The organism is Sphingopyxis sp. BSN-002 (assembly GCF_022024275.1).
In the GTDB taxonomy this organism is placed as follows: Bacteria; Pseudomonadota; Alphaproteobacteria; order Sphingomonadales; family Sphingomonadaceae; genus Sphingopyxis.
Genome location: NZ_CP091804.1, coordinates 951,653 through 1,063,051, shown reverse-complemented (window position 1 = coordinate 1,063,051; position 111,399 = coordinate 951,653). Strand labels below are relative to the sequence as shown.

Here is a 111,399-nt window from a genome sequence, read left to right as displayed (position 1 = left end):
GCTGCGGTGCAGGGCGGCGGCGCAGCGTTTCGCGTCCATTGCGTTCAGTGCCACGGCGCGGGCGGGGCGGGGCTCAAGAAGCTCTATCCGAGCCTCACCGACGACGACTGGCTCTGGGGCGGAGATCTCGGCTCGATCCATTACACGATCACGAACGGCATCCGGAACCCCGATCACCCGGGCACGCGCACCAGCCAGATGCCCGCATTCGGGCGCGACGGCATTCTCGAACCCGCGCAAATTGCAGATGCCGTGAGTTTTGTGCGCGTGATCAGCCGGCAGGAAAAGCCGAGTCCCTCGTCCGCGCGTGGCGCAACTGTCTTCGAGACCAATTGCGCGGTATGCCACGGCGCGGGCGGCGAGGGCGGGCGGCAGGTGGGCGCACCGAAGCTCACCGATGCGATCTGGCTGTACGGCGGCGACCGTGACAGCCTCACTGCCACGATCAACCAGCCGCGCAACGGCGTGATGCCACGCTGGGGCGAGCGCCTCGACCCGGTCACCATCAAGATGCTCGCGACCTATGTCTATTCGCTGGGCGGCGGAGAGAAGACGCCTGTGGCGCCCACCGCGAAAGGACAGGGAGCCGATGGCCAGCCCTGAGGATCTGACCGGCGCCCCGGCCTCGCTCTATGCAGCGCGCAAGGGCGTCTATCCCAAAAAGGTCGACGGCTTCTTCCGCCGGCTGAAGTGGGCGATCATGGCGGTCACGCTTGCCATCTATTATGGCACGCCCTGGATCCGCTGGGATCGCGGTCCCTATGCCCCCGACCAGGCGGTGCTCGTCGATCTCGCGCATCGGCGCTTCTACATGTTCCAGATCGAAATCTGGCCGCATGAATTCTACTATGTTGCAGGCCTGCTCATCATGGCGGGGATCGGTCTTTTCCTCGTCACGAGCGCGGTGGGGCGCGCCTGGTGCGGCTATGCCTGCCCTCAGACGGTGTGGACCGACCTCTTCCAGCACGTCGACCGGCTGATCGATGGCGACCGCAACGCGCAGTTACGGCTTGCGAACGGACAATGGTCTATCGAAAAGCTGGCGAAGCGCGGTCTCAAATATCTGGTCTATCTCACCGTTGCTTTCTGGACCGGCGGCGCGTGGATCATGTATTTTGCCGACGCGCCGACGCTGACTCATGATTTCTGGACCGGGCAGGCGGCGCCGATCGCCTATGGAACGGTGGCGGTTCTCACCGCGACGACCTTCGTTCTCGGCGGCTTCATGCGCGAACAGGTGTGCATCTATATGTGCCCCTGGCCGCGCATCCAGACCGCGATGATGGACGAGAAGTCGCTGTTGGTGACTTACAAGGACTGGCGCGGCGAACCACGCGGCAGCGTCAAGAAGGGGCAAGCGCACCCCGGGACCTTCGGCGACTGCGTCGACTGCAACCAGTGCGTCGCGGTCTGTCCGACCGGCATCGACATTCGCGAGGGGCCGCAGATCGGCTGCATCACCTGCGCGCTGTGCATCGATGCCTGCGACGGGGTGATGAGCCAGATCGGGCGGCCGCGCGGGCTCATCGACTATTGCACGCTCGACGATGCCGCGTCCGAAAAGGCCGGCGGCGTCGCGCAGCCGGTGCGCAAAACGCTGATGCGGCCGAGAACCTTGCTCTATCTCGGCGTGTGGAGTGCGATCGGCGCCGCGATGCTCTTCTCGCTCGGCCAGCGCACCCGCCTCGATCTCGCCGTCCAGCACGAGCGCAGTCCGCTCTATGTCCAGCTCTCCGACGGTCATATTCGCAACACCTATACACTGAAACTCCGCAACATGGAGGCGCGGCCGCGCCGGGTCGCGGTGACCGTCAGCGGCCTCCCGGGCGCCGCGCTCTGGTCCGAGACAGGATCGCGCGGAGCTGCGGGAGACCGGATTGAAGTGCCGCTCGCACCCGACAGCGTCACCCGCGTCAAGCTCTTCGTCGTCGCACCCGGCGGCGGACCGGCGCGCCAGGATTTCACCATCGCGGCCCGCGCGCTCGATCGCGATCCCGGCGGCGACTCAGAGACCATCCAGTTCGACCAACCGGAGCCAGGACAATGACCGAGCGACCGACCTCTCAGGCCTTCACCGGCTGGCATATGACGGCGATCCTGGTCGCCTTCTTCGCTGTCGTGATGACCGTCAACTTCACGATGGCGCGCCTCGCATCCTCGACCTTCGGGGGGACGGTCGTCGATAACAGCTATGTCGCGAGCCAGCATTATAACGAATGGCTGAAGCGCGCCGAAGCGCAGGATCGCCTCGGCTGGACCGAGACCGTGAGCCTCGACCCCGCCCGGCATGTCCTGCTGACCATAGGCAAGAATAACCGCCCGCTCGCCGACCTCCGCGTGTCGGCGACCGTCAATCATCCGGTTGGGCGCACCGCGCCCGCCGCGCTCCATTTCGAGCCCACGGCAGGCGGCGTGCTGCGCTCGACCCGCCCGCTGGCGCCCGGGCGGTGGCGGCTCGACCTTGTCGTGCGGCACGGCAGCGACGAAGCGCGGTACCGGAAGGATGTGCAATGACCGCCGCTGCTGCTTCCGCGCTGGTCGAACGCGACTTCGCCGTTCCCGACATTCGCTGCGCGGGATGCATCGCGAAACTCGAGCAGGGGCTCGTGCGCGACAAGCGCATCGCTGCGGCGCGCGTGAACTTCACCGAGAAGCGCGTGCATGTTTCTTGCGCATCGGACGCAGAAATGCCCGATCTCCTCGGCGCCTTCGCCACGCTGGGGTTCGAGGCGCACCCGATCGGAACGGGCGCCGACGAGGCCAGCGCCGAGGCCGAAACGACGCGCGAGTTGCTGCGTGCCGTCGCTGTGTCGGGCTTCGCGATGATGAACATCATGCTCTTGTCGGTATCGGTCTGGTCGGGCGCGACGGGGGCTACCCGCGACCTGTTCCACTGGCTGTCGGCTATGATCGCATTGCCGACTGTCGCTTATGCCGGTCGCCCCTTCTTCCGTTCGGCCTGGCGCGCGCTGCGCCATCGGCGCACCAACATGGATGTCCCGATCAGCATCGGGGTGCTCCTCGTGAGCGTGATGAGCCTCTACGAGACGGCGACGCACGGCGCTCACGCCTATTTCGACGGCGCGGTGATGCTGCTCTTCTTCCTGCTCTGTGGCCGCTGGCTCGATAGCGTGATGCGCGATCGCGCGCGTGGAGGCGTCACAGCATTGCTTCGCAACATGGGCACCGGTGCGATGGTCTATCGCCACGAACGTTCGACGCACTGGGTCGATGCCACGGCGCTTGAACCGGGGATGGTCATGCTCGTTGCTGCCGGCGAACGGCTTGCGGCCGATGGTGTCGTCGCCGGCGGGTCGAGCAGCATCGATCTGTCGCTGCTAACCGGCGAAAGCGCCCCGCAGACGGTTCGCCTTGGAGATGCCGTCCACGCCGGGACGCTCAATCTCGATGCACCGATCCGCGTGCGTGTGACCGCCGCCGGCGCCGATACCGCGATCGCCGACATTGCGCGGCTGATGGGCGAGGCGGCGCAGGGCAAATCGCGCTACGTTCGCATCGCCGACCGCGCGGCGCGGCTTTACGCCCCGGCCGTTCATACGCTTGCGCTCCTCGCTTTTGCGGGCTGGATGATCGCGGGTGCGGGTTGGCACCAGAGCCTGCTCATCGCGGCCGCCGTGCTGATCATCACCTGCCCCTGCGCGCTTGGTCTCGCCGTGCCGGCGGCGCAGATCGTCGCCGCCGGTTCGCTGATGCGTGGCGGCGTGCTTATTAAGGACGGCTCGGCGCTTGAACGCTTGTCCGAAGTCGATCTCGCGCTTGTCGACAAAACCGGAACCCTGACGCTCGGACGACCCGAAGCGCACGGACTCGATCGCCTCGATATCGGCATCAAGTCGCTGATCCTCGCGCTGGCGCAGGCGAGCCGCCATCCGCTCAGCGAAGCATTGACCCGCGGTCTTCAGGTCTATGACGTCCGTCCGGCCGACATTCGATCGATCCGCGAGACGCCGGGCTTCGGTGTCGAGGGCCACTGGTCCGATCGCACGGTGACCCTCGGGCGTCCGATTGGCACCGAGCTCGGCGACGCGCTGGTCACCCAGCTCGCAGTCGACGGCCGCCCCGTCGCAACCATCCGCTTCGCCGACCAGTTGCGCCCCGACGCCGCCGAGGCGATCGAAGCGCTGCGCGGCGAGGGGATAGGCGCCATGATCCTGTCCGGCGATCGCGCCGAAGCCGTCGCGCCCGTCGCGCGCGAACTCGGTATCATGGCGCAGACCGCGATGAGCCCGCACGACAAGCTCGAGGCGATCGCGCGCCAGGCGGCGCTCGGGCATAAAGTCCTCATGATCGGTGATGGGCTGAACGACGGGCCCGCGCTCGCGGCAGGCCATGCGTCGATGGCGCCGGGCTCGGCGAGCGATGTCGGGAAAAATGCCGCCGACTGCATCTTCCTCGGCGACCGTTTGATGCCCGTCGTCGAGACAATCCGGATGGCGCGGCGGACGCAGGCGATTGTGCGGCAGAATTTCATGCTGGCGATCTTCTATAACGTCATCGCCGTACCGCTCGCCTTCCTTGGGCTGGTTACGCCGCTCGTTGCGGCGATTGCCATGTCGGGATCCTCGCTCCTTGTCGTCGGCAACGCCCTTCGCCTCAAGGCCGCAATACGGTGAACGGTCTTATCCTTCTCATTCCGGTCGCGCTCGGGCTTGGCTTGCTTGGGCTCGCCGCCTTCTTTTGGTCGCTCCGCCAAGGCCAGTTTGAGGATCTCGATGGCGCAGCGCTTCGCATCTTTGTCGAGGACGACCAGGATCAACCGTCATGACCGCGCGCCGGCTCACCGCCATGGCCGCCGCCGCTGGATTAGCGCTGGCGCCGCTTGCGAGCGATGCCCGTGTCCTGCGCGTTCCGACCTGCGGCGGCGGTGTGAGGCATCTCATCCTTCCTACCGATCCGGCCGCTCCACCGCGCGACGAGAATGGCTGCGCCAAAGCCTGTCACGTCGTCACCGAGCGGCGTGACAGGCCGACAGGAAAGAAGCCGGGATGTTGCTGACGCGACGAGTGTTGATCCCGATCAATGCTGTCGTGATCTTCGGCGGTTAAGCCAGCCTCATGTGGTCTTATCATCCCGATCTGCTCGCCCGGCCCGTGCCGCGCTACACCAGCTACCCCACGGCGATGGAGTTCACTGACGATGTCGGGGCAGAAGCCTATGGCGAGGCGCTCGACAGGGTCGAAGCCGCGACGCCGCTCTCGCTCTATGTCCATATCCCCTTTTGCGAGCAGATTTGCTGGTATTGCGGATGCAACACCGGCGCGGCCGGGCGGAAGCAACGCCTCGCGGACTATCTCGCTGCGCTACAGTCGGAGATCGCGCTCGTCGCAAAGCGGCTCGGAGGCCGCGGCCGCGTCCGCCGCATCGCCTTCGGTGGCGGCAGCCCGAATGCGATCGCGCCGGTCGAACTCGTCCGCCTGCTCGATCTTCTGCTGACGCTGTTCGACGCGCATCGGCCCGACATATCGGTCGAACTCGATCCACGCGGCTTCTCGTCCGATTGGGCGCTTGTGCTCGCGGCCGCCCGCGTGACCCGCGTGAGCCTCGGCGTGCAGACCTTTGCACCGCATGTCCAGCAGGCGATCGGACGGATACAACCGCTCTCGCACATCGAGCGTGTCGTCGCGGCGTTGCGGCTCCGCGACATCGATGCGATCAATTTCGACCTGATGTACGGGCTCCCCGGTCAGAGCCTCGCCGATCTCGATGAAACGCTGGACGAAGCGATCCGACTCGCGCCGAGCCGGATCGCGCTTTTCGGTTATGCGCACCTTCCGGACATGATCCCGCGTCAGCGGCGGATCGACGCGACGGACCTGCCGGACGCGCGGTTGCGCTTCGAACAGGCTGAACGAGGATATGAACGCCTGACACAAGCCGGCTACATCCCTGTTGGCTTCGATCATTTTGCCTTGCCGGGAGACTCGCTTGCGGCTGCGGCAGCAGAGGGAAGCGTCAACCGGAACTTTCAGGGCTTTACCGACGATGATGCGCCAGTGCTGATCGGCTTTGGCGCCAGTGCCATAAGCCGCTTTCCCGACCTCATCGTCCAGAATGAGAAGAGAGCAGGTCATTACCGCGATGTCGTCGCAGAGGATCGGCTCGCTGCGGTGCGGGGAGTATATAGTGGTAGCGAACAACAGCGACGCGCTGGCCATATCCGGGATCTCTTGTGTCGTGGCCGCACGCTTCTGGGCGCCGGCGACCAAATGACAGTCCGACAGGCTTTGGGAGAGTATGAGCGGCGCGGCCTTATCGAATGGGATGGGGCCGATCTGGCGATCTGCGACCGCGGGCTCCCCTACGTCCGGCATGTTGCCGCGGAGTTCGATCGCCTGCGAGGAAGCTTAGGCCGCACGAGACTTGCGAACGTCTGAATTCGAATTGTTCCGTCCAGAACCGGACGGTCTCCTACCGGCCAATGGCTGCGAGTTAGTCCAGCTGCTCAATTGCGATTTTTGCCGTAGCCAGCCCTGCAAAGGCATCGGCCGTACCGTCGGCTGTGAGGCAACGGGCAAAGCCGAGAATGCTCTCGTGGACCTGCTGATCGTCGGTCGGTCGCATCTGCTCCATGATCGCTGAAACCGCGGAAGCGGATCGGTTCGCGAACCCGTCGGCCTTCCGGATGGCAGCCTGGACAGAATCGTCCGCAACTTCATCGATGATTCCCGTCGCAAGGGCCTCGCCGGCGTCGAGGACCGTGCCATTTAGCGCGAAGAGGCGCGCGCGGTGCCATCCGATCAGCCTCGCCAATCGCTGCGGGCCGCCGACACCCGGCGGAATGCCGATGCGAATTTCCGGAAGTCCGATCGCGCTCGTCGATGCGGCCGCGATCCGCATCGTACAGGCAAGTGCAATCTCGAATCCGCCGCCCATGCAGTGACCGTTGATGGCCGCTATGACCGGCTTTGTCGCGCCGTCGAGCAGGGCACAAAGGGTCGCAAACGGCGACCCGAGAAAATCCTCTTCTGTAACGGCGCCACTCGCCAGCGATGCCGCCGCCTGGCCGATCTCCGCAAGATTGCCATGACGGATGAAGATGCCGTCGCGGGCGCCGGTAAGAATGATGGCGCGGATGTCGTCATCGCCGAGCTCGCGTTCGATGATCTGGCCGAGCGCCGCAGCCCCGACCGTGGAGATTGTTCCGTCGGCGAGCGGCTGGAAGGAAATCAGTGACACCGGGCCGCGGCGTGACAGATGCACCAATTCTTCGCTGTCGGTCATAGGGGACGATCCTTTCGGGCTGCCGGGATTGCGAAGCCCGTCTAGCGCCATTTTGCGCATTGCTTGACACTGTCAAATTGATTACTTGTCAGTGTCAAGCAATTGGGGGACCTTCGTACCATAGCCGCAAAAATGCGGGTGCCGTGGGAGATGGGGATGTCTGGAAACGGAAGAGCGATCGCTTGCGTGTCGGTTCTGGCGCTGCTGGCGGGAATGGGGAGCCCGGGCGCAATGGCGCAAGAGGCGGCGGGGGAGGCCGAACAGTCTGGCGTCGACATCGTGGTGACGGCGCAGAAACGCGACGAACGCGTGATCGACCTGCCGCTTGCGATCTCGGTGATCGGTTCCGATTTCGTCGAGAAGCGCAACATCGGCTCGCTCGAAGACGCGGCACGCTTCGTTCCCAATACCCGGCTCGACTTCGGGCAAGGCAGCCAGAGCGACAACAAGGTCACGATACGCGGCCTGACCAGCACCGCACGCAATACGCAGCCCGGGATCGATCCGAACGTCGCCTTCTATGTCGATGGCGTCTATCTGCAGCGCCCCGAACAGCTCAATCCCGAATTGATCGATCTCGAACGCGTCGAGGTTCTGCGCGGGCCGCAGGGCACGCTCTATGGCAAGAATTCGACCGTTGGTGCGATCAACATCATTACCCAAACGCCGTCGCTCGTAGACAGCAAGGCGGTGTTCGATGCCCAATATGGCAATTACGAAAGCATCCGGTTGCGCGGCAATGTCCAGGTGCCGGTCATCCGCGACGTCGCCGCGATCTCGGTCAGCGGATATTTCAGCGACGACGACGGGCTCCGGCGCAACAGCGTTGATGGCGCTGCGGTCGGCGATCTTCGTCGATACGGCTTTCGCGCGAAGTTTTTCGCCAAGCCCGCCGATGATCTGACCGTCACGCTTGGCGCCGATTTCCAGAGCGATCGCACCAACAGCTCGATCGGCGACCTGCTTCTGGTTGGCTTCGACCCGGCCTTCCTGTTCCTGCCGCCGCCCTTTTCTGCGGTCACACCGGGCAATGTTTATGATCGGACGGTATCCAAGACGCCGAACGCGGAAGAAAACAGCGTCAAGAGCTGGGGCGGCTTCGCAAATCTCACCTATGATTTCGACGGGGCGTCGCTGACCTCGCTCACCGGCTACCGCGGTTTCACCTCGAAGAATTTCATCGACCTCGACTTCAGCGCTGAACCCTATTTCCGGTCGGGCCGCGACAACAAGCAGTGGCAGCTGAGCGAGGAACTGCGCCTCGTCTCGACCAGCGACGGGCCATTCGACTGGCTTGTCGGCGTCTATCTGCACAAGGCCAGTCTGGAGAGCGATCTGCAGACAAATGTCGACGACGCGACGCTCGCGGGCCTGCCGCCGGTCTTCGGGGGCACGCAGCAGCTGGCGCAGACCGACCTCGATATCGACAGCAAGGCGATCTTCGGCCAGTTTGGCTTCAAGCCGACCGAGCGGCTCACGCTGCGCGTCGGCGTGCGCGGCGACCGTGAGCATCGCGATTTCGTAACCTCGCAGACAGTGGGCACGCTGTTCGGCGGGCTTGCGGGTTTCCTCTCCTTTCCTCCGACGCGGTTCGAACGGACCGAGCGCGATCTCGCGCTCATGGGCAGCATCTCCTACGAAGTCGCACGCGACCTCAACGTCTATGCGACTTATTCGGAGGGCTCGAAGTCGGGCGGGTTCAACGGCGGCGGGCTTTCGGGCAGCGCGGCGTCGCTTGATCCCGCCCGGCTCGAGTTCGGCAAGGAATCGGCGCGCAATTACGAAGTCGGACTGAAGGCGTTGCTGCTCGACCGCAAGGTCTCGGTAGCGCTCTCGGCCTTCCGCATCGATTTCAAGGATCTGCAGGTCAATGTTTTCGATCCGCCCGAAATCCGGACGACCAACGCCGCGCGCGCGCGGTCGAGCGGGGTGGAGTTCGAAGCGAGCGCGGAGTTGGGTCGTCTGTCGCTGATGGGATCGGCCGCCTATAACAAGGCGACTTATCGCAACTATCCGAACGGGCCGCTTCCGGGCGGCGGCTTCGGCGATCGGTCAGGCTCCGATCTTGCCAATGCGCCGCGCTGGCAGCTCGCGAGTTCGGCGCTTTATTCGGTGCCGATCGGGAAGACGGCGGAAGTCTACGGCGGCCTCGACGGTCTCTACACCAGCGCCCAGAATCTCGATCAGACAGGCGACCCGATTTGCCGGCAGAAGGGCTATGGCCTTCTGAATGCCCGTGTCGGCGTCCGCATGAATGGCGACCGGATCGACGTCCAGGCGTGGGCGCGCAACCTGACCGATACCGATTATCTTGTGAACTGCGGCCTGATCGGATCGGTGCTCGGCGGCGGGCCGGGCTTCAATCGTCTCGTCGGCTCTTACCTGGGCGTGCCGGGCCGCCCGCGCAGCTATGGCCTGCTTCTGCGCTATCGATTTTGACCGGGGAGCATGGACATGATCAGGCGCATCGGAATCGCATTGTTGCTGTGCGTCGCGGGTAGCGGCGCTATGGCGAAACCAGATCAGAGCGAGACGCATATGGAACGAACCGCGGAGGCCAAGGCTGCGCTGGAACGACAGCAGACTTTATGGCGTCCCGACCATAGCCCGGCCGCGCAGGCGTGGATTGACCACTATCGTGAAGAGACCAAGGGCAAACCGCTCGATCCCGCGCGCTTCGTCGGAACGCCCAGCGGGCTGTCGCATCGCGACATCCACTCGGTAATCAACGACCGCTCGCTCGGCGAACGTTTCTTCGAAGTTCACAGCGACATGCTCGACCCCGAAAAGTCGGTCTATATCGACCCCTTCTTCGGCGATCTGCACGGCCAGCGCGCGATCCGCGCCTGGCTCGTCCCGATCATGTCGGGGCAGGGTAGTGGCGCCAGCTTCGACCCCGTATTCCCCGCTGCTTTCCTCGACGATAGCGAAGGGGGGACGTCGATCGACGAATGGCAATTGACGCAGCCGGTGAACGGTGAGTGGGTGAAGATCGTCCGCGGCGTCAGCGTTCGACGCTATCGCGACGGCTGGGTGCGCGATGCTGTCGATTTCTTCGACACGACACCAATCCGCATGGGCATGGCCTTTCGGGAAAAGCAGGGCGAGCGCGTCGCGCCTTTGCCCGACTGGCCGCGGGTGCCCACCAAAGCCTGGGTTCGCACCGCGCCGCCCGCGAAGTTGTCGAAGGCGGCGGCGGCATGGCGCGCCAATCATGCGAAGGGTCCCGCCGATCGTCCGACCGGCCTGTCGAACCGCGACCTTCACGATCTGATCTTCGAACAGCCGCGCGGCGCCGATTTCTATTCGGAGTTCAGCGCGCTGCTGCATCCGACGGACTCGGTCTATATCGATCCGATCTTCGGCGAGGTTCACGGGCGCAAGGCTATCCACGACTGGCTTGCCGATGTGATGCCCAAGGCTGGCCATATCGAATTCGAACTGACCGAGAAGCCGGTGTTCGACGGCGATATGTCGTATAGCGAGTGGCGCCAGGTGGCGGTGCTGCCGGGCGGTGAACGCGTCGTGATGACGCGCGGCAGCAGCATCCGGCGCTACAAGGGCGGCTGGGTGATCTATGCCGCCGACTATTTCGACACCGCGCCGTTCATGGATCCCGAAATTCAGGCTGCGAGCGTCGCCGCCGGATCGACGCTGACGATCGACGACATCAGCAAATATCGTCCGGACATCGCGCCCGACGTTGCGGACAATGCCGAGTTTCAGGATATATTGGGGCTGGCGTCCTCTCTGCCCCGCGCCGGAGAGCCGCTGGCCGAACAGACCGGAAAGAATCCGGGCGTGCGTGAAAAGCTGATCGAAGTCGCGACCGCCGAAATCGAACGCACGGGCAAGGCGACGATCAGCATTCGCGAAGTGGCGCGGGTTGCGGGCTTGTCGCACAATGCGCCCTATTTCCACTTCCCCGACAAGCAGGCGCTGCTGATGGCCGTCGCATCGCGCGCCTTCTGGAAGCTGCACGACAAGATGGTCGAGGCGGCCGCCGAAGCGGAGACTCCGGCGGAGCGCCACCGCCTTCTTGGCGTCGGCTTTGTCAGGTTCGCGGTCAGCAACCCCGGGCTGTTTCGCCTGATCGGGAACAAGGAGGTTACGGGCGCGACGCCGACCCGCGAACTGACCAATGCGCGCATCGCGGCCGCGCAGCTCTTCGGCGCAGCGGTGCTTGATTTGACAAGTCGACGAACCGATACGGCGCTCGATTCCAAAGTGGCGGCGGTAGCCGGCTGGTCGATGATGCAGGGTCTTTCGACGCTGCTGATCGAAGGGCAGATGGTGCCCGGCCTACTTGGCGTTGAGAGCGAAGATGCCGTGGCAGAACAGGTTGCGGGCCTGTTCTCCAATCTGTTGGCGGGACCACCCCGAAGCATCAATTCATGAAGGTCCGCGTGCGCCCGCGCATGACCTGAAGGCTGACGGTCATCTACCGGCCAGTCGGCGGTGCTGCACATTGATCGGCGGAGCCTGTTGAATGGCGGCAAACAATGATTGGACACGTCGTCCCTACGCTCTGAATGCCTGCGAGCTGTCAGCTGTCTTGTCCGCCCTATGCGATACCTGGCGGAAAATCGGGCCCAAAATACCGTCAATTATGTTGCTATGAATTCGGCATTTGACGTGAACGGTGCAGGATTCAACGAGTTACGGCTCGTTGATGATGCAGAATTTACGGTATCCGGTGCGCGGCGTAATCGCCTGTAAATAAAAAATAATATATCGAAGATTCTCGATTATCTCATTCCCACTCGATCGTGCCCGGCGGCTTCGACGTATAGTCGTACACGACGCGGTTGATCCCCTGAACCTCGTTGATGATGCGTGTCGCGCAGCGGCTGAGGAAGCTCGCGTCGAAGGGGTAGATGTCGGCGGTCATGCCGTCGGTCGAGGTCACGGCGCGCAGCGCGCAGACATGGTCGTAGGTGCGACCGTCGCCCATCACGCCGACGGTCTTGACGGGCAGAAGCACCGCGAATGCCTGCCAGATCGCATCATAGAGGCCGGCATTGCGGATCTCTTCGAGATAGACTGCGTCGGCCTTGCGCAGGATATCGCAGCGGTCCTTGCTGACTTCGCCGGGGATGCGGATCGCGAGGCCGGGGCCGGGGAAGGGGTGGCGGCCGACGAAGATATCGGGAAGTCCCAGCTCCTTGCCGAGCAGCCTTACTTCGTCCTTGAAGAGTTCGCGCAAGGGTTCGACGAGGTTCATGTTCATCCGCTCGGGCAGACCGCCGACATTGTGGTGGCTCTTGATCGTGACGCTCGGTCCGCCGGTGAAGCTGACGCTCTCGATGACGTCGGGATAGAGCGTGCCCTGTGCGAGGAAGTCGGCGCCGCCGATCTTCTTCGCTTCTTCCTCAAAGACGTTGATGAATTCGCCGCCGATGAACTTGCGCTTTGCCTCGGGGTCGGTGACGCCTGCGAGGCCGCTCATAAAGCGCTCCTCGGCATCCACCACGACGAGCGGGATGTTGTAATGGTCGCGGAACAGGCGCTCGACCTGCTCGCGCTCGTTCATGCGCAACAGGCCGTGGTCGACGAAGACGCAGGTGAGCTGTTCGCCGATCGCCTCGTGGATCAGCACCGCTGCGACCGCGCTGTCGACGCCGCCCGACAGACCGCACAACACGCGCTGGTCGCCGACCTGTTCGCGGATCTCGGCGATCTTGGTGGCGCGGAATTCGGCCATCGTCCAGTCGCCGCTGCAGCCACAGACATGGCGGACGAAATTGGCGATCAGTTTCGCCCCGTCCGGGGTGTGAACCACCTCGGGGTGGAATTGCGTGCCGTAATAGCGGCGCTCGTCGTCCGCGATCAGCGCGAAGGGCGCGCCGTCGCTGATCGCGACGATGCGGAAACCCGGCGCAAACTCTGTGACGCGGTCGCCGTGGCTCATCCAGACCTGATGGCGCTCGCCGACCTCCCACAGTCCGTCGAACAGCACACAGGGTTCGGTGACGGTCAGGAAGGCGCGGCCGAATTCGCCATCGCGTTCGCCGTCGGCACCGCCGGGTTCGACTTGGCCGCCGAGCTGCTGGCTCATCACCTGCTGTCCGTAGCAGATGCCAAGGATGGGGAGGCCGCTGTCGAACACCGATTGCGGGGCGCGCGGGCTGCCGGTCGCGGGGACCGATGCAGGCGATCCCGAGAGAATCACGCCCTTGGGCTTCATCCGTTCGAGTGCGGCCTCGGCGGCGCTGAAGGGAACAATCTCGCTATAGACGCCGGCTTCGCGGACGCGTCGGGCGATCAGCTGGGTGACCTGGCTTCCGAAGTCGATGATCAGGATCGATTCAGGTGCGGCGGGAGAGTCGGGAGTCGGCATGGCTGGCCGATAAAGAGGCGCGCCCCTGCTGTCCAGCGGTCGATATGGGCCGTTCGTGGAAGAGGCGTCGCCTCGACACATTGTTGCGACAATTGCGACATAACTGAACCGCGAACAAAGGGCGGCGTCAGCGGGTGTTAAGCCCCGGCGTGACAAGAAAAAGCCAAGACAGAAAAGAAACAAGGCCTCTCCTCCAATGAAAAAATATCGTCTTTCCCTTTCGACCCGCGCGCTGCTTCTGGCGGCGGGCGCCTCGCTGGCGATGCCGGCTATGGCAGAGACCGAGACGGCGGCTGCAGTTGCTGTCGATGCGGTCGATCAACCCGCCGAGCCTGCCGCGGCGCCTGCGGATCAGGACGACGATCAATATGATCAGGACGAGATTGTCGTCACCGCGCCGCGGCTTGCAGGACAACTCGACACCGATATCGCGGCCGAAGCCGAACTCGATGAGGCGGCGATCGCCAGCTATGGCGTTTCGAACGTCTCGGAACTGCTCGATGCGCTCGCGCCGCAGACACGCTCGGGACGCGGACGCGGCAGCGGCCGGCCGATCATCCTCGTCAACGGTCGCCGCATCGGCGGCTTTGGCGAGGTGCGCAACCTGCCCCCCGAAGCGATCGCGAAGGTCGAGATTTTCCCCGAAGAGGTCGCGCTGCAATATGGGTATGCTGCGACCGACCGCGTCGTGAACCTGGTGCTCAAGCCGAATTTCCGTCAGATCGCCGTCGAAGCCGAAGGCGGCATCCCGACGCAGGGCGGACGTTTCCAGAGCGAGATCGACCCAAGCTTCCTGATGATCGGCAAGAACGGCCGCGTGAACATCAACGCGGGCTGGGAACATGCGACGATCCTGCGTGAGAGCGAGCGCGACCTGCGCTACGACCCCGCGACGAATGACGCCGCCGAAGCGGTCGCGCGCAGCCTGCTTCCGGCGACCGACACCTATTCGATCGACGGGACGATCCAGCGCAGCCTGAACAAGGTGACCGATGCGTCGCTCAATCTGCGCTTCGACCAGACGGACAGTCTTTCGCTGCTCGGCCCCGGCGCTGGCGGGGTCAGCGATCCGCTGCGCCGCGACAGCCGGACGCAGAACATCACCGCTACTGCCAGCGTCAACGGGATGCTCGGCGACTGGCGTTGGGCCGCGACAAGCAATTACAGCGATTCCGACCAGCGCATCTTCACCGACCGCATCGGCACGACCCGCGATCGCTTCGACAGCAGCAGCCAGAATTTCGGCGGCAACGTCAATTTCTCGGGCAGCCTCGGCGACGGCTGGGCCGGACCGGTTCGCGCCTCGGTAACCGGCAGCTACAGCGGGCTGCGCTACGACAGCCGGTCGGAGCGCGGTGCGACGATCACGACGAGCGACCTGTCGCGCGATCTGCCGAGCGTCTTTGGTTCGCTCAATATCCCGCTGCTCGATCCCGAATATCATGCCGGGCCAATCCGCCTGTCGGCGAACCTCAGCGCCGAGGTCGAAAAGCCGAGCGATTTCGAGACGCTGAAGAGCTGGGGCGCCAGCCTGAACTGGGTGTTGTCGAAGAATTTCTCGATCGTCACCAGCTTCAACAGCGATGAGGCGGCGCCCAGCGTGACACAACTCGGCGCCGCGCCGCTGACGACGCCCGACGTCACCTATTATGACTTTGCGACCGGTCAGACGGTGCGCATCACGACGACGAGCGGGGGCAATCCGTTTCTGCTCACCGAACGTCGCCGCGATCTCAAGATCGGGCTCAACTGGTCGCCGCCGATGATCGAGGGGCTCGATCTCTCGATCAACTACAACCGCAACAAGAGCTATGACACGGCGAACAGTTTCCCGCTGCTGACGCCCGAAATCGAGGCGGCGTTTCCCGGCCGTGCGATCCGCGACGCGAACGGCGTGTTGATCGCGCTCGACCAGCGCCCGGTCAATTACGACCGCGCAGAGAATTCACAGATCCGCTGGGGCTTCAACTTCGGCAAGAGCTTTGCACAGCCCAAGGGCGGCGGACAGGGCCTCGGCGGACCCGGCGGCGCGCCGCGCGGTGAGGGCGGTCCGCCGCCGGGCGCCGGCCGTGGCCCGGGCGGTGGTGGTGGTGGCGGTTTCCGCGGTCGCGGCGGTCCGGGCGGCGGGATGTTCGGGCAGCCGCAGGGTGGGCGCTGGCAGGTCTCGCTCTACCACACCATCAAGCTCACCGACAAAGTGCTGATCGGCCCCGGCATCCCCGAACTCGACCTGCTCAACGGCTCGGCGACGGGCAGCGGCGGCGGCAGCAACCGCCATCTCGTCGAACTCGACGGCGGTGTCTTCTACAAGGGGATGGGCGCGCGCGTCAGCGCGAAGTACGACAGCGGTAGCACCGTCGTCGGCGGCAGCGCGGGCGACCTGAAGTTCGGCGACCTCGCGACCTTCAACCTGCGCTTCTTCATGGACTTCAGCCAGAAGCCGGAGATCACGAAGAGTCTGCCGTTCCTGAAGGGTTCGCGCCTGCGCCTGTCGATCGACAATCTGTTCGACGCGCAGCGCAAGATCACCGACGCGAACGGCATCGTCCCGCTCAACTATCAGCCGGGCTACACCGACCCGCTTGGCCGCTATGTCGAGCTGGAGTGGCGCAAGGCCTTCTAGGCGAGACTGGGTGCGCCCACCGGGGTTTCGGTCGGCGTGCCGACCGGAACGAAGGTTAGCGCCTGAACGAACTGCGCGGTACAATTGGGCCAGCTGTACCGCGCGCCCAGCGCGGCGGCGTCGGTGCGGCGGCACGCCAGAGCTGCGGCGATCGCCTTGTCGAGATTTTCGTCGAGCGCTCCGGCGCCGTCGCGGACGATATCCCCGGGCCCCGGAACAGGATAGGCGGCAACCGGGGTTCCGCACGACAGTGCCTCGATGACGACAAGACCAAAGGTGTCCGTACGGCTGGGGAATACGAAGACGTCTGCACCGGCATAGGCCGCGGCGAGCGCCTCGCCGCCGAGCTTGCCGAGGAAGACGGCGTCCGGATAACGCGCCTGCAACTCTGCAAGCGCCGGTCCGTCGCCGACGATCACCTTGGTGCCGGGCTGGCGGGTGTCGAGAAAGGCTTCGATATTCTTCTCGACCGCGACGCGCCCGACATAAAGCTGGATCGGGCGGACGAGGCCGTCGAACGCGGCCGGGGCGGCACGGTCAGCATGGAACAGCGCGTGATCGACGCCGCGCTCCCACATCATCGTCTGGTCGAGGCCCTGTTCGGCCAGTTCGGCGGCGAGGCTGCGCGTCGCGACCATGATGTTGCGCGCGGGGCGGTGGAACCAGCGGATGAAACGCCACACGAAGGCGGGCGAAACGGGCAGCCGCGCCGCGACATATTCGGGAAAGCGCGTGTGATAGGCGGTGGAGAAGGGCACCTTCTTGTCCAGGCACCAGCGCCTTGCCGCCAGGCCGAGGGGCCCCTCGGTCGAGATATGGACCGCCTGCGGCGCGAAAGAGCGGATGCGCCGCCCCACCGCGCGCCGCCCGGCAAAGGCGAGACGGATCTCGCCATAGGTCGGGCAGGGGATCGAGCGGAACAGGTTGGGCGAGATCACCTCGATCTCATGCCCGCCGGCCCGCAGTTCGGCGATTGTCGCCTGAAGCGTGCGCACGACACCGTTCACCTGCGGCTCCCAAGCGTCAGTGACGATCAATATTCTCATGCCGCTTTGGCCGGGGCCGGGAGCTCGAGCTGCGCCGGCACGCTCCGTGCTGCAACTTCTTCCGCCCAGTGGAGGATTTCCATCGTGCCGTCATGATGTTCGACCAGCGCGGTGCAGCCTTCGACCCAGTCGCCGTCGTTATAGTAATTGACGCCCTCGATCTCGCGCATCTCGGCGCTGTGGATGTGGCCGCAGACGACCCCGTCGACCCCGCGCGCCCGCGCCGCATGCGCGACGACTTCTTCATAGCGGCCGATGAACTGGACGGCGTTCTTGACCTTGTGCTTGGCGACCAGCGACAGCGACCAATAGGGCAGGCCGAGCTTGTTGCGGACCCAGTTGACCACAACGTTGCACTTCATCAGCCCGGTGTAGGCCGCGTCGCCGACGAAGGCGAGCCAGCGGTGCGCGAGCATCACGGCGTCGAACTCATCGCCATGCACGATCAGCAGCTTTTTGCCGTCGGCGGTTTCGTGCACCGCTTCGCGGCGGATTTCGACGCCGCCGAAATCGAAGCCGTCGAAGGGACGCACCATCTCGTCATGGTTGCCCGGAACATAGACGACGCGGGTGCCGCGCTTCGCGCGTTTCAGGACGCGCCAGACGACGTCATTATGCTCGGGCGGCCAGAAGTGCCGCTTCTTGAGCCGCCATCCGTCGATGATGTCGCCCACTAGGTAGAGCGTCTCGCAATCGACATGGTCGAAGAAATCGATCAGCAGCGGCGCGTTGCAGCCGCGCGTACCGAGGTGAATGTCGCTGACCCACACCGTACGATAGCTTCGCCGTTCGCCGATCACGCGCTCGGGAATATGCGGGTCGGTCGTGAACGGATCGGGGAAACGGGCGGGGATCGGCAGGGTCGAGATCGAGGCCATGTCGTACTCCGTAGGCAGCCTTGGCTGCCCACGGCCTAGACAGGAGTTTTGTTACAGCGTGCGGCCCGAAGCCGCGACACTATGAAGAAAGTTCGACTTCACTTCTGTGACGTTGCCTTTTGGACACATGCTGCCCGAGGAGCGAGCCAATCAGGTTCGCCGGATGACCAGGTTCCTGATTTCGCTCATATCCTCAATCGCGAAACGTACGCCCTCGCGGCCGAGGCCACTGTCTTTGACGCCGCCATAAGGCATATTGTCGACGCGGTAGCTCGACACGTCGTTGACGACGATGCCGCCGACGTCGAGATGATCCCAAGCTTCGAGGACCTTGTGGATGTCGCGCGTGAAGATGCCAGCCTGCAGCCCGAACTTGCTGTCGTTGACCTCGGCGAGCGCGTCTTCCCACTTGCTGAACTTCGACAAGACGACGACGGGGCCGAAAGCTTCTTCGCGCACCACGTCGGTGTCGCCCGATACGTTTTCGAGCAATGTCGCCTCAAGCATATTGCCTTCGCATCCTCCGCCCGCGAGCAGGGTCGCGCCCGCATCGACTGCGGCGTCGATCCAGCCCTTCAGCCGCTGGGCTTCCTTCGCCGAGATCATCGGGCCGATGAAGGTTTCGCGCATTTTCGGATCGCCCGATTTCAGCATCTTGACCTTGGCTGCGAGCATGTCGCGGAAAGTGTCGTAGATATCCTCGTGGATGATGGTGCGCTGCACGTGGATGCAGCTTTGCCCCGACTGATAATATCCGCCGAAGATGATCCGGGCGAGCGCATGGTCGAGGTCGGCGTCCTTGTCGACGATCACCGCGGCATTGCCGCCGAGTTCGAGCACGACCTTTTTCTTGCCGGCCTTGGCTTTCAGGTCCCAGCCAACCCCCGGCGAGCCGGTGAAGCTCAGCAGCTTCAATCGCTCGTCGGTGGTGAACAGGTCGGCGCCCGCGCGGCTCGCGGGCAGGATGCTGAACGCGCCTTCGGGCAGGATATCGCACTCGGCGAGCACCTCGCCCATGATGATCGCTCCCAGCGGTGTGAGCGACGCGGGTTTCATCACGAAAGGGCAGCCGATCGCGATGGCGGGGGCGATCTTGTGCGCGGCAAGGTTCAGCGGGAAGTTGAACGGCGAGATGAAGCTGCACGGGCCGATCGGCACGCGCTTCCACATCCCCATATAGCCCTTGGCGCGCGCCGAAACGTCGAGCGGCTGGACTTCGCCATAGTTGCGTGTCGCTTCCTCGGCGGCGATCCGGAACGTGTCGATCAGGCGCGTAACCTCGCCCTCGCTGTCGGCGATCGGCTTTCCCGCCTCGACGCAGAGCGCATAGGCAAGCTCGTCGAAGCGTTCGCGGAAGCGCTTCACGCAATGATTGAGGACGTCCTGCTTCTCGAAGCTTGCGAGCCGGGCCATCGGTTCGGCGGCGCGGACCGCGCCCGCGATCGCCTCGTCGATCACATCGGGGGTCGCCAGCGCGGTGCGGAAAGCGACCTCGCCGGTGAACTTGTCGATTACCTCGAGGTCGGTGTTCGGCTGCACCGCCTTGTTATTGAGATAGAGCGGATAGACGTCCTTCAGTTTCATTACCTACTCCGTTCGGGCTGAGCCTGTCGAAGCCCTGTCCTTCCTTGAAGACAAAAACGGCCCGTCGACAAGCTCGGGGCGAACGGGGACCCTCAGAGTTCCTTCGACAGCTTCTTGATGTCGATGTTCAGGATCTGGTCGTTCTCCGTGTAATCGACCGGGCAGTCGATCAGGTGGACACCCGGCGTATCGCGCGTGTGCGCGAGCAGCTCTTTCAGATGCGCGGCGCTTTCGACGCGGTGCCCGTGGGCGCCATAGCTTTCGGCATATTTGACGAAATCGGGGTTGCCATAGGTCAGGCCCCAATCCTTGAAGCCCATATTCGCCTGCTTCCAGCGGATCATCCCGTAGCTGCTGTCGTTGAGGATCAGTACGGTGAGGTTGAGACCGAGGCGCACCGCGGTCTCCATCTCCTGGCTGTTCATCATGAAGCCGCCGTCGCCGCAGATCGCCATCACCTTGCGGTCGGGATAGACCATCGCCGACATCATCGCCGACGGCAGGCCCGCGCCCATCGTCGCCAGCGCATTGTCGAGCAGCACGGTGTTCGGCTTGCACGCGGTGTAACCGCGCGCGAACCAGATCTTGTACACGCCATTGTCGAGGCAGATGATCCCGTCGTCGGGCATCGCGTCGCGGATCGACTGAACCAGATGCGGCGGGAAGATCGGGAAGCGTTCGTCCGCGGCGAGCGGCGCGGTATGCTCGACCTCGGCCTTGCGGAACGCGAGCATATGGTCGAACTTCCACCCGCCGTTGGGGACGATGTCTTCCTTCATCTGCCAGACCGCATTGGCGATGTCGCCGATCACCTCGATGTCGGGGAAATAGACGGGATCGACCTCGGCGGTCTTGCTCGACACATGGATCACGGTCGGGCCGCCCTGCTTCATGAAGAAGGGCGGCTTTTCGATCACGTCGTGACCCAGATTGACGATGCAGTCCGACGCCTCGACCGCGCGGTGGACGAAGTCGCCCGCCGAGAGAGCCGCGCAGCCGAGGAATTTCGGGTGCCGCTCGTCGATCACGCCCTTGCCGAGCTGGGTCGTCAGGAACGGGATGCCCGTCTTTTCGATGAACTGCAGCAGCATGCGGCTGGTCATCGTGCGGTTTGCGCCCGCCCCGATCACGAGGACCGGCGATTTCGCCTTCTCGAGCGCCTTCACGGCTTCGCGGATCGACTTCACATCGGCGTTCGGGCGGCGCGAGTGGCTGCGTTTCAGCGGCGTCGAGTCGGTATGCTCGTCGGCAATATCTTCGGGCAGTTCGATATGAACCGCACCCGGCTTTTCTTCCTCGGCGAGACGGAAGGCTTCGCGCACGCGGCTCGGGATATTGTCCGACGAGGCCATCTGGTGCGTATATTTGGTGATCGGCGACATCATCGAACAGACGTCGAGGATCTGAAAGCGGCCTTGCTTCGATTTCTTGATCGGCTTTTGTCCGGTGATCATCATCATCGGCATCCCGCCGAGCTGCGCATAGGCTGCAGCGGTGACGAAATTGGTCGCGCCGGGCCCGAGCGTCGCGAGGCAGACGCCGGTCTTGCCGGTATGGCGGCCATAAGTCGCGGCCATGAAGCCGGCACCCTGTTCGTGGCGGGTCAGGATCAGCTTGATCTTGGTCGATCGCGACAGGCTGTCGAGAAAGTCGAGATTCTCTTCGCCCGGAACGCCGAAGATATACTCGACGCCTTCTTCTTCCAGACACTCGATGAACAGGTCGGATGCTTTTTTCACGGTCAGTCGCCCCCTCAGCCGGCACCCTCTATGGTGCGGTCCTCAGTCCGTGCCGGCGACCCATCAGCACAATGATGATGCAGCGGCACCCGTCGTGGTCCGCGAGTCCCTGCTGCTCCGGAACGGTTTGTAACGAGGGCATAAGGGCTTGTCACCCACCCGTGGCGACCCGTTTCGGGCCAGTCACCCGCTCAGTCGATGTCGAACAGACCCGCAAGCTGCTCGACCATCGTGCCGCCGAGCTGTTCGGCGTCCATGATTGTTACCGCGCGGCTGTAATAGCGCGTGACGTCGTGCCCGATGCCGATCGCGCAGAGCTCGACCGGCGAGCGGTTCTCGATCCAGTCGATCACCTGGCGCAGATGCTGGTCCAGATAGGCGCCGTGATTGACCGACAGCGTGCTGTCATCGACCGGCGCGCCGTCGCTGATCACCATCAGGATGCGGCGTTCCTCGGGGCGGTTGATGATCCGGTGGTGCGCCCACATCAGCGCTTCGCCGTCGATATTCTCTTTCAGCAGCCCTTCGCGCATCATCAGCCCGAGCGACTTGCGCGCGCGGCGATAGGGCTCGTCGGCGGGCTTGTAGATGATGTGGCGAAGGTCGTTGAGGCGGCCGGGATGGGCAGGGCGTCCCGCTGCGAGCCAATCCTCGCGGCTCTGCCCGCCTTTCCAGGTGCGCGTCGTGAAACCCAGAATCTCGGTCTTCACGCCGCAACGTTCGAGCGTGCGCGCGAGAATGTCGGCGCTAATCGCGGCGATGCTGATCGGCCGGCCGCGCATCGAACCGCTGTTGTCGATCAGCAGCGTGACGACGGTATCGCGAAAGTCGGTGTCGCGTTCGATCTTGTACGACAGCGAACTGCCGGGCGAGACGATGACGCGGGCAAGGCGAGCGGCGTCGAGCTGGCCCTCTTCCTGATCGAAATCCCATGCGCGGTTCTGCTGCGCCATCAGGCGGCGCTGAAGGCGGTTCGCGAGCTTGGTCACCGCGCCCTGCAGATGCGTCATCTGCTGGTCGAGATAGGCACGCAGGCGCGTCAGTTCGTCGGCATCGCAAAGCTCGGTCGCGGCGACGATTTCGTCGTGCTTTTCGGTGAAGCGGACATAGTTGAAATCGGGGACGTCGGTCGGCAGGCGGTTCGGGCGCACCGGCAGCATGCCCTCATCGCCTTCGCCGCCCATCTCTGGCTCGCCGTCGGCCTCCATCTCCTGTGCGTCGGGATCGCTGTCGCCGTCGTCGGCCTGATCGCCCGACATTTCGGCGCGCGCGTCGACCTGGCTTTCGCCGCTGCCGCCGTCTTCGCTTTCCTGTTCTTCCTGGCTCTCGTCGGCCTCGGATTCATCCTCTTCGCCGGTGTCCTCGCTGCCTTCGTCCATCGGCTCGTCGCCGTATATGAGGTCGAGGTGGCGGAGCGCCATTTTCGCGGTCTCGGCGAAGGCTGCCTGATCGTCGATCAGCATCGCGAGCGCATCGAGATCACCGCCGGCTTCCTTGGTGATCCACTCGCGCACGAGCGAAAGTCCGGTCTCGGTGCCCTGTGGCGCCTGCTCGCCGGTCAGCGCTTCGCGGATCAGCAGTTCGAGCGCGCTCGAAATGGGCACGTCTTCCCGGGCCTGCGCGCGGCTGATCGGGTCGCTGCGCATCCGCATGGTGAGTGACGCCGAGAGGTTCTGACGCATCCCCGCCATATTGCGTGCGCCGAGCGCCTCGACCCGAGCGCGCTCCATCGCGTCGAACGCCGCCGCGGCGAGCGGTTCGGACGGGCGGGCGGCGCTGTGGATCCTGTCGCTATGATGCTTCATCCGCAGCGCATAGCTGTCGGCAAAGCCGCGCGCTTCGGCGACCTGATCGCGCGGCAGCGTACGCGACGGGGTGGGCACCTTGATCGCCTTGCCGATCTGCACCGGCGCATCGGCGGTAAAGCCGACCTCGACCTCGGGGTCGCGGGTCACCGCGCGCGCGACGCTCGACAGCGCGGCCTTCAGGTCGTCGAGGGGAGACTGGGTGGACATTTCGAGTCGGCTCTAACCAGCTTTGGGCTTGCGGGGAAGATATCTATGCTTGCTTGACCCGCGGCGGGCAGGGGAGCATCGCCGCTTCATGTCCTCCCCCGCACTCTCCCCCATGAAAAAGTCCTGGATCGTCATCGTCTGCGCGGCGTTCATCGTCACGCTGGCGATGGGCGTCCGCCAGAGCTTCGGTTTGTTTTTGCCGCAGATGAGCGTCGATATCGGCATCAGCCGGTCGGACTTCGGCCTTGCGATGGCGTTGCAGAACCTGCTGTTCGGACTCGTCCAGCCGTTTGTCGGCGCGCTTGCCGACAAGCATGGAGCAGGGCGCGTGGTTCTGGCCGGAGCGTTGCTCTACGCCGCCGGTCTCGTCGGTGCGGCCTTCGCGACCGATGCGATCGGACTTCATCTCAGCTTCGGACTACTGATCGGTATGGCGCAGTCGGCGACGACCTTTGTCGTGGTGCTCGGTGCGGTCGGCCGCGTCGTCAGTCCGGAAAAGCGCAGCGGCGCGTTCGGGATCGTCACCGCGGGCGGCTCGCTCGGCCAGTTCCTCGTCGTGCCGCTGGCCTCGTGGCTGCTCGGCGATATCGGCTATCACCAGACATTGTGGATCATGGTCGGCCTCGTCGCGCTGTGCGGCCTGCTCGCGATCGGCGTGGCGGGACGGACCGACGCGCCGGGCACGCTCGAGGTCGAGGAGCAGACCGCGCGTGAGGCGCTCCGCGAGGCGATGGCGCATCGCGGCTATTGGCTGCCCAATGCGGGCTTCTTCGTCTGCGGCTTCCATATTGCTTTCATTGCGACGCACCTGCCGGCCTATCTCGACGACAAGGGGCTGGGGATCGGCGTCGGCGCGCAGGTGCTGATGCTCGTCGGGCTGTTCAATATTCTCGGTTCCTATGTGTTCGGGCGCGCGGGCGACGTGCTGCGGCAGAAATATGTGCTGTCGGCGCTCTACACCGCGCGTTCGGCGGTGATCGCGCTCTTCCTCTTTCTGCCGCTCAGCCATGCGAGTGCGCTGGTCTTTGCCGCCGCGATGGGGTTCCTCTGGCTCGGAACCGTGCCGCTGACGAGCGGGATCGTCGGGCGCATCTTCGGCATCCGCTATCTCTCGATGCTCTACGGCATCGTCTTCCTCAGCCATCAGGTCGGCAGCTTCTTCGGCGCATGGATGGCCGGGCTGATCTTCGACGCGACGGGCAGCTACAATATCGCATGGGGCTTCGCGATCGCGCTCGGCCTGTTCGCAGGGCTCGTCCACCTGCCGATCGCCGACGCGCCGGTCAAACGGCTGCAGCCTGCATGAGGCTCGCGCGGCAGGACTGGATCGCGCTCGCGCTGTTCGCTGTCGTCGCGGTTGCGGGCCTGTGGCTCTGGACCGGCGAGGGGCCGGTCGTCTGGCTCGCGAACTTCGCTATCATGTGCGGGTTTGGTTAGGACGGGTCGCGGTTGCAGATCGTCTCGTCGAGGTCCTTCGGCGATACCGGATCGGGCTTCAGCCAGAACACATAGGGCAGCCGTGTCGCGACACGTTCCGGCCGTGTCCGCTTGCCTTGCACGGCATCGACGAAATCGCGGCACGCCACCGCGCTGCGCAGGAAATTGCTGTGTCCCGTCGATCCGCGGGACACCTCGGTCGTGTCGACGACGGTGATGCCGGGGATTGCGGTGACATAGCAACGCTCGGGAAGCCCCTTCGCCTTCAGATCCGCCGCCTCGAACGGATCGAAGCAATAGGGCGAACCCAGCCGCGGATAGCCATGCACTGCGCGCGATACCGCGAGCGCCTTGTCCTTCGCCGATACATAGATGGTGATGTGCCGGCCCTGCGCGACGCGATCGGGCGCGAGCACCTCGTCGACGATATCGCGCTCGAAAGTCTCGCGGTCGATATCGGGTGAGGCGAGGATGATGTTGGATATATTGCCCGTCCGGTCCGCGCGCCGGGATACACGGTCGACCGTCCCGATCGCCGGTATGACGAGCCGCGCACCGAGCGAGTGCGAGACGATCACGATCTCCTTCACCCACGGCTTGTCGGCAAGTCCGCGCAGGAAGTCGCGGAAATTGCGGACATCGTGGTACATGTTCGTCTCGTCGACCGCATATTTCAGCACCTCTCCCTGCGAGGGCCAGCTATATTCGATCACCGGGCCGTCGAAGCCGGTCATGCGGGCGATCTGCGCCGCGTCCTTCGACGTCGTCTCGAACGTCTCGCGATAGCCGTGAACGTAAAGGAGCACACGGCCCTGCTTGCGGTCGGTCTCGGCCTGCAGCGCCTGCCACCAGTCGCCCTCGTCCTGAAACGCCATCGGGGTGCGGAAGTGCTTCTTGCCGCCGATCTCCATGTCGACCGGCTTCGCGAAACGACCATAGCGGACCGTGTCGCCGCGATGATTGAGCAACGCAATGCGATCGGTGCGGCAATCTGGCAGACGGCTCGTCACGAAGAAAAGCGGCAGCGCCGTCTCGTCGACCGCCGCGCCCGGCTGTGCGGTGCAGCGCGGGTCGGCGACATAGGCCGCATGCGGTACCTTGCCATAGTCGACCGGGGTTACGCAGCCGGTCAGCGCCAGTGCAGCGGACGCCACCATCAGGTGGCGCTTGGCGATCACTTGCCGATCACGCCTTCGGGCAGGTCCTCGCCGAACACGCGCTGATAATATTCGGCAACGATCATCCGCTCGGCCTCGTCGCACTTGTTCAGGAACGACAGGCGGAACGCGAAACCGAGATTGTTGAAGATCGCGGCATTCTGCGCCCAGCTGATCACGGTACGCGGGCTCATCACAGTCGAAATATCGCCGTTGATGAAGCCCTGACGCGTCAGGTCGGCGACCTTGACCATATTGCCGACGGTCGTGTCGTCGGTGCCCGGAACCTTCGCGAGAATGATCGCGCTTTCGGTCGCCGCGGGCAGATAGTTCAGCGTGACGACGATGTTCCAGCGGTCCATCTGGCCCTGGTTGATCTGCTGCGTGCCGTGATAGAGGCCGCTCGTGTCGCCAAGGCCGACGGTGTTCGCGGTCGCGAACAGGCGGAAATGTGGGTTCGGGCGGATCACACGGTTCTGGTCGAGCAAGGTCAGCTTGCCCTCGGCCTCGAGCACGCGCTGGATCACGAACATCACGTCGGGGCGGCCCGCGTCATATTCGTCGAAGACGAGCGCGGTCGGCGTCTGCAGCGCCCAGGGGAGCAGGCCTTCGCGGAACTCGGTAACCTGCTGGCCGTCGCGCAGCACGATCGCATCGCGGCCGACGAGGTCGATACGGCTGATATGCGCGTCGAGATTGACGCGGATGCACGGCCATTTGAGCCGCGCGGCAACCTGTTCGATGTGCGTCGACTTGCCGGTGCCGTGGTAGCCCTGGACCATGACGCGGCGGTTGAACTTGAAGCCCGCCAGAATAGCGAGCGTCGTGTCGCCGTCGAAGACGTAAGCCGGATCGAGGTCGGGCACACGCTCGTCGGACTCGCTGAACGCCGGGACCATCATGTCGATATCGACGCCGAACATCTCGCGCGCGCTCACCTCGGTATCGGGCGCGCCGAGGAGCGTCGAGCCGTGATGGTCGGGAAGGCTGTTCGGAATATCGGTCATGTCAAAAGTCCAGCGATCTTGATCAGGGAGAGTCGCCGCAGGCGGCGCTTCGCCAGCGCGGTATCGCTATGGGTTGCGGCTTGCAACGCCTTATTCAGAGCAGGCCGAGCGCCTTCATCACCGCGGACTGGTCGTAATAGGGCCGTTCGCAGACGATCTTGTCACTGCCCGGCGCGAATTCGAAACTCGCCGCCATGCGGATGCGGAACGCCTTGCCTGTCGGTTCGATCGTGCGGAGGCCGAGTTTGAGAGGTCCGAGGTGGGTGCCGGTCAGCCAGAATTCGACGAGCACCGTGTTCGTGCTTTCGTCGGCTGCGATCGCGATTACCTCGTTCGCCTGATCGGGAAAGGGTTCGCGCGAGGTGGCGAAATAGGACCGCACTGCGGTTTCGCCGTCGAAAATCGTGCCGGGCCCCATCAGCTCGTAGCGCGGATGCTCGAAGGTAGCGAGGACGCCGTCCCAGTCGTGCGTGATCTCGAGCGCCATGTGCCGGCGGACGACTTCGATCCTCGCTTCGTTCAGGTCGGCCATATTTCCCTCCTATGCGAACGCCTTCGTTTTTCTGAGCAACTGATATGCCGCAACGACCTCGCCGAGTCTCGCCTCGAAGCTGCGGTCGCCGCCATTCCGGTCGGGATGATATTTGCGGACGAGTTCGCTGTAGCGCCGCCTCAGCGCCGCACGGTCGGCGTCGGCGGGCAGGGCGAGTAGCTGCATCGCGGCATGTTCCTCGCGGGTCAGGCCGGGGTTCGCCGCCTCGCGCTGCGCCTCGTCCATCCGCTGGCGAAAGCGCGCGCCGAGCGCGTCCATCGGATCCTTGAAGTCGGCCCAGCGCGGCGGCAGGTCGGCGCTGCCCGCGGGGCGAAAGGCGCGGCTTTCGGTCTCCCAGCCCGCGGTCGGCGACTGTGCCGCCATGATCTGGTCGGCGCTCATGCCCTCGAAGAAATTATAGCCCGCGTTGAATTCGCGAACATGGTCGAGGCAAAGATAACGGTACGGCGGCGGGCCGTCGGGTGACCGGTGCGAGGAGACGGGCGCGCGAAATTCGCCGGGCTCGCGGCAGCCGGGAACCGCGCAGGCGGCTTCACGCGGAATGCGACCGTGAAATCGGGGGGAGCGGGCGGAAGACGACACACGGGGCTTTCGGAATCGGGGGGCGGGACCTGTCCTTCGGGAGCTCTTATAATTTGGCGATGGACGGCCTATGGTCAACCCCATGAGCAACAAAGGCCCCGTACAGCAAGAGATGGAAAGCCTGCTCATCGCAGCCTTTCCCGACGCCAATTTCCTCCTCAGCAACGATAGCGCCAAGCATCACGGCCACGCCGGCGACGACGGGTCGGGCGAGTCGCATTTCAGCCTGAGCATCGAATGGGCAGGCTTCGCCGGCCAGAACCGCGTCGCGCGCCAGCGCGCGGTGAACAAGGCGCTCGGCGACCTGCCAGGGCAGCGCGTCCATGCGTTGGCAATAAAGGCGACGGCACCGGGAGAGGGACAGTTATGATTCTGTCTGCCTTGCTTTTGGGCGCCATGTCGCCCGTTCAGCCCCCAGTGGTTGTTGCTCCGCCGTCGCCTGTCCCTGTGCTGTCCTTTGATATTGCAGGTGAGGGCTATTCTATGCCGGTTCCAACTGGTTATTGCAGAACTCGGAATCTTCCGGCGCTGTACACGCGCGACGAGACGAACGAAGCGGGCGTAGTTTTGGCAAAACTCGCCTTCGTTTTCCTGTGCGACACCGTCGGCAAAGGGCCGAACGACCAGGATTTTATATATCTGAAATATTTGAAGAATTATGATCCCCCGCAACGAACGCGCGAGGAGTTGCTAGCCGTTCTGACGAAAAAAATGGGCAGCCAAGAATATGTCGAAAGACAAGAGTCGCCCGAATACGTCGCCCAAATCGAACGAAAAACCGAAGCTCAAACAGGCGCGCAAATCGAAGCTGAATTTGCGGTGACACCTCTCGGCCGAGATGAGTTATGCGTTTATACGGGGCAGGTTATGACGGTCGCGGCGAAGCGCGACGCGGCCAAAATTCGAGCAGTTAGCTGCGTTACTCTATTCAATGGTAAGATTGTTACTATCGACATTGCGTCGAGCATGGATAGAGGCCTAAGTTTCGTGGCGCTGCGCGATAAACTTTATCGTGTTGTCGCCTCGATCGAAAAGGTTGAGTCCTAATGGGTGAACAAAAGGGGCGTGTGATCGACAAGGTCAATCTCGCCGAGGCCTTTGCGACCTTCCATGATCACTGGAATCCGCGTGTCGCGGGCGACATCAACAATTTCCAGGTCAAGCTGGTGAAGTTCGCCGGCCAGTTCGACTGGCATCATCATGACGCGGAGGACGAATTGTTCCTCGTCGTGCACGGCAAGATGAAGATGGGTTTCCGCGACCGCGACGTGATCGTCGGGCCGGGCGAGTTCATCATCGTCCCGCACGGCATCGAGCATTGCCCCGAAGCGGTCGATGGCGAGTGTCATGTCGTGCTACTCGAACCCAATTCGACGCTCAACACGGGCAATGTCGAAACCGGAAAGACGAAAAAGACGCTGGAAAGGCTCGGCTGATGTTCACCGTCATCACTCCCTCGACCCACGACATCGGCGCGTTCGACGTGCGGCGGACCTTGCCGGACAAGGAGCGGACGATGGTCGGCCCCTTCATCTTCGTCGACCAGTTCGGCCCGGCGCATTTCGACATCGGGCAGGGAATGGACGTTCGCCCGCACCCGCATATCAACCTGTCGACTTTGACTTATCTGTTCGAGGGCGCGATCGATCATCGCGACAGCCTCGGCACTTATGCGACGATCCGGCCGGGTGCGTGCAACCTGATGACCGCGGGGCGCGGAATCGTCCATTCGGAACGCACGCCGCAGGTCGAACGCGGCACCGGTTCGCCGATCTCGGGCATGCAGACCTGGCTCGCGCTTCCCGACGGCAAGGAAGAGATCGACCCGGCGTTCGAGCACGTCGCGGCTGAGGACTTGCCGCTCGTCGAGGATGGCCATGTCTCGGCGCGGGTGATCATGGGCAGCCTGTGGGGCGCGACCGCGCCGACGACGCAGCACGCGGCGACCATCTATGCCGACATCATGATGAACGCCGGCGCCAGCCTGCCTATTGAGGCCGAGGCCGACGAGCGCGCGGTGCTCGTCGCGATGGGGGACGCCAGCCTCGATGGCGAAGCGCTCGAGCGGTACAGCCTTTACATCTTGAAGCCGGGGCAGGCGATGACGCTGCGCGCTTCGACAGATGCGCGCGTGATGCTGCTCGGCGGCGAAGCCTTCACGACTCCGCGCCATCTCTGGTGGAATTTTGTCAGTTCGTCGCGCGACCGCATCAACGAAGCGAAGCACGACTGGAAGGACCGCAAATTCCCGCTCGTCCCCGGCGACAGTGAGGAATTCATTCCGATCCCCGAGCCGATCCGGACTCCCGGCTACCCGTGAGCCTGCTGCTCGCCCTTGCGATGGCGGCACCGGCGCCGACTGTTCTTTCGGGGCCGGTATTCGAATGCAGCTTCGGCGCGAAGCAGTTGCGCGTGACGCAGGAGGGGCAGGCGCTCGTCTATCGCTATGGCACGAAGACGAAGGCAGAACTGCGGATCGTCGCCGACGCGAAGAGCCGCCGTGTCTTCTATCATCGTACGCTTTATCCGCGCGGCGAGGACCAGACGCTGCGTTTCGTGAACGGCGATTACGACTATATCGTCTTTGCGCACTGGACCGCGGGGTCAGGCCCCGACATCGAGCTGGACACGGCTGCGCAATATGGCGGGTTGATCGTCAGGAAGGCGGGAAAGACCCTTTCGACGCGCATCTGCAAGGATGGCGGCGACATGCTCGAATGGCCGATCTTCAAGTCGCTGCCCACCGACGAAGAGAATCGCACTCCGGCGATCTGATCCTGCGACTGGCAGCTTGCCAGCCGCGCTGCGCTCCGCCAGACGGTTTCGAAACGAAACCAAAGGAGCGATGCGATGATCGGCGATTTCGAGCAGGTGCGACTGAAGCTTTCGACCGGAGTCGAACTGGACGTCGTCGATATGGGGCCGAAAGATGCGCCGGCGCTGATCTTCCTCCACGGCTTTCCCGAATCGCACCGTACCTGGCGCTTTCAGCTCCCGTATTTTGCCGGTCGCTTTCGCTGCATCGCGCCCGACCAGCGCGGTTATCGTGGTTCTTCCAAGCCGCAGGGCGCCGAATCCTATACGCCCGACAAGCTGATTGCCGACATCTTCGCCGTCGCCGATGCGCTGGAGATCGATACGTTCACGATCGTCGGTCACGACTGGGGCGGGGCGATCGCGTGGGGCGTGGCGCTCGGCGGACAGCCCGGCGGCCTGCATCCGCAATGGGCGGGGCGCGTCACCCGTGCCGTAATCGCCAATGCGCCGCATCCCGCAATCTTCCAGCGCCTTCTGCTGACCAATCCCGCGCAGCGCGAGGCGAGCCAGTATATCCGGACATTCCGTGACCCGGCGAGCGACGCGATTATCGAGGAACATGGCATCGCCGGCATCCTCGCGCATGCCTTTGCGGGACGCGTCCCCAGCGGGGGCATCCAGCCGCCCGATGAAATCGCGCGATTGCTGAAAGACTGGGAAGATCGCGAAAGCTGCCGCGCGATGATCAACTGGTATCGCGGCTCGCCTGCCAATGTGCCCGCGATGGACGAACCCTATGCCGAACCGCCGACGATGCCCTTTCCGAAGCTGACGATTCCGACGCTCGTCATCTGGGCGCTCGACGATGTGGCGCTGCCGCCGTGCAATCTCGACGGGATGGATGAGCTGGTTCCGGGCGCAAAGATCGTGCAGGTGCCGGGCTGCGGCCATTTCGTGCCGTGGGAAGATCCCGAGGCGGTCAACGCCGCGATGGACGAATTTCTCGCCCGGACCTGACCCGAAGGCCGCCTCCTGCGTCCGTTTGTGAAAGCAAAAAAGAGGCGGGCAGCATGATCCGATGCTGCCCGCCGGGAGGGGTCTCGTGGTGGTGCGACCAGGCCCACCAAAGTCGTGCATATTTACGCCGATCAGGGGTGCTTGATCGGCGTCCCCGGGAATTGGAGGGGCGATTTAACCATATGATTCGCCTAGATTGCAGGCTTTCAGATTCTCCCATCTTTGCCATATTCGGGTCATGGACGTGGGGCGACTCAAGACGGCCTCGATTGACGACAGGATCGATGGCCCCAGTAACTGGACGATTGAACGCGATGTCCATGTGCTCATCCTGCACGAGGCCGGCAGCTACCATTATCTCGAAACATGGCTCGACGGGCGGCGCACCTCACTGGGCGATCCCTTGCCGGGGGAAATGTGGCTTGTACCGGCCGGCCGGCCGTTCGCCGCGACGGCGCAGGGCGGCACGGCGCGCTATCTGCAGGTCGAAATTCCCGCCGGGCTTCTGGACGTTGCGCCCGAAGCCCGGGTAATCGCGGCGCATGAAGATGCCGCTATGGCCGCTCTCGTGCGAGCCCTTGCGGCGGGCGACGAAACGGCCACCGCGCCGCTCCTCGCCGCGATAGCGGAAACGCTCGAACGCGGCGTGATGCGCTTTCCGGTTGCGCCGGACATCGCGCGGCGGCTCGACAATCTGATGACCTTCATCGAACCGCGGATCGAAACCCATCTGACCGTCGAGGATATGGCGACGGAAGCCGGAATGTCGGTCAACAGCCTGATCGTCCATTTCGCGCGCGCCACCGGCCGCACGCCTGCACAATATCTGCTGAACCAGCGCCTGCGCCGCGCCCGCTGGTTCCTGATGAACCGGCCGCTGACGGTCGCCGAGATCGCTTTCGCGACCGGATTTTCGAGCCATGCACATTTATGTGCGGCCTTCCGCAACAAGCTCGGTATATCTCCCGGGGCCTGGCGTCGTCAGGCGACGAGGGAGGGGCTTTTGTGATCCGCAGCAATCTGTTTCGCGTGCGCGACGGTCATGGCCATGCGCCGGTTACCAATATCGAACTCTTCTTCGATCTCGTGTTCGTCTTTGCGATCACCCAGCTGTCGCACGCGCTGCTCGAACATCTGGGTCTGGCGGGGGCACTCCAGACGCTGTTGCTGCTCTTCGCGGTGTGGTGGGTGTGGATCTATACGACCTGGGTGGCGAACTGGCTCGATCCGGAGCGCGCTCATGTCCGGCTGATGCTGATCATGCTGATGCTGGGCGGGCTCGTCCTGTCGAGTGCCGTTCCTTATGCCTTCGGCAAGACCGGCTGGCTCTTCGCGGCCGCCTATTGTTCCATGCAGATCGGCCGCTCGCTCTATATGGTCTGGGCGAGCTGGGGCATCCATCATTCGCGTGCGCGCAGTTTCATGCGCATCACATTCTGGTTCCTGCTGTCGCTACCGCTCTGGATTGCCGGCGCGATGTCGGCGCCCGACCACCGGCTGCTTCTCTGGGGCGCAGCGCTGCTGCTCGAATATATGGGGCCGATCTTCTTTTACTGGACGCCCGGTCTCGGCCGTTCGAAGGGGCATGACTGGGACATTTCGGGTGCGCATATGGCCGAACGCTGCGCGCTGTTCGTCATCATATCGCTGGGCGAGGGCGTACTGATCACCGGCGCGACGTTCGCGAAGCTGCCGCAGGACGGTCTGCACTGGGCGGCGTTCGCGACCTGTTTTCTCGGGTCGGCGGCGCTCTGGTGGCTCTATTTCGATACCGGCGCGGTACGCGGCAGCGAGCGGATCGAGGCGAGCGAGCAGGCAGGGCTGATCGCGCGCAACGCCTATACCTACTGGCATATTCCGATCATCGCGGGCCTGGTCGTCTCGGCCGTTGCCGACGAAATGCTGTTGATGCATCCCTATGGTCATATCGAGCCTGCCTTCCTCGCCGTCACGGTCGGCGGCGGGCTGCTGTTCCTGATCGGCAACATGGGGTTCAAGAAGTCAACGAACGATCGCCGCCTGCCGCCCTTTTCGCACATGATCGGTTGCGCGCTGCTGCTGGCAGTCGGCGCCGCGTCATGGTTTCTTCATTGGCAACCGATTGCGCTGGGCATCGGCGCGTTTGCAGTACTGGCGTTCACCGCAATCTGGGAATGGGGCAGCTACAATGGCGGCTGGCAACGCTGGGCGCCGTGGCTCGGCCGCTTCGGGAGCGCCAACGCATAAAATCATCGGTGGGGGAGATACAGGACCATGTCGCACACAACCATCATGCTGATCGCCGGACTCGCGCTGCTGATCGCCATGCGCATCCTCATCCGCGACAAGCGCCGCGCAACCTGGGCGTTCCTTGTCCTCTGGCTGCTCATATCGGTCGGCAACCTGCTCGTCGGTGTGTTGTCGGCGGGTTATGGCTGGGGCGAAGAGGCGGTCGTCTGGCTGCTCGTCTTCGGTGCGCCGGCCGCGCTGGCGCTGATCGCGGCCCGGCTCGGTTCGCCGGTCAGTTCCGCGGATTGATCAGGCAACCGCTCGCGCCTGCGTAGCGGGCGCTCCGCGACGCGAGTAGCGGGACGCTGCCCGTAACGGTTTTGGTCGCGGGATCCTCGCTCAGTGAGATCATCTCCATGCCCGGCTCAAAATCGCTCTGGCAGCTGTCGAGGCTGCGCCCCTGGACATAGCGGCACGAACACCCGACCCGCGCGGCATAGGCGGAACCCAGTTCGGCCTGGGCCTTGAAGGACGGGAACTTCCAGATCAGGAAGATTGCAAGCAGGACCCCGAAGCCTGCGATCCATGGCAGGCAACCGCCGCGTTTGCCGTCGCGCCGTTTGCGACCACGCAGATGCGACGGCACCTCGGGCGGCGGCGCGGCCGGCCGCTGGTCGGCCGTTGCCGGATCGGTCGGGTTGATGTTACTCACCCGTTCCATGATCACGAAAAAAGCCATGCTGGCAAGTGCCGCGCTGGTAATGCTCGGGGGCTGGTCGCTGACGCAGGCGGCGGGGCAGGGCAGCATCGCGCCGGCGTCGCCGTCGCCGAGGCTCGGCGCCTCGCTCGACGATGTGCGGGCCGTGGACGCCACCCCGGCGCTGCCGGCGCTCGATCCCGTGATAAGGGCCAAGGCCGATGCGCTCTTCGACGATGAGAGCGAAGTGGGCGAAACGCGGGCGCTGTATGTGCTGCGCGACGGCGAACCGATCTACGAGCGCTATGGCGACGGTTTCGGTCCGAATTCGAAGCTGATCAGCTGGTCGATGGCCAAGAGCATAACCGCAGTGCTGGCCGGTATCCTCGTTTCCGACGGACAGCTGTCGCTCGACGCTCCGGCGCCCGTCTCCGGCTGGGAACGTAGCGGGGACCCGCGCGGCGCGATCACGCTGCGCAACCTGCTCCACATGTCGTCGGGGCTGGAGCATGTCGAAACCGGCGATCCCGTTTGGAAGGGCGACACCGTCGAGATGCTCTTTGGCGCCGGCGCACAGGATATGGCAGGCTTCGCCGAAGCCAAACCGGCGGCGGCGCGGCCCGGAGAACTGTTCAATTACAGCTCCGCGACGAGCGTCATCCTCGCCGACATCATGACCGATGCGCTGACCCCGTCGCAAAATGCCGAGGCGCGGCGGGACGCGATGCTGGAATTCATCCACGGCCGGCTGGCCGAACCGCTCGGCATGGCCAGCCTGACGCCGGAATTCGACGCTCATGGCACGATGATCGGCGGTTCGGTCATGCATGCGACCGCGCGCGACTACGGGAAATTCGGCGAATTCCTGCGCAACCATGGTGTCGTGAACGGCCAGCGGCTGCTGCCGGAGACGTGGATGACCTTCATGCTGACGCCTTCGCCGAACGACGCGGGCTATGGCGGGCATATCTGGCTCAACCGCCGACGCCCGGCCGGCGCCGATGCAGCGCTCTGGCCCGACCGCGGTCCCAACGACCTGTTCGCCTGCATCGGTCATCAGGGGCAATATATTATCGTTTCGCCGTCGCAGCGGGTGACGGTGGTGCGATTGGGGATCACCGAAGACGATGAATTTCCGGCACTCCGCCGGCATCTGGCGGATCTGGTCGCGTCGCTTTGAGGCGCTCTCCCGGCGGACGGGGAGGATGCGATCGTGGCGAATGGCAATGGCGGGAACCGGAGCTTTTCCGGTACGCGCATCCGGTGCGAAATAATCATGCGTACCCCACTGGCGCGCTTCGGCCCGACTGGTTACATGGGCCGCCACCAAACGAATCGCGTGTGCCGCCCGAAAACCGCGGGGCAGGCGCCGCCCGCATGAGAAAGTGGCACCCATGGAAATCATCACCGGCCTGACCTTCGACGACGTGCTGCTGGTGCCGGGTGCGTCGGATATCCTGCCTTCGGACGCCAATCTCCAGACCCAGCTCACCAGCGATATCACGCTGAACATCCCGATCCTTTCGTCGGCGATGGATACGGTCACCGAATCCGATATGGCGATCCTGATGGCGCAGATCGGCGGCATCGGGGTTCTCCACCGCAACATGACGATCGAGGAACAGGCTGCCGCCGTGCGGCAGGTGAAGCGCTTCGAAAGCGGGATGATCGTCAACCCGATCACCATCACCCCCGACGCGCCGCTTTCCTATGCGACCGCGCTGATGGACCAGCACAGGATTTCGGGCATCCCGGTGGTCGAGCCCGGCGGCAAGCTTGTCGGCATCCTGACCCATCGTGACGTCCGCTTCGCCGACAATCCCGGCCAGCCGGTGCGCGAGCTGATGACTGCCGACAATCTTGCGACGGTCCGTCCCGGCGTCGGGCAGGACGAGGCGCGCAAGCTGCTCCACCAGCGCCGTATCGAAAAGCTGCTCGTCGTCGACGAGGATTATCGCTGCATCGGCCTGATCACGGTCAAGGACATGGAAAAGGCGGTCAACTTCCCCGATGCGACCAAGGACGGCAACGGCCGCCTGCGCGTTGCGGCGGCGACCAACACCGGCGACAGCGGGATCGAGCGTGTCGAGGCGCTGCTAGACGCCGAATGCGACCTGATCGTCGTCGACACCGCACACGGCCACAGCAAGGGCGTCGGTGCGACCGTCGAACGGATCAAGAAGATGTCGAACCGCGTGCAGGTGCTCGCCGGCAATGTCGCCACGGGGGACGCCACGAAGGCGCTGATCGATGCCGGCGCCGACGGCGTCAAGGTCGGCATCGGTCCCGGTTCGATCTGCACGACGCGCGTCGTCGCCGGCGTCGGCGTGCCGCAGCTCACCGCCATCCTTGACAGCGTCGAGCAGGCGCAAAAGCATGGCGTTCCGGTCATCGCCGATGGCGGCCTCCGCACCTCGGGCGACATCGCCAAGGCGCTGGCGGCAGGCGCATCGAGCGTCATGGTCGGCTCGCTCCTCGCGGGCACGGCCGAGGCGCCGGGCGAGACCTTCCTGTTCCAGGGGCGCACCTATAAGAGCTATCGCGGCATGGGTAGCGTCGGCGCGATGGCGCGCGGCTCGGCCGACCGCTATTTCCAGCAGGACATCAAGGATCAGATGAAGCTGGTCCCCGAGGGTATCGAGGGTCAGGTTCCGTTCAAGGGGCCGGCGAAGGATGTGATCCACCAGCTTGTCGGCGGCGTGAAGGCGGCGATGGGCTATACCGGCAGCCGCACGCTCAAGGACCTGCGTGAGCGCGCGAAGTTCGTGCGCATCACCAATGCGGGCCTGCGCGAAAGCCACGTCCACGACGTCGCGATCACCCGCGAGGCGCCGAACTATCCGGTCGGCTGAGGCCGCCCGGTGACACCGGCAGCGCGCATTCAGGCGGCGATCGAGATCCTCGACGCCATCGCCGTTGCCGCGCGCGAGGGCGGGGCGCCTGCCGACGCGATCTTCGCCGAAGCGATGCGCGGGCGCCGCTATGCGGGGTCGAAGGACCGCCGCGCGATCCGGGCGCATGTTTATGACGCGATCCGCCTCGTTCGTTCGGTGCCGGCCTCCGGCCGCGCGGCGATGCTGGCGCTCGTCGATGCCGATCCGGCGCTGGCGGAGTTGTTCGATGGCACTCCGTATGGGCCGGCCCCCATCGCGGCCGATGAACCGCGCGCCGAAACCGGGCTCGCGGCGCAGGCGCTGATCGACCTGTTCGATCCGCTCGTCGGGGCCGGGGAGGGCGATGCGATGCTCGCTCGCGCGCCTCTGGATCTTCGCGCCAATCGTATCAAATCTGGGGTGGCCGATCTCGCCGCGCTTTTCCCCGAAGCCGAAGCGATCCTCGGCGCGCCCGACGGCTGGCGCCTGCCACCCGAAACCGCCGCGGCGCAGCATCCCGCCTATGCCGAGGGCGACTTCGAGGTGCAGGACGCCGCGAGCCAATATGCCTCCGCCGCGCTCGACGCCACGCCGGGGCAAGCGATCGTCGATCTGTGCGCGGGCGGCGGCGGCAAGACGCTCGCCATCGCTTCGCTCACCGGCAACGACGCCGACATCCTCGCTTGCGACACCAATCGCGCGCGCCTGCAGCAACTGCCGGCGCGCGCCGAACGCGCCGGCGCCACGCGAGTCGAGACGCGCCTGCTCAACCCCGGTCAGGAGCTCGCAATGCTTGCCGACTGGCAGGGGAAGGCCGACCGCGTTTTCGTCGATGCGCCTTGCTCGGGGAGCGGCACGTGGCGACGCAGTCCCGAACTGCGCTGGCGGCTGACGCCGCAACGTCTCGACCGCCATCTTGCCGACCAGGCGAAGTTGATCGACATCGGCGCCGATCTTGTGGCGCCGGGCGGCAAACTCCTCTATGCAGTATGCTCGATCATCGCGCGCGAGGGGCGGGCCCAGGTGGACGAATTTCTGAACCGGCATCCCGGCTGGACGGCCGACAGCGGATACCTGTCCGATGGCGTTGGACGTACGGCGGGCGGCGGTTTTCTGCTCACCCCGGCGCACGACCAGTGCGACGGATTTTTTCTCGCACGGCTGACAGCGCCATGTTAGCATCCCCCGAAATGAAGAAATGGGAGAATGCGATGCGCGTCAGTTTCCTGGCTCTCGGTGCCGGCCTTATCCTTGCCAGCATGCCCGTGGCCTCCGATGCGCAGCGCGCCGACAATGACATTCTCCCGCGGTCGACCGAGTTGCAGAAGCGCGGCGAGGAAGCGCAGCACGCCGGCAATCTCGACGCCGCAGTGGATTTTTATGAATCCGCGCTGGCCGCCGATCCGCGCAACCGTTCGGCGATCATCGCCATGGCGCAGGTCGCGCGGGCGCAGGGCTTGCCGGGCAAGGCGATCGGCCTTTACCGCGAGGCGCTGCTGCTTGAACCCAATGACGTTATCGCGCTGACCGGGCAGGGCGAAGCGCTCGCCGACAAGGGTGCGCTCGAACTGGCCCGCGAAAAACTCGCCGATGCGAAACGGGTCTGCAAATCGAATTGCCCGCAAGTCGCCTCGCTGGAAAAGGCGATCGCGAGCAGCGACGCGAAACGCGTCGTCGCTGCCGAAGCGATCGCGCCGAAGCCCGTCGCGACGGTCGGCACCAGCAGCCAGAATTAAGCGCTAAGCGCCCGCGCCAGCGCGACCCATTCCGCAACGCTGACGGTCTCGGCGCGTCGCGTCGGGTCGATGCCGAGCGCTTCGAGCGCCTCGATCGCGCCGGGCACGCCCTTCAGGCTCTGCCGCAGCATCTTGCGCCGTTGGCCAAAGCCCTTTTCGGTGAGCTTGGACAGGATTCGCGGATCGACGCCTTCGGGCTCGTCACCGGGCGTCACATGGACGATCGCCGACATGACCTTGGGCGGCGGGGTGAAGGCCGAGCGATGCACCTTCATCGCGATCTTGGCGTGCGACCGCCACTGAGCGAGCACAGCGAGGCGGCCATAGGCGTTTGTGCCCACCGGCGCGACGATCCGCTCGGCGACCTCAAGCTGGAACATCAGCGTCAACGACAGCCATTGCGGCGGCCACGCCTTCGGTTCCAGCCAGCGCGTGAACAACGCCGTCCCCACGTTGTAGGGCAGGTTCGCGACGATATGATACGGTCCGCCCGCCAAGGCGTCGGCGTCGATCGCCATCGCGTCATCGGGGATGACCTTCAGCCGCCCGTCGAACGCCTCGGAAAGTTCGGCGAGCAAGGGCAGGCAGCGATCGTCGCGTTCGACCGCTATCACCTTTGCCCCGGCGCGGAGCAGCGCGCGTGTCAGGCCGCCGGGGCCGGGTCCGACTTCGAAGACGGTCGCGCCGTCCAGATCGCCGGGCAGCGCCGCGATCCGGTCGAGCAGCTGTTCGTCGAACAGGAAATTCTGGCCCAGCGCCTTGCTGGCTGACAGGCCATGGACGCGCACCGTCTCGCGGAGCGGCGGCAACGGGGTCTTGGGCTCGATCCTCACTTCGCCGGCGCGACGGCGCGGTCGCGGGCAGCGGCCATGCGCGCCGCCATCGCGATCGCCGCAATCGTCGGTCCCGGGTCAGCCTTGCCCTTGCCCGCGATGTCGAAGGCCGTGCCATGGTCGGGCGAAGTGCGGATGATCGGCAGGCCCAGCGTCAGGTTGACGCCGTCGTGAAAATGCAGCGCCTTGAACGGGGCCAGCGCCTGATCGTGATACCCGCAAAGGATGGCGTCATACTGGTCGCGGATACCGGGCGCGAACAGCGCGTCCGCCGCCAGCGGCCCGTCCACGACGATCCCCTCTTCGGCAAGCTGGGCGACTGCCGGCGCGATGACGGTGATTTCCTCGCGGCCAAGCTGGCCGCTCTCGCCGGCATGCGGATTGAGCCCGGCGATTGCCAGCCGGGGCGATGCCAGGCCGAAATCGCGCGCCAGCCCGCGCGCAACGATCCGCGCCTTCGCAACGATCAGCTCGGTCGTCAGCCGTTCCGCGACTTCGAAAAGCGGGATATGAACGGTCAGCGGCACCACGCGCAGCGAGGGGCCGGCGAGCATCATGACCGCATTGGTGGCGGTCACGCCGCAGCGTTCGGCGATGAATTCGGTCTGCCCGGGGTGCGTATAGCCGATCCCGTGCAGCGCGTGCTTCGACACCGGCCCGGTGACGAGCGCGGCGCTCGCGCCGTTACGCGTCAGGCCGATGCCCGTCTCGAGCGTATGGAGCGCACATGTGGCGCCCGCTGGCGTCGGCGCGCCGGGGGTCAGCGGTCCGCTGTCCTCGAGGTGCCAGACCGGGAGCGCCGTATCGAAGGAACGCGCCGCCTCGTCGAGATCGCCGACGCGCGCGATCGGTCCGTCCCAGACGGCTTCTATAGCGGCGATATCGCCGATCGCGACGAAGGGGGGCAGGCCATGCTCGCGCCGCGCCGCCCATGCGCGGGCGGCGACTTCAGGACCCACGCCGGCCGGGTCACCCATGGTGACCGCGATCGGCCGCGGCGTACTAAGGTCGGGCATCAGCTATATTCGATTACCGCGTCGCGGCGAAGGTCGCGCAAATAGCGCTGGGCGCGCTTGTTGACCTTTTCCTCGAGCAGGCGCTGCTCGATTTGCTCGAGATCGGGCGCCGTCGCGGTCTGCGGCATTTCGCGGCCGCACAGCACCAGCACGCTGATGCCTTCGTTCGCAGCGCCGAAGGGCTGCGTCGTCTGTCCGACCTGCATCGTCGTCAACGTCGATTGCAACGGCGCCGGCAGCGCGCGCATTTCGATGTTGTCGCGGGACACGATGTTGGCGCCCAGGCTGCGTGCAACCTCGTCGGCGGCACCGCAGCCTGCGATATTGCGGGTTGCTTCGGCGAACTGGCTGGCAAGCTCCGATGCCTTTGCCTCGGTCGTGCCCGGAGCAAAATCGAGCGAGATCTGTTTCAGGCTGAGCACCGCGTCGCGGGGATCCGCCGTCAGCACCTGACGCCGGTCGATCATCAGCATGATCGACACACCGCCGGGCACCTCGATCGGACCGACGAGCTGGCCGGGCTGCATCTGGGCAGCGGCTTCAGCCATCGATCCCGGCAGCTGCGCCGCCTTGACCCAGCCAAGATCGCCGCCGACCACCGCAGTCGAGGCTTCGGAGAACTGACGGGCATAGGCCTGGAAGCTGCCGCCCGCCTGAAGCGCCTGGATGATCTTGCGGGCGTTCTCGACGATCGCCGCCTGATTGTCGGGGGTCGCGGACAGGTAGATTTCGCCGATATGGAACTCGTCCTGTCCCTTGGCCTCGTTCATCTGCTTGACGATCGCCTCGACCTCCTCGGTCGACACGTTCGTGGTCGACTGGATGTTGCGCGAGAGCAGCCGGTCCCAGGCATATTCGCCCCGGATCTGCTGCTTCACTGCGGCTGCCGACGAATTCTTGGACGCCAGATACTGGGTGAACTGCTCGGGCGTCTGCTTGAAACGTCCCGCGAGCCGCGCGAACTGCTGATTGACGACATTCTCGTCGATTTCGATCTTCGCCGCCTTGGCTTCCTGGATTTGCAGCTTTTCGTCGATCAGGTTGCTGAAAACCTGATTGCGCAGGCGCTGCATTTCTTCGGCAGGGAGCTCGACATTGTTGTTCGCGATGCGGATCAGCGCGAGGCGCTGCTCGATGTCGGTTGCGGTGATGATCTCGCCATTCACGGTTGCCGAGGGGCGGTACACGTTCGGCTTGGCATCGCCATAAAGCTGGACATTGCCCGGAATGTTGAGGCTCGTCGTCGGCACTTCGTTGTCGGAGACGGTCTGCGCGAGCACCGGCGTTATCCCCACGGCTGCTGCGGCCATCAGCCCGATCATGGTCGAAATTTTGGTCATTTTTACCCTATTCGAGAGGTTCCGGCCCGCTCCGTATCAGCGGACGTGCCCGATGGTCCAGCGCAAACGCGTGTTTGCATGTCATAACTGCGGTTCGATCTAGTGCCCGGACGCTGAACGTGGGCTGAGCGCCGCGGGCGAATCAGAACCCGAGATTGCGGAACGCGATGCGGAACGAGAAGCTGTTGCCGCGCCGCGCGTCGCCGGTGTCGATATAGTCGCGGCGCCACGTCAGCGCGATCGACAGGCATTCGTCGTCATACGCGACGCCAAGACGATGCCGAATCGGATCGAAGCCATCGGCGACGCTCAGCGGATCGTCGCTCTTGCTGGTCAGGTCGATAATGGCCGATCCGAAGATCGACCAGTTCTTGGCGAAGGCGACGCGGCCGCCGACCCGGGCTTCCTCGCGGTCCTGCAGGTCCTCACCGAGCAGCAAGATGTCGCGGTTGAGCCGCGAATAGCCCAGCACCGCATAGGTCGACCGGCTGCCGATCGTCGCGTCGAATTCGTTGCGGCGGATCGCCAGATTATCCTTGTCGAGCCTGAACCGGTGCGTCAGCCGGATGAAATCCTTGTACGCGACCGTCGTGCGTCCGACGATGTCCGACGTGCGGTCGGTCAGCCCCGTGCCATCCGGGAACAGGCTGGGCTTGTCGGACAGGCGATAGCTTTGCCCGACGACCGAGCTGATGTTGAAACCCGGCCGGCTGTAGTTCCATTCGAGGCCATAGGTGATGCGCGCGCCGTCCTCGAACCTGTCGTATCCCGAGAAACGGTTGATCGCGAACAGGTTGCTGTCCTCAAGGTCGAACGCACGCGAATCCTCGTTCGGGATGTCCAGATTCTTGAGCTGCGGGGTTGCGACGATCTGGATGCGCGGGGTCAGCGTCTGGGTGCCGCCCGCGAATTCGCCGATAAACGGCCAACGCATGTCGGCGGCGACCGCAGCGATGCCGCGACCTTCCCAGCCCGATTTGCCGCGATAGCCCGGGATCGAGGTCAGCAGATTCTCGTCGCTGTGATAGACATCGCCGCGCACCATCGCGGTCAGTACCACTTCCTGACCCATGCCGGTCAGGCCGCGCAGGTTCCACGTGGCGCCGGCGAAGGCGCGCTGGGTATCCTGACCGGCTGTGCGTCCGATCGCCAGCGTATTGAGCTGCAATTCGATCTGGCCGCCGAGCAGCGGGTCGGCGAGGCGCTGGCGATAGTCGATGATCGGCAGCGCGACCGGCTGTTGCCCCTGCACGTCGTTGACACGCAGCGTCTGCGTCGCCCAGCCGGCAATCGAGAGATAGCTCTGCCCGCCGATCCGTTCGAGCTCGAACGTCGAACGCAGCCGGTCGTCACGGCTGATGTCGTAACGCCGCATGAAGGTGCGGTCGGTCGTGATGCGTCCCGAATAGGTCAGGCTCCAGCGCGGATCGAACTGGAACTTGCCTGCACTTTCCAGATAGCCGCGGAACTGTCGGTTGGGATCGATCACCTGGCCGGAGACCGGAACCACCGCGCTGTGGGTTGCGAAGCCGTTGATGCGAAAGGATCCGATGTCGGTCAGCGCGCGGAACTCGCCTTCGATCATCGGCGCCGAACTGGTGTAGAGGTGCGGCGTGATCGTGATGTCGCGATCGGGCGCAAGCCGGAGATAATAGGGGACGGCAACCTCGAAACCATTGGTGCGGTCGAGGCGGATTTCGGGAACGAGCAGGCCGCTTCCGGCTTCCTGGTTCGCCGGATGGCTGAGTCCCGGCAGCGGGATCAGCGGCAGGCCGAACATCTCGATCCGTGCGCCCTTGTACCGGACCTTGTTCTTGCCGCGATCATAGATCACGCGGACCGCCCGCACCTGCCAGCTCGGATTCTTGGGACAGCCGCTGTCGTCCGCGACGGGGCAGGGCGTATAGGCCGCATTTTCCAGCTCGATATTGCCGTTGTCGAAGCGCGTGCCCTTTACTGCGGCAAGGCGCGCGCCATTGTCGAGCACGACGAGCAGATTCTCGACGACGCCGTCGCGGAGGGTATCGGTCAGGACGATCCGGTCGCCATACGCGGTGTCCCCCTCGGGGTTCTTGATCGCGACATTGCCCTCGGCGACCACTTCGCCGGTCTTGCGATTCCATGTCACCTTGTCGGCGCGCATGTCGACGGTGTCGCGGTTCATGGCGACATTGCCTTCGGCGACGACAATGTCGGTGTCGTTATCATAATTGATGTTGTCGGCCGCGAAGCCGATCTGGTCTTCGGCCTTTGAAACCGGCGCGTCGGTCGCCGCCGCCGAAGCGTCGCGATTCTGCAGGTCGGGCTGCCCTGCCGGCGTGGCGGGTGCCTCTATCCGCGGCGGCTCGACGGTCTGCTGCGCGGCGACGGGGCAGGCCATCAGCGCGGCGCCGCTCGCCGTCATCAGCCACAGGGGCCGCGTGCGCGCCGATCGATGGAACAAAGCCCAGCTCATTTGATATCTTTGTCCCACGCCTTATCTGGTGTCCACCCGGACGGTATGTTCTGCTTTGTTTTGCAACTCGCAGGCGAAACCCCTATCGGTCCGGCACGTTCCAATCAATCTCCGCATAAGAAAGTAATCGCATGGACATCCAGTTTGTCGCGCAAATCGATGCGTCTGCCGACGTCGTCGCTTTTCCCGTCCGCAAGGGCGAGGCGGGAGCGCTCGGGGCGCTGCTCGGTGCTGCGGCCAAGCAGGCGCGCTTCGAGGGCGCTGCAGGCGCAATCGCTGAAACCGCCGCGATCGACGGCGAACAGGCAAAGCGCCTCCTGCTCGTGGGCATCGGTGAAGGCAGCGCGCACGACCTCGAACGCGCCGGCGCGGCGCTCGTCGCGCGGTTGCAGACGAGCGGCGTCACCGCCGTCCATGTCGATTTCGCGAGCGCCGGCCAGACCGACGAGGACGATGTGCTTGCCTTCGCCATGGGCGCGCGGCTGCGCAACTGGCGCATCGACACCTATCGCACGCGCCTCGCCGAAAATGCCAGGCCCACGCTGCAGACGGTCGTCATTGCATCGCCCGCGGGCGATCTGTCGGCGCGCTGGGGCAGCTATTCGGCGGTCGCCGACGGTGTTGCACTGACCCAGACGCTCGTCGCCGAGCCACCGAATGTCCTCTATCCCGAAACCTTCGTCGAACGCTGCCAGCATCTCGCCGACCTCGGCGTGGAGCTGGAAGTCCTCGACGAGCGCCAGATGAAAGCGCTCGGCATGGGCGCGCTGCTCGGCGTCGCGCAGGGCTCGACGCGCCCGCCGCGGCTGCTCGCGATGCGCTGGAACGGCGGGACGCCGGGTGAGGCGCCGGTCGTCTTCATCGGCAAGGGCGTCACCTTCGACACCGGCGGCATCAGCCTGAAGCCCGGACCGGGCATGGACATGATGAAGTGGGACATGGGCGGCGCAGGCGCCGTTGCTGGGGCCATCAAGGCGATCGCGGGCCGCAAGGCAAAGGCGAACGTCGTCGGTGTCGTCGGGCTGGTCGAGAATATGCCCGACGGCAATGCGATGCGTCCCGGCGACATCGTCAGCACGATGTCGGGCCAGACGGTCGAGGTGCTCAACACCGACGCCGAGGGCCGCCTTGTCCTGTGCGACGCGATCAGTTGGGCCCAGAAGTCCTATGATCCCAAGGTGATCGTCGACCTCGCAACGCTGACCGGCGCGATGGTGATCTCGCTCGGCCACGAATATGCGGGCATCTTCGCCAACGACGACAAGCTCGCCGCCGACCTGATCGCAGCAGGCGAGGGCAGCAACAACAAGCTGTGGCGCTTCCCGCTGTCGCCTGCCTATGACAAGCTGATCGACAGCCCGATCGCCGACATGAAGAATATCGGCCCGCGCGAAGGCGGCTCGATCACCGCGGCGCAGTTTCTGAAGCGCTATGTAAACGAGGGCGTCGCCTGGGCGCATCTCGACATCGCGGGCATGGCGTGGGCCGACAAGGACGGCGCGGTCTATGGCAAGGGCGCGACGGGTTATGGCGTGCGCCTGCTCGACCGTTATATCGCCGACAACCACGAGGGCTGAGCAGAGGGCAGGAGAGCGTGGCGCGCGTCGACTTCTACCGGCTGACCCGCGACCCGGTCGAACGGGTGCTGCCGGCGATCGCGACGCGAATCCTGGGGAATGGCGACCGCCTGCTGGTGGTCGCCGCCCCGGCGATGCAGCGGCAGTCGATCGACGAAGCGCTGTGGACGCTGCAGCCCGCCGGCTTCCTGCCGCACGGGAATGCGGGTTCACCGGACGAGGCGATCGAGCCGATCCTGCTCGCCGGCACGCTCGATGCCGTGCCGCCCAACGGCGCCACCCATATCGCGCTCGCCGACGGCGAATGGCGCGAGGAGGCGCTGGCCTTCGAGCGTACCTTTCTGCTCTTCGACAACAGCCGCATCGACGATGCCCGCGCGACCTGGCGCGCGCTCGCGGCGCGCGACGATGTCGACAACCGTTTCTGGAAGCAGGATGAAAACGGACGCTGGTCCGAGGGGCCATAGGGAGCGGGGCTAAGGATTATGCGCGAAACGGGTCTGATGGCGGCACTGCTGTTGATGGCTTGCGGCAGCGGCGAGGGGCAAGCCGTGGCGCGTGGTGGCGATCAGGGCTCGCCGGCCGATGTAGTCACCCCTCAAGCGCCCGTACGGGACGGGGTAGGCGAAACGAAATTCGGCGACGACAATCAGCAATATCCCAAGGGCTTCTCGCCTTATCCGGGGTCGAGACCGGCCCGGAACTTCTCCGCCTCGACCTATGATGGCGGCACTGCTGCGAGTTTCGAGGTCGAAGCGAAGGTGGCCGACGTCATCGCGCATTTCCGGAAGCAGGCCGAAGCGCAGGGCATGAAGATCACCGGTCAGGTCGAGGGTGGAAGCACAACGATCTTTGTCGCCGACCGTCCCGACGGATCGGGCGATGTAAAATTCACCATCATCCAGTCGGGGAACCGCGTCATGGGTGCGGTGATGGGGAAATAGCGGCGCGCCGGGGCAGTTTGACGGCGTTCGCGGCTTCGTCCTTGCGGCCACGCAAAAGCGCGGCTAGAGGCGCGCGCATCATATAACAAACCAACGCAGGAGCTTCCCCATGGCGATCACTCGCACCTTCTCGATCATCAAGCCCGACGCCACGCGTCGCAACATCACCGGCGCCGTCACCAAGATGCTGGAAGACGCCGGGCTGCGCGTCGTCGCATCGAAGCGCATCCACATGACCCGCGAACAGGCCGAAGGCTTCTATGCGGTGCATAAGGAACGCCCCTTCTTCGGCGAACTCGTCGACTTCATGATCAGCGGACCCGTCGTCGTGCAGGTCCTTGAGGGCGAGAACGCGATGCAGGCGAACCGCGACATCATGGGCGCGACCAACCCGGCGAACGCCGAGCCCGGCACGATCCGCAAGGAACTCGCCGAGAGCATCGAAGCGAACACCGTCCACGGCTCGGACAGCGACGAGAATGCGGCGATCGAAATCGCCTATTTCTTCAAGCCCGAAGAAATCGTCGGCTAAGCCAAACGGCAAACCCGGACCGAAGAGGCCGCCGGAGCAATCCGGCGGCCTTTTTCGTAGGCGTCGGCTAGCCCTGCCGCTCGCGCATCCATTCGAGGCGAAGAAGCTTGGACGGCTCCGGGCGGCTTGCCGACGCAGCGGATCGTAATGCTTTCTGCGACGCGGGCCGGCATTTTTCGTCGAAGCCCGGATAGCGCTTTTTCACGACCGGTTCGGGACTGCGTTCTTCCGCGGCGGTCTTGTAGTCGATCTTCGTGCCGCACATGACCGGCCACAGGGCAATGGACTTGAGTTTCCGGTCTCCGGCCGGATTGTCGAAAGCCATGAAGAAATAGACGGGATCCTTTCCGGTGCCGTCGATTCCTTCGGCGTAGCGGATCTGCATCAGTGCGACCTTGCCGCCGACAAGCAGGATGTCGCTCTCGAGCGGTTTCATCGTCGGACCGCGACCGCCGACGGGCTCGAACCAGCGGCCGTCGCGATATTCGGCCCAGCTTGCGCATGCGGGCCAGCGCGCCATCGGCTCGGCTTCGTCGAAACGGCAATCGGCCTTGTCCCGGATCAGCCAGATGCCGTCGGCGGGCGTCGGCGCGCCCGCCGCGTCGGCTTCGGCGAACATCGGTTTTTCGGAAACAGCCATTCCGCAGCCGCCAAGCAACAGGATCAACAGACAAGCGAACAATCGCGCCATCGTCAGAACTCCTCCGCTGCTCCCATCAACCCCGCCAGCTTCTTCGGTGCAATCGCGAGCCAGCTCTTGCGCAGCCATTCGCCGATCGCGTCCCAGTCGGTATCGCCCAGATCGAGCCTTATACCGATCCAGCCGTCGCCGAAATAGGCGGGGCGATAATAACGATCCTCGTCGAGTTCGATCAGCTGCGCCTGCTCGTCGGCACCGCTGATCTTGACCAGCAGCGCGGTCTTGCCGTCGCCGTGATGGTCCTGCGTGAAATAGGCGAACTTCTTGCCCTTCACGATCCCGAAGCAGGGCATGCCGTGCGATGTGACCTCGTCGGCCTCGGGCAGCGCCATCGCGAGCTCGCGGACGCGGCCGAGCAGCCAGTCGGGCGAGCGTTCGCGCGCGACGAAAGCGGCGAGGGTGGTCGGATAGAGCTGGTGTTCGGCAAAGCGGACGCGTTCGGCAAGACTCCCGGCGGTATCGCCCGCGACGATCGCAACCTCGGTCTGCGCCAGGACCGGGCCTTCGTCGACACCCGGCGTCACGATATGCACGCTGCAGCCGCCGAAGCCGTCGCCCGCGTCGATTGCCTGCTGGTGGGTATTCAGCCCGGCATATTTCGGCAGCAGGCTGGGATGGATATTGACCATCTTGCCGGCCCAGCGATCGACGAAGTCATCGCTCAGGATGCGCATATAGCCCGCGAGCGCGACGAACTCGACGCGGGCATCGCGCAATTGCCCGTCGACCAGCGCGTCGAACGCGTCGCGGTTCATGCCCTTGTGCGACAGGCTCCATGTCGGAACACCTTCGGCCTCGGCGATCGCGAGGCCGGGCGCGTCGGGATTGTTGCTGGCGACGAGCACCAGCTCATAGGAGCAATCGGCGGCTTTCGCGGCGTAAAGCAGCGCCGCCATATTGGTGCCGGCGCCGGAGATCAGGACGGCGACGCGCGCCTTAGCCATTATGCGTGGCGCTCCATGCGGCCATGGCACTCCAGGTCTCGGACCCGCCGCTGACCGTGCAGCCCTTTTCCCCTTCGGCGATATGGCCAATGCGGTGGACCGTCTCGCCAGCAGCTTCGAGCGCGGATGTCACGTCGGCGACGTCGGCTTCGGCAACGACGACCGCCATGCCGATCCCGCAGTTGAAGGTGCGCGCCATTTCCTCGGGCTCGATATTGCCCTGCGCTTGCAGGAACGCCATCAGCCGCGGTTGCTCCCACGCGTCGGCGTCGACATGCGCGTGCAGCGTCTTGGGCAGGATGCGCGGGATATTCTCGAGCAAGCCGCCGCCGGTAATGTGAGCCAACGCATGGATCCTGCCGGTTTTCACAAGCGGAAGCAGGCTCTTCACATAGATGCGCGTCGGCGCCATCAGCGCGTCGATCAGGCGGATATTCTGGTCGAACAGGGCAGGGCGGTCGAGCTTCCAACCCTTGTCGGCCGCGAGGCGGCGCACGAGCGAAAAGCCGTTCGAATGTACGCCCGACGAGGCGAGGCCCAGAATGACGTCGCCCGCCGCCACCTTGTCGGCGGTCAGCACCTGATCGCGCTCGACCGCGCCGACACAGAAGCCCGCAAGATCATAGTCGCCGTCCGAATACATGCCCGGCATCTCGGCGGTTTCGCCGCCGATCAGTGCGCAACCGGCCTGCTTGCAACCCTCGGCGATGCTCGCGACGACTTCGGTCGCGACATCGTTGTCGAGCTTGCCCGTGGCATAATAATCGAGGAAAAACAGCGGCTCGGCGCCCTGTACGATCAGATCGTTCGCGCACATCGCGACGAGGTCGATTCCCACGCCGTCATGCTTGCCCGATTCGATCGCGAGCTTCAGCTTGGTGCCGACGCCGTCGTTTGCCGCGACGAGCAGGGGGTCGTTGAACCCCGCCGCCTTCAGGTCGAAGAAGCCGCCAAACCCGCCAAGGTCGGCGTCGGCGCCCGGGCGGCGGGTCGATCGCGCGAGCGGGGCGATGGCACGGACCAGCGCATTGCCGGTCTCGATCGAGACGCCGGCCTGCGCATAAGTGTAGGAGGCGGGTTGGTTGTGCTTGGAATCCATGGCCCGCGCGACTAACGCTTCCGGCCGACAAATGCCATGATTTCCTTGTCCGGAGCCTCGCTTTTGGGCAGAGCATAGAGAAGATATGACTGCGGCCGCTTTCCCCCGTTCGACTCCCGGCTTCTGGCTTCGCTCGCTTGGCCCGCGCGACTGGCGCTGGGCGGCGCTTTTCGGCCTGTTTTTCGCGATCCTGCTCGCGGGTATCGTCGAGGGGCAGATCAGCCGCGGCGACCGCGGCATCACGCCGATCAACAGCAGCGGTGACTTCCTTGCAAGCGGAATACTGGTCGACGTCACCGGCGACAACGCCGAGGATGCGCGCGAAAAGGGCTGGCGCGAGGCGCAGCGCAAGGGCTGGGCGCAGCTCTACAAGCGGATCAACGGCAGCGACGGTCCGGCGCTGGGCGATTCGGTGCTCGACGGCATCGTTACCGCGGTCGTCGTCGAGGACGAGCAGATCGGCCCGCGCCGCTATGTTGCGCGGCTCGGCGTCCAGTTCGACCGTGTCCGTGCCGGCCAGATCCTCGGCGTCAGCGGCCGCACGCTCCGTTCGCCGCCGCTGCTCGTCATTCCCGTCTATTCGGTCGACGGCATCCAGCAGGTGTTCGAACAGCGCAGCGCGTGGCAGCGCGCCTGGGCCGAATATAATACCGGCCAGAGCGCGATCGACTATGTCCGCACCGCGGGCACTGGCGCCGATACGCTGCTGCTCAACGCGGGCCAGACCGGCCGCCGCGGGCGCGTGTGGTGGCGCGTGATCCTCGACCAATATGGCGCCGCCGATGTGCTGACGCCGATCGCGCGGGTCGAGTACAGCTATCCCGGCGGTCCCATTAAAGGCTATTTCGCGGCGCGCTTCGGTCCCGACAACAAGCTCATTGGTACTTTCACGATGACCGGCCCCAGCCCCGCGGCGCTGCCCGACATGATGGAAAAGGCAGTCGCGCGGATGGATAGCCTCTACACGACCGCACTCGCCGAAGGCGTGCTGCGCACCGATGCCTATCTCGTCCTCGAAAAGCCCGTCGAGAAGGAAGAGCTGCCCGAAGAGCTCGCGACCGATGAGGATGCGTTGCCGAGCGAGACCGACACGAGCGCGACGGCTGCGACACCGGCTGTCGGCGTCCAGAGCTTTACCGTCCAGTACAACTCGCCCGACGTCGATTCGGTGTCGGCGACCGAGCGTGCCGTCGCGGGTGCCGCAGGCGTCCAGTCGGCATCGACGACCAGCCTCGCGCTCGGGGGCACGTCGGTGATGCGCGTCTCGTTCCGCGGCGATCTGGCGGCGCTCAAGGCGGCGCTCGCCGCCCGCGGCTTCAAGGTTCAGGAAGGCGGCGGCCAGCTCAGGATCAGCCGCTGATGGCTGCCTCGGGACAGATTGCGCTGCCGCTCGACTGGAGTGCCGGCGGCTCGAACGACGGTCCGCTGATCGTCGGCGCGAGCAATGCCGATGCGGTGCGCTACCTCCGCCACGTTGCGACCTGGCCTGTCCGGACGGCCGTGCTTACGGGGCCGCGCGGTTCCGGGCGCAGCCTGATGGGACGGCTCTTCGCGAGAGAAGCCGGCGGCCGGGTAATCGACGGGCACGGCAGCGTTTCGGAAGAAGAGATTTTCCACGCGTGGAACGCCGCTCAGGCCTCGGGCACGCCGCTTCTGATCATTGCCGATGCGCCGCCGGCAGAATGGGGCATCGGGCTTCCCGACCTTGCCTCGCGCCTTGCTGCGGTGCCGGTCCTGACGATCGGCGAGCCCGACGACTGTCTGGCGCGCGACCTGATCGAGGCGCTGTTCGCGCAGCGCGGCATGGCGCTGGCACCCGAGGTCGCATCCTATATCGTGCCCCGGATGGAGCGCAGCTATGCGATGATCCATCGGGTTGTCGCGGCGCTCGACGCCGCGTCGCTCGAAAAAGGGCGCGGCGTTAGCATTCGTCTTACGCGTGAAACATTACTGTCACAGGGGCTGATCGATCCCGATCTCCTCGAAAGGCAGGATGAAGCAAAATGTCGATAGCCGGCGGCCCCCTTCGCGCAGACAATGACGCCGACAAGGCGCTTCCGACTTTCGGCCCCGAACGTTTCTTCAACCGCGAATTGTCGTGGCTCGCCTTCAACCGGCGGGTGATGGAGGAAGCACGCAATCCCGCGCATCCGCTGCTCGAACGGCTACGCTTCCTGTCGATTTCGGGCAGCAACCTCGACGAATTCTTCATGGTGCGCGTCGCGGGGCTCAAGGGACAGCAACTGCAGGGCATCGACGACCCCTCCGCCGACGGCCGCTCGCCGGGGCAACAACTCGCCGAGATCGAGGCCGAGGTGCATCGCCTCGTCGACCAGCAGCAGAGCGAGTGGCAGCGGCTGCATCAGCTGCTCGCCGAACAGGGGATTGTCGTCCACGGCACAGGTTCGGACGTCGAGAAGCTGCGCCGCGCGCTTCGCCAGTATTTCCTGGACCAGATTTTCCCGATCTTGACTCCGCAGGTGCTGGATCCCGCGCATCCGTTCCCGTTCATTCCGAACCGGGGCGTCGGTGTGATCTTCGATCTGGAACGCAAGGCGACGGGCGATACGGTTCGCGAACTCGTGATGATCCCGGCGTCATTGCCGCGTTTCGTGCCGGTGCCGGGCGAGGCGGGCAATTTTGTGCCGATCGAATATCTGATCGAGATTTTCGGCGACCTGATCTTCCCGGGCTTCCTCATACGCTCGCTCGGCGTGTTCCGCATCATCCGCGACAGCGATATCGAAATCGAGGAAGAGGCCGAGGACCTGGTGCGCCTGTTCCGCACTGCGATCCGCCGCCGCCGCCGCGGCCGCGTGATCCTGATGGAGATCGAGGCCGACATGCCGGCCGAAATCGCCGCGGTGCTCAACGCCGATATTCAGGGGCATGAAGCGATCGTCGCCAAGATCGGCGGTTTCATCGGCCTCGCGGCGCTCTCCGCGCTCGTCGACGTCGACCGCCCCGACCTCAAATTCCCTGCCTATTCGCCACGCTTTCCCGAGCGCATCCGCGAGCATGGCGGCGACTGTTTTGCGGCGATCCGTTCGAAGGACATCGTCGTCCACCATCCTTATGAGAGTTTCGACGTCGTGCTCTCTTTCCTGCGGCAAGCTGCGGCCGATCCCGATGTCGTCGCGATCAAGCAGACGCTCTATCGCGCCGGCAACCAGTCGCCGGTCATCCGTGCGCTGATCGAGGCGGCAGAGGCGGGCAAGTCGGTCACCGCCGTGGTCGAGCTCAAGGCGCGCTTTGACGAGGAGCAGAATCTCCTCTGGGCGAACCAGCTCGAACGCGCCGGGGTGCAGGTCGTCTACGGCTTCATCGAGTGGAAGACACACGCGAAAATCTCGATGGTCGTGCGCCGCGAGGGGCAGGGCTATCGCACCTATTGCCACTTCGGCACCGGCAATTATCACCCGGTTACCGCGCGCATCTATACCGATCTCAGCTTCTTCACCGCGGACCCGCGTGCCGGCCGTGATGCGGCGCAGCTGTTCAATTACATCACCGGCTATGTCGAACCCGAACGGCTCGAACTCGTCACCATGTCGCCGCTCAACATGCGACAGCATCTCTCGCAACTGATCGACGCGGAGATTGCGGCGGCGAAGGCGGGTCTGCCTTCGGGCGTCTGGGCAAAGATGAACAGCCTCGTCGACCCCGACATCATCGACAAGCTCTATGAGGCCAGCGCCGCGGGCGTGCCCGTCGAACTGATCGTCCGCGGTATCTGCTGCCTGCGCCCCGGCGTTCCCGGCCTGTCGGAGACGATCCGCGTCAAATCGATCGTCGGCCGCTTCCTCGAGCACAGCCGCATCTGGGCCTTTGCGAACGGCGCGCGTCTCCCGCACCAGCGCGCGAAGCTCTACATCTCCAGCGCCGACTGGATGCCGCGCAACTTCGATCGCCGCGTCGAATATATGATCCCGATCGAGAATCCGACCGTCCACGACCAGATCCTCGACCAGGTGCTCGTCGCGAACCTGATCGACAACGAGCAGAGCTGGGTGCTCCAGCCCGACGGGACGTACCGGCGCCTTGTCCCGGGCGACAAACCGTTCAACCTGCACCATTATTTCATGAACAACCCGTCGCTGTCAGGCCGTGGCACGTCGCTTCACCAGCGCCAGGACGTTCCGACGCTCGACTTTCCGATGCGCGAGGCCTGACGAATTTTGGCACTTTTCCGTTCCTCGAAGCAGACGGTTCACCGCTCGGCCGTAATCGACATCGGGTCGAACTCGGTCCGCATCGTCGTCTATGAAGGCCCGGCGCGCGCGCCCGCGGTGATCTTCAACGAAAAGGTCGCTGCCGGATTGGGCAGGGGGCTGTCGATCGACGGCCGCATTGCGCCCGAAGATGCCGAACGCGGCCTGCTCGCACTCCGTCGCTATGCGCTGCTGGCGAAGCATATGGAGGTCGCGGATCTGCAATGCGTCGCTACCGCCGCGGTGCGCGACGCCGGAAATGGCCCGGCCTTCATCGCCGCCGCCGCCGAGGCCGGACTCGATATCCGTCTGCTTTCGGGTGAGGAGGAGGCCGAGGCCGCTGGCTATGGCGTGCTCTCCGCCATTCCGGATGCGCATGGCATCGCGGTCGATCTCGGCGGCGGCAGCCTCGAGCTGGCCGAAGTCGCGAACGGCAAGGTCGGCCGCCGCGCCTCTTTCCCGCTCGGCGTGCTGCGTCTTCCCGCGCTCCGGAAGGACGGCGAACAGGCGTTCGAGCGCGCGATCCGCAAGATGCTGAAAAGCGCGGGCTGGCCGGGGGAGGGGTTGACGGGCCTGCCGCTCTATCTGGTTGGCGGCTCGTGGCGTGCACTGTCGCGTCTCGATCTCGAACTGACGAAGGACCCGCTCGCGGTGCTCGACCAGCACACGCTCCCGCGCACCGCGCTTCGCCGGCTGATCCGCGCGAGCAAGCGGCTGAGCTTCGAAGAGCTGCGCGCGATCCCCGGCATGGCGTCGAACCGCGCCGCAACCTTGCCCGACGCGGCGGCGCTGCTCGCCGCGCTTGTCAACATCCTCGACGTGCCCGAAATGACCGTGTCGTCGTCGGGCCTCCGCGAAGGGTTGCTCTATCAGGCGCTCGACGAGGACACGCGTGCACAGGACCCGCTGATCGTCGCCGCCGAGTTCGAGGGCCGCCGCCTCGCGCGTTTTGCGCCGCACGGGCGGGCGATCGCCGACTGGATCGCGCCGCTCTTTGCCGGCGAAGCGCCCGCCGACAGCCGCGTCCGCCTTGCCGCCAGCCTGCTCAGCGACGTCGCCTGGTCGGCGAACCCCGATTTCCGCGCCGACCGCGGCACCGAGATCGGTTTGCACGGCAACTGGCGCAGCATCGATATTCCCGGCCGTATCCTGCTCGCGCGGGCCCTGTATGCCGGCTTCGGCGGTGCCGATTCCGATTTTCCGGTGATGGGCAATCTTGTGAGCGCGGATCGTCTTGAACGGGCGCGCCAATGGGGCCTTGCGATCCGCCTCGCGCAGCGACTGACCGGGGGGGTCGAGGCGCCGCTGAAAGCCAGCGGCATCGCGCTCGTCGATGGCAAGCTGCGCCTTTGCCTCGATGCTGGCTGGCATCATCTGGCAGGCGAATCGGTCGAGCGGCGCCTGCGCATCCTCGCGCAGGCGCTCGATGCGAAGCCGGAGCTTGTGCTGCTCTAGACTTCGGTCGCGGCGGCCGCGTCGATCTCGCTCATCACCAGCTTGCCGTTGACGACGGCAAAGCCCATGCGGCCCTCGACCAGATCGAGCGCAGCGTGACCGAACACGTCGTATCGCCAGCCCTGCATCATCGGAATATCGTTGCGTGACCCCGCGGCCAGCGCCTCAAGATCGTCGCTCCGCGCGATCAGCCGCGCCGCCACATTGAGCTCGCGCGCCCGGATCTTGAGGAGCAGCTTCAACAGGTCGGCGACGAGCACGCCTTCCTTGCCGAGCCCCGGCCCCCGCGGCGCGCGGTCGGGCATGTCGTCTTTCGCCATATTCTTCGCATTGGCGAGGGCGTCCATCAGCCGCCCGCCGATGTCGTTCGACTTCCACGTCGCCGACAGCCCGCGGACGCGGCCGAGCCCGTCCTGATCCTTCGGCGGATGCGCGGCGAGATCGGCGAGCGTCTCGTCCTTGACGATGCGGCCGCGCGGCAGATTCTTGCTCCGCGCCTCGCGCTCGCGCCACGCGGCGAGCGCCTGCAGCCGGCCGAGCACGTCGGGCTTGCGCGACGGCACCTTGATCCGCTGCCATGCGTCGTCGGGATCGAGATTATAGTTCGACGGATCGGCGAGCTTTTCCATTTCCTCGTCGAGCCAGTGGCCGCGGCCCGTCTTGACCAGCTTCTTCAGCATCATCGGGAAAATCTTCGCGAGATGCGTCACGTCGCCGATCGCATAGTCGATCTGTCGCTTGTCGAGCGGGCGGCGGCTCCAGTCGGTAAAGCGCGCGCCCTTGTCGAGCTGGATACCGATCCACGCCTCGACCAGGTTCGAATAGCCGACCTGTTCGGCCTGACCCAGCGCCATCTGGCCGATCTGCGTGTCGAAGATCGGATGCGGCGTCTTGCCGGTCAGGTTGAAGATGATTTCGACATCCTGCCCGCCGGCATGAAAGACCTTCAGCACATCCTCATTGTTCACCAGCAGGTCGAGCAGGGGTTTCATGTCGATCCCGGGAGCCATCGGATCGATCGCCGCGGCATGCTCGCTGTCGGCCACCTGGATCAGGCACAGCTCGGGCCAGAAGGTGTTTTCGCGCATGAATTCGGTATCGACCGCGATGAAATCGCTGCCTTTGATCAGATCGACAAATTCGACGAGCGCTGCGCTGGTTTCGATGAGCGGATGGACTTGCATGTCTGGGCCTATACAGCGATTTGCCGCCACAGGCAGGAAAAAATACCCCCTGCAAACAAAGTCGGCGGAAGCGGCAAATCGGCCCTTCACCCTTGACAAATGGCGCGCCGTGCTGCCTTGGGCGCGGCCATATTCGGCGTGTTTTCCCGCATGCCTCCCCGGACATTGAAAGACGAGAATATGCACGCCTATCGTACCCACACCTGCGCCGACCTTCGCGCCGCCAACGTCGGCGAGGAAGTCCGCCTCTCGGGCTGGGTGCACCGGACGCGCGAGCATGCGAATGTGCTCTTCGTCGATCTTCGCGACCATTATGGCATCACCCAGATCGTGGTGGAGACCGGTTCGGACCTCTATCCGACGGTCAACGCGCAGGGGCCCGAGTCCGTTCTGACGTTCACGGGCAAGGTTGCGGCGCGCTCGCCCGAGACGCTGAACCCGAAGCTCGCGACCGGCGAGATCGAAATCTACCCGAGCGCGGTGACGGTGCAGTCGTCGGCTGATCGCCTGCCGCTGCCGGTGTTCGGCGAGACCGAATATCCCGAGGAAATCCGCCTCACCAACCGCTTCCTCGATCTCCGCCGCGAGCGGCTGCACAAGAATATCGTGCTGCGCTCGAACGTGATTTCGTCGCTGCGCCGCCGGATGATCGATCAAGGGTTCACCGAATTCCAGACGCCGATCCTGACCGCGAGCAGCCCCGAGGGCGCGCGCGACTATCTGGTTCCGAGCCGCGTCCACCCCGGTAAATTCTACGCGCTGCCGCAGGCGCCGCAGATGTTCAAGCAGCTGCTGATGGTCGCGGGCTTCGACCGCTATTTCCAGATCGCGCCCTGCTTCCGCGACGAAGATGCGCGCGCCGACCGTAGCCCGGGCGAATTCTACCAGCTCGATTTCGAGATGAGCTTCGTCACGCAGGACGATGTCTTCAATGCGATCGAACCCGTCCTGCATGGCGTGTTCGAGGAATTCGCCGATTTCGACGGCAAGGGTCGCACCGTCTCGCCGCTGCCGTTCCAGCGCATTCCCTACCGCGAATCGATGCTGAAATATGGCAGCGACAAGCCCGACCTGCGCAACCCGCTGCTCGTCCATGACGTGGGCGATTTCTTCAAGGGTTCGGGCTTCGGCCGCTTCGCGACGATGGTCGAGGAAGGGCAGGTCGTCCGCGCCGTCGCCGCCCCCGAAACGCACGAGAAGAGCCGCAAATTCTTCGACGAAATGAACAGCTGGGCACAGTCGGAAGGTTTCCCGGGCCTCGGCTATGCGACGCAGAAGGACGGCGTGTTCGGCGGCCCGATCGCCAACAACCATGGTCAGGAAGGCATGAAGGCGATCGCCGACGCGATGGGTCTCGGCCCGAACGACGGCATCTTCTTCGCCGCGGGCGTCGAGGCAAAGGCCGCGAAGCTCGCCGGCCTCGCGCGCACCCGCGTCGCCGATCAGCTCAACCTTATCGACAAGAGTCGCTTCGAATTCTGCTGGATCGTCGACTTCCCGATGTTCGAGGCCGACGAGGACACCGGCAAGATCGATTTCAGCCACAATCCCTTCTCGATGCCGCAGGGCGAGATGGACGCGCTGACGAACAAGGATCCGCTCGATATCCTCGCCTATCAGTATGACATCGTCTGCAACGGCGTCGAACTGTCGTCGGGCGCGATCCGGAACCACCGCCCCGACATCATGTACAAGGCGTTCGAGATCGCCGGCTACAGCCAGCAGGATGTCGATACGAACTTCGCCGGCATGATCAATGCCTTCAAATTCGGCGCGCCGCCGCACGGCGGCTCAGCGCCGGGCGTCGACCGCATCGTGATGCTGCTCGCCGACGAACCGAACATCCGCGAAGTGATCGTCTTCCCGATGACGCAGAAGGCCGAGGACCTGATGATGGGCGCCCCGGCGCCGGTCAGCGAAAAGCAGCTCAAGGAACTCAGCATCCGGCTCGTCGACGGCCCGAAGAGCTAAGGCATGAGCGAGCCCCGGGAGCACCGGCAGGAAACGCCGGACGGCGCCATCTGCTGGTTCGAATGGGGTGAGCCGGGGCAGGGGCCTTCGGTGCTCCTGCTCCACGCGACGGGCTTCCACGCGCGCCTCTGGGACCAGGTCGTCGCGGCACTGCCCGCGGGCACGCATGTCATTGCGCCCGATCATCTCGGGCACGGGCGCAGCGCCAAGCCCGCATCGCTCTCCGAATGGGCGATCACCGCCGACGCGCTGCTGCCGTTGGTCGATCGCTTCGCCGGCACGAAGCTCGTTGGCTGCGGGCACAGCATGGGCAGCTATGTGCTGAGCCGCCTCGCGGCCGAGCGCCCCGATGCGTTCGCGCATCTCTTCCTGATCGACCCGGTGATCATGGATCCCGTTTTCTACGCGCACGCGGCGGACCAGCCGGTGCCCGACGCGTCGGAACATCCCGTGTCGCGCCGCCGCAACCGCTGGGACGGCTGGGAAACGATGTTCGCCAGCTTCGCCGAGCGCCCGCCTTACGCGCATTGGCAACCGGAAGTCCTCGCCGACTATTGCCGCTATGGCCTGCTTCCTGCCGCAGATGGTGAGGGCTGGGAACTCGCCTGCCCACCGCGGCTCGAGGCTTCCGTCTACCTCGGCGCCGCGCACACCGATCCCTATGCGTGGCTCGGCCACATCACCGCGCCGTCGACCGTTATCCGCGCTCGCACCGGCGAGCGTTCGGGCAATCTCGATTTCTCGGTCAGCCCGTCCTGGCCCGGCCTCGGCGCGCGGCTCGGGGCGGTACGCGACGAGCAATGGGCCGAGCATAGCCATTTTATCCCGATGGAAGTGCCGCAGCGCCTCGCCGACCTGATCGCCGCCGCGCTTTGACAGCATGAGAGCGCTGCGATAGCCCACCACCGGGTCGATGAACCGGGGGGGGGTGATTCATGCTGCGTCCGCTGCTTGCCGCGACTGTCCTTTGTCTTGCGACGCCGGCAGCGGCCGAAACGCTGCCGATCGGTGGCAGCGACCCGGCCGTCGCGAACGTCAACGACCTGCTCCGCATCGCGGTCGAGCGCTTCGAGGGCGAGGATGGCGCAACGGTCGCGCAGAAGCTGGAGGCTTCGCTCGGCAACGCGCAGTTTGGCGGCTACTCCTACTACCGCATCGTTGCGCCGGAATCCGTCGTGCCGATCGATGCGCTGCTCACCGGCACGACCCGCGCCAGCGTCGACGAGGTGCCGGTGACCGAGAAGCGCAAGAAATGTACCGAATATGACCCCGCCGACAAGAACAAGTGCGTCAAGGAAATCGACGTCGACATACGCTGCCGCCGCCGCACGATCACCGTTGCGACGACCGCGCGGCTCGTCGCGATCAAGGACGGCTCGATCCGCTACACGCGCCCGCTGAGCGCGCGCGATCAGCAGACATGGTGCCCCGACCGGGCGGCCTCGCGCACCGTTGACGACTATATCGAATGGGCCGAGGGAGATCAGGTGCAGGCGATCCGCCGCGACTTGGCGCCGACCGGCTACAACATCGATGTCCGTGTCGACGAGAACCGCAAGGGCCTCGCCAAGCCCGCGGCCGAGACTTTCAAGGACGCGATCCGCCTCACCAAGAGCAACCCCGCCGCCGCCTGCGCGGCGTGGGCGGGCCTCACAAGCGGCGCCGAGCCGACCGCCGCGCTCGCCTTCAACCTCGGTCTCTGCGCCGAGATGGACCGCGATTTCGACGCTGCGGTCGACTGGTACGGACAGGCGCAGCGCCTCGGCTCGAAGAACCGCGACATCGGCGAGGGGATCGCTCGCGTCGACCGCCACCGCCGGGCGCTCGCCGACTGGGCGGCACGCAAGCGTCTGATGGGCGTAAACTGACATTTCTGTGCCGTAAACGGACACAGGATGCGCTTGGTCCCGCGTCGGTGCGCCGCTAGGATGGCGGCATGACGATCCAGCTTTCCGACTATGAGACCGGCGCCAAATATGACGGCGACTATGGCAAGGATATCGTGGCGCTCGAGGATCGGCTCGAACGGCTGCAGGCCGCGCACATCACCCATGATCAGCGCAGCGTCATCATGTTCGAGGGCTGGGACGCTGCGGGGAAGGGTGGCATCATCCAGCGGCTGACCGCGTCGCTCGATCCGCGCTATTTCGAAGTGTGGCCGATCGCCGCACCGAACGACGAGGAAAAGTCGCGACATTTCCTCTGGCGCTTCTGGAAGCGGCTGCCCGGCAACCGCGAAATCTCGATCTTCGACCGCAGCTGGTACGGCCGCGTCCTCGTCGAGCGCGTCGAGGGCTATGCGACCGAGGCCGAGTGGCGCAAGGGCTATGACGAGATCAACGAGTTCGAGGCACAGCTGACCGGCAGCCGCACGAACCTGGTCAAGCTGTTCGTCCACATCACGCAAAAGGAACAGGACGAACGCTTCGCCGATCGCCTGAACGATCCGTGGAAGCGATGGAAGACCGGCGCCGACGATTATCGCAACCGGTCGAAGCGCAAGGAGTATCTCGCCGCGATGGAGGAGATGTTCCAGCAGACCGACACGCGCTGGGCGCCGTGGAAGGTGATCGACGGCAACAACAAGAAGGCCGCACGCGTCGCCGCGCTGACGCATATCGTCGAAACGCTCGAGGCCGCGGTGCCGATGACCCCGCCCGATCTCGACCCCGCCGTGGTCAAGCTGGCGCACAAGGCCTTCGGTTTTTCGCCGAAAGGCTAGGTTTTTCGGCCGCCCCGCCTAGCCAATCGACGCCCCCGTTGCTACATGGGGTGGAATGAGCCGCGCCAAGAGATCCGACGACTGGGGTTTTCCCCGCTGGCGCCCCTATGGCTCGTCGCGCGAGACGCAGAAGGTGCGCCTGTGCGACCGCCACGGTTGCACCAACCCCGGCAACTGCCCCGCGCCCAAGTCGCCGAACAGCCCCGAACGCTGGTATTTCTGCGAAACACACGCCGCCGAATATAATCGCGGCTGGGACTATTTCGCGGGCCTCAGCGCCGAGGACGCCGCGGCGCGCGCCGCCGAAGAGGCCGCAGGCGCGCGCAGCTATGCCCGGGCGCAGCATTATGCCTGGGGCGGATCGGGCGACGGCAGCCGCAGCGCCGACGAAATGCGCGCGCTCGAACTGCTCGGCCTCGACCCCGACGCCGATTTCGACGCGACGAAAAAGGCGTGGCGTGCCTATGCGAAGGAATGCCACCCCGACGTGAAGCCTGACGATGCCGAGGCCGCCAAGCGCTTCGCGGCAGGGCAGGCGGCTTTCGAGGTCCTCAAGCAGGCCGAAGAGCGGAAGAGCTGGAAGCCGGCGTAGTCTTTCGGAAAAGTCGTCAGGGATTCCATCCGCCAGTTGCTTCAAATCTCCGGGCGGCGGCGTGGTCGATCAGGTCGACCCTTTTGGTCACTTCTTGAGAGAATATTCGCCATTGGCCGTCACGTCGCTCGCATGTGAACGTCTCTTTGGTGACCATATAATCTCCCGAGTAGCGCCCATCGAAAGCAACCTTTCGTGAAATGACCTTGAGCCTGATGATCTGACGATTGCCTGCCACAGGATCCGGGCGCCATTCTCGCAGTGTCGTGCTATATTTGGGGCAAGGGCCAGACAGGCTGACGGCGGCCCATTTTCCTTTCTCCCGTCCGGGCCATTGGCTGAATCCGTCAGACCATGTCAGGTACGGCACCGCTTCGTTGGTCTGGCAATCGACAGCGTCGCGCCAAGCCTCGATGACGCGTATGCAGCTGTTGGGCGGAGCCGCCGAGGTACTCGTGGTTTGCGCGAAGATGAGCAATGGAATGAGCTTCAACACGCCGTCGGTCCTCGCATATCCCTACTTGTAGATGCACCCGTCCAGCCCATCGCGCCCCACAACCCCGATCCGCGCCCGGATCGAATTGCCGTACCGCCGCGTGAACCCGGAAGGGCTCACCGCCTCGCGCTTCTTTGGCAGCGGCAGGATCGCGGCGATGCGCGCGGCCTCCTGCGGGGTCAGCTTCGATGCGCCGTGCTTGAAATAGCGCTGCGCCCCCGCTTCGACGCCATAGGTGCCGAGCCCGGTCTCGGCGACGTTCAGATAGACTTCCATGATCCGCCGCTTGCCCCAGATCTTTTCGATCAGGAAAGTGAACCACACCTCGGGAACCTTGCGGATGTAGCGCGTCCAGCCGCTGCCCTGCCACAGGAAGACATTCTTCGCGGTCTGCTGGCTGATCGTCGATCCGCCACGCATCCGCTTGCCCTTGGCGTTGCGTTCGATCGCCTGCTCGATCGCCTGACGGTCGAAACCATCGTGGCTGCAGAATTTGCCATCTTCCGCCGCGATCGCGGCGCGCACCATGTTTCGGTCGATGTTCGACAGGCTGGTCCAGTCCTTGGTGATCCCGTTGCCGTCTGTCAGCATCGTGATCGTCACCGGTGGCGGTACCACCGCGTAAATCACGACCCAGACGACCGAGATCGCGATGAACCAGAGGAGCCATTTGAACGGCCGCAGATACCAGGGAAGCTTGCGCGACTTCGCGCGGGGACGGGTTGCCATGGCGGCAAACTAGCCGCTTGCGGGCGCGAGGCAAGCAGGCTTGATCCCCGAGCGGTCCTGTCCGACAAATGTCGCCCGAAATCATGAGGAAGGAATAGAGTGCGGATGCCGTTTCGAACGATGGCGCTGATCGCGGCGTTGGCGTCCGCCGCCCCGGCGCTCGCCGCGGAGGCGCGCGACCTCTGTCCGGATCGCCCGGGGCTGGGAACCCCGGCCTGCACTGTGGAGGCGGGACAGCTGGTCTTCGAACTCGGCCTTGCCGACTGGACCCGCGAGGACGACGGCCCGCAGCGAACCGACACGATTCTCGCGGGCGAGGGTTTGCTGCGCATCGGGCTGACGTCGACGCTCGAGGCGCAGATCGGCTGGACGACCATAGGGCATGTTCGCGAGCGCAACGCGATCGCCGGTACTGTCGAAGGGCGGACCCGCACCGGCGACGTCACCTTCGCACTGCGCCAGAATCTCCGCAATCCCGACGGATCGGGTTTTTCGATCGCCGCAATGCCCTATGCTAGCGTGCCGACCGGCGGTAGCGGCGTCGGCGCGGGGGACTGGGGCGCGGGACTGCTCGTTCCGGTAAGCATCGAGGCCGGATCGGTGTCGATCGGCCTGACACCGCATGTCGACGCGGCGGTCGATGGCGACGGGAACGGACGTCATCTCGCCTATGGCACGGTTGCGGGTATCGGTTTCGACCTGTCCGGCGACGCCTCGATGGCCGCCGAACTTTCCGTTACCCGCGATCGGGATCCCGCCGGACGCAGCACGGAACTGCTCGCGGGGCTTTCGGCGGGCTGGCAGCCGGACGACGACAGCCAATGGGATATCGGCGCCAATCTCGGTCTCAACCACGACAGCCCGGACCTTCAGCTTTATGCGGGCTATGTACGGCGTTTCTGATCGCAGTTCCTGCTGTGGCCCGCGCGCGTTCTAATCGGGGAAGCGGATGACGCTGTTTGCGGCAGGTAACGAGGGGCCGTGAACGCGTTCTGCAGGCTGCCATGGCCCGCTGCCGAGGTCGCCGATGGCTGCATAGCGGCCGATCGTCTCCGTACCGTCCATCGCGAAGGGCAGGCCTTCGGCGGCGAGCGGCGAGGGTGCCGATGCAACATGGAAATGAAGGTGCGGTGCCGACCCCTGTCCGGTGAGGCCAAGGCGGCCGATCGCCTGCCCGCGCTTCACCCGGTCGCCGGGCTTCACCTTCAGTCCGGGTTGCAGATGCTCGTAAAAGGCATAGCGGCCGTCGCCCAAGTCGAGCGCGACGAAATTGCCCGTCGCGTCACCGATCGACACACGCGGCAGGTCGGCGCGCAGCTTCGGCTCGGTGAAATCGTCGCGCGTAGCGGCGACGATGGCATCGGCGACCGCCAGCACCTCGGCGCCATGGCTCAGCGAGTCGGCGAGTGCCTTGCCGTCGGTGCGGTCGAAGCGGCCCGCCGCGTCGATCTTCATGAAGTCGATCGCGAAGCGGCCGGGGATCGTCGCCTTGCCCGCGACCGCATAGGGCACGCGGCGATGCCCCCGCTCCATCTCGGGTGCATAGATCGCGACCCATGGTCCGCCCCGCAGCGGCGGGCCGAGGACGGGAAGGGGGCGGTTGTCGACTTCTATGCGGCCGGCATCGATCGTCGCTGCGCCCGACGCGCCGGTGACCGCGACGCTGTGCGCCAGCGTGGCGGGTGTGCCGTCGCCTTGTAGTCGGAGGTCCAGATAGGCGATCGTCCGGATGCCCGGCGCGATCGTCGGTCCCTTGGTGCCGCCGCCTGACGGCAGGTGCCCGAGTGCAGCGGCGAGCGTGTCGCCGGAAAGCACCAGCAATTCCGCGCCCGTCGCGGCGTCGTGCACCGCGATGCGATCGACCGTCAGCGGCGCCGAGGCGAAGTTGGTGAGGTGCAGCTCATAGATCAGGTGCCGCATCTCGCCGATCCGAACCGGCGCCGGGCGATAGGGAATAGCGGCATCGAACGCCTGCAACACGACGGAGGCGGGAGGAGCGGTTGCGGGGGCGGCGACAGGCGCCGGCGCCGCAGCGAGCAGGGCAGCTAGAAGCATGGCGCCACCCTATTGCGGGCGCCGCCGATCGCAAGGGGTCAGTCGACGATCACTTTGCCGGTCATGCCCAGCGTCGAATGGCCGAAGTGCGAGCAATGAACCTTGTACGTGCCCGCCTTCGGGGTCAGCGTCACGTCGCTGCTCTCGCCCTTGCCGAGCGAGACGCGGCCCTTGCCGCCCTCGACCCGCGTACGGTTCGCGGCGTCCATGGCCGCGGCGGCGAAGAATTCCGGCGCGGTGAAATCATGCCCGCCCGATCCTTCATTGACGAAATGGATCGTCACCGTCTGCCCGGCATGAAGATGCAGGTCGGCAGGGGTGAAGCTGAAATTCGCCAGCGTCACGGTCACCCTGGCCGGGGTTTCGGCCGCGGTGACGGGAACGGAAAGTACGAGCGCCGCAAGCGCGAGCGGAAAAATACGCATGGCATGTCTCCTCGGCCGGAGGATTCCGGCGTTACGGCACCCGCGATTTCGTGTCAGGCGTTGATCAGCCGGCGGTCGCCCGCGAGCTTCAGCATCGCCTTCTGCAGCTTCTCGAACGCGCGGACCTCGATCTGGCGCACGCGCTCGCGGCTGACGTCATAGACCTGGCTCAGATCCTCGAGCGTCTTCGGATCGTCGGTCAGGCGGCGCTCGGTCAGGATGTGGCGCTCGCGCTCGTTCAGCGTTGCAAGCGCTTCGCTGAGCAGCGCGTGGCGCACGTCGCGTTCCTCGGCCTCGGCCACGCGTTCGTCCTGCAGCGGACCCTCGTCGCCGAGCAGATCCTGCCACTGGCTGTCGCCATCCTCGCCCATGGGGACGTTCAGCGATGTGTCGCCGCCCATCGCCATGCGGCGATTCATGCTGGTGACCTCTTCCTCGGTCACGCCGAGGTCGGTCGCGATCTTGGCGAGATGTTCGGGGCTGAGGTCGCCGTCCTCGAACGCGTCGAGGCTGTTCTTCATCCGGCGCAGGTTGAAGAACAGCTTTTTCTGCGCCGCGGTGGTGCCCATTTTCACAAGGCTCCACGACCGCAGGATGAACTCCTGGATCGAGGCGCGAATCCACCACATCGCATAGGTCGCAAGGCGGAAGCCGCGTTCGGGGTCGAACTTCTTCACGCCCTGCATCAGGCCGATATTGCCCTCGCTGATCAGCTCGCTGACCGGCAGGCCATAGCCGCGATAGCCCATCGCGATCTTGGCGACGAGGCGGAGGTGCGACGTGACGAGCTGCGCCGCAGCTTCATTGTCGCCATGCTCCTGAAAGCGCTTTGCGAGCATATATTCCTGCTCGGGGGTGAGCAGGGGGAATTTGCGGATTTCGGCCAGGTAGCGGTTCAGGCTCGCCTCACCGCCGAGCGCGGGCACCACTGCCGGAACATTGCTCTTGTTAGCCATTTTTCTGGTTTTCCCTTATTTTCAGAGGAGAAATATGCCGCGGTTGGCTCCAGCGGTCAAAATAGATTTTCATTCGAAACCTAAACGCGCAATTCATCGATCAGTTCCCGCATATCCGCTGGGAGTTCGCTGTCGAGCGCGACCCGGTTACCGGTCACCGGATGAATAAAGCCCAAATGGGCCGCGTGCAACGCCTGACGCGCGAAATTACGGGCTTTTAATGTTTCCGACAGCGGCTTTTTGACCCGTCCGTAGACCGGATCGCCGACCAGCGGATGGCCGATATGCGCCATATGGACGCGGACCTGATGTGTGCGGCCCGTTTCCAGCCGGCATTCGACCAGAGTCGCGCCCTTCAGCGGCTCGATCGTCCGGTAATGCGTGACCGCACGCTTGCCGCGCCCTTCGGCGACGACCGCCATCTTCTTGCGGTTCGTGCTCGACCGGCCGAGCGCCGCGTCGACCGTGCCGTTTGCCGGCGTCGGACGCCCGGTCGCGAGCGCGAGATAGCGGCGGTCGATGCTGTGCGCCGCGAACTGCTTCGCGAGGCCCTCGTGCGCCTTGTCGTGCTTCGCCGCGACGATCAGCCCGCTCGTATCCTTGTCGATCCGGTGAACGATGCCGGGGCGGGCAACGCCGCCGATCCCCGACAGCTGACCGGCACAGTGATGCAACAGCGCGTTGACCATCGTCCCGTCGAGATTGCCCGCGGCCGGGTGGACGACCATCCCGGCAGGCTTGTCGACGACGATCAGATGCTCGTCCTCATACGCGATGACGAGGTCCATATCCTGCGCGACATTGTGCGCCGGGGCGGGGGTGGGCAGGCGAACCGCCAGCGTCGCCGCGGCGGAGGCCTTGGCCGATGGGTCCCACAGCACCGCCCCTTTGGCATCGGCGACGCGGCCGCCCTTGATCAGCGTCTTCACCCGTTCGCGCGAAAGGTCGGGGAGCGCTTCGGCCAGCGCGCGGTCTAGGCGGAGCCCGGCCGCGCTGTCCGCGAGCGTCACAGTCAGTATTTCGTCGTCCCCCAACATTGATCGCGATATGGGGACGAGGCGCCGGTTTTCAAGCCTCTGGCGCCAGCGGAAGCCGGCATTCGGCGCATCACGCTTGCTCTTAACCATGTCCGTGCCTTAGGGAGCGAGCGCGAACCGGAAAGGTCCGGTTGCGGGGAGTGCACCGATCCATGTCCGACGATCGCGTCGATTTCGCATCCATGCTGGCCTCGCGGCTGTGCCACGATCTGCTCAGCCCCGTGGGGGCGTTCGCCAACGGGCTTGAACTACTTGCGGACGAGAAAGATCCCGAGATGCGCGCGCGCTGCATCGATCTGCTCGAACAAAGTGCCCGGACCTCGGCGAACAAGCTCAAATTTTTCCGCCTCGCCTTCGGATCGGCGGGCGGCTTCGGAGAGCTCGTCCCTGCCGACGAGGCGAAGTCTGCGATACAGGGAATCATCGGCGACCGGGCGATCGACCTCAACTGGATGATCGGCGCCGATCCGCTGCCCAAGCCTGCCGTGAAGATCATCCTCAACCTCGCGCTGCTTCTTGTCGACGCGCTGGTGCGCGGCGGGCGGCTCGATATCGGCTGCGAGAAGCAGGGAGAGGGGATCGAGATCGCCCTGCATGTCGAGGCCGAGCGTATCTTCCTCGATGGCGACGTCGAGCGCATCCTGGCAGAGGGCGAAGGCGCGACGGCGATGACCTCGCGGACTGCGCCCGCGGTGCTGGTGCAGGCCGTGGCGAGGCAGAATGGCGGCACCGTCATGCTGGCACGCGAAACGCCGACCTCGCTGCTGGTCGGGGCCGTGCTCAAGGGCCGCTGATCCGCAGCGCATTTTCGTGGTGGAATCTTGCGGATTCTCCCAAATACAAACCCTCCATTAACCATTGTCGGCCATGGTGGTGCCTCGAATTTTGGGGCGCACCGGTACTTCGATGGACGATCTGCTGAACGATTTCCTTGCCGAAACGGCGGAAATCCTCGCCGAGGCTGGCGGGGCGCTCGTCGCGTGGGAGGCTGACCCCTCCGATCGCGCGCAACTCGACGCGATTTTTCGCCTTGTCCACACGATTAAGGGCAGCTCGGGTTTCCTTTCGTTGCCGCGTGTCACGGCGCTGTCGCACGCCGCCGAAGACGCGCTCGATCAGGTCCGCCGCGGCAATCGCCCCGCGAACGCCGCGCTGGTCACCGGCGTGCTCGCCATCGTCGACCGCCTGTCGCAGCTCTGTGCGATATTGGGCAAGAAGGGCTCGGAACCGGCTGGCGACGACACCGACGTCATTTCAGCGCTTTCCGTGGGCGGCGATGCCCCGGAGGTGCCTGCCGAAACCGGAGAGATCCAGCTCCGCCGCGAAGATGACCTGACGGCCGATCTTCAGGGGTGGCGGTCGATCCGCGTGCCGCTGCCGCTGCTCGACAGCGTGATGACGGGTGTGACCGACATCGTTCTCGCCCGCAACGAATTCGCCCGGATGCTGCGCGATTCGGGGGCGGCCCCCTCGCTCATAGCCTCATTCGACCGGCTGTCGGACTCGATTGCCGGGATGCGCCAGTCGGTCAGCCAGATGCGCATGCAACGGATCGACAAGCTGTTCTCTCCGCTCCCGCGCATCGTCCGCGACCTCGCGCAGGATCTCGGCAAGAAGATCCGTTTCGCGACCAGCGGCGGCGAGGTCGAACTCGATCGCGAAATGATGGAGAATATCCGCGATCCGTTGATCCACATCGTGCGCAATGCGATCGACCATGGCATCGAGGGGCTGAACGACCGTGTCGCGGCTGGAAAGGACGTCACCGCGACGATTGCCGTCTCGGCGCGCCAGTCGGGCAACCAGATCGAGATCGAGGTCCGCGACGACGGCCGCGGCCTGTCGCCCGATGCGATCGTCGCCAAGGCGATGGCCTCTCGGATCCTGTCGGCCGCCGACGCGCGTACGCTGACCCCGCGTGAAAAGCTTGAGCTCATCTTCCGCCCCGGCTTTTCGACCGCGGCAAAGATCACCGCGATTTCGGGCCGCGGCGTCGGCATGGATATCGTCAAGGCGAATGTCGAAAAGATCGGCGGGATCGTCGAGCTCCGCAACGACGAGGGCCGAGGGCTGTCGGTTGTGCTCCGCGTGCCGATGACGCTGACGATCATCTCGGGCCTGATGGTCCGCGCAGCGGGCCAGTATTTTGCCATTCCGCGCGGCTCGGTCCGCGAAATCCTGCTCGAGACGAGCGACACCGTACGCGTCGAACGCGTCGGCGGCGGCGAACTCGTCACCGTGCGCGGCGAACAGTTTCCGTTGCTGCGTCTCGAAGCCATCCTCGGCCGCGCGCGCGACCACCGCGACGACGTCGAGGACCGCGCGCTGGTTCTTGTCCGGCCGGGGCAGGGACAGAGTTACGCGCTCAGCGTCGCGGCGATCCACGATCATGAGGAATTGGTGATCAAGCCCGCCGCGCCGATGATCATGGCGACGGGGCTCTATGCGGGAACCACGCTGCCCGACAACGGCCGCCCGGTCCTGTTGCTCGATGTGCAGGGCATCCTTGCCGCCGCCGCGATCGATGCATCGGAGGCCGGCCGCCAGATGGATCAGGCGGTCGAGGCCGAAGCCGCCGCCGCCGCCGAGCGCAACGCCGCCCAGCTTCTCCTTTTCCGCGATACGAACGGCCGCGTGCGCGGCGTCCGCCTGTCGGTGATCGAGCGTGTCGAGGAAGTTCCGTCGCTCGCGCTCTTCGAGAGCGCCGGCCGGATCCAGGCGCAGATTGGCGAAGACATTTTCCCGGTTCATGCGGCTGCGTTGCCCGGCGATCAAGGCACGCTGAAGCTGCTCCGTCTCCACGACGGACTGTCGGTGCTTTGCTATCCGATCGACGCGGTTATCGACATCGTTCGCCTGCCCGAACTCGTCCAGCCCGCCGTGGCACCGGGTCTGATTGCGGGCGTCGTCCTCGTCAGCGGCGAGCCGGTCGAACTGATCGACCCCTTCTGGCTGATGGAACAATATTCGGGCGCCACCGCGGGCTTGCCGGAGCGCCAGCCGGTTTGCCGCCTCGCCGACGATCATGACGGCTGGGGCAGCAATTTCCTTACGCCGATCCTGCAGAATGCGGGCTATCGCGTGGTGACCGAAGGTTCGGACGAAGCCGCCGACGTGTTGCTTTGCCTGACCGAAGAGGGCGGGACGTGCGCGCACGGAGACGGCGAGGTGCCGGTGATCCGCCTGCGCAATTCGGCCGCCGCGACGAACGCCGACGACGACACGGTTTATCGCTACGATCGCGGCGCGCTGCTCGAGGCGCTCCGCCGCCGCGTCGGAGGAGCCCGCTCATGATGGACAAGCTTTACCTCGTCGCGCGTATCGCCGACACGCGGGTCGCGCTTCGTTCTCGTTCGATCAATTCGGTCGTCACCGTGGGCACGCCGGTCGAGGTGCCCGCCGCGCCACCCCATGTTTCGGGGCTCTTTGCCTTGCGCAGCCGGGTGTTCACGCTGATCGACCCGCACGTCGTCGTGGGCCTGCCCGCCGTGCCCGTCGCTCCGGGCCAGCGCGTCGTCGTCGTCGATGTCGCCGAGCATGGCTATGCGTTGCTTGCCGACGAGATCGAGGACGTCTGTTTCATCGATGCGCCCGAGACGCGGATCACCGGGAAGCTGCTTCCCGGCTGGGCGCGCGTTGCCGAGGCCATGATCGAGCATGAGGGGCAGTCGCTCCTCGTTGTCGATCCGTCGCATTTCATCACCTTGCCTGCGCTTAAGGCCGCGTGATGCCCGCCGTATTAACAACCTGCACACCCCTTCGCCCTAGCATGGCGGCAACCCCGGGGGTCGGAGGCACAAATGTCTAAATCTTGTCTGGTCGTCGATGATAGCAAAGTGATTCGCAAGGTTGCGCGTCATATACTTGAGTCCATGGAATTTTCTGTCGAAGAAGCGGCGGACGGGCAGGAGGCGCTGACCTTTTGCCGTGCGAACCGGCCCGACGTGATCCTGCTCGACTGGAACATGCCGGTGATGAGCGGGATGGAATTCCTCACCGCCTTCAATGACCTCGACTTCGGCTTTGACGAGCGCCCGCGCGTCGTTTTCTGCACGACCGAGAACAGCATCGATCATATCCGTGCCGCGATCGAGGCGGGCGCCGACGAATATGTGATGAAGCCGTTCGACCGCGAAACGCTCGAAGGAAAGCTGCAGCTCGTCGGCGTCGCTTGAGGCGGTTCCGGTGGCGCACTCCCAATCCCTGATTTCCGACCCGGCCGGGGTCGATCTGCCGGAGGGCCGCAACGTCCGCGTGATGCTGGTCGACGACAGCCTCGTCGTTCGCAGCATTCTGGAACGCATCGTCGACCAGACGGCAGGGCTCCAGGTTTGCGCATCGGTTGCCTCGGCGAACGAGGCGCTTGCGGTGTTGGCGAGCGAGCCGATCGACGTCGTCGTGCTCGACGTCGAAATGCCGGGGATGAACGGCATCGATGCGCTGCCGCACATATTGAACCGTGCGGCGCACGCGCGCGTCCTGATCCTTTCGTCGAACTGCATCGAGGGCGGACCTGCGGCAATCGAGGCGCTCGCGCTCGGCGCCAGCGACACGCTCGCAAAGCCGGGCCGGGGCAGTTTTTCGGGCCGCTTTGCCGAAATATTGACCGAGCGCATCCTGTCGCTGGGTCAGCAGCGCGAAATCCCCGCCGTTGGCCGCATCGCCTATCGGCCGCCGGTTCCGCCCGCTCCGGTCGCGGTCGATACCGCGCAAACGCTCGAATGCATCGCAGTGGCGGCGTCCACCGGCGGCATTCCCGCCTTTACCAGCTTTATCACGCACCTCGACCCGCGGGTTACCGCGCCGATCCTGCTCACCCAACACCTGCCAGACGCGTTCATGGAATTCTATGCAAAGCAGATTGCGACGATGACCAAGCGCACCGTCCGCGTCGCTGCTGCGGCAATGAAGGTCGAGCCGAACCATATCTATCTCGCGCCCGGTGATGCGCATCTGACGGTTGTCGGCATCGGCAGGCACCGCGAAATCGCGCTCGACCGTCGCCCGGTCGATAATGGCTGCTGCCCGTCGGCCGATCCGATGCTTGCCTCGGTCGCCGAAACCTATGGGGCGGGGGCAGTTGCCGTCGTGCTCAGCGGCATGGGCCGCGACGGCGCGAACGGCGCGGGAAAACTCAAGGCCGCAGGCGGCACGATCTTCGCGCAGGCGCCCGAAAGCTGCGTGATCTGGGGGATGCCGGGCGCTGTAGCCAAGGCAGGGCTTGCGACCGCGACGCTCAACCCCGACGCGATCGCGCTGATGCTTGGCAGCTATATACACGGACGCGTCCGGCCATGATGGGCGGGAGCGCGAGCGAATCTGCCTATCGCGTTCTGATGGGCGTGCTCGAATCGCGCACCGGCCAGACGCTGTCTCCGAACCGCATCTGGCGGATCGAAATGTCGCTGAAGCCCGTGATGCAGCGTCACGGCATCGCCGACCTCGACGCGCTTGTCGCAGCGCTGGTCACGTCGAACAGCCGCCAGTTGCTCGATGATACGGTCGATGCGATGCTCAACAACGAGACGTTTTTCTATCGCGAACACAGCGTGTTCGACGATATTGCCAATACCGCGCTGGAACATATCCGCCAGATCAACGCGCGGACGCGGCGGCTGACTGTATGGCATTGCGGTGTGTCGACGGGGCAGGAAGCCTATTCGCTCGCGATGCTGCTCGCCGAGCAGGAAGCCAAATGGGCGGGGTGGCAGATCGACATCGTCGGAACCGACGTCAGCTATCACGCGATCAGCCGCGCGCGCGTCGGGCTCTACACGCAGTTCGAAATCCAGCGCGGGCTTCCCGTACAACGCATGGTGCGCTGGTTCGACCAGACCGAGGGCGGCTGGCTGGCCAAGGCAGACCTTCGTCGCCGGATCGATTTCTCGGTCCAGAACATGCTCACCGACCGCCCGCCTCTCGCATCGGCCGCCGATCTTATCTTCTGCCGTAACCTGTTGCTCTATTTCTCGTTGCCGATGCGGCAAAAGGCGTTCGCGAAACTCCGCGCGATGGCTGCGCCGCAAAGTTTCCTCGTGCTCGGCGCGGGCGAGACAGTGCTCGGGCAGACCGACCAGTTCGTCGCAAGCCCGCGACTGCGCGGCTTGTACGAACCCGCCGACCAGCAGGTCCGTCGACCGGATCCGACGCGCTCCATCGCCGCCTGACCTTGCTTTTTGCGCCCCGCTGGCGCAATCGACGCTAAGGCAGGAACAGGACGGGGCTTTCCGGGCGCATGAGCGATTTTATCGAACGCTGGTCTCCCAATTTCGACGAGCGTTCGTTGCCCGTATCGATGATCGTCCTCCATTATACCGGTATGAAGACCGGTGCCGAAGCCATTGATCGGCTTGCCGATCCCGAGGCGAAGGTATCGGCGCACTATGTCGTCAGCGAGGACGGCCAGATCACCCATATGGTACCCGAGGACAAGCGCGCCTGGCACGCGGGAAAATCGCACTGGCGCGGGGTAAGCGACATCAATTCGGCGAGCGTCGGGATCGAGATCGTCAATCCGGGGCATGAATGGGGCTATGTGCCCTTTCCTGACCCGCAGGTCGGTTCGGTGGTCCGTCTCGTCCACATGATCAAGGATCGCCATGCGATCACGCGCGGCAATGTCGTCGGCCATTCGGACATCGCCCCGACGCGCAAGCAGGACCCGGGCGAACTCTTTCCCTGGGAAGAACTGGCCCGCCGTCGCCTTGCGCTCCCGCGACCGACGAAAAAGCTGACCGACCCGCTGTGGACCGATGCGGGCTTCCTGCTCGCGCTCGAACGTTTCGGCTATGACGTGACCGACGGTTTTGCAGCCACCGTCGCCTTCCAGCGCCGCTTTCGCACCGAACTGATCGACGGCACGATCGACGGCGAATGCCGCGCGATCCTGCTCGCGCTGCTGCTGCCGCAGCCCGAGGGCAATTGACTCGTCAAAGCCGGCGGCAACGCCTATAATGCCTCCAGCCAGAGGGTCGGGCGATCGCCGCCGCGCAAGCGGGGGAGGAAAGTCCGGGCTCCATGGAAACCACGGTGCCGGATAACGTCCGGCGGCTCCGGGAAGCCGGAGTCAGGGAAAGTGCCACAGAGAGCAGACCGCCAAAGGCTTCGGCCCGGCGAAAGGTGAAAGGGTGCGGTAAGAGCGCACCGCGCGGACGGTAACGGACGCGGCACGGCAAACCCCACCGGGAGCAAGGTCGAATAGGGATGGCACGGGAAACCAGGGCTGGTTCCGGCCCCGCCGTCCGGGTTGACTGCTTGAGCGTTCGGGTAACCGCACGCCTAGAGGAATGATCGCCTATCCCCGAAAGGGGTGGACAGAACCCGGCTTACAGACCCTCTGGCTCACTCTCCCCATTCGGCGCGCGGGAACCGCGTGCGGCAGGCCCGCGTATTATGCGGACCCGATAAGGAGACGAACCATGCAAGTCGTCGATGACCATGTCGAAGTGACCGAAACCGAAGCCAGCAGCGGCGTGAAGGGGCAGGGCGTGCGCTATGTCCTCGCGATTTCGCTGCTTGCGGTGATTATCGTGCTGTCGGCCATCTGGATCATACCCGCGCTGCTCAACCAGTAAGCGGCGCGGTCACTTGCCCTTCATCGCGAGGTCGAGCGTATCCTCGGCGCTGGGCGTGTCCTCCATATAGGCAATTTTGACCGGACGCTTGAAGCGCTTGACCGCCGACTTGTCGTAATTGGCATTCTCGCCGCTGCCGACGAGTTTCATCTTCGTCGCGATCACGTCGCCGGTGAGCAGGTTCCAGCTCATCTCTGCGCCGTCATGGGCGTAGGTCCGACTGTAAAGCGTCGCGTCGAGCCCGATCAGCCGCATCTTCGGCTTGGCCTTCTCGCCGCGAAAGCGATAGGTCGCCGACACCGCGGTGGTGCCGCCGGTCAGATCCTTCACCACCAGCACGCCCTTTGTGATCGTCATCTCGGCGGGGCCAAGCGGATAGGGGTCGAGTTCGGCGTTGCCTGCGGGCTCATGATACAGGTCGAATTCACCGCGCGCGGCAAACTGGACGTGCAGGAACCGCTTATCCTCGCCGCGAACGATCCACGCTGTGTCGATGTCGCCATCGCCGTTGAGGTCGCCGTCGACGCGGTTTTCGATTTCTTCGCCTGCCCCGAGCGTCGCGTTGATCTCGTCGTCGCTCATCACCGGAACCTCGGGGCGCTGCATCGCCTGTGCCGCTCCTGATGCCAGTAGCAATGCCACCAAAGCCAAAGTCCGCATATGTCCCTCCGATCGGTCGATGTGCCGGTTTTAGGCAGCCTTCATGCCATTGTTTATGATCGCGCTCACAGAAGAAATTACGCTCGCTTTGGCCCGCACGGCCTTCCCCGCTTCGGAAGAGCCGGCGCGATCCGACCGCGGCGCCCGGTGCGTGACGATCAGGGGTAGCTGATCGCCATCACTTCCCATTCCTTCGGGCCCGCGGGCAACTGCACGGTGCGCAGATCTCCGACCCCGGCCCCGCGCAGGGCGCGCGCGAGCGGGCTGTTCCAGCCGATCCGGCCTTCGCTGGCTTCCGCCTCATCGTCGCCGACAAGCGTGATCACGCGGCGGGCATCGTCGTCGTCGGCCAGTTCGACGGTCGCGCCGAACCATATGCGGCTCTTGTCAGGCTGTTCGGCCGGATCGACGACGCGGGCGGCCTTCATCCGCCGCGCCAGAAAGCCAAGCCGCCGGTCGATTTCGCGGAGGCGCTTGCGGCCATAGATATAGTCGCCATTCTCGCTGCGGTCGCCGTTGCCCGCCGCCCAGCTGATCACCTCGACCAGCTTTGGGCGCTCGTCGCCGAGCAACTGCTGATATTCGGCGCGCAGCGCAGCGAAGCCCGCGGGGCTAATGATGTTGGTCTTGTCCCCCGCCACCGGGCGTTACCCCGGCGTGCGCTTGCCGAGGTAGAAGCTCAGCGGCGCCTGCGGCAGCGTTCGTCCCTCGCGAAGCGTGTCGTAGACGACGGCATTTTCGAGCACGCGCTGCACATAGTTGCGTGTCTCGAAGATCGGGATTGCCTCGATCCAGTCGACCATGTCGATGGTCCCCGAACGCGGATCGCCGTTGGCGCGCAGCCACTTGTTCACATTGCCCGGGCCGGCGTTGTAGGCTGCGACCGCAAGCGGATAGCTGCCGCCGAAATAGCTCAGCATCTGCTGGAAATAGGTCGAGCCGAGCGTCAGGTTATAGTTGGTATCCGCGGTCAGCGAACCTGCGTCATAGCTGAGGCCGAGCTTGCCCGCGACCTCGCGCGCCGTTCCCGGCATCAGCTGCATCATGCCCCGGGCGCCGGCGTGGCTCACCGCTTGCCGGTCGAACTGGCTTTCCTGCCGCGTTATGGCGTGGATGAAAGTCCAGTTGCTTTCATGGCCGGCCGGGACGCGGACGGTCGGGAAGCCCGCGACTTCGACAGCATCGAGGCTGTTTGCCTGCGCGCTGCGACCGATCATGACGCCGAGGTCCGGGCGGCCGATTGCCGACGCGAGCTGTCCTGCGAGAACATGGTCTGCAGGCGAGGTGGCCCGCTGCGCGATCGCGCGCAGGAACAGCGACTGCTCGCGCCACGCGCCGATCTCGCCAAGCGCGCGCGAGGCGCGGACGAGTCGGTCGTCCTCGAAAGCGCGCTTCTGGTCATTGCTGACCTGGATCGTCGGGTTCGGCAGCGGCTTGGGCTGGGGCCGGCCGAGCCGTTCGAGCGAAAGCTGGCCATAATATTGGTCGTAATGCTGTGCCGCATCGGCAAAATGCGCGTTGGCTGCGTCGCGATCGCCTGCTGCGAGCGCCGCCCGCCCCGCCCAGTAGAAGCCCTTCGTACGCGTCTGCGCCGAGCGCGCGGCCTCGCCATAGAGGCGGAAGAGGCGAACCGCTTCGGCGGGCTTTCCGACGCTCTTGTACGCAAGTTGCCCGGCGAGCCAAGCAAGCGAGGTGTAGTCGTCGCGAACGCTGAGCGGCGCTTCGCGGATGACCACGCCCGGTACGAAGCTGTCGTCGAGCTGCTTGGCGATGTTGTACGCGGTCATCTTGTCGCCCGCGGCATCGGCTGCGCGGGCGTTGGTGAGCAGCGTTTCGAGCCATTCTTCGGGATCGGTCGGCGCCTTGGCAAGCGACCGTGGCGCGGCGAGCAGCGCGCGCGCTTCGCCGGTCCGGTTGCCCTTGCGCAGCCATGTCGCCTTGTCGGCGATATAGCCTGCATCGGTACGGACCAGCGAAGGGTTCATGCTCTCGACCGCAGAGGCTTGCAGCGCGGCGTCCACCGTGCCGCTACGCATCGCCAGACGCGCGGCGAACACCGCACGCTTGTCAGGCGAGACATAGGCGATCTGCCGCGCTGCCGCGCCGGTGGCGCCAAGCCACAGCAGGCGGTCCATTCGCGCGTCATGATCGGCCGCAGTCAGTGCGCCGGGAAAAAAAGTCAGGACGCGACTGGTCTCGTAATCGTCGAGCGTGCCGCCGGTCCACGCGCGCCGGACGGCTGCATTGGCGTCGTCGCGCCGCCCCGTCGCATTGAGCGCCAGCGCATAACGCAGTTCGCCGCTCGGCGTGCGCGGGGGATAGGCCTGGAAAAAGGCGAGGGTGCGCTGCGGGTCGTAGCTGTCGAGCGAGATCGACTTTTCGGCGCGTACGCGCAACTTGTCGGCGTCGGGCCAGTCGCGGTTCGCCATCAGGAAGCGCGAAAGCTGGTCGAACGAGGCGGTGTTCGTCGCGGTCAGCCGACGCCATTCCATCACCGCGTCGCCCACCGAGTTTGTCGACGGCGGAGCCCCCGACGAAGCGGCGAGCCCCATCTGGGCACGGTACCAGGCCATCTGTTCGGGGGTAAGTTCGCTGGCATGGGCGGTCGTGGGGATAGCGAGCGCCAGCGCGAGCGCGAGGCGGGAAATACGGGGCAGCGAAATCATGCCGGGCATATTAGTGCCAAACTCCTTGCGGGGCGCTGAATAGGCGTCCAATAGCGGGCGCGTCGGCTCGTCCTATCGGCCGCATGGAGTCCTTGTAAAGGAGCAGAGCATGTTTTCGGGGTCGATTCCCGCCTTGGTGACGCCATTTCGCGACGGTGCGTTCGACGCTCCGGCGTTCAAACGGCTCGTCGAATGGCAGATCGATCAGGGAACGGGCGCGCTCGTGCCGTGCGGCACCACCGGCGAGAGCCCGACGCTGAGCTTCGACGAGCATTATCAGGTTATCGACACCTGTATCGAGACCGCGGCAGGCCGCGTGCCCGTGATCGCGGGTTGCGGGTCGAACGACACCGCGACCGCAATCCGTCACATGCGTTATGCGCAGCAGGCAGGGGCGACGGCGGCGCTGATCGTCGCGCCCTATTACAACCGGCCGACGCAGGACGGCATGCTCGCGCATTTCAAGGCGCTTGCCGACGCGTGCGATCTGCCGATCGTGGTCTATAACGTCCCCGGCCGCACCGTCGCCGACATCAGCGCGGAGACGATGTGCAAGCTCGCCGAGATTTCGAGCGTCGTTGCGACGAAGGACGCCAGCGGAGATCTCGCGCGCGTGACGATGCACCGCGCAGGTGCCGGGGCGGATTTCTGCCAGCTCAGCGGAAATGACGATCTTTGGCTGCCACACGCCGTTCTCGGCGGCGTCGGCTGCATTTCGGTCACCGCCAACGTCGCGCCGCGCCTCTGCGCCGACTTCGCTGCGGCCTGCGCGTCGAGCGACTGGACCGGAGCCCTTGCCTTGCACGACCGGCTGTTCGCCCTGCACAAGGCGATGTTCTCCGACGCGTCGCCCGGTCCCGCAAAATATGCGCTGTCCCGCGTCCACGACTGGTTTTCGCCCGAAGTGCGCCTACCTATCATTCCGGCGTCCGAGGCATCGCGCAGGGCCGTCGATGCCGCGCTGGTCGCGGCGGGAGTTATCCAGGTTTAATTCAATGGCCCGTCCGCAGTCCGCCGCAGAATTCGACAAGAAGAAGGTCGTCGCCGAGAACCGGCGCGCGCGCTTCGACTACGCCATCGAACAGGTGTTCGAGGCCGGGATCGCGCTGCAGGGAACCGAGGTGAAGTCGCTTCGCTTTGGCGAGGGCACAATCGCGGAAAGCTATGCCGAGGTAACCGGCGGCGAGGTCTGGCTGATCAACGCCAATATCCCGGAGTTCAGTCACGGCAACCGCTTCAACCACGAACCGCGCCGCCCGAGGAAGCTGCTGCTCAACGGTCGCGAGATCAACAAGCTTCACGCCGGCGTGATGCGTCAGGGAATGACGCTCGTCCCATTGTCGGTCTATTTCAACAGCCGTGGCCGCGCGAAGGTCGAACTCGCACTCGCGAAAGGCAAGAAGGCGCACGACAAGAGAGAGTCGATCAAGGAACGCGACTGGAAGCGCGACAAGGAACGGCTGATGAAGGACCGCGGATGAGCGGAGGGAAGCCAAAGGACAAGGCGGTCGTGATGAACTGGATCCGCAAGAACTCGCCGACGCGCGAGGAATTGCTGGAAAGCCGCTTCGTCAAACCCTTCGCGCACCGCGTCGCGCACAGCCATCTGTGGCGTTTCACACGTACTTCCGTTCGCCGCGGCACTGCGCTCGGGTTGTTCGTCGGCATCTTCTTCCTGATCCCGGGCGTCCAGATTCTCGGTGTCGCGCTGCTCGCGCTCCCGTTTCGCGCCAATATTCCCATAGGTGCGGCGATGACGTTCCTGTCGAACCCGCTGACGACGCCGCTGATCCTCGCGGCGTCGGTGTGGCTCGGCAACACTCTGTTCGGACTGCACACGCATGTCGCGGACCTTTACATCCTCTATGACGAGGGGGCCTCGCTCGGCGAGTGGTGGAACTGGGTTTCGGCCAATGTCGGTCCTGCGCTGCTCGGAGGACTTGCCGGACTTTTTGTCATCTCGGTCGTCTCGGCAGTCGTTGGCTATATCCTTGCCTCGATCATCTGGGACAACTGGATTCGCCTGCGCTGGCGGCGCAAGATCCGCCGGGCGCGCGACCAACGACTTGAGGCATCGACGAGCGACGCCCAGGCCGGTTGAACCGCCAACCGGCGAGTTTATAGCTGTCTCCATCGCAAGATCCGCTTGCGGGCAAGGCCCGCGGGCACGTTTTCACATGTTTCATCTGGGGAATATCATGACTCGTCGGAAACTCTCTTCGCGCCTGCTGGCGACCGCGGCGCTGGGCGCCGTATTGCTGGGCTCGGCACCTTCTTTCGCCAAGGACAAGGCAGCGACGACGGCTGCACCGGCCGCCACGGCAGACAAGCCTGAAATCGGCGATTTCGGCTTCGACCTTTCGGGCATGGACAAGAGCGTCCAGCCGGGCGACGACTTCTACACCTTCGCGAACGGCACCTGGGCAAAGAACACGGTGATTCCCGCCGACAAGTCGAACTATGGCATGTTCACCGCGCTCGCCGATCTGTCGCAAAAGCGGACGCGCGAAATTCTCGACGTCGCAAAGGGCGATCCGGACAGCATGATCGGTCGCGCCTATGCGTCCTATCTCGACTCGGCCACGGTCGAAGCGAAGGGCCTTGCGCCGATCCAGCCGTGGCTCGGAAAGATCCGTGCAGTCGACAAGGCCGGGCTCGCCAAGCTGCTTGCCGAAGGGGATCGCAACGGCGTCCAGCATTTCTTCGGGGGCTATGTCGGCCAGGACGACAAGAACCCCGATGTTTACATCTACACGATGTTCCAGGGCGGCCTTGGCATGCCCGATCGCGACTTCTATTTGAAGGATGGCGACCGGAACGCAAAGCTGCAGGCCGCCTACCTCAAGCATCTGGAAAACGTCCTGACGCTTGCCGGCGAACAGAATGCCGCCGTGCGTGCCAAGGCGATCTACGACTTCGAAAAGCAGATCGCCCAGGTCCACTGGGACAAGAACGACAGCAGCGACGCGACCAAGGTCTATAACAAGATGACGATCGCGGACCTGACAAAGGCCGCTCCGGGTTTCGACTGGACGACCTTCATTCGCGGTCTCGGCGTCAACGAGGATTCGATCCTCGTTTCGCAGCCCAGCGCCTTTACCGGCGAGGCCAAGCTTATTGCCGATGCGCCGATCGACGTGATCCGCGACGTGCTCACCGTTCGCAGCCTCGATGGCTTCTCGGGCGTGCTGCCCGACGCCGTCGCGCAGGAGGCTTTCTCCTTCTACAGCACCGCGCTGTCAGGCACGCCGCAGATGCAGGAGCGCTGGAAGCGCGCGGTCGATTTCACCACCAACAATATGGGTGAAGCCGTCGGTCAGGACTATGTCGCGAAATACTTCCCGCCCGAAACCAAGGCGGCGATGGACGTCCTCGTGAAGAACGTCCTTGCGGCCCTCGATACGCGCATCGGCAACCTGACGTGGATGCAGCCGCAGACGAAGGTGAAGGCAAAGAAGAAGCTCGCCAATTTCACGACCAAGATCGGCTACCCCGACCGCTGGAAGGACTACAGCAAGCTCGAGATCAAGGCCGACGACCTGTTCGGCAACGCACTTCGCGCGAACCAGTTTGCCCATGACGACAATATCAGCCGTCTCGGCGGACCGATCCGCCGCTGGGAGTGGGGAATGACTCCGATGGAAGTCAACGCCTACGCCAATTTCGGAATGAACGAGATCGTCTTCCCCGCCGCGATCCTGCAGCCGCCTTTCTTCGATCCGAAAGCTGACGCCGCGATCAATTACGGTGGTATCGGTGCCGTCATCGGCCACGAAATCAGCCATCATTTCGACGACCAGGGGTCGAAATATGACGAGACCGGCAAGCTTGCCGAATGGTGGACGCCCGAAGACGTCGCTGCATTCGAGGCAGCCGGCAAGGCGCTGGTCGCGCAATATGACGCCTACGAGATACTTCCCGGCGAACATCTCGACGGGACCTTCACGCTTGGCGAGAATATCGGCGACCTGGCGGGCCTCAATATTGCCTATGACGCTTACAAGAAGTCGCTCGGGGGCAAGCCCGCCCCGGTGATCGACGGCCTTACCGGCGACCAGCGCTTCTTCCTCGGCTGGGCGCAGGTATGGCGCCGCAACTATCGCGAGCAGAATCTTTCGCAGCGCATCACGACCGATCCGCATTCGCCGTCGATCCAGCGGTCTTGGGTCTCGCGCAACCTCGATCCTTGGTATAAGGCGTACAGCATCAAGGAAGGCCAGAAGCTCTATCTGGCGCCCAAGGATCGTGTTCGCATCTGGTGATGCGCCAATAGGAAAGTCTGTCATTGACCGCGCAAAGCCTGCCTTCCGCTGAGACTGATTTCAGCAGGGGGGCGGGCGCCGCGGGGCCGCTTTCCGCGCGCGCGATTGTTTCGCGCCTTGATTTCGCGATCGTCGGCGGCCTCGCGCTGCTGTCCGTTGCCCTGCTGTTCTGGGCGACGCGCAGCGGGGTGCTGGCCGCCGGCTTTCTCGCCGGGCTGGCGATTGCCGTTGGCGGTGCGGTGCTGGCGAGGCGCCTGTTTCCCGGTGCTTCGGCCGGTGAGGCCGTTACCCCCGACTGGACCATGCTTCGGCAAGCCGTAAACCATGACGATGTTGCGATCGCGGTGACCGATCGCGCCGGCCGTCTCGTTTGCGCAAACGACCTGTTCGCCACCTGGATGGGCGGCTTCGTGACGCCTCCCGGGTTGCCGCTCGACGGGCGCGGTGCCGAACTGCTCAAGAATGCGGGTCGCGGCGCGTGGCGCGACGGCGAAGGTGTGGCCGACGATATCGCGGTCGGGCCGCTTCAGCTCCGCGCGCAGGTGACGCGTACGGGCCAGGCCGAAGATTATCTCGTCTGGCGCTTCTCCGCGCTCGAACGGCTCGATCTGGCAACCGAAATTGTCCGCCACCTTGACGGGCCCGCAGGCCGCACGTTGGGAAACGCTGGCGTGATGGCAGCACTGGTCAGCTCCGAGGGTCGGCTCCGCACCGCAAACAAGGCATTCCTCCTCCGCGCGCTGAACGAAAGTGATCAGGCGCATTATGCGGGCCGCGACGTCGCGCCGATGCTCCGGCTCGACGATGCCGGGTCGCTCTATTTCGCCCGCGAGGGCGACCGCGCGACGCCCGTCCGCATGATTCAGGTTCCATTGACGCCGGCCGATACCAATGGCCCGGTGTTGCTGGCGATGCTCGACGAGGAAATGGGGCCGGCAGATCGCGGTACCGCCCAGACCTATGTCGAGACGCTGTTGTCCCTTCTTCCCTTCGGGCTTGCCCTCGTCGACCGCGATGGCCGCTTTCTCTATATGAACCGGGCCTTCCTCCGGGCTGCGGGTGTCGGGGAGGGCAAGCAGCCGCGCTATCCGGGCGACCTTGTCGTCGGCGAGGACAAAAGCCCGCTTGCCGACATGATCCGTCGACACAGCAGCGGGCAGCAGGTGGGGGGCGACCTGTCGATACGCCTCGTGGGGCAGAGTGACGAGCCGGTCTCGATGCGCGTCGTCGGGGTGCGCGGACTGGGCGAGGCGGCGGTGCTGCTCAGCCTGAAGGATTCGAGCGAAGAATCGCGTCTCAAGCGACAGGTCGCGCAGGCATCGAAGATGCAGGCGGTCGGCCAGCTCGCGGGCGGTGTTGCGCACGACTTCAACAACATACTGACCGCCGTGCTCGGCGCCTGCGACCTGATGCTGATGCGTCATACGCCCGGCGACAGCGACTATGACGATATCCAGCAAATTCGCAGCAATGCCAATCGCGCTGCCAGCCTTACGCGGCAGTTGCTTGCCTTCTCGCGCCAGCAGACGTTGCGACCGCAGATCTTGCAACTCCCGGACGTTATTTCGGAGGTGTCGCATTTGCTGAAGCGCCTGATCGGCGACACCGTCCAGCTTTCCGTTCACCATGGTCGCGGCCTTGGCGCGGTACGCGCGGATCCGGGTCAGCTCGAACAGGTGATCATCAATCTGGCGGTCAACGCGCGCGACGCGATGTCGGGCAACGGCACGCTGACGATCGAAACCTACCCCGTCTCGGCCGCCGACGTCCGTCAGATGGGCAACGAGTTCATGCCACCCGCCGATTACAGTGCGCTCAAGGTAAGCGACACGGGGACCGGCATCCCTGCGGATGTCCTGCCCAAGATTTTCGAGCCCTTTTTCACGACCAAGGATGTGGGGAAGGGGACCGGGCTCGGCCTCTCGACCGTCTATGGTATCATCAAGCAATCCGCCGGCTTTATCTTCGCCGACAGCAGGCCGGGCGAAACGAGCTTTACCATCTATCTGCCGGTCCATCGCGCAGAGGGCGGCGCTCCGGCGGTTACCGTACCGCCGGCAAAGCCCAAGAAGAGCCAGTGGGGTACCGGAACGATCCTATTGGTCGAAGATGAGGATATGGTTCGGGCCGTTGCGGAACGAGCACTGACCCGTGCGGGTTATAGCGTCGTGACCGCTTCGCAGGGAGAGGAAGGATTGGAGCGCTTTGCTGCAATGGACAGGATCGATCTGATCGTCAGCGATGTCGTGATGCCGACAATGGACGGCCCGGCGATGGTGCGCGCAATGCGTGCCAAGCGGCCGGCACTGCCCGTGCTTTTCATGTCCGGCTATGCCGAGGAGCAACTCCGCCAGTCGATCAATATCGATGATGTCGCGTTTCTGCCCAAGCCCTTCTCGGTCGCGCAGCTGACCGAGGCGGTGTCGGCAGCGCTGGATAATGCGGCGCATCGCGGGGCCGCCAATGGCTGAGGGGCGCCGCATCCTGCTCGTCGAGGATGACGTGCTGATCGGGATGATGCTGGTCGACATGTTCGACGCTCTCGGGTTGCCGGAGCCGGCGCAAGCGACGACGAACGAGGAGGCGCTGGCAATCATCAGGTCCGGGCCGGTCGACGCCGCGCTGATCGACATCAATCTCGGCGACGAGAAAGGTTGGCCGATCGCGGATGCCTTGGCCGAGCGAAACATCCCCTTCGCGTTCACCTCGGGCGGGGGTGACGTGATTCCCGCCGTGCATGCGCACAGGATGCTGGTGACCAAGCCGTTCCGGCTCAGCGAGATCGAAGCGACGCTCAACGGATTTTTGGCGGAATAGCGGGCTTCTTGCGCCGGTCGAAATTTCTTTTGTTCCCTACTTGTTCACGTAGAACAAATAACGTACACAGCTCTGACATTGCGATGCTTCTGCTGTCGCTCTAGAGCTGGAAAGGGACGGTCATGGCCGGACAATTGTCACTCGTCGAATCGGGGAAATCAGTGAACGGAACGGATAGGCAGAAGGCGCTCGACGCCGCGCTCGCGCAGATCGATCGCGCGTTCGGCAAGGGCTCGGTAATGAAGCTGGGCTCGAAGGAAGCGATGCAGGTGGAGGCGATCTCGACCGGTTCGCTCGGTCTCGACATCGCGCTCGGTGTCGGCGGTTTGCCGCGCGGCCGCGTCATCGAAATCTATGGTCCCGAAAGCTCGGGCAAAACTACGCTGGCTTTGCACACGCTCGCCGAAGCGCAAAAGACCGGCGGCACCGTCGCCTTCGTCGACGCCGAACATGCGCTCGACCCCGTCTACGCCCGCAAGCTCGGCGTCAATATCGACGAACTGATCGTGTCGCAGCCCGACACCGGCGAGCAGGCGCTCGAAATCGTCGACACGCTCGTGCGCTCGAACGCGATCGACGTGCTCGTCGTCGACTCGGTGGCCGCGCTCGTTCCGCGCGCCGAAATCGAGGGCGAGATGGGCGACAGCCATGTCGGCCTGCAGGCACGCCTGATGTCGCAGTCGCTGCGCAAGCTCACCGGCTCGATCAGCCGCTCGCGCTGCATGGTGATCTTCATCAACCAGCTGCGCATGAAGATCGGCGTGATGTACGGCAATCCCGAAACCACGACCGGCGGCAACGCACTCAAATTCTATGCGTCGGTCCGTCTCGATATCCGTCGTACCGGCCAGATCAAGAATGGCGACGAGATCGTCGGCAACACGACCCGGGTCAAGGTCGTGAAGAACAAGGTCGCGCCACCGTTCAAGCAGGTCGAGTTCGACATCATGTACGGGCAGGGCATTTCGAAGATCGGCGAAATCCTCGATATCGGCGTCAAGGCCGGGCTCGTCGAGAAATCGGGCGCGTGGTTCAGCTATGACTCGATCCGCATCGGGCAGGGGCGCGAAAATGCGAAGACCTTCCTGACCGAGAATCCCGAACTTCGCGAACGGCTGGAAGCGGCCATTCGCGGTCGTACCGACGCGGTGGCCGAAGAGATGATGGCCGGTCCCGACGATGACGGAGACGACGGCAACATCTGAACGCCCCGGCATGAATACGCCATCCGGCCGGTTTCCCTCTCCTGTGGACCGGCCGGCCGACGGCGGCGGGCCCGGCAGCTTCCTTGCGGCTGCAATCTGCATATGTCCCTCTCCTGCAGGTCGGCCCGCCCGCCGTTGAACCTCGTTCCGTTGTTCCTTGCGCGGGACCTGACAGCGGCTACAAGCGGCGCATGCCCGCGATCCGCCTTTTCGGCCTGCCTACCGACATAAACAGCAGCTTTGAGCGCGGGGCTGCCGCAGGGCCGGCCGCTATCCGAGCGGCTCTGCACAGCGACCGCGGAAATCTGGCAAGTGAGCTCGGACCCGAGATAGGTGTCGATATTGCATTTGCCGATGACGGCGATTTACCGCTTGTCGAAGACACTCCGCGCGACGATGCGGCGATCCGGCGCCATGTCGCAATGTTGCACGAAGATGGCGAGGTCCCGCTGGCGCTCGGCGGCGATCATGCCGTGACCTTTCCACTCGTCGAGGCTGCGGCGACCTGTCATGGCGCGGTGACAATCCTTCACTTCGACGCCCATCCCGATCTCTATGATGATTTCGGCGGAAATCCGCGTAGCCACGCCTCACCTTTCGCGCGGATCTGCGAAGCCGGACACGCAAAGCGGCTCGTGCAGGTCGGCATCCGCACGCTCAACGGTCATTGCCGCGCACAGGCCGCGCGCTTCGGGGTGGAGGTTATCCCGATGACCGGCTTCTCCCCGGATGCGGTGCCGGTGCTCGATGGCCCACTCTATATTTCGATCGACCTCGACGGGCTCGACCCCTCCGCAGCGCCGGGCGTCGCGCATCCCGAGCCAGGCGGGCTGACGGTTCGGGAGGTACTCGCGGTGTTGCACAAGCAAACCGCGCCGATCGTCGGCGCCGACATCGTCGAGCATCATCCCGGCCGGGATATCGGGGATGTCACCGCGATTCTCGGCGCCAAGCTGGTGCGTGAACTTGCGGCGCTGATCGACCGCAACGGCATTTATAATCCGGCCCCTCAAGGAGACACGCGATGACCCTGATCGTCCATCACCTCAACAACAGCCGCTCGCAGCGCATCCTTTGGCTGCTCGAAGAGATCGGAGCGCCATACGAGGTCAAATATTATGACCGAGATCCCGTCACCAACCTCGCGCCGCCTGAACTGCTTGCCATACACCCGCTCGGAAAATCTCCGGTGATCGAGGATAATGGCCGCGTGATCACCGAATCGGGTGCGATTACCGAATATCTGTGCGAACGGCATGGCGGCGGCGACCTCGTCCCTCCGCGCGGTACCGACGAGCATATCAGCCATCTCGAATGGCTGCACTTTGCCGAAGGTTCCGCCATGACGCCGATCCTGCTTCGCCTCTACACCGCGCGGATCGGCGAGGCGGCGGCGGTGATCGAGCCACGTATCGCGCAACAGCTCGATTCGCATTTCGCCTATATGGAAAGCCGTGTCGGCCCGAACGGGCACTTCATCGGCGACAGCCTGTCGGCCGCCGACATCATGCTGAGCTTTCCGGCCGAGATCGCGATCATGCAGGGCATGGCGCCGCGCTATCCGAAGCTCGCAGATTTCGTGAACCGCTGCCACGACCGGCCCGCTTGGCGACGCGCTCGCGAAAAGGGCGGCGCCTATTATGGCTATTGACCGGACGCGTGCCACATTGGCGGTCGCGATCCTGCTGATGGGCGTTCCGGCCGCAATCGCAGCGCCGCCGACCGTCGCGCCCGAGGTCGAGCGCGATGTCGTCGTACCGGAGGGCGTCAGCTTCAGTCCCGCGCCGGCCGACGAGGAAGGCGCGGTCGACCGCTTTGCAAGTTACACCATGGCTCTGGCGAAACGCGACTTTGCGGCCGCCTACGCCATGCTGCGCCTGTCGTTCCAGGCATCGAACCCGCGGCTCGAGTGGGAAATGAATCAGCGCAAGCGCCCGACCCTGTGGGCCGACGGCCAGATTCGCATCCTCCGCCTCAGCTGGTATCTCGATCCGGCGGGGCAGCCGCCCGGCCTCTATGCGGCCTTCGATTTTCGCGGTGACCGCAAGGATGGGACGATGGATTGCGGATATGTCGCCGTTCATCGGGCCAAGCCGGGCGACCCCTTTACCGTGGTGCGGATCGACACGTCCGAGGTGCCGCCCGAACTGATGGAGGACGGCGTGCCCAAGGCCGACGTCTTGCGCCAGCTGCCCTGCTATCTGGGAAAAGGGATCGCGACCGCCTTTTGACCGGCCGGAAAATTGGGCTTGCGCGGCGGGGCAGCGCTGCGCACAACGGCCCGCGTCGCCGGGGGGCGGCACGACCTGTGGGGAAAGATCAACATGGCAGCCTTGGCTCTTGCGTTGTTACTGGCAGCACCGACCGCGCCGGACATCCGGATCGAGGCGACGGTGGGCAACCGTTATACCGCATCGGTGACGACGTTCGATTCGGGCGAGATGACCACCATCGTCGACCGCATCAAGGTCGCCGCGGAAAAGCGTTGCGGCAGCCAGAGCGTCCGGTTCGGCCGCCACAATTTCGATAGCCGCGTCGACACAGCACGCAACCTCATGGTGATCGAGAAATTCCAGCAGGTATTCTTTTGTTTCAACCCGGCTACCGACCCCTACAAGCCGGTTCCTGCCGACTGGGTCGCCAGCACGGCCGAAACGAGCAATGCGACAGTATATGCCACGCGCTTTCTCGACCGGCTCGACCGCGGCGACAAGGCGGGGATTGCGATGATGGATCCGATCATCGAAATCACCGACGCGCAATGGACATCGCTGCACAATGACGTGGTCAGAAACCGGACGGGAACCAACGGCGCGCTGACGCCGAAATTCGTCCGGTGGATCAACAATCCCGACTGGGCCGCCTATCCCGGCGCCTATGTCTATTTTTCGGTCTGGGACGATCATCCCGGCATCGCGGGCACCTGCGGAGGCATCCTCCTCCAGCGGGTCCGCGAAAACGAGTATCGAATCTCGCAATATGACGTGCAGTATATCGCGCAGGCGCTTGTCGACCAGCAGGGCCTGACCGACGAAGAACTCGACGGGCTGTGCGCACGATGACCCGCCTCGGTATTCCCGTTCGAAATGCTTGAGAAACGTGGCGTGCCGCACTAGATCGCGCGCATGACCTCGACCAACGACATTCGCCGCTCTTTCCTCGACTATTTCGGGGAGGCAGGCCACCATATCGAGCCGTCGGCGCCGCTGGTGCCGTACAACGACCCGACGCTGATGTTCGTCAACGCGGGCATGGTGCCGTTCAAGAATGTCTTCACCGGGCTGGAAAAGCGCCCGTACAGCACCGCGGCTTCGTCGCAGAAGTGCGTGCGCGCGGGCGGCAAGCACAATGACCTCGACAATGTCGGCTATACCGCGCGGCACCACACCTTCTTTGAAATGCTGGGGAATTTCTCCTTCGGCGACTATTTCAAGGAGCAGGCGATCCACCATGCGTGGAACCTGATCACCAGGACCTGGGGCCTCGCTCCCGAAAAGCTGACCGCGACCGTCTATCACACCGATGACGAGGCATTCGACCTGTGGAAGAAAATCGCGGGCCTGCCCGACGAGCGGATCATCCGTATCCCGACCAGCGACAATTTCTGGTCGATGGGCGACACGGGGCCGTGCGGGCCGTGCAGCGAAATCTTCTATGATCATGGCGACCATATCTGGGGCGGCCCGCCCGGATCGCCCGAAGAGGATGGCGACCGTTTCGTCGAGATCTGGAACCTGGTGTTCATGCAGTATGAACAGCTGCCGGGCGGCGAGCGCGTCGACCTTCCGCGGCCGAGCATCGATACGGGCATGGGACTGGAACGCGTTGCGGCCGTGCTGCAGGGCGTCCACGACAATTATGACACCGACACGTTCAAGGCGCTGATCGCGGCGTCGGTCGATCTGACCGGCGTGCCGGCCGAGGGCGCGACGCAGGCGAGCCACCGCGTGATCGCCGATCACCTCCGTGCCTCGAGCTTCCTTGTCGCCGACGGCGTGCTGCCGTCGAATGAGGGGCGCGGCTATGTGCTGCGCCGGATCATGCGCCGCGCCATGCGCCACGCGCACCTGCTCGGTGCGAAGGATCCGCTGATGCACCGGCTGTTGCCGTCGCTGACCGCCGAGATGGGCGCTGCCTATCCCGAACTGATCCGCGCGCAGCCGCTGATCGCCGAGACGCTGGAGCGTGAGGAAACCAAGTTCCGGCAGACGCTCGACAAGGGGCTTCGCCTGCTCGACGAGGCGACCGTCGGCATGGGCAAGGGCGATACGCTGTCGGGCGAGGTCGCGTTCAAGCTCTATGATACCTATGGCTTCCCCTATGACCTGACCGAAGATGCGCTGCGCTCCAACGACATCGCGGTCGATCGTGCGGGCTTCGATGCGGCCATGGCGCAGCAAAAGGCCGCAGCGCGCGCGGCGTGGAAGGGCAGCGGCGAGAAGGCGTCGGACGAAATCTGGTTCGATCTTGCCGAGACCAACGGCAGCACCGAATTCACGGGCTATACCTCGACCGCGGGCGAGGCGACGGTGATCGGCCTCGTCAGGGACGGCAAGCCGGTCGACGACGCCAAGGCAGGCGACGAGGTCGTCGTGCTGACCAACCAGACGCCCTTCTATGGCGAGAGCGGCGGCCAGATGGGCGACGCTGGTTCGATCACGACGCTGGACGGCGCAAAGGCGATTGTCAGCGACACGGGCAAGCCGCTCGGCCGCCTGCATACGCATCAGGCGAAGCTGGAGGCGGGGACGCTGAAGGTCGGCGATACGGTACAGCTGACCGTCGATGCCGAGCGTCGCGACCGCATCCGCGCCAATCACAGCGCGACGCACCTGCTGCACGCGGCGCTCCGCAACCGGCTTGGCGGGCATGTGACGCAGAAGGGCAGCCTAGTTGCCGAAGATCGCTTCCGCTTCGACTTCTCGCATCCCAAGGCGCTGACCGCCGAAGAGATTTCGGAGGTCGAAGCCGATGTGAACGCGCAGATCCGCGGCAACGACGCAGTGTCGACCCGGCTGATGACCCCCGACGATGCGATCGCGGCGGGCGCGATGGCGCTGTTCGGCGAGAAATATGGCGACGAAGTGCGCGTGCTGTCGATGGGGCATGCCGACGACCACAGCTATTCGGTCGAGCTGTGCGGCGGGACGCACGTCCGCGCACTCGGCGACATCGGTTTGTTCAAGATCATCAGCGAGAGCGCGGTCTCTTCGGGCGTCCGGCGTATCGAGGCGCTGACCGGCGAAGCGGCGCGTCAGTGGCTCAACGGCCGCGACGAGGCGTTGAAGGCGGCGGCAGCGGCGCTCAAGACCTCGCCTGACGATGTGCCGGCACGCGTTGTCGCGCTTGCCGAGCAGCTCAGGAAGGCGGAGCGCGAGCTCGCCGATGCGAAGAAAGCACTGGCGATGGGCGGCGGCGGCGCGGCGGCGGGACCGGCGGTCGAGCAGGTCGGCGATGTCGCTTTCCTCGCGCAGGTTGTCGACGGGCTCGATCCGAAGGAGTTGCGCGGCACGGTCGACTGGCTGAAGAAGCAGGTCGGCAGCGGTGTAGCGATTCTCGTTGCGGTCAACGACGGGCGCGCTTCGGTCGCGGTCGGCGTGACCGACGACAGGACGGGCAGCCATAGCGCCGTCGATCTGGTCAAGGTGGCGGTCGCCGCGCTTGGCGGGCAGGGCGGCGGGGGGCGCGCTGACATGGCGCAGGGCGGTGGCCCTGACGGCGCTGCGGCGAACGACGCCGTTGCGGCAGTCAAAGCCGCGCTCGCTTGAAACCGACCAAGAAGACGCGGCGCATCGATCATGCCGAGCGGCTGATCGCCGCGCCCCTGGTCGATGTCTTTGCCGCGTTCACGAGCGCGGCGACGCTCGCGCAATGGTTGCCGCCCGAGGGAGCGACGGGGACGTTCGAGCATGTCGACCTGCGCGCGGGCGGCGGCTTTTTGATGCGGCTGACTTTCGACGACGCCGATGTCGAGACCAAGAGCGACGACGACAGTGACGTCGTGGAAGTCTATATTCCGACGCTCGACGACGGGCGGCTGGTGGTGTGGCAGGTCGAATTCGAATCCGACGATCCGCGCTTTTCGGGGACGATGGAAATGCACTGGTATCTGTCGCGGCAGAGCGGCGGCACGCTGGTCACGATCGATGCGCATCACGTGCCGCCGGGTATTTCGGCGAAGGACCATGTCGAGGGGCTGAATAGCTCGCTCGCGAACCTGGCCGGGGTGGTTGAGGTTTAGCCCTCGACCCCTTTCGCCTTCCCCCACGCCCGTGCCGCGGTGTACCCCAGATAGCCCGTCCCGAAGAGCGCATAGAGCGGCTCGGGAATGCCCGCGAGATAGGCGTTCATCCCTTCGGCGATGCCCTTCGCCATATCGGGCCGTGCGGCGGCGATCAGACCCATCGGGATCGCCCAGAGCAACAGCGCATACATGACATAGAGGAAGCTCGGCCGCGCGCGGCTGGTCCAGGGGTCGGCGCTGTTGGCTTCGGCAACGATCGCAGTCATTCGCGTCTTGATCGCTTCCATTTCCTGACTGCCCTCGAGCTTCAGCAGCTCAAGTTTCGCGCGGTCGCGTGCTTCGGGGTCGGGGATGATCTTGTCGATCAGCTTGGCGACGGGGCCGATCAGGCCTTCGATGATGCTCATTCCGGTGTTCCTTTGTCGTCAAAGTTCAGTGAAGTTCAGCCTCGAGGCGGCAGCTGCCGCGTCAGTCCGGGCCGATGCGATTGGCGAGCCAGCCATAGAGAAAGGCCTCCTGGCTCGGACGGCGTTCGGCGAGCGCGATGTAACGTTCGCCCTGCAGCGCTTCCATCGCCCGGAGGAGCACGATTTCGCCGCTCTTGCCGCGGGCTTTCAGGAAGCCGTCGAGCGCCGATAATGTGCGCGGGCCGATCTCGCGATCGACGGCAATGTCGGGATAGTCGCGTGCGGCACGGTTGAGCGCGTTGAGCGCGCGCTGGAGGAAGCCGGCGGCGGTGCCGGTGCCCATGTTGACGCCGGTATCGAACAACTCGCCCGCGATCTTCGGCGCGCGAAGGGCAACCTTGTCGAAGCCGGGGCGCAGCCAATAGAGACGGCGATAGATAGCGGCCGCCTCGGCGCGCGGCAGGTCGCGCATGCAGCCGTCAAACCCTTGCGCGCGTGCGACCGCTTCGGTGATTCCCCAGCAGGTGGGGCCGCCGCGGTCGGCGGGGTGGTTTACATATCGGCCTTCGCGGTCGATGACGGCATCGATCAACGCGTCGGCGTCGTTGATCGAAGGATCTGGTCTTGGCATGATTCGCTCCTTCCGGTTATTGCAATAATAATAACGAACCATATAGGTACATTGTAGGAAAGGCTTTTCTTGATGCGGGCTTTGCAGGTGCGTGCGTTGTTGCCCGATCATGCCGGTGCGGCGGTTGTTGACCTTCCGGTGCCCGAGCCGGGGCCGGGCGAAGTGCGCGTCCGTGTGCGTGCGGCGGCGGTCAATTTTCCGGACCTGCTGATGACCGGAGGCGGCTATCAGTTGAAGCCCGACCTGCCTTTTGTGTCGGGGTTGGAGTTCGCCGGCGAGGTCGATGCGGTGGGTGAGGGCGTTGCCGGCTGGCGCGCGGGCGATGCGGTCGTCGGCGGCAACCGGTTTGGAGCGATGGCCGAATATACGCTGGTTCCCGCCGGCGCGCTCCGGCCCAAGCCTGACGCGCTGGGTTGGGAAGAGGCCGCGGCCTATCCGGTCGCGTATCTCACTGCCTATGTCGCGCTCGTCCGCTGCGGGAAGATCGAGGCAGGCGAGACGTTGCTGGTTCATGGCGCGGCAGGGGGCGTCGGATTGGCGACGGTCGATCTGGCGAAAGCACTCGGCGCGAAGGTGATCGCTGCGGCGAGCAGCGCGGCGAAGCGCGATGCGATCGTGAAGTTCTATGGCCCCGATGCGGTGATCGCGGCCGAACCGGGCTTTCGCGAGGAAGTGAAGGCGCTGACCGGCGGAAAGGGCGCCGACGTGATTTTCGACCCCGTGGGCGGCGACGTGTTCGATGAATCGACGCGTTGTATCGCCTTCGGCGGACGTCTGCTCGTGATCGGATTTGCTTCGGGCCGGATTCCCAAAGTGTCGGTCAATATGCCGCTGATCAAGGGATTCTCGGTGGTCGGCGTGCGCGCCGGCGAATATGGGCGCCGTTTCCCGGACCGCGGCGCGGAGAATGTCGCGGCGATCGACGCGCTGGCGGCGGAAGGCCGGATCCGGCCGCATGTGCATGCCGCGCTTGATCTTGCCGACTGGCGCGAGGCGTTCGCGATGCTCGAACGGCGCGAGGTAATCGGAAAGGTCGTGCTTCGTCCGTGACGAACCGAGTGCGGCTGCCATAGTTTTGCGACATCCGCGCCGCCATGTCCGCGCGGGGCCGTACGGCGCGTTCGCCGGGATGAACAAAAGGACATGAAATGAAGAAATTGATGATGGTCGCGGTTTCGGCCGCCCTGGCCGCTCCGGTGCTGGCTTCGGCTCAGCCGCCCCAGGACGGCGGGCGGATGTTTGCGATGATCGACACCAACGGCGACGGCAAGCTCGACAAGGCCGAGGTCACCAAGATGGCGGAGATGCGGGCGCAGCGGCAGGGCGATCCGTCGCTCGCGGCACCCGAGAAGATCGATATCTTCTTCAAGCATCTCGACGCCAATGGCGACGGCTTCATCGACAAGGGCGAACTCGAAGCGATGCGCAAGGCGCGCGCGTCGGCCCCGCCGCAGGACAGCGCGCCGGATGCACCCCAGGAGGGACCTTCGGACGCGAACTGACAAGGAAAGCGATGATCCCCGGCCGCGTGCCGGGGATCACAGGACGAGCAGCGCCGCCTGGACCAGAAACGTCAGGCCGACGAGGGTGACGAGCCAGCGGCGCATGGTGCGGAACTGCGCGTCGCTGATCCGGTCGAGAATATAGCCGCCGACCGTGATGCCGGCCATCGAGGCCGCAATGGCGATCAGCGTCGCCGGGAGCGCGATGGCTTCACGCGCGGCGGGGCTCAGCAGCAGGCCGCCATAGACAAGAATCTTCGAGGCGTGGCCCATCGCCTGCATCACTGCCTTGGTCGCGACGACCTGATGGCGGTTGAGGCCGGTGTTGACGAACAGCAGGTCGCTGACCGGGCCCGACACGCCGGAGATGAGCGAGACGCCGTTCGAGACAAAGCCCCCGCCCAGCGCGTGCAGGGGTTTGGCCGCGTCGAGGCGGATCCAGCGTTCGGGAAGCCAGACGAGGATCGGGGTCAGGCCAAGGCCCAGGAAGACGAGGAATTTGGTCGGCGCGAAAACGATCAGCGAGAAAAGGCCGAGCGATGCCGCCGAGCCGACTGCAAACCAGACCAGTACCGGCCAGACAACGTGGCGCCGATGCAGCAGGAAACGCCAGAGGTTCGATGCGAACTGGATGACGCCGTGGAGCGCTAGGGCGAGGGCCGCCGGCAACAGCCATGTCAGCACGCCCATGAAGACGATGCCGCCGGCCATGCCGAAAATGCCCGAGAGAATGGAGGTGAGGAAAGCGGCTATGACGATCAGCACGCTTGCCTGCATCGCGCCCTCGCTTCCGGTACGAACCGCGAACCCGCGGTTGAAATTGGTCGGGACGAGAGGATTCGAACCTCCGACCCCCACACCCCCAGTGTGATGCGCTACCAGGCTGCGCTACGTCCCGACCGGCCCTTTCGGGCAGGCGAGGCCCCTAGCGCGGCTTGGCTGGCGATGCAAGCGGCGATGGGCATGGCGATGCAATCTCTGCGCCGGCCCTTGACCGCGCCGTCCGGCACCCCATTTCGGCCGTCGCTTGCCGCGGGGGAGGGTTGCAGCGACGGTTGCGCGCCACGCCCCTGCGTGATAGGCGCCGCGCCATATTTGCTCGGCTTTCCGATCGGGAATGACCGAAGCTGCAACGAGAAAGTCTTTCATTCATGTCGACCAATCTGCTTCTGACCCAGGCGGCTGGTTCCGGGGGCGGGGCCGCCGGTTTCATCATGCTGGTGCCCTATCTGCTGATCTTCGTCGTTTTCTGGCTCTTCCTGATCCGTCCGCAGCAGCAGCGCGCCAAGGAGCACCGGGCCAAGATCGCCGCAGTGAAGCCGCGCGACCAGGTCGTGACCGGCGGCGGTATCGTAGGCAAGGTGACCCGCGTCGACGATGATTTCGCCGATGTCGAGATCGCACAGGGCGTGAAGATCAAGGTCGTGAAGTCGACCCTCGCCGACGTGCTCGAGCCCGGCACCAAGCCCGCGAACGACTGACGCGCCGGCGCTGCACATCGGCGGCGCCGCCAGACTGACCGGAACCTATCATGCTAGATTTCCCGCGCTGGAAGACCATCGGCATCAGCATTATCCTGCTGCTCGGCATCCTTTTCGCCATTCCCAGCTTCCTCCCGTCCAAGACGTTCGACAAGCTGCCGGGCATCGCGCAGATCAAGGTCAATCTGGGCCTCGACCTTGCGGGCGGCAGCCATCTGCTGCTCGAGGCCGACATCGACGACCTGCAGAAGACGCAGCTGGCGAACATGGAAAAGACGGTGCGTGCCGCAATGCGCGGCGAGCGCGGTCCCGATGACGATATCGCGATCGGCGAGCTTTCGACGGCCGGGGGCAAGATCAGCTTCCTCGTCCGCGATCAGGCACAGCTCGACGCGGCGCGCGAACGGTTGTTCAGCGAAACGCAGGGCGCCGGGCTGACCGGGCAGCGCGACTGGACGATCGATGTCGTCGATACGACGCGCATCGTGATGACGCCGACCGCAGCCGGTCAGAAACAGGCCATCGCGGGCGCCATGGATACGGCGCGCGAGATCATCGACAAGCGCGTCAACGCGCTCGGTACCCGCGAGCCGACGATCATCCGTCAGGGCGACGACCGGATCGTGGTACAGGTGCCGGGTCTTCAGGATCCGCAGCAGCTGAAGGACCTGATCGGCAAGACCGCCCGCCTCGAATTCCGCATGGTCGACCCGAACGCCGATCCGAACGAGGCGGCCGCGGGCCGCGCGCCGGTGGGCAGCGAGATCGTCCCCTACGCCGAAGGCGCCAATGGCAGCGCGCCGTTCGAGGTGCTGCGCCGCCAGGTGATGATCAGCGGCGAGCAGCTGCTCGACGCCAAGCAGGGCTATGATGGCCAGTCGGGCCAGCCGGTCGTCAACATCCGTTTCGATTCGGGTGGCTCGGCGACTTTTGCGAAGGTCACGGCACAGAATGTCGGCAAGCGCTTTGCGATGGTCCTTGATGGCAAGGTTCTGTCGGCGCCGTCGATCAACGAACCCATTCTGGGCGGTAGCGCGCAGATTTCGGGAAGCTTCTCGGTCGCGAGCGCGAACAATCTGGCGATTTCGCTGCGCTCGGGTGCTCTGCCCGTCAAGATGACCGTGGTCGAGGAGCGCACGGTGACCCCCGAACTGGGCGCCGACTCGATCCGCAAGGGCATCATCGCCGGGATCGTCGCGACCGTCGCGGTGCTGACGCTGATGGTTCTCGTCTATGGCCGCTTCGGCATCTATGCGAACGTCGCGCTGTTCTTCAACATCTTCCTGATCATCGCGATCATGGCGGCGTTCAACGCGACGCTGACGCTTCCCGGCATCGCGGGCTTCGTGCTTACGGTCGGTGCGGCCGTCGACGCCAACGTGCTGATCAACGAACGCATACGCGAAGAACTCAAGCGCGGACGACGTGTCTTCCAGGCCGTCGAACTCGGTTATTCCGAGGCTAGCCGCGCGATTTTCGACGCCAACGTCACCAACGTGATCGCGGCCTTGCTGATGTTCTGGTTCGGCTCGGGCCCGATCAAGGGCTTTGCGGTGGTTCTGACCATCGGCATCGTTACCAGCGTTTTCACCGCCGTTACCGTCACGCGCCTGTTCGCCGCCCGCTGGCTGCACAAGACGCGCCCGACGACGATCAACATTTAAGGAAAGGGCGACATCATGCGTTTGCTGAAACTCGTCCCCGACGACACGAACATCGATTTTCTGAAGTGGCGCAAGCTCGCTTCGGCAATGAGCTTTATCCTCGTCGCGATCTCGATCGCGCTCGTTGCGGTGAAGGGGCTGAACCTCGGCGTCGACTTCGTCGGCGGCCAGTCGGTCCGCGTCGAATTCCCGCAGGCCATGCCGCCGATCGACGAGATCCGCGAAAAGGTCAGCCATATCGGGCTCGGCGAACCGACGATCCAGCAGTTCGGATCGGACAAGGCGGTGTCGATCCGTACCGCGCTGCCCGAAGGCGACAAGACCGTCGCGGATCGCGCCGGCAAGCAGCTGGTCGCGGGCATCCAGAAGGCCTTCCCGACCGCACATACCGGGTCGGTCGAAACGGTGTCGGGCAAGGTGTCCGGCGAGTTGATCAGCACCGGCGCCCTGAGCTTGGCGCTCGCGATGCTCGGCATCTCGATCTATATCTGGATCCGCTTCGAATGGCAGTTCGGCGTCGGCGCGCTCGGACGCCTGTTCCACGAAGTAGCGCTGACCTTCGGCTTTTTTGCCGTGACCCAGTTGCAGTTCGACCTGAACAGCATCGCCGCGCTTTTGACCATCGTCGGCTATTCGCTGAACGACACGATCGTCGTGTATGACCGCGTCCGCGAAAATCTGAAGAAATATCGCAAGATGGAGATCGTTCCGCTACTGAACCTCAGCATCAACGAGACGCTGTCGCGTACCGTGATGACCAGCGTATCGGTGATGCTTGCGCTGGGCATGTTGCTGATCTTCGGCCCCGATGTCATCTTCGGCTTTACGGCAGCCATGCTGTTCGGCGTGTTCGTCGGTACCTATTCGTCGATCCTGATGTCGACGCCGGTGCTGGTCTGGCTGAAGGTCGGCCCGCACAGCTTCGTACCGCGCACCAGCGCCGCGAGCGAAGGTGCCGAGCGCATCCAGCGCAAGGACGACGGCGCGGTCGTGTGACGGTTAGCGGCCCGCGCAGCGGCGGAGATGCTCCGCCAGCTCGCGGCCGTTGCGGTCCCAGTCGAAGCGGCCGCCAAGCGTGGCTGCAGCCTCCGTCTGCGTTCCTCGGGTCGCGAGAACGGACTGTATTGCGGCCGCTATTGCATCGGGTGTTCGCTCGACGATGCGGCCGGCAATCGGCGAGATGACGAGTTCAGCTGCGCCGCCGGCGTCGCTGATCACGATCGGTGTCCCGCAGGCGAGCGCTTCGACCCACGCATTGGCGAGACCTTCGCTGACCGACGGCATCACGACGATATCTGCGGCGCGATAAAGCTGCGGCAGGTCGGCGTTGGCGACGGGTCCCATAAGATGGACGCGGTCTGCAACGCCGATCCGTTCGGCGAGCGCGCGGTAGCGGGCTTCCTCTTCCCCGGCACCCGCCAGCCAGTAGTGGACGTCGGGAAGCTTCGTCAGGGCCTCGATCACGAGCGCCTGACCTTTGCGCGGGATAAGTGCGCCGACGGTGGCGATTGCGGGCGCATCCCCCATGCCCAGTGCGGTACGCGCTTCAGCGCGATCGCCGGGATGGAAGCGGGCGGTGTCGATGCCGGTATAATGGACGGCGATCTTGTTTCGGTCGATGCCGATCGCTGCCATGTCGCTGCGCATCGCATCCGAGACGGCGAGCAGGCCGGCGGCGCGATTGCCGGCCTTGATGACCTGCTGCCTGGTTGCCGGATCATGGCCGAAATGGCTGATGTCGGCGCCGCGTGCCTTTGCGGAAAAGGGGAGGCCCAGTGCATCGGCGACGCGCATTGCGGCGGGGCCGTCGGGGTAGAAGAATTGCGCGTCGATGATGTCGAACGACTTTCCTCGAACGGCCGACAGCACCGCGCGCCCGACCCGCGCCGGATTGAAGCGCGCGCCATAGCGCGGGATCAGCGTAAAGCGTGGACGAAGGACGGTGAGGCCGTTCCATTGTTCGGTCCATGGCAGGTCGCGGAGCGCGCGATATCGCCGATGCAACGAGAGCGGGAAGGGGGGAAGGCCGACGGGCGCGACGACCGTCAGTTCGACGCCGGGCTGCGCGGCGAGCGCGCGCAGGCTTTTCTCGACGAACAGGCCGAAGTTGGGCCGCGCAGCGTCGGGGAACAGCGTCGCGATCGACAGGACGCGCAGGGGTTCTCGCGAAGCCACCTAAAGCGTGCGGATCAGGCGAACGGCGACCGCCGCCCAGGGCGGGTTGCTGACGACCTGCTGGCGCTGGCCCGTCCCGAGCGGCAGCAGGTGGAGTTTTTCGCCGTCGACGTTGAGCAGGCGGGCGAAGAAGAAACGCCCGGCAGGGCGGGGGACGAGGAGATCGCGATTGAGCGCGTTCGTCCAGTCACCTTCGATCCGGCGGCACCAGATTTCATCTCCCGCGCGATAATCGCCGATCGACGAGGTGACGCGTATGGCGACCATATCCTCGCCCGGGCGCGCGGTAAGCGCCTGTTCGACGCGCGTCGGTGCCTGCGCGCCATCGGCGCTCAGCAGGGCTGTAATGGTAAGCTGGGTATCCTGCGGCAGCTGGACGAGCTCGGCAGCTTCGACCCCGAGCGCCTTCGCGATGCGGTTCATCCAGCCGAGCGAGAGCGTGCGTGTGCCGGTTTCGAGGCGCCCGATCGTCTGCGCCGTCGTCGGCGGATCGCAGCGCTGGCCGACTTCTTCGAGCGTCAGGCCCTTGGCGCGGCGTACGGCGCGAATGCTGTTGATCATCGCAAAGCCTCCGGATAACCAAATCGGTTTCTTCTTTCCTACAAAATAATCCAATGTCAAGCCGGTCGTGCAACGAAGGAGAATCGCATGACCGCACGCCGTCTGGAAACGCATATCCATCCCGACGATCGCCTCGATCCCGGCAAGGCGGGGCCGCAGGTGATGCGGCGCGTGACGGTGAATGTCGCGGAGAGCCCGATCGCGTGGCTGGCATCGCGCGGAATGCTGACCGAGGCGCAACTGCGGGCAGGAGAACGGCTGCGCGCCGATTATGAGCGTGCGGGACTGTCGGCCCGGGTGACGATGCGCTGGGATGCCGCGCCTCCCGCCCGGAGCCGTGGTGGCGCGCGGGCTTCGGATGCGTCACTGGCGCGCATGGATGCGCACAGGCGTTTTCACGCGGCAGTCGATCATACTGGTCCCGGACTGGCCGATATCTGCTGGCGAGTGGTCTGCGCGGGCGAGGCGATTGGCGCCGCCGAGAAGGCGATGCGATGGCCTGCGCGGTCTGGAAAGCTGGTGCTGGGGCTGGCGCTCGACAGGCTGGCGCAGTTTTATGGCATCTCGTAAATCAGCCGAAAATGCGCTGGGTTTCAGAGATATCCTTGGCATAGGTGTTCGCGACGCGTTTCGATTTTGCCAGGTAAAGTGTCCAGACAGTCGCTGAGATACAGGATTTCCCGATAGAGAGCAGCGCCTCGGGGACCGCGGCCCCGGCAAATTTCGGGAACATGATGGCGGAGACGGCCAGGTCGACCAGTGTCGGCAAAATTGCCAGGCACCACAGGCCTATGACACCGATAACGACGCTCGACCAGCGATGCACCGCCAACAACCGGTAAGCCATGAAAACGGAACCGGCGACCGAAACGATGATCAGCGCCCAGCTGATAGCGACATAAGTTCCGGTACCCGGGCCAAGCAAATGAGCGGCGGCGTCGACTTCCGCGATATTGGCGCTCGCCTGAAACAGCATTCGTGCCGGCGAGACGATACCGAGAATGAAGACAAAAAAGCCGAGCCAGCCTCCGACGCCCTTAAGCTGTGGTTCCTCCGTAAAATCGGTCATCGATCATCTCTCCCCTTCCGGGATGCCGTACCTTGTTCATGCAGGCAATGATGGATCGCGGCATTGTGGCGCGATCTACTGGAGCGCTTCGATCTCTTCGGCCAAAGCGAGCCAGCGATCCTCCGCCAGACCCTTTTCCTCGCGGAGTTTGTCGAGCTTTGTGGTCAACGCGTTAAAGCGCGCATTGTCGCGCGTGAACAGGCTGCCGTCGGAGAGTTCGGTCTCGATCGCGGCCATCTCCTTCTCGATCTCCTCGATCCGGGCGGGGAGCAGGTCGTAGTCGCGCTGATCCTTGTAGCTCAGCTTCTTGCGCGCCTGCGGCGGGGGAGGCGGGGTTGCTTCGCTCGATGCGGCCTTGGCTTTGACGGCGGCGGGCTTGCTGCGCTTGGCTTCCCAATCGGCGTAACCGCCCGCGACGATGTCGACCTTGCCCGATCCGTCGAGACCGAGCGTGACGGTCACCGTGCGATCAAGGAAGTCGCGGTCGTGGCTGACGAGCAGCACGGTGCCTTCGTAATCCGCTATAACTTCCTGCAGCAGGTCGAGCGTTTCGAGGTCGAGATCGTTGGTCGGTTCGTCGAGGACGAGCAGGTTCGATTCGCGGGCGAATTCGCGTGCGAGCAGCAGCCGCGAGCGTTCGCCGCCCGAGAGCGCGCCGACGTTGGCCTCGGCGATGCCGGGATCGAAGAGGAAGTCCTTCAGATAGCCCTGCACATGCTTTTTGACGCCGCGCACTTCGACCCAGTCGCCGCCGTCGGCGAGGATGTCGCGGACGGTCTTGTCGGGGGCGAGCAGGCTGCGTTGCTGATCGATCACGATGCCGTCGAGCGTCGGGGCGAGCGTGACCGTCCCCTCGTCGGGCTGGATTTCGCCCGTGAGCAGTTTGAGCAGCGTCGATTTGCCCGCGCCGTTGGCACCGACGATGCCGATGCGGTCGCCGCGCTGGACACGGAAATCGAAGTCCCTGATGATCGTGCGGTCGCCGAAGCGCTTGGTGATATGGTCGGCGACGATCACCGATTTCGAGCGGACATCGTCGTTGGCGAGGCCGAGCTTGGCGACGCCGGGGCCGCCGATCATCGCGGCGCGGGTCGCGCGCATTTCCTTTAGTTTCTCGAGACGGCCTTGGTTGCGTTTGCGGCGCGCGGTGACGCCGCGCTCGAGCCAGTGCGCCTCGAGCCGCAGCTTCGAGTCGAGCTTCTGCGCGGCGCGGGCTTCCTCGGCGAAAACCGCCTCGGTCCACTCGTCGAAGCCGCCGAAACCGATTTCCTTGCGGCGAATGCTCCCGCGGTCGAGCCACAGCGTCTGGCGCGTGAGGCGGGTGAGGAAGGTGCGGTCGTGGCTGATGACGACGAAGGCGCCGGTGTAGCGCGACAGCCAATTTTCGAGCCAGTCGATCGCGGCGAGGTCGAGGTGGTTCGTCGGCTCGTCGAGCAGCAGCACGTCGGGATTCTGCGCGAGCGCGCGGGCGATCGCGGCGCGGCGGCGCTCGCCGCCAGAGGCGCTGGCGGCGGTGCGGTTCATGTCGATGCCGAGCTGGTCGGCGATCGCGGCGACATCATGCTCGGCGGGCGCGTCGGCGCCCGAGGTGGCGAAGTCCATCAGCGTGTCGAAGGCCGACAGGTCGGGTTCCTGCTCGAGCATCACGACATGGGTGCCGGGAACGATCATGCGCTTGCCCTTGTCGGCGTCGATGCGGTTTGCGAGCAATTTCAGCAACGTCGTCTTGCCGGCACCATTGCGGCCGATGAGCGCGAGACGGTCGCGCGCGCCGACATAGATGTCGAGATCCTGGAACAGCCAGCCGCTGCCTTGGACCAGACCGAGGCCTTCGTATGAAAGAATGGGTGCTGCCATGATGAACGGCTCGCTACTGGCGCGTTCAGCATCATGCAAGCGCTGTAAGGGCAAAGGCCGGAACGGGTTTGCTCCGTCAGCGTTACGGGGTGACTATCATGAACGGCCGGAACTCCGGTTCACAGGAGAATGAAATGACGAAGCAAATGCTCACCGCTATGGCTGCCGGCCTGATGCTGGCGGCTGCGACGCCCGCCATCGCGCAGCAAGGAGGTTCGACGGTGACGACAGCTACGACGCAGGGGCCCATCCTGTCCTTCAGCGTGAGCGAGGAAGTCCGCTCGCGTCCCGATCAGGCGACCGTCGGTGCCGGGGTGACGACGACCGCCTCGACCGCGGTCGAGGCGATGCGCCTCAATGCTGCGGCGATGGACAAGCTGATTGCCGCCGCCAAGGCGAAGGGCATCAAGGCCGAGGACATCCAGACGAGCGGCATCAACCTGTCGCCGCAGTATGACTATAGCAACAACGGCAACGGCCAGCCGCCGCGTTTCATCGGCTATCAGGTGTCGAACAGCGTTCGCGCGACGACGTCGAAGATCGACGATATCGGGCCGCTGCTCGATGCGCTGGTCGCGGCGGGCGGCACCAATGTCGACGGGCCGTGGTTCGGGATGAAGGATCCCGACGCGCAGCTCGTCGGCGCACGGGGCAGCGCGATCAAGGCGGCCGAAGCGAAGGCGGCCGACTATGCGCGGCTTGCAGGCTATCGCGGCGCCGAACTGGTTTCGATCGGCGAAGGCAGCTTCGGCGGACCGCAGCCGCCGATGCCGATGGTGCGGCTGCAGGCGATGGACGCCGCAGGCAAGGCCACGCCGGTCGAACCGGGGCAGGTTGCGAACACGCTGACGCTGAGCTTCCAGTACCGGCTGGTGCGGTAATGCTATCGGGGAGTTGGCCTCAGGCCAGCTCCCCTTCGGCCCACGGCCAAGGCCGTTCGCGGAACCATTTCGTGATGATATATTTGCGTCCCTTGCGGACCTTCATCCCGTGGTGGAGCGTATCGGGGTTCGCCGTGCCGTCGGGCCGGACATTGTTCCACGCGAGCAATTTGCCCGTTTCGGGCTGATGCATCTTTCCCGTCGACAGAAAGCGCGTTGCGCCGCCTGCGGCGGGCTCGTTGAGGTAGATCATCATCGTCCAGCTGCGCTGGCCGGGGATCGCGCAATAGGTTTCCCAGTCGGCACCGTGCGGGTCGAAATAGTCGGTGTGCGCCTTGAATTCCTCGCCCACGTCGTAACGCTGGCCCTGCAGCGGTTCGCCATATTCGAGCGGGATGCCCATCAGATCGTGTAGCCTGTTGTTCACCGCGATCACCGCCGGGTTGCGGTGGTCGAGGTCGCAGGTCGAGCTGGTCCGGAAGGCTTCGTCGCCGTTGGGATCGGCGATCGTCGACGGGCGCGCATCGCCGTCGATCAATGCCATCAGCCCGGCGCAGGTTTCGGTGTCGAGAAAGCGGGCGAGCATGAACTGCTGCAGCTTGGGCGAGGGCGTGCGCCTGATGCCCGGAACGGCGGCGAGCCGCTCGGCCGCGCGATCCGCGCCCGAGGTTGCCATGTCGACATGTTCGTTGTCAGCCATGGCGCGCTTTTAGTGGGCGAAGGCAGCGCGAACAATGCTTGACGCGAAGGGGGCGCGCGCCTATCGCCGCGCGCTGTCGCAGGCGGTTTCGCCCGACGTGTGGCGACCATAGCTCAGTTGGTTAGAGCGCCGGTTTGTGGTACCGGAGGTCGCGGGTTCGAGCCCCGTTGGTCGCCCCATTTTCTCTATCGTTGCGCATATGCGGGATATGGGGTGACTCATCGTCCCTGTTGCATTATTACGTCTTTACGTAATTTTTGAACGTGAGGATCTTGCCATGTCTGCTGTCTGGGATTTCGCCGATTTCGACGATCATGAGCATGTCCACATGTTCCGCGATCGCGCCAGCGGGCTGACCGCGGTCATCGCGGTCCACTCGACCCACCTCGGCCCCGGTGCGGGCGGCGTGCGTTACTGGCATTATCCGCAGCGCGCGGCGGCGATCACCGACGCGCTGCGCCTGTCGCGCGGCATGAGCTACAAGAATGCGATGGCAGGCCTGCCGATGGGCGGCGGCAAGGGCGTGATCCTGGCCGAAGAGAATGGCGCCAAGACGCCCGAACTGCTCGCAGCGTTCGGCCGCGCGGTCGATTCGCTGGGCGGCGCCTATGTGACCGCCGAGGATGTCGGGATCACCGATGCCGACATGGTCGAGATTTCGAAGCAGACGAAGCATGTCAGCGGGCTGCCCGTCGCGAGCGGCGCCGATGCCGGCGGCGATCCGGGGCCGTTCACCGCGCTGGGCGTGTATCTGGGCATCAAGGCGGCAATCAAAGAAGGTCTGGGCACCGACAGCGCCGCAGGCGTGCGCGTTGCGATCCAGGGTGTCGGCAGCGTCGGCGGCGGCGTCGCGCGGCGGCTGGCCGCCGAGGGCGCTAAGCTGACCCTCGCCGACGTCAATCTGGCGCGCGCGAAGGCGCTGGCCGAGGAGCTGGGCGCCGATCTTGCCGATTCGGCGGCGATCATGGAGGTCGAGGCCGACGTGCTGAGCCCCAATGCGCTGGGCGCGATCCTGACCGAGCGGAGCATCGAGAAGCTGCGCGTGCCGATCATCGCGGGCGGCGCGAACAACCAGCTTGCGACCGCGGCCGACGGCCAGCGCGTGCACGACCGCGGCATCGTCTATGCCCCCGACTATGTGATCAACGCGGGCGGCATCATCAACGTCGCGCTCGAATATCTGGGGCAGGGCAGCCGCGAAGAGGTCGAGAGCCGCATTCACCAGATCCCCGGCCGGCTGGCCGAGATCTGGGCCGAGAGCAAGGCGAGCGGCACTCCGGCGTCGGCGGTGGCCGACCGGATGGCGCAGAAGCTGATCGGACGCGGGTAAGGGGAACTCTTTTGATTTCCCGTTCGTGCTGAGCTTGTCGAAGCACCGTCTTTGTCTTTTCGGCCGTTGAAAAGAAGAACGGCCCTTCGACAAGCTCAGGGCGAACGGATGTGGGTGGCAGCGCGGTTCAAATCCGCTAAGCCTCCTTCCCGATGAAACGGCATTTCTATCTGGTCGCAGGCTGGGCTTCGCTGGGACTCGGCGCGATCGGCGCGTTCCTGCCGCTTTTGCCGACGGTGCCATTCGTCATCCTCGCCGCTTTCTGCTTCGCGCGCTCGTCGCCGCGGCTCGAGGCGTGGCTGCTGAACCATCCGCATTTCGGGCACCATATCGTCGCGTGGCGCGAGAAGGGGGCGATCAGCCGCAAGGGCAAGATCGCGGCGACGGCCGCCTTTGCTTTCAGCATCGTGCTGGCGGCGATCTTCTCGCCCTGGCCATGGGTCATGGCGCCGGTGATCGCAGCGGTGGTGACGGGGAGCTGGATCTGGACGCGGCCGGAGGGGTAGAGCCGCAGGCATATGTGAACCCCGGCGAAAGCCGGGGCCCAGATCGAAAACGTTGCGCTGAACATTCTGGGCCCCGGCTTTCGCCGGGGTTCACAAACGGGGCGAGGGTTGACCTTCGGAGCCGGGCGGGCGACAGAAGCGCCGCCGGGTCGCGCCGGGCAATTCACTGGACCGATAAATCGGCCTCACCTAAAGACGACGCGAACCGATGCACGCTTACGCCAATCCGACCCGCTTTCTGACGATCGCCAAGCCGCTGACGCCGTGGCTGCTCGGCGTCGGATTGCTGCTCGTGCTGGGCGGCGCCTTCGCCGGGCTGACGATGGTTCCGGGCGAGGCGAAGCAGGGCGAGACCGCCCGCATCCTGTATGTTCATGTGCCCTCGGCCTGGCTCGGCATGGGCGGCTGGACGAGCCTTGCCGTCGCAGGGCTGGTGCAGCTTGTCTGGCGGCATCCGCTCTCGGGGATCGCCGCGCGCGCGATCGCGGTCCCGGGGATGCTGTTCACCGCGCTGTGCCTCGCGACCGGATCGATCTGGGGCAAGCCGACCTGGGGTACCTGGTGGGAATGGGACGGCCGGATGACCTCGATGCTCGTCCTCCTCTTCCTCTACGCGGGCTTCATCGCGCTGACGAACGGCGATGAGGGGCAGCGGCAGGGCGGGTCGCTGTCGCGCGGCGCGGCGATCTATGCGCTGGTCGGCGCGATCAATATTCCGATCATCAACCGCAGCGTCGTATGGTGGAACAGCCTGCATCAGGGGCCGAGCATCACGGTGCGCGGTTCGTCGATCGACGGCACATTGCTGTGGCCTTTGGGCTTGACCCTGCTCGGTTTTTCGCTGCTATTCGGCGCCATCGTGCTGATGCGAATGCGGCGGATCATCGCCGACAACCGCGTCGCGGCGCGGCTGCGGCGGCTCGCCGACGATGAGGGAAGCTGACAAATGACGGGGGTGATCAGCGGGAGCGGGCAATGGGCCTATGTGGCGGCCGCCTATATCCTGACCGCGCTGCTGACCAGCGCGGTCCTGTGGACGAGTTGGCGCGCGATGGCGAAGGCCGAGAAGCGCAGCGACGCGCTGCGTAAGGACCGCAAATGAAGGCGAAGCATCAAAGACTGATTCTGGCGGCGATCGCGCTTTGCGGGGTCGGCGGAGCCGGCGTACTCGCCGCGAGCGCTCTGCGCGACGAGGCTGCCTATTTTCGCACGCCCGCCGAAGTCGTCGCCGGCAAAGCGACTGTCGGTGAGCCGATGCGGCTGGGCGGCATGGTCGCTGCGGGCAGCATCAAGCGGCAGGCCGACGGCCTGACCATCGACTTCGTCGCGACCGACGGCAAGGCGTCGATCCCGGTCCAGTTCAAGGGGATCGTCCCCGACCTGTTCGCCGAAAATTCGGGGATGGTCGCCGACGGCCGGATGCGCGCCGACGGCACGTTTGTTGCGGACCGCATCCTCGCCAAGCATGACGAGCGCTATATGCCGCCGCAGATGGGCGACATGCCGAAGAATATGAAGGTGGCGCCCAAAGCATGATCGCCGAACTCGGTCTGGCCCTGCTCTGGATTGCGGCAGCGCTTGCGTGCCTGTCGCTGGTCGCGGGCATCCTTTATGTGCGCACCGGCAAGGACGATCTCGCCGCACTGGTGCGGCCCGCCAGCGTCGCACAGGGCGTGCTCACCGCCGTCGCTTTCGGCCTGCTGATCACCTTGTTCGTCCGTTCGGACATGTCGGTCGAACTGGTCGCGCGCAACAGCCACAGCCTGAAGCCGATGCTGTTCAAGGTCGCGGGCGCGTGGGGCAATCACGAAGGGTCGATGCTGCTGTGGCTGACGATCCTCGGCGTTTCGGGCGCGCTCGTCGCGATCTTCGAGAAAAGGCTGCGCAAGGATACGCTGGTCGCGACGCTCGCGGCGCAGGCGGCGCTCAGCCTTGGCTTCTTTGCGTTCCTGCTGTTCTCGTCGAACCCGTTCAAGCGGTTGCCGGTGGCACCGCCCGACGGGCAGGGGCTCAATCCGCTGCTGCAGGACCCGGGCCTCGCCTTCCACCCGCCGACGCTTTACGTCGGCTATGTCGGGATTTCGGTCGCTTTCAGCTTTGCGGTCGGGGCGCTGATCACGCGTGAGATCGGTCCCGCTTTTGCGCGCGCGATGCGGCCGTGGGTGCTGGGAAGCTGGATTTTCCTGACGCTCGGCATCACCGCAGGCAGCTATTGGGCCTATTATGAGCTCGGCTGGGGTGGCTGGTGGTTCTGGGATCCGGTCGAGAATGTCTCGCTGATCCCCTGGCTCGCGGGGACGGCGCTGCTCCATTCGGTGGCGGTGACCGCAACGCGCAACGCGCTGCGCGCGTGGACGGTGATGCTGGCGGTGATCGCTTTCTCGATGTCGATGGTCGGCACCTTCATCGTCCGCTCGGGCCTGTTGACGAGCGTCCACAGCTT

109 protein-coding genes, 2 tRNA genes and 1 other RNA gene (2 of these 112 only partly in view) are annotated in these 111,399 nt (G+C 64.8%); 74 read left to right on the top strand and 38 right to left on the bottom strand.

The annotated features are described in order from the left end of the window. From ccoP to hemN, 6 genes are all read left to right on the top strand, one after another. On the top strand, positions 1–603 hold the 3' portion of the coding sequence (gene ccoP / locus L7H23_RS05315) for a cytochrome-c oxidase, cbb3-type subunit III (RefSeq protein WP_237838315.1). The gene continues 348 nt to the left of window position 1, outside the view; 603 of the gene's 951 nt are visible here — the last part of the coding sequence; the start codon falls outside the window, past its left edge; the stop codon is at positions 601–603. Beyond that, on the top strand, positions 590–2,047 hold the full coding sequence (gene ccoG / locus L7H23_RS05310; protein WP_237838314.1) for a cytochrome c oxidase accessory protein CcoG: 1,458 nt from the start codon (positions 590–592) through the stop codon (positions 2,045–2,047). The genes ccoP and ccoG overlap by 14 nt, the downstream gene beginning before the upstream one ends. Beyond that, positions 2,044–2,514, top strand: a complete 471-nt coding sequence (locus L7H23_RS05305; protein ID WP_237838313.1) for a FixH family protein — start codon at positions 2,044–2,046, stop codon at positions 2,512–2,514. Before ccoG ends, L7H23_RS05305 begins: the two co-directional genes overlap by 4 nt. Beyond that, a complete protein-coding gene (locus L7H23_RS05300) occupies positions 2,511–4,634 on the top strand; it encodes a heavy metal translocating P-type ATPase (protein ID WP_237838312.1) in 2,124 nt (707 codons plus the stop codon). Before L7H23_RS05305 ends, L7H23_RS05300 begins: the two co-directional genes overlap by 4 nt. After that, positions 4,631–4,786: a cbb3-type cytochrome oxidase assembly protein CcoS gene (gene ccoS, locus L7H23_RS05295; protein ID WP_237838311.1), complete on the top strand. Its 156-nt coding sequence runs from the start codon at positions 4,631–4,633 to the stop codon at positions 4,784–4,786. The genes L7H23_RS05300 and ccoS overlap by 4 nt, the downstream gene beginning before the upstream one ends. 289 nt (positions 4,787–5,075) lie before the next feature. Then, on the top strand, positions 5,076–6,395 hold the full coding sequence (hemN, locus tag L7H23_RS05290; protein WP_237838310.1) for an oxygen-independent coproporphyrinogen III oxidase: 1,320 nt from the start codon (positions 5,076–5,078) through the stop codon (positions 6,393–6,395). 55 nt (positions 6,396–6,450) lie between these two features. Here the strand turns inward: hemN and L7H23_RS05285 are convergent, their stop codons facing one another. After that, the gene (locus tag L7H23_RS05285; protein ID WP_237838309.1) at positions 6,451–7,242 is read right to left on the bottom strand and encodes an enoyl-CoA hydratase/isomerase family protein; all 792 of its coding nucleotides are present in this window, start codon (positions 7,240–7,242) and stop codon (positions 6,451–6,453) included. A 231-nt stretch (positions 7,243–7,473) separates the two neighbouring features. Between L7H23_RS05285 and L7H23_RS05280 the strand changes: the two genes are divergently transcribed. Both L7H23_RS05280 and L7H23_RS05275 read left to right on the top strand, forming a co-directional pair. Then, a complete protein-coding gene (locus L7H23_RS05280; RefSeq protein ID WP_237838308.1) occupies positions 7,474–9,681 on the top strand; it encodes a TonB-dependent receptor in 2,208 nt (735 codons plus the stop codon). Positions 9,682–9,696: 15 nt separating this feature from the next. Then, the gene (locus L7H23_RS05275; RefSeq protein ID WP_237838307.1) at positions 9,697–11,640 is read left to right on the top strand and encodes a nuclear transport factor 2 family protein; all 1,944 of its coding nucleotides are present in this window, start codon (positions 9,697–9,699) and stop codon (positions 11,638–11,640) included. A 355-nt stretch (positions 11,641–11,995) separates the two neighbouring features. On the opposite strand, the gene guaA is transcribed toward L7H23_RS05275, so the two are convergent. Continuing rightward, complete coding sequence (guaA, locus tag L7H23_RS05270) at positions 11,996–13,582, bottom strand: glutamine-hydrolyzing GMP synthase (RefSeq protein ID WP_237838306.1); 1,587 nt, start codon at positions 13,580–13,582, stop codon at positions 11,996–11,998. 196 nt (positions 13,583–13,778) lie between these two features. Here guaA and L7H23_RS05265 point away from each other — a divergent pair, with 196 nt between their 5' ends. Beyond that, a complete protein-coding gene (locus L7H23_RS05265) occupies positions 13,779–16,205 on the top strand; it encodes an ABC transporter ATP-binding protein (RefSeq protein WP_237838305.1) in 2,427 nt (808 codons plus the stop codon). Here L7H23_RS05265 and L7H23_RS05260 read toward each other — a convergent pair. The 5 genes from L7H23_RS05260 to cobT all read right to left on the bottom strand — a co-directional run bounded on the left by L7H23_RS05260 (position 16,202) and on the right by cobT (position 23,467). Next, entirely contained in the window at positions 16,202–17,251 is a 1,050-nt protein-coding gene (locus L7H23_RS05260; RefSeq protein ID WP_237838304.1) for a glycosyltransferase family 1 protein, read from the bottom strand. The genes L7H23_RS05265 and L7H23_RS05260 overlap by 4 nt on opposite strands. Next, on the bottom strand, positions 17,248–18,129 hold the full coding sequence (locus L7H23_RS05255; protein ID WP_237838303.1) for a UDP-2,3-diacylglucosamine diphosphatase: 882 nt from the start codon (positions 18,127–18,129) through the stop codon (positions 17,248–17,250). Before L7H23_RS05255 ends, L7H23_RS05260 begins: the two co-directional genes overlap by 4 nt. A gap of 150 nt (positions 18,130–18,279) precedes the next feature. After that, positions 18,280–19,713: an aldehyde dehydrogenase family protein gene (locus L7H23_RS05250; RefSeq protein WP_237838302.1), complete on the bottom strand. Its 1,434-nt coding sequence runs from the start codon at positions 19,711–19,713 to the stop codon at positions 18,280–18,282. A gap of 92 nt (positions 19,714–19,805) precedes the next feature. Then, the gene (locus L7H23_RS05245; protein ID WP_237838301.1) at positions 19,806–21,452 is read right to left on the bottom strand and encodes an acetolactate synthase large subunit; all 1,647 of its coding nucleotides are present in this window, start codon (positions 21,450–21,452) and stop codon (positions 19,806–19,808) included. 191 nt (positions 21,453–21,643) lie between these two features. Next, positions 21,644–23,467: a cobaltochelatase subunit CobT gene (gene cobT, locus L7H23_RS05240; RefSeq protein WP_237838300.1), complete on the bottom strand. Its 1,824-nt coding sequence runs from the start codon at positions 23,465–23,467 to the stop codon at positions 21,644–21,646. 112 nt (positions 23,468–23,579) lie between these two features. Between cobT and L7H23_RS05235 the strand changes: the two genes are divergently transcribed. Then, entirely contained in the window at positions 23,580–24,773 is a 1,194-nt protein-coding gene (locus L7H23_RS05235) for an MFS transporter (RefSeq protein WP_237838299.1), read from the top strand. After that, complete coding sequence (locus L7H23_RS18515; RefSeq protein ID WP_275671225.1) at positions 24,770–24,904, top strand: hypothetical protein; 135 nt, start codon at positions 24,770–24,772, stop codon at positions 24,902–24,904. Before L7H23_RS05235 ends, L7H23_RS18515 begins: the two co-directional genes overlap by 4 nt. On the opposite strand, the gene L7H23_RS05230 is transcribed toward L7H23_RS18515, so the two are convergent. The 4 genes from L7H23_RS05230 to L7H23_RS05215 all read right to left on the bottom strand — a co-directional run bounded on the left by L7H23_RS05230 (position 24,901) and on the right by L7H23_RS05215 (position 28,203). Then, positions 24,901–26,082 carry an alpha/beta hydrolase gene (locus tag L7H23_RS05230; protein WP_237838298.1) on the bottom strand — a complete coding sequence of 394 codons (1,182 nt, stop codon included), beginning with the start codon at positions 26,080–26,082 and terminating at the stop codon, positions 24,901–24,903. The genes L7H23_RS18515 and L7H23_RS05230 overlap by 4 nt on opposite strands. Beyond that, the gene (gene cobS, locus L7H23_RS05225) at positions 26,079–27,068 is read right to left on the bottom strand and encodes a cobaltochelatase subunit CobS (protein WP_237838297.1); all 990 of its coding nucleotides are present in this window, start codon (positions 27,066–27,068) and stop codon (positions 26,079–26,081) included. Before cobS ends, L7H23_RS05230 begins: the two co-directional genes overlap by 4 nt. A gap of 94 nt (positions 27,069–27,162) precedes the next feature. After that, positions 27,163–27,600 (bottom strand): nuclear transport factor 2 family protein, encoded by a 438-nt coding sequence (locus L7H23_RS05220; protein WP_237838296.1) that lies wholly within the window; start codon positions 27,598–27,600, stop codon positions 27,163–27,165. Positions 27,601–27,609: 9 nt separating this feature from the next. Further along, positions 27,610–28,203, bottom strand: coding sequence for a J domain-containing protein (locus L7H23_RS05215; protein ID WP_237838295.1), 594 nt, complete (start codon positions 28,201–28,203; stop codon positions 27,610–27,612). A gap of 112 nt (positions 28,204–28,315) precedes the next feature. Between L7H23_RS05215 and L7H23_RS05210 the strand changes: the two genes are divergently transcribed. The 9 genes from L7H23_RS05210 (at position 28,316) to L7H23_RS05170 (ending at position 34,494) form a co-directional block, all read left to right on the top strand. Then, positions 28,316–28,573 (top strand): BolA family protein, encoded by a 258-nt coding sequence (locus L7H23_RS05210; RefSeq protein ID WP_237839121.1) that lies wholly within the window; start codon positions 28,316–28,318, stop codon positions 28,571–28,573. Next, positions 28,570–29,250: a hypothetical protein gene (locus tag L7H23_RS05205; RefSeq protein ID WP_237838294.1), complete on the top strand. Its 681-nt coding sequence runs from the start codon at positions 28,570–28,572 to the stop codon at positions 29,248–29,250. The genes L7H23_RS05210 and L7H23_RS05205 overlap by 4 nt, the downstream gene beginning before the upstream one ends. Continuing rightward, positions 29,250–29,639 (top strand): cupin domain-containing protein, encoded by a 390-nt coding sequence (locus L7H23_RS05200; protein ID WP_237838293.1) that lies wholly within the window; start codon positions 29,250–29,252, stop codon positions 29,637–29,639. Before L7H23_RS05205 ends, L7H23_RS05200 begins: the two co-directional genes overlap by 1 nt. Then, positions 29,639–30,523: a pirin family protein gene (locus tag L7H23_RS05195; protein ID WP_237838292.1), complete on the top strand. Its 885-nt coding sequence runs from the start codon at positions 29,639–29,641 to the stop codon at positions 30,521–30,523. The genes L7H23_RS05200 and L7H23_RS05195 overlap by 1 nt, the downstream gene beginning before the upstream one ends. Continuing rightward, positions 30,520–30,978 carry a hypothetical protein gene (locus L7H23_RS05190; protein ID WP_237838291.1) on the top strand — a complete coding sequence of 153 codons (459 nt, stop codon included), beginning with the start codon at positions 30,520–30,522 and terminating at the stop codon, positions 30,976–30,978. Before L7H23_RS05195 ends, L7H23_RS05190 begins: the two co-directional genes overlap by 4 nt. A 75-nt stretch (positions 30,979–31,053) precedes the next feature. Continuing rightward, positions 31,054–31,977 carry an alpha/beta hydrolase gene (locus L7H23_RS05185; RefSeq protein ID WP_237838290.1) on the top strand — a complete coding sequence of 308 codons (924 nt, stop codon included), beginning with the start codon at positions 31,054–31,056 and terminating at the stop codon, positions 31,975–31,977. A 238-nt stretch (positions 31,978–32,215) separates the two neighbouring features. Beyond that, positions 32,216–32,986: an AraC family transcriptional regulator gene (locus tag L7H23_RS05180; RefSeq protein ID WP_237838289.1), complete on the top strand. Its 771-nt coding sequence runs from the start codon at positions 32,216–32,218 to the stop codon at positions 32,984–32,986. Beyond that, positions 32,983–34,203 carry a low temperature requirement protein A gene (locus L7H23_RS05175; protein ID WP_237838288.1) on the top strand — a complete coding sequence of 407 codons (1,221 nt, stop codon included), beginning with the start codon at positions 32,983–32,985 and terminating at the stop codon, positions 34,201–34,203. Before L7H23_RS05180 ends, L7H23_RS05175 begins: the two co-directional genes overlap by 4 nt. A 27-nt stretch (positions 34,204–34,230) precedes the next feature. Further along, a complete protein-coding gene (locus tag L7H23_RS05170; RefSeq protein WP_237838287.1) occupies positions 34,231–34,494 on the top strand; it encodes a hypothetical protein in 264 nt (87 codons plus the stop codon). Here L7H23_RS05170 and L7H23_RS05165 read toward each other — a convergent pair. Then, positions 34,478–34,906: a hypothetical protein gene (locus L7H23_RS05165; RefSeq protein WP_237838286.1), complete on the bottom strand. Its 429-nt coding sequence runs from the start codon at positions 34,904–34,906 to the stop codon at positions 34,478–34,480. The two genes, L7H23_RS05170 and L7H23_RS05165, sit on opposite strands and share 17 nt — an antisense overlap. Here L7H23_RS05165 and L7H23_RS05160 point away from each other — a divergent pair. The 4 genes from L7H23_RS05160 (at position 34,905) to L7H23_RS05145 (ending at position 39,491) form a co-directional block, all read left to right on the top strand. Continuing rightward, complete coding sequence (locus L7H23_RS05160; RefSeq protein ID WP_237838285.1) at positions 34,905–36,062, top strand: serine hydrolase; 1,158 nt, start codon at positions 34,905–34,907, stop codon at positions 36,060–36,062. The two genes, L7H23_RS05165 and L7H23_RS05160, sit on opposite strands and share 2 nt — an antisense overlap. Positions 36,063–36,276: 214 nt before the next feature. Beyond that, on the top strand, positions 36,277–37,734 hold the full coding sequence (guaB, locus tag L7H23_RS05155; protein WP_237838284.1) for an IMP dehydrogenase: 1,458 nt from the start codon (positions 36,277–36,279) through the stop codon (positions 37,732–37,734). A 9-nt stretch (positions 37,735–37,743) separates the two neighbouring features. Continuing rightward, positions 37,744–38,934, top strand: a complete 1,191-nt coding sequence (locus L7H23_RS05150; RefSeq protein ID WP_237838283.1) for an RsmB/NOP family class I SAM-dependent RNA methyltransferase — start codon at positions 37,744–37,746, stop codon at positions 38,932–38,934. 11 nt (positions 38,935–38,945) lie between these two features. Further along, the gene (locus L7H23_RS05145) at positions 38,946–39,491 is read left to right on the top strand and encodes a tetratricopeptide repeat protein (protein WP_237838282.1); all 546 of its coding nucleotides are present in this window, start codon (positions 38,946–38,948) and stop codon (positions 39,489–39,491) included. Here L7H23_RS05145 and rsmA read toward each other — a convergent pair. From rsmA to lptD, 4 genes are all read right to left on the bottom strand, one after another. After that, positions 39,488–40,324, bottom strand: a complete 837-nt coding sequence (gene rsmA, locus L7H23_RS05140) for a 16S rRNA (adenine(1518)-N(6)/adenine(1519)-N(6))-dimethyltransferase RsmA (protein ID WP_237838281.1) — start codon at positions 40,322–40,324, stop codon at positions 39,488–39,490. The two genes, L7H23_RS05145 and rsmA, sit on opposite strands and share 4 nt — an antisense overlap. Next, a complete protein-coding gene (gene pdxA, locus L7H23_RS05135) occupies positions 40,321–41,340 on the bottom strand; it encodes a 4-hydroxythreonine-4-phosphate dehydrogenase PdxA (protein WP_237838280.1) in 1,020 nt (339 codons plus the stop codon). Before pdxA ends, rsmA begins: the two co-directional genes overlap by 4 nt. Further along, positions 41,340–42,680 carry a peptidylprolyl isomerase gene (locus tag L7H23_RS05130; RefSeq protein WP_237838279.1) on the bottom strand — a complete coding sequence of 447 codons (1,341 nt, stop codon included), beginning with the start codon at positions 42,678–42,680 and terminating at the stop codon, positions 41,340–41,342. Before L7H23_RS05130 ends, pdxA begins: the two co-directional genes overlap by 1 nt. A 142-nt stretch (positions 42,681–42,822) precedes the next feature. Then, positions 42,823–45,135, bottom strand: a complete 2,313-nt coding sequence (lptD, locus tag L7H23_RS05125) for an LPS assembly protein LptD (protein ID WP_237838278.1) — start codon at positions 45,133–45,135, stop codon at positions 42,823–42,825. Between the two features lie 131 nt (positions 45,136–45,266). Between lptD and L7H23_RS05120 the strand changes: the two genes are divergently transcribed. The 4 genes from L7H23_RS05120 to ndk all read left to right on the top strand — a co-directional run bounded on the left by L7H23_RS05120 (position 45,267) and on the right by ndk (position 48,188). Continuing rightward, a complete protein-coding gene (locus L7H23_RS05120; protein WP_237838277.1) occupies positions 45,267–46,712 on the top strand; it encodes a leucyl aminopeptidase in 1,446 nt (481 codons plus the stop codon). Positions 46,713–46,729: 17 nt separating this feature from the next. Next, the gene (locus L7H23_RS05115) at positions 46,730–47,179 is read left to right on the top strand and encodes a DNA polymerase III subunit chi (protein WP_237838276.1); all 450 of its coding nucleotides are present in this window, start codon (positions 46,730–46,732) and stop codon (positions 47,177–47,179) included. An 18-nt stretch (positions 47,180–47,197) separates the two neighbouring features. Further along, on the top strand, positions 47,198–47,656 hold the full coding sequence (locus L7H23_RS05110; protein ID WP_237838275.1) for a hypothetical protein: 459 nt from the start codon (positions 47,198–47,200) through the stop codon (positions 47,654–47,656). A gap of 109 nt (positions 47,657–47,765) precedes the next feature. Next, entirely contained in the window at positions 47,766–48,188 is a 423-nt protein-coding gene (gene ndk / locus L7H23_RS05105) for a nucleoside-diphosphate kinase (RefSeq protein WP_237838274.1), read from the top strand. Positions 48,189–48,255: 67 nt separating this feature from the next. Here the strand turns inward: ndk and L7H23_RS05100 are convergent, their stop codons facing one another. Genes L7H23_RS05100 through purM form a run of 3 tightly spaced genes read right to left on the bottom strand, consistent with a single transcriptional unit; the run spans position 48,256 to position 50,931 of the window. After that, complete coding sequence (locus L7H23_RS05100) at positions 48,256–48,879, bottom strand: hypothetical protein (RefSeq protein ID WP_237838273.1); 624 nt, start codon at positions 48,877–48,879, stop codon at positions 48,256–48,258. 2 nt (positions 48,880–48,881) lie between these two features. Next, complete coding sequence (gene purN, locus L7H23_RS05095) at positions 48,882–49,832, bottom strand: phosphoribosylglycinamide formyltransferase (RefSeq protein ID WP_237838272.1); 951 nt, start codon at positions 49,830–49,832, stop codon at positions 48,882–48,884. Continuing rightward, on the bottom strand, positions 49,825–50,931 hold the full coding sequence (gene purM, locus L7H23_RS05090) for a phosphoribosylformylglycinamidine cyclo-ligase (RefSeq protein ID WP_237838271.1): 1,107 nt from the start codon (positions 50,929–50,931) through the stop codon (positions 49,825–49,827). The genes purN and purM overlap by 8 nt, the downstream gene beginning before the upstream one ends. 85 nt (positions 50,932–51,016) lie before the next feature. Here purM and L7H23_RS05085 point away from each other — a divergent pair, with 85 nt between their 5' ends. Genes L7H23_RS05085 through L7H23_RS05070 form a run of 4 tightly spaced genes read left to right on the top strand, consistent with a single transcriptional unit; the run spans position 51,017 to position 56,597 of the window. Then, complete coding sequence (locus L7H23_RS05085; protein ID WP_237838270.1) at positions 51,017–52,291, top strand: heavy-metal-associated domain-containing protein; 1,275 nt, start codon at positions 51,017–51,019, stop codon at positions 52,289–52,291. Then, complete coding sequence (locus tag L7H23_RS05080) at positions 52,291–52,944, top strand: chromosomal replication initiator DnaA (protein ID WP_237838269.1); 654 nt, start codon at positions 52,291–52,293, stop codon at positions 52,942–52,944. The genes L7H23_RS05085 and L7H23_RS05080 overlap by 1 nt, the downstream gene beginning before the upstream one ends. Further along, positions 52,935–55,103, top strand: coding sequence for an RNA degradosome polyphosphate kinase (locus L7H23_RS05075; protein WP_237838268.1), 2,169 nt, complete (start codon positions 52,935–52,937; stop codon positions 55,101–55,103). Before L7H23_RS05080 ends, L7H23_RS05075 begins: the two co-directional genes overlap by 10 nt. Positions 55,104–55,109: 6 nt before the next feature. After that, positions 55,110–56,597, top strand: a complete 1,488-nt coding sequence (locus L7H23_RS05070; protein ID WP_237838267.1) for a Ppx/GppA family phosphatase — start codon at positions 55,110–55,112, stop codon at positions 56,595–56,597. On the opposite strand, the gene rnd is transcribed toward L7H23_RS05070, so the two are convergent. Next, positions 56,594–57,781, bottom strand: a complete 1,188-nt coding sequence (gene rnd / locus L7H23_RS05065) for a ribonuclease D (protein ID WP_237838266.1) — start codon at positions 57,779–57,781, stop codon at positions 56,594–56,596. The two genes, L7H23_RS05070 and rnd, sit on opposite strands and share 4 nt — an antisense overlap. 180 nt (positions 57,782–57,961) lie before the next feature. Here rnd and aspS point away from each other — a divergent pair, with 180 nt between their 5' ends. The 5 genes from aspS to L7H23_RS05040 all read left to right on the top strand — a co-directional run bounded on the left by aspS (position 57,962) and on the right by L7H23_RS05040 (position 63,066). Continuing rightward, positions 57,962–59,752 (top strand): aspartate--tRNA ligase, encoded by a 1,791-nt coding sequence (aspS, locus tag L7H23_RS05060; protein ID WP_237838265.1) that lies wholly within the window; start codon positions 57,962–57,964, stop codon positions 59,750–59,752. A 3-nt stretch (positions 59,753–59,755) separates the two neighbouring features. Further along, positions 59,756–60,628, top strand: a complete 873-nt coding sequence (locus tag L7H23_RS05055; protein WP_237838264.1) for an alpha/beta hydrolase — start codon at positions 59,756–59,758, stop codon at positions 60,626–60,628. Between the two features lie 59 nt (positions 60,629–60,687). Beyond that, positions 60,688–61,620 carry a hypothetical protein gene (locus L7H23_RS05050; protein ID WP_237838263.1) on the top strand — a complete coding sequence of 311 codons (933 nt, stop codon included), beginning with the start codon at positions 60,688–60,690 and terminating at the stop codon, positions 61,618–61,620. A gap of 68 nt (positions 61,621–61,688) precedes the next feature. After that, on the top strand, positions 61,689–62,474 hold the full coding sequence (locus tag L7H23_RS05045) for a polyphosphate kinase (RefSeq protein WP_237838262.1): 786 nt from the start codon (positions 61,689–61,691) through the stop codon (positions 62,472–62,474). A gap of 55 nt (positions 62,475–62,529) precedes the next feature. After that, positions 62,530–63,066 (top strand): J domain-containing protein, encoded by a 537-nt coding sequence (locus tag L7H23_RS05040; RefSeq protein ID WP_237838261.1) that lies wholly within the window; start codon positions 62,530–62,532, stop codon positions 63,064–63,066. Between the two features lie 16 nt (positions 63,067–63,082). On the opposite strand, the gene L7H23_RS05035 is transcribed toward L7H23_RS05040, so the two are convergent. Together L7H23_RS05035 and mtgA are read right to left on the bottom strand one after the other, a co-directional pair. After that, positions 63,083–63,562: a hypothetical protein gene (locus tag L7H23_RS05035; RefSeq protein WP_237838260.1), complete on the bottom strand. Its 480-nt coding sequence runs from the start codon at positions 63,560–63,562 to the stop codon at positions 63,083–63,085. Between the two features lie 21 nt (positions 63,563–63,583). Then, the gene (gene mtgA / locus L7H23_RS05030; protein WP_237838259.1) at positions 63,584–64,291 is read right to left on the bottom strand and encodes a monofunctional biosynthetic peptidoglycan transglycosylase; all 708 of its coding nucleotides are present in this window, start codon (positions 64,289–64,291) and stop codon (positions 63,584–63,586) included. A gap of 105 nt (positions 64,292–64,396) precedes the next feature. Here mtgA and L7H23_RS05025 point away from each other — a divergent pair, with 105 nt between their 5' ends. Beyond that, positions 64,397–65,194, top strand: coding sequence for a transporter (locus L7H23_RS05025; RefSeq protein ID WP_237838258.1), 798 nt, complete (start codon positions 64,397–64,399; stop codon positions 65,192–65,194). Positions 65,195–65,224: 30 nt separating this feature from the next. Here the strand turns inward: L7H23_RS05025 and L7H23_RS18510 are convergent, their stop codons facing one another. The 4 genes from L7H23_RS18510 to L7H23_RS05005 all read right to left on the bottom strand — a co-directional run bounded on the left by L7H23_RS18510 (position 65,225) and on the right by L7H23_RS05005 (position 68,764). Further along, positions 65,225–66,346: a M23 family metallopeptidase gene (locus L7H23_RS18510; protein ID WP_275671224.1), complete on the bottom strand. Its 1,122-nt coding sequence runs from the start codon at positions 66,344–66,346 to the stop codon at positions 65,225–65,227. A gap of 38 nt (positions 66,347–66,384) precedes the next feature. Further along, positions 66,385–66,771: a cupredoxin domain-containing protein gene (locus L7H23_RS05015; protein WP_237838257.1), complete on the bottom strand. Its 387-nt coding sequence runs from the start codon at positions 66,769–66,771 to the stop codon at positions 66,385–66,387. A 53-nt stretch (positions 66,772–66,824) separates the two neighbouring features. Next, positions 66,825–67,727 (bottom strand): RNA polymerase sigma factor RpoH, encoded by a 903-nt coding sequence (gene rpoH, locus L7H23_RS05010; protein WP_237838256.1) that lies wholly within the window; start codon positions 67,725–67,727, stop codon positions 66,825–66,827. A gap of 80 nt (positions 67,728–67,807) precedes the next feature. After that, positions 67,808–68,764: an RluA family pseudouridine synthase gene (locus tag L7H23_RS05005; protein ID WP_237838255.1), complete on the bottom strand. Its 957-nt coding sequence runs from the start codon at positions 68,762–68,764 to the stop codon at positions 67,808–67,810. Between the two features lie 152 nt (positions 68,765–68,916). Between L7H23_RS05005 and L7H23_RS05000 the strand changes: the two genes are divergently transcribed. The 9 genes from L7H23_RS05000 to L7H23_RS04960 all read left to right on the top strand — a co-directional run bounded on the left by L7H23_RS05000 (position 68,917) and on the right by L7H23_RS04960 (position 76,338). Then, positions 68,917–69,558, top strand: coding sequence for a histidine phosphotransferase family protein (locus L7H23_RS05000; protein WP_237838254.1), 642 nt, complete (start codon positions 68,917–68,919; stop codon positions 69,556–69,558). Positions 69,559–69,670: 112 nt separating this feature from the next. Then, a complete protein-coding gene (locus L7H23_RS04995; protein ID WP_237838253.1) occupies positions 69,671–72,058 on the top strand; it encodes a chemotaxis protein CheW in 2,388 nt (795 codons plus the stop codon). Next, the gene (locus L7H23_RS04990) at positions 72,055–72,492 is read left to right on the top strand and encodes a chemotaxis protein CheW (protein WP_237838252.1); all 438 of its coding nucleotides are present in this window, start codon (positions 72,055–72,057) and stop codon (positions 72,490–72,492) included. Before L7H23_RS04995 ends, L7H23_RS04990 begins: the two co-directional genes overlap by 4 nt. 72 nt (positions 72,493–72,564) lie before the next feature. Beyond that, on the top strand, positions 72,565–72,939 hold the full coding sequence (locus L7H23_RS04985; RefSeq protein WP_237838251.1) for a response regulator: 375 nt from the start codon (positions 72,565–72,567) through the stop codon (positions 72,937–72,939). Between the two features lie 10 nt (positions 72,940–72,949). Then, complete coding sequence (gene cheB, locus L7H23_RS04980; RefSeq protein WP_237838250.1) at positions 72,950–74,062, top strand: chemotaxis-specific protein-glutamate methyltransferase CheB; 1,113 nt, start codon at positions 72,950–72,952, stop codon at positions 74,060–74,062. Positions 74,063–74,100: 38 nt separating this feature from the next. Continuing rightward, a complete protein-coding gene (locus tag L7H23_RS04975) occupies positions 74,101–74,931 on the top strand; it encodes a protein-glutamate O-methyltransferase CheR (protein WP_237838249.1) in 831 nt (276 codons plus the stop codon). 68 nt (positions 74,932–74,999) lie between these two features. Continuing rightward, positions 75,000–75,689: an N-acetylmuramoyl-L-alanine amidase gene (locus tag L7H23_RS04970; RefSeq protein WP_237838248.1), complete on the top strand. Its 690-nt coding sequence runs from the start codon at positions 75,000–75,002 to the stop codon at positions 75,687–75,689. Positions 75,690–75,727: 38 nt separating this feature from the next. Further along, an RNA gene (rnpB, locus tag L7H23_RS04965) (RNase P RNA component class A) lies at positions 75,728–76,108 on the top strand. Between the two features lie 74 nt (positions 76,109–76,182). After that, on the top strand, positions 76,183–76,338 hold the full coding sequence (locus tag L7H23_RS04960; RefSeq protein ID WP_237838247.1) for a hypothetical protein: 156 nt from the start codon (positions 76,183–76,185) through the stop codon (positions 76,336–76,338). A 9-nt stretch (positions 76,339–76,347) separates the two neighbouring features. Here the strand turns inward: L7H23_RS04960 and L7H23_RS04955 are convergent, their stop codons facing one another. The 3 genes from L7H23_RS04955 to L7H23_RS04945 form a co-directional block, all read right to left on the bottom strand. After that, positions 76,348–76,998 carry a hypothetical protein gene (locus tag L7H23_RS04955; RefSeq protein ID WP_237838246.1) on the bottom strand — a complete coding sequence of 217 codons (651 nt, stop codon included), beginning with the start codon at positions 76,996–76,998 and terminating at the stop codon, positions 76,348–76,350. A 158-nt stretch (positions 76,999–77,156) separates the two neighbouring features. After that, a complete protein-coding gene (greB, locus tag L7H23_RS04950) occupies positions 77,157–77,639 on the bottom strand; it encodes a transcription elongation factor GreB (RefSeq protein ID WP_237838245.1) in 483 nt (160 codons plus the stop codon). A 6-nt stretch (positions 77,640–77,645) separates the two neighbouring features. Then, a complete protein-coding gene (locus L7H23_RS04945) occupies positions 77,646–79,664 on the bottom strand; it encodes a lytic transglycosylase domain-containing protein (protein WP_237838244.1) in 2,019 nt (672 codons plus the stop codon). A gap of 109 nt (positions 79,665–79,773) precedes the next feature. Between L7H23_RS04945 and dapA the strand changes: the two genes are divergently transcribed. From dapA to L7H23_RS04880, 13 genes are all read left to right on the top strand, one after another. Continuing rightward, on the top strand, positions 79,774–80,655 hold the full coding sequence (gene dapA / locus L7H23_RS04940) for a 4-hydroxy-tetrahydrodipicolinate synthase (protein ID WP_237838243.1): 882 nt from the start codon (positions 79,774–79,776) through the stop codon (positions 80,653–80,655). 4 nt (positions 80,656–80,659) lie between these two features. Beyond that, positions 80,660–81,145, top strand: coding sequence for an SsrA-binding protein SmpB (gene smpB, locus L7H23_RS04935; RefSeq protein ID WP_237838242.1), 486 nt, complete (start codon positions 80,660–80,662; stop codon positions 81,143–81,145). Continuing rightward, complete coding sequence (locus tag L7H23_RS04930; RefSeq protein WP_237838241.1) at positions 81,142–81,765, top strand: DUF2062 domain-containing protein; 624 nt, start codon at positions 81,142–81,144, stop codon at positions 81,763–81,765. Before smpB ends, L7H23_RS04930 begins: the two co-directional genes overlap by 4 nt. 97 nt (positions 81,766–81,862) lie before the next feature. After that, positions 81,863–83,926: a M13-type metalloendopeptidase gene (locus tag L7H23_RS04925; protein ID WP_237838240.1), complete on the top strand. Its 2,064-nt coding sequence runs from the start codon at positions 81,863–81,865 to the stop codon at positions 83,924–83,926. A 128-nt stretch (positions 83,927–84,054) separates the two neighbouring features. Further along, a complete protein-coding gene (locus tag L7H23_RS04920) occupies positions 84,055–86,397 on the top strand; it encodes a response regulator (RefSeq protein WP_237839117.1) in 2,343 nt (780 codons plus the stop codon). After that, positions 86,390–86,743, top strand: a complete 354-nt coding sequence (locus L7H23_RS04915) for a response regulator (protein WP_237838239.1) — start codon at positions 86,390–86,392, stop codon at positions 86,741–86,743. Before L7H23_RS04920 ends, L7H23_RS04915 begins: the two co-directional genes overlap by 8 nt. Positions 86,744–86,865: 122 nt before the next feature. Beyond that, on the top strand, positions 86,866–87,948 hold the full coding sequence (gene recA / locus L7H23_RS04910) for a recombinase RecA (RefSeq protein ID WP_237838238.1): 1,083 nt from the start codon (positions 86,866–86,868) through the stop codon (positions 87,946–87,948). Positions 87,949–88,139: 191 nt separating this feature from the next. Next, positions 88,140–88,976 carry an agmatinase gene (gene speB / locus L7H23_RS04905; RefSeq protein ID WP_237838237.1) on the top strand — a complete coding sequence of 279 codons (837 nt, stop codon included), beginning with the start codon at positions 88,140–88,142 and terminating at the stop codon, positions 88,974–88,976. After that, entirely contained in the window at positions 88,973–89,599 is a 627-nt protein-coding gene (locus L7H23_RS04900) for a glutathione S-transferase (RefSeq protein WP_237838236.1), read from the top strand. The genes speB and L7H23_RS04900 overlap by 4 nt, the downstream gene beginning before the upstream one ends. Continuing rightward, complete coding sequence (locus L7H23_RS04895) at positions 89,589–90,179, top strand: hypothetical protein (RefSeq protein WP_237838235.1); 591 nt, start codon at positions 89,589–89,591, stop codon at positions 90,177–90,179. Before L7H23_RS04900 ends, L7H23_RS04895 begins: the two co-directional genes overlap by 11 nt. Before the next feature lie 93 nt (positions 90,180–90,272). After that, positions 90,273–91,010, top strand: coding sequence for a hypothetical protein (locus L7H23_RS04890; RefSeq protein WP_237838234.1), 738 nt, complete (start codon positions 90,273–90,275; stop codon positions 91,008–91,010). Between the two features lie 63 nt (positions 91,011–91,073). Further along, positions 91,074–93,716 (top strand): alanine--tRNA ligase, encoded by a 2,643-nt coding sequence (gene alaS / locus L7H23_RS04885; RefSeq protein WP_237838233.1) that lies wholly within the window; start codon positions 91,074–91,076, stop codon positions 93,714–93,716. Continuing rightward, the gene (locus tag L7H23_RS04880) at positions 93,713–94,189 is read left to right on the top strand and encodes an SRPBCC family protein (RefSeq protein WP_237838232.1); all 477 of its coding nucleotides are present in this window, start codon (positions 93,713–93,715) and stop codon (positions 94,187–94,189) included. The genes alaS and L7H23_RS04880 overlap by 4 nt, the downstream gene beginning before the upstream one ends. Here L7H23_RS04880 and L7H23_RS04875 read toward each other — a convergent pair. After that, positions 94,186–94,599, bottom strand: a complete 414-nt coding sequence (locus L7H23_RS04875) for a holin family protein (protein WP_237838231.1) — start codon at positions 94,597–94,599, stop codon at positions 94,186–94,188. The genes L7H23_RS04880 and L7H23_RS04875 overlap by 4 nt on opposite strands. 61 nt (positions 94,600–94,660) lie before the next feature. Further along, positions 94,661–95,230, bottom strand: a complete 570-nt coding sequence (locus L7H23_RS04870) for a glycosyl hydrolase 108 family protein (protein WP_237838230.1) — start codon at positions 95,228–95,230, stop codon at positions 94,661–94,663. A 72-nt stretch (positions 95,231–95,302) separates the two neighbouring features. Between L7H23_RS04870 and L7H23_RS04865 the strand changes: the two genes are divergently transcribed. After that, positions 95,303–96,280: an NADPH:quinone oxidoreductase family protein gene (locus L7H23_RS04865; RefSeq protein WP_237838229.1), complete on the top strand. Its 978-nt coding sequence runs from the start codon at positions 95,303–95,305 to the stop codon at positions 96,278–96,280. 98 nt (positions 96,281–96,378) lie between these two features. Continuing rightward, entirely contained in the window at positions 96,379–96,732 is a 354-nt protein-coding gene (locus tag L7H23_RS04860) for an EF-hand domain-containing protein (RefSeq protein WP_237838228.1), read from the top strand. Positions 96,733–96,768: 36 nt separating this feature from the next. Here L7H23_RS04860 and L7H23_RS04855 read toward each other — a convergent pair whose 3' ends face one another. Together L7H23_RS04855 and L7H23_RS04850 are read right to left on the bottom strand one after the other, a co-directional pair. After that, on the bottom strand, positions 96,769–97,509 hold the full coding sequence (locus L7H23_RS04855; protein ID WP_237838227.1) for a sulfite exporter TauE/SafE family protein: 741 nt from the start codon (positions 97,507–97,509) through the stop codon (positions 96,769–96,771). A 44-nt stretch (positions 97,510–97,553) separates the two neighbouring features. Then, positions 97,554–97,630 (bottom strand) — tRNA-Pro (locus tag L7H23_RS04850). Between the two features lie 253 nt (positions 97,631–97,883). Here L7H23_RS04850 and yajC point away from each other — a divergent pair. Genes yajC through secF form a run of 3 tightly spaced genes read left to right on the top strand, consistent with a single transcriptional unit; the run spans position 97,884 to position 100,873 of the window. Next, complete coding sequence (yajC, locus tag L7H23_RS04845) at positions 97,884–98,213, top strand: preprotein translocase subunit YajC (protein WP_237838226.1); 330 nt, start codon at positions 97,884–97,886, stop codon at positions 98,211–98,213. Positions 98,214–98,263: 50 nt separating this feature from the next. Next, positions 98,264–99,877 (top strand): protein translocase subunit SecD, encoded by a 1,614-nt coding sequence (gene secD / locus L7H23_RS04840; RefSeq protein WP_237838225.1) that lies wholly within the window; start codon positions 98,264–98,266, stop codon positions 99,875–99,877. Between the two features lie 15 nt (positions 99,878–99,892). Beyond that, positions 99,893–100,873, top strand: a complete 981-nt coding sequence (secF, locus tag L7H23_RS04835) for a protein translocase subunit SecF (protein ID WP_237838224.1) — start codon at positions 99,893–99,895, stop codon at positions 100,871–100,873. 3 nt (positions 100,874–100,876) lie between these two features. On the opposite strand, the gene L7H23_RS04830 is transcribed toward secF, so the two are convergent. Then, the gene (locus tag L7H23_RS04830; RefSeq protein WP_237838223.1) at positions 100,877–102,052 is read right to left on the bottom strand and encodes a glycosyltransferase; all 1,176 of its coding nucleotides are present in this window, start codon (positions 102,050–102,052) and stop codon (positions 100,877–100,879) included. Further along, positions 102,053–102,613, bottom strand: a complete 561-nt coding sequence (locus L7H23_RS04825; protein ID WP_237838222.1) for a helix-turn-helix transcriptional regulator — start codon at positions 102,611–102,613, stop codon at positions 102,053–102,055. An 87-nt stretch (positions 102,614–102,700) separates the two neighbouring features. Between L7H23_RS04825 and L7H23_RS04820 the strand changes: the two genes are divergently transcribed. Further along, positions 102,701–103,183 (top strand): DUF6456 domain-containing protein, encoded by a 483-nt coding sequence (locus tag L7H23_RS04820; RefSeq protein WP_237838221.1) that lies wholly within the window; start codon positions 102,701–102,703, stop codon positions 103,181–103,183. Between the two features lies 1 nt (position 103,184). On the opposite strand, the gene L7H23_RS04815 is transcribed toward L7H23_RS04820, so the two are convergent. Then, the gene (locus tag L7H23_RS04815) at positions 103,185–103,682 is read right to left on the bottom strand and encodes a DUF2569 family protein (RefSeq protein WP_237838220.1); all 498 of its coding nucleotides are present in this window, start codon (positions 103,680–103,682) and stop codon (positions 103,185–103,187) included. A 75-nt stretch (positions 103,683–103,757) separates the two neighbouring features. After that, positions 103,758–105,539, bottom strand: coding sequence for an ATP-binding cassette domain-containing protein (locus L7H23_RS04810; protein ID WP_237838219.1), 1,782 nt, complete (start codon positions 105,537–105,539; stop codon positions 103,758–103,760). Between the two features lie 134 nt (positions 105,540–105,673). On the opposite strand from L7H23_RS04810, the gene L7H23_RS04805 reads away from it, so the two are divergent. Further along, entirely contained in the window at positions 105,674–106,420 is a 747-nt protein-coding gene (locus tag L7H23_RS04805; RefSeq protein WP_237838218.1) for an SIMPL domain-containing protein, read from the top strand. Positions 106,421–106,439: 19 nt separating this feature from the next. On the opposite strand, the gene L7H23_RS04800 is transcribed toward L7H23_RS04805, so the two are convergent. Then, entirely contained in the window at positions 106,440–107,120 is a 681-nt protein-coding gene (locus tag L7H23_RS04800) for a 2OG-Fe(II) oxygenase (protein WP_237838217.1), read from the bottom strand. 102 nt (positions 107,121–107,222) lie between these two features. Here L7H23_RS04800 and L7H23_RS04795 point away from each other — a divergent pair. From L7H23_RS04795 to L7H23_RS04765, 7 genes are all read left to right on the top strand, one after another. Further along, positions 107,223–107,299: transfer RNA gene (locus tag L7H23_RS04795), tRNA-His, on the top strand. Positions 107,300–107,397: 98 nt separating this feature from the next. Continuing rightward, entirely contained in the window at positions 107,398–108,450 is a 1,053-nt protein-coding gene (locus L7H23_RS04790) for a Glu/Leu/Phe/Val dehydrogenase dimerization domain-containing protein (RefSeq protein WP_237838216.1), read from the top strand. A gap of 152 nt (positions 108,451–108,602) precedes the next feature. Beyond that, complete coding sequence (locus tag L7H23_RS04785) at positions 108,603–108,956, top strand: YbaN family protein (protein WP_237838215.1); 354 nt, start codon at positions 108,603–108,605, stop codon at positions 108,954–108,956. A gap of 208 nt (positions 108,957–109,164) precedes the next feature. Next, on the top strand, positions 109,165–109,899 hold the full coding sequence (gene ccmC, locus L7H23_RS04780; RefSeq protein WP_237838214.1) for a heme ABC transporter permease CcmC: 735 nt from the start codon (positions 109,165–109,167) through the stop codon (positions 109,897–109,899). Between the two features lie 3 nt (positions 109,900–109,902). Further along, the gene (locus L7H23_RS04775; protein ID WP_237838213.1) at positions 109,903–110,058 is read left to right on the top strand and encodes a hypothetical protein; all 156 of its coding nucleotides are present in this window, start codon (positions 109,903–109,905) and stop codon (positions 110,056–110,058) included. Next, positions 110,055–110,492 carry a cytochrome c maturation protein CcmE gene (gene ccmE / locus L7H23_RS04770; RefSeq protein ID WP_237838212.1) on the top strand — a complete coding sequence of 146 codons (438 nt, stop codon included), beginning with the start codon at positions 110,055–110,057 and terminating at the stop codon, positions 110,490–110,492. Before L7H23_RS04775 ends, ccmE begins: the two co-directional genes overlap by 4 nt. Beyond that, positions 110,489–111,399, top strand: the start of a protein-coding gene (locus L7H23_RS04765; protein ID WP_237838211.1) for a heme lyase CcmF/NrfE family subunit. 1,060 nt of this gene lie beyond the right edge of the window; 911 of the gene's 1,971 nt are visible here — the first part of the coding sequence; it begins with the start codon at positions 110,489–110,491; its stop codon lies off the right edge, out of view. Before ccmE ends, L7H23_RS04765 begins: the two co-directional genes overlap by 4 nt.

What these genes read in the sequence shown, in the direction of transcription:
- ccoG (WP_237838314.1), top strand. Translation starts at nt 590, where the DNA reads ATGGCCAGCCCTGAGGATCTGACCGGCGCCCCGGCCTCGCTCTATGCA.
- L7H23_RS05305 (WP_237838313.1), top strand. Translation starts at nt 2,044, where the DNA reads ATGACCGAGCGACCGACCTCTCAGGCCTTCACCGGCTGGCATATGACG.
- L7H23_RS05300 (WP_237838312.1), top strand. Translation starts at nt 2,511, where the DNA reads ATGACCGCCGCTGCTGCTTCCGCGCTGGTCGAACGCGACTTCGCCGTT.
- hemN (WP_237838310.1), top strand. Translation starts at nt 5,076, where the DNA reads ATGTGGTCTTATCATCCCGATCTGCTCGCCCGGCCCGTGCCGCGCTAC.
- L7H23_RS05285 (WP_237838309.1), bottom strand. Translation starts at nt 7,242, where the DNA reads ATGACCGACAGCGAAGAATTGGTGCATCTGTCACGCCGCGGCCCGGTG.
- L7H23_RS05280 (WP_237838308.1), top strand. Translation starts at nt 7,474, where the DNA reads ATGGCGCAAGAGGCGGCGGGGGAGGCCGAACAGTCTGGCGTCGACATC.
- L7H23_RS05275 (WP_237838307.1), top strand. Translation starts at nt 9,697, where the DNA reads ATGATCAGGCGCATCGGAATCGCATTGTTGCTGTGCGTCGCGGGTAGC.
- guaA (WP_237838306.1), bottom strand. Translation starts at nt 13,582, where the DNA reads ATGCCGACTCCCGACTCTCCCGCCGCACCTGAATCGATCCTGATCATC.
- L7H23_RS05265 (WP_237838305.1), top strand. Translation starts at nt 13,779, where the DNA reads ATGAAAAAATATCGTCTTTCCCTTTCGACCCGCGCGCTGCTTCTGGCG.
- L7H23_RS05260 (WP_237838304.1), bottom strand. Translation starts at nt 17,251, where the DNA reads ATGAGAATATTGATCGTCACTGACGCTTGGGAGCCGCAGGTGAACGGT.
- L7H23_RS05255 (WP_237838303.1), bottom strand. Translation starts at nt 18,129, where the DNA reads ATGGCCTCGATCTCGACCCTGCCGATCCCCGCCCGTTTCCCCGATCCG.
- L7H23_RS05250 (WP_237838302.1), bottom strand. Translation starts at nt 19,713, where the DNA reads ATGAAACTGAAGGACGTCTATCCGCTCTATCTCAATAACAAGGCGGTG.
- cobT (WP_237838300.1), bottom strand. Translation starts at nt 23,467, where the DNA reads ATGTCCACCCAGTCTCCCCTCGACGACCTGAAGGCCGCGCTGTCGAGC.
- L7H23_RS05235 (WP_237838299.1), top strand. Translation starts at nt 23,580, where the DNA reads ATGAAAAAGTCCTGGATCGTCATCGTCTGCGCGGCGTTCATCGTCACG.
- L7H23_RS18515 (WP_275671225.1), top strand. Translation starts at nt 24,770, where the DNA reads ATGAGGCTCGCGCGGCAGGACTGGATCGCGCTCGCGCTGTTCGCTGTC.
- cobS (WP_237838297.1), bottom strand. Translation starts at nt 27,068, where the DNA reads ATGACCGATATTCCGAACAGCCTTCCCGACCATCACGGCTCGACGCTC.
- L7H23_RS05220 (WP_237838296.1), bottom strand. Translation starts at nt 27,600, where the DNA reads ATGGCCGACCTGAACGAAGCGAGGATCGAAGTCGTCCGCCGGCACATG.
- L7H23_RS05210 (WP_237839121.1), top strand. Translation starts at nt 28,316, where the DNA reads ATGGAAAGCCTGCTCATCGCAGCCTTTCCCGACGCCAATTTCCTCCTC.
- L7H23_RS05205 (WP_237838294.1), top strand. Translation starts at nt 28,570, where the DNA reads ATGATTCTGTCTGCCTTGCTTTTGGGCGCCATGTCGCCCGTTCAGCCC.
- L7H23_RS05200 (WP_237838293.1), top strand. Translation starts at nt 29,250, where the DNA reads ATGGGTGAACAAAAGGGGCGTGTGATCGACAAGGTCAATCTCGCCGAG.
- L7H23_RS05195 (WP_237838292.1), top strand. Translation starts at nt 29,639, where the DNA reads ATGTTCACCGTCATCACTCCCTCGACCCACGACATCGGCGCGTTCGAC.
- L7H23_RS05185 (WP_237838290.1), top strand. Translation starts at nt 31,054, where the DNA reads ATGATCGGCGATTTCGAGCAGGTGCGACTGAAGCTTTCGACCGGAGTC.
- L7H23_RS05180 (WP_237838289.1), top strand. Translation starts at nt 32,216, where the DNA reads ATGGACGTGGGGCGACTCAAGACGGCCTCGATTGACGACAGGATCGAT.
- L7H23_RS05170 (WP_237838287.1), top strand. Translation starts at nt 34,231, where the DNA reads ATGTCGCACACAACCATCATGCTGATCGCCGGACTCGCGCTGCTGATC.
- L7H23_RS05160 (WP_237838285.1), top strand. Translation starts at nt 34,905, where the DNA reads ATGATCACGAAAAAAGCCATGCTGGCAAGTGCCGCGCTGGTAATGCTC.
- L7H23_RS05165 (WP_237838286.1), bottom strand. Translation starts at nt 34,906, where the DNA reads ATGGAACGGGTGAGTAACATCAACCCGACCGATCCGGCAACGGCCGAC.
- guaB (WP_237838284.1), top strand. Translation starts at nt 36,277, where the DNA reads ATGGAAATCATCACCGGCCTGACCTTCGACGACGTGCTGCTGGTGCCG.
- L7H23_RS05145 (WP_237838282.1), top strand. Translation starts at nt 38,946, where the DNA reads ATGAAGAAATGGGAGAATGCGATGCGCGTCAGTTTCCTGGCTCTCGGT.
- pdxA (WP_237838280.1), bottom strand. Translation starts at nt 41,340, where the DNA reads ATGCCCGACCTTAGTACGCCGCGGCCGATCGCGGTCACCATGGGTGAC.
- L7H23_RS05130 (WP_237838279.1), bottom strand. Translation starts at nt 42,680, where the DNA reads ATGACCAAAATTTCGACCATGATCGGGCTGATGGCCGCAGCAGCCGTG.
- lptD (WP_237838278.1), bottom strand. Translation starts at nt 45,135, where the DNA reads ATGAGCTGGGCTTTGTTCCATCGATCGGCGCGCACGCGGCCCCTGTGG.
- L7H23_RS05120 (WP_237838277.1), top strand. Translation starts at nt 45,267, where the DNA reads ATGGACATCCAGTTTGTCGCGCAAATCGATGCGTCTGCCGACGTCGTC.
- L7H23_RS05110 (WP_237838275.1), top strand. Translation starts at nt 47,198, where the DNA reads ATGCGCGAAACGGGTCTGATGGCGGCACTGCTGTTGATGGCTTGCGGC.
- ndk (WP_237838274.1), top strand. Translation starts at nt 47,766, where the DNA reads ATGGCGATCACTCGCACCTTCTCGATCATCAAGCCCGACGCCACGCGT.
- L7H23_RS05100 (WP_237838273.1), bottom strand. Translation starts at nt 48,879, where the DNA reads ATGGCGCGATTGTTCGCTTGTCTGTTGATCCTGTTGCTTGGCGGCTGC.
- purN (WP_237838272.1), bottom strand. Translation starts at nt 49,832, where the DNA reads ATGGCTAAGGCGCGCGTCGCCGTCCTGATCTCCGGCGCCGGCACCAAT.
- purM (WP_237838271.1), bottom strand. Translation starts at nt 50,931, where the DNA reads ATGGATTCCAAGCACAACCAACCCGCCTCCTACACTTATGCGCAGGCC.
- L7H23_RS05085 (WP_237838270.1), top strand. Translation starts at nt 51,017, where the DNA reads ATGACTGCGGCCGCTTTCCCCCGTTCGACTCCCGGCTTCTGGCTTCGC.
- L7H23_RS05080 (WP_237838269.1), top strand. Translation starts at nt 52,291, where the DNA reads ATGGCTGCCTCGGGACAGATTGCGCTGCCGCTCGACTGGAGTGCCGGC.
- L7H23_RS05075 (WP_237838268.1), top strand. Translation starts at nt 52,935, where the DNA reads ATGTCGATAGCCGGCGGCCCCCTTCGCGCAGACAATGACGCCGACAAG.
- rnd (WP_237838266.1), bottom strand. Translation starts at nt 57,781, where the DNA reads ATGCAAGTCCATCCGCTCATCGAAACCAGCGCAGCGCTCGTCGAATTT.
- aspS (WP_237838265.1), top strand. Translation starts at nt 57,962, where the DNA reads ATGCACGCCTATCGTACCCACACCTGCGCCGACCTTCGCGCCGCCAAC.
- L7H23_RS05055 (WP_237838264.1), top strand. Translation starts at nt 59,756, where the DNA reads ATGAGCGAGCCCCGGGAGCACCGGCAGGAAACGCCGGACGGCGCCATC.
- L7H23_RS05050 (WP_237838263.1), top strand. Translation starts at nt 60,688, where the DNA reads ATGCTGCGTCCGCTGCTTGCCGCGACTGTCCTTTGTCTTGCGACGCCG.
- L7H23_RS05045 (WP_237838262.1), top strand. Translation starts at nt 61,689, where the DNA reads ATGACGATCCAGCTTTCCGACTATGAGACCGGCGCCAAATATGACGGC.
- L7H23_RS05040 (WP_237838261.1), top strand. Translation starts at nt 62,530, where the DNA reads ATGAGCCGCGCCAAGAGATCCGACGACTGGGGTTTTCCCCGCTGGCGC.
- mtgA (WP_237838259.1), bottom strand. Translation starts at nt 64,291, where the DNA reads ATGGCAACCCGTCCCCGCGCGAAGTCGCGCAAGCTTCCCTGGTATCTG.
- L7H23_RS05025 (WP_237838258.1), top strand. Translation starts at nt 64,397, where the DNA reads ATGCCGTTTCGAACGATGGCGCTGATCGCGGCGTTGGCGTCCGCCGCC.
- L7H23_RS18510 (WP_275671224.1), bottom strand. Translation starts at nt 66,346, where the DNA reads ATGCTTCTAGCTGCCCTGCTCGCTGCGGCGCCGGCGCCTGTCGCCGCC.
- L7H23_RS05015 (WP_237838257.1), bottom strand. Translation starts at nt 66,771, where the DNA reads ATGCGTATTTTTCCGCTCGCGCTTGCGGCGCTCGTACTTTCCGTTCCC.
- rpoH (WP_237838256.1), bottom strand. Translation starts at nt 67,727, where the DNA reads ATGGCTAACAAGAGCAATGTTCCGGCAGTGGTGCCCGCGCTCGGCGGT.
- L7H23_RS05005 (WP_237838255.1), bottom strand. Translation starts at nt 68,764, where the DNA reads ATGTTGGGGGACGACGAAATACTGACTGTGACGCTCGCGGACAGCGCG.
- L7H23_RS05000 (WP_237838254.1), top strand. Translation starts at nt 68,917, where the DNA reads ATGTCCGACGATCGCGTCGATTTCGCATCCATGCTGGCCTCGCGGCTG.
- L7H23_RS04995 (WP_237838253.1), top strand. Translation starts at nt 69,671, where the DNA reads ATGGACGATCTGCTGAACGATTTCCTTGCCGAAACGGCGGAAATCCTC.
- L7H23_RS04990 (WP_237838252.1), top strand. Translation starts at nt 72,055, where the DNA reads ATGATGGACAAGCTTTACCTCGTCGCGCGTATCGCCGACACGCGGGTC.
- L7H23_RS04985 (WP_237838251.1), top strand. Translation starts at nt 72,565, where the DNA reads ATGTCTAAATCTTGTCTGGTCGTCGATGATAGCAAAGTGATTCGCAAG.
- L7H23_RS04975 (WP_237838249.1), top strand. Translation starts at nt 74,101, where the DNA reads ATGGGCGTGCTCGAATCGCGCACCGGCCAGACGCTGTCTCCGAACCGC.
- L7H23_RS04970 (WP_237838248.1), top strand. Translation starts at nt 75,000, where the DNA reads ATGAGCGATTTTATCGAACGCTGGTCTCCCAATTTCGACGAGCGTTCG.
- L7H23_RS04960 (WP_237838247.1), top strand. Translation starts at nt 76,183, where the DNA reads ATGCAAGTCGTCGATGACCATGTCGAAGTGACCGAAACCGAAGCCAGC.
- L7H23_RS04955 (WP_237838246.1), bottom strand. Translation starts at nt 76,998, where the DNA reads ATGCGGACTTTGGCTTTGGTGGCATTGCTACTGGCATCAGGAGCGGCA.
- L7H23_RS04945 (WP_237838244.1), bottom strand. Translation starts at nt 79,664, where the DNA reads ATGATTTCGCTGCCCCGTATTTCCCGCCTCGCGCTCGCGCTGGCGCTC.
- dapA (WP_237838243.1), top strand. Translation starts at nt 79,774, where the DNA reads ATGTTTTCGGGGTCGATTCCCGCCTTGGTGACGCCATTTCGCGACGGT.
- smpB (WP_237838242.1), top strand. Translation starts at nt 80,660, where the DNA reads ATGGCCCGTCCGCAGTCCGCCGCAGAATTCGACAAGAAGAAGGTCGTC.
- L7H23_RS04930 (WP_237838241.1), top strand. Translation starts at nt 81,142, where the DNA reads ATGAGCGGAGGGAAGCCAAAGGACAAGGCGGTCGTGATGAACTGGATC.
- L7H23_RS04925 (WP_237838240.1), top strand. Translation starts at nt 81,863, where the DNA reads ATGACTCGTCGGAAACTCTCTTCGCGCCTGCTGGCGACCGCGGCGCTG.
- L7H23_RS04915 (WP_237838239.1), top strand. Translation starts at nt 86,390, where the DNA reads ATGGCTGAGGGGCGCCGCATCCTGCTCGTCGAGGATGACGTGCTGATC.
- recA (WP_237838238.1), top strand. Translation starts at nt 86,866, where the DNA reads ATGGCCGGACAATTGTCACTCGTCGAATCGGGGAAATCAGTGAACGGA.
- speB (WP_237838237.1), top strand. Translation starts at nt 88,140, where the DNA reads ATGCCCGCGATCCGCCTTTTCGGCCTGCCTACCGACATAAACAGCAGC.
- L7H23_RS04900 (WP_237838236.1), top strand. Translation starts at nt 88,973, where the DNA reads ATGACCCTGATCGTCCATCACCTCAACAACAGCCGCTCGCAGCGCATC.
- L7H23_RS04895 (WP_237838235.1), top strand. Translation starts at nt 89,589, where the DNA reads ATGGCTATTGACCGGACGCGTGCCACATTGGCGGTCGCGATCCTGCTG.
- L7H23_RS04890 (WP_237838234.1), top strand. Translation starts at nt 90,273, where the DNA reads ATGGCAGCCTTGGCTCTTGCGTTGTTACTGGCAGCACCGACCGCGCCG.
- alaS (WP_237838233.1), top strand. Translation starts at nt 91,074, where the DNA reads ATGACCTCGACCAACGACATTCGCCGCTCTTTCCTCGACTATTTCGGG.
- L7H23_RS04875 (WP_237838231.1), bottom strand. Translation starts at nt 94,599, where the DNA reads ATGAGCATCATCGAAGGCCTGATCGGCCCCGTCGCCAAGCTGATCGAC.
- L7H23_RS04870 (WP_237838230.1), bottom strand. Translation starts at nt 95,230, where the DNA reads ATGCCAAGACCAGATCCTTCGATCAACGACGCCGACGCGTTGATCGAT.
- L7H23_RS04865 (WP_237838229.1), top strand. Translation starts at nt 95,303, where the DNA reads ATGCGGGCTTTGCAGGTGCGTGCGTTGTTGCCCGATCATGCCGGTGCG.
- L7H23_RS04860 (WP_237838228.1), top strand. Translation starts at nt 96,379, where the DNA reads ATGAAGAAATTGATGATGGTCGCGGTTTCGGCCGCCCTGGCCGCTCCG.
- L7H23_RS04855 (WP_237838227.1), bottom strand. Translation starts at nt 97,509, where the DNA reads ATGCAGGCAAGCGTGCTGATCGTCATAGCCGCTTTCCTCACCTCCATT.
- yajC (WP_237838226.1), top strand. Translation starts at nt 97,884, where the DNA reads ATGTCGACCAATCTGCTTCTGACCCAGGCGGCTGGTTCCGGGGGCGGG.
- secD (WP_237838225.1), top strand. Translation starts at nt 98,264, where the DNA reads ATGCTAGATTTCCCGCGCTGGAAGACCATCGGCATCAGCATTATCCTG.
- secF (WP_237838224.1), top strand. Translation starts at nt 99,893, where the DNA reads ATGCGTTTGCTGAAACTCGTCCCCGACGACACGAACATCGATTTTCTG.
- L7H23_RS04825 (WP_237838222.1), bottom strand. Translation starts at nt 102,613, where the DNA reads ATGATCAACAGCATTCGCGCCGTACGCCGCGCCAAGGGCCTGACGCTC.
- L7H23_RS04820 (WP_237838221.1), top strand. Translation starts at nt 102,701, where the DNA reads ATGACCGCACGCCGTCTGGAAACGCATATCCATCCCGACGATCGCCTC.
- L7H23_RS04815 (WP_237838220.1), bottom strand. Translation starts at nt 103,682, where the DNA reads ATGACCGATTTTACGGAGGAACCACAGCTTAAGGGCGTCGGAGGCTGG.
- L7H23_RS04810 (WP_237838219.1), bottom strand. Translation starts at nt 105,539, where the DNA reads ATGGCAGCACCCATTCTTTCATACGAAGGCCTCGGTCTGGTCCAAGGC.
- L7H23_RS04805 (WP_237838218.1), top strand. Translation starts at nt 105,674, where the DNA reads ATGACGAAGCAAATGCTCACCGCTATGGCTGCCGGCCTGATGCTGGCG.
- L7H23_RS04800 (WP_237838217.1), bottom strand. Translation starts at nt 107,120, where the DNA reads ATGGCTGACAACGAACATGTCGACATGGCAACCTCGGGCGCGGATCGC.
- L7H23_RS04790 (WP_237838216.1), top strand. Translation starts at nt 107,398, where the DNA reads ATGTCTGCTGTCTGGGATTTCGCCGATTTCGACGATCATGAGCATGTC.
- L7H23_RS04785 (WP_237838215.1), top strand. Translation starts at nt 108,603, where the DNA reads ATGAAACGGCATTTCTATCTGGTCGCAGGCTGGGCTTCGCTGGGACTC.
- ccmC (WP_237838214.1), top strand. Translation starts at nt 109,165, where the DNA reads ATGCACGCTTACGCCAATCCGACCCGCTTTCTGACGATCGCCAAGCCG.
- L7H23_RS04775 (WP_237838213.1), top strand. Translation starts at nt 109,903, where the DNA reads ATGACGGGGGTGATCAGCGGGAGCGGGCAATGGGCCTATGTGGCGGCC.
- ccmE (WP_237838212.1), top strand. Translation starts at nt 110,055, where the DNA reads ATGAAGGCGAAGCATCAAAGACTGATTCTGGCGGCGATCGCGCTTTGC.